General features: G+C 37.6%; 90 protein-coding genes (2 of these 90 only partly in view). 41 read left to right on the top strand and 49 right to left on the bottom strand.

Annotated elements, in window-relative coordinates; all coding sequences use genetic code 11:
* On the bottom strand, positions 1-266 hold the 5' portion of the coding sequence (locus ACP3T3_RS21845) for an SRPBCC family protein (RefSeq protein ID WP_426477804.1). The gene continues 202 nt to the left of window position 1, outside the view; the window shows 266 of its 468 coding nt (coding positions 1-266); it begins with the start codon at positions 264-266; its stop codon lies off the left edge, out of view.
* 178 nt (positions 267-444) lie between these two features.
* A complete protein-coding gene (locus tag ACP3T3_RS21840; protein ID WP_426477803.1) occupies positions 445-1,227 on the bottom strand; it encodes an AraC family transcriptional regulator in 783 nt (260 codons plus the stop codon).
* 76 nt (positions 1,228-1,303) lie between these two features.
* Here ACP3T3_RS21840 and ACP3T3_RS21835 point away from each other — a divergent pair, with 76 nt between their 5' ends.
* A complete protein-coding gene (locus tag ACP3T3_RS21835; protein ID WP_426477802.1) occupies positions 1,304-2,446 on the top strand; it encodes an MFS transporter in 1,143 nt (380 codons plus the stop codon).
* A 45-nt stretch (positions 2,447-2,491) separates the two neighbouring features.
* Here the strand turns inward: ACP3T3_RS21835 and ACP3T3_RS21830 are convergent, their stop codons facing one another.
* From ACP3T3_RS21830 to rpsA, 4 genes are all read right to left on the bottom strand, one after another.
* Entirely contained in the window at positions 2,492-3,484 is a 993-nt protein-coding gene (locus ACP3T3_RS21830) for an alpha/beta fold hydrolase (RefSeq protein WP_426477801.1), read from the bottom strand.
* 86 nt (positions 3,485-3,570) lie between these two features.
* The gene (locus ACP3T3_RS21825) at positions 3,571-4,548 is read right to left on the bottom strand and encodes an EamA family transporter (RefSeq protein WP_426477800.1); all 978 of its coding nucleotides are present in this window, start codon (positions 4,546-4,548) and stop codon (positions 3,571-3,573) included.
* Positions 4,549-4,674: 126 nt separating this feature from the next.
* Entirely contained in the window at positions 4,675-7,302 is a 2,628-nt protein-coding gene (locus ACP3T3_RS21820) for a T9SS-dependent M36 family metallopeptidase (protein ID WP_426477799.1), read from the bottom strand.
* Between the two features lie 381 nt (positions 7,303-7,683).
* Positions 7,684-9,474 (bottom strand): 30S ribosomal protein S1, encoded by a 1,791-nt coding sequence (rpsA, locus tag ACP3T3_RS21815; RefSeq protein WP_426477798.1) that lies wholly within the window; start codon positions 9,472-9,474, stop codon positions 7,684-7,686.
* Between the two features lie 494 nt (positions 9,475-9,968).
* Between rpsA and ACP3T3_RS21810 the strand changes: the two genes are divergently transcribed.
* Complete coding sequence (locus tag ACP3T3_RS21810; RefSeq protein WP_426477797.1) at positions 9,969-11,276, top strand: DEAD/DEAH box helicase; 1,308 nt, start codon at positions 9,969-9,971, stop codon at positions 11,274-11,276.
* Positions 11,277-11,381: 105 nt separating this feature from the next.
* Here the strand turns inward: ACP3T3_RS21810 and ACP3T3_RS21805 are convergent, their stop codons facing one another.
* Positions 11,382-12,275 (bottom strand): SMP-30/gluconolactonase/LRE family protein, encoded by an 894-nt coding sequence (locus ACP3T3_RS21805; protein ID WP_426477796.1) that lies wholly within the window; start codon positions 12,273-12,275, stop codon positions 11,382-11,384.
* A 256-nt stretch (positions 12,276-12,531) separates the two neighbouring features.
* Here ACP3T3_RS21805 and ccoG point away from each other — a divergent pair, with 256 nt between their 5' ends.
* Positions 12,532-13,974, top strand: a complete 1,443-nt coding sequence (gene ccoG / locus ACP3T3_RS21800) for a cytochrome c oxidase accessory protein CcoG (protein WP_426477795.1) — start codon at positions 12,532-12,534, stop codon at positions 13,972-13,974.
* A 216-nt stretch (positions 13,975-14,190) separates the two neighbouring features.
* Here the strand turns inward: ccoG and ACP3T3_RS21795 are convergent, their stop codons facing one another.
* On the bottom strand, positions 14,191-15,075 hold the full coding sequence (locus tag ACP3T3_RS21795) for an AraC family transcriptional regulator (RefSeq protein WP_426477794.1): 885 nt from the start codon (positions 15,073-15,075) through the stop codon (positions 14,191-14,193).
* A 217-nt stretch (positions 15,076-15,292) separates the two neighbouring features.
* On the opposite strand from ACP3T3_RS21795, the gene ACP3T3_RS21790 reads away from it, so the two are divergent.
* Positions 15,293-15,637, top strand: a complete 345-nt coding sequence (locus tag ACP3T3_RS21790) for a MerR family transcriptional regulator (RefSeq protein ID WP_426477793.1) — start codon at positions 15,293-15,295, stop codon at positions 15,635-15,637.
* A 94-nt stretch (positions 15,638-15,731) separates the two neighbouring features.
* Here ACP3T3_RS21790 and ACP3T3_RS21785 read toward each other — a convergent pair whose 3' ends face one another.
* Positions 15,732-15,956 (bottom strand): hypothetical protein, encoded by a 225-nt coding sequence (locus ACP3T3_RS21785; protein ID WP_426477792.1) that lies wholly within the window; start codon positions 15,954-15,956, stop codon positions 15,732-15,734.
* A 508-nt stretch (positions 15,957-16,464) separates the two neighbouring features.
* On the opposite strand from ACP3T3_RS21785, the gene ACP3T3_RS21780 reads away from it, so the two are divergent.
* Positions 16,465-17,727 (top strand): hypothetical protein, encoded by a 1,263-nt coding sequence (locus tag ACP3T3_RS21780; RefSeq protein ID WP_426477791.1) that lies wholly within the window; start codon positions 16,465-16,467, stop codon positions 17,725-17,727.
* Between the two features lie 62 nt (positions 17,728-17,789).
* Here the strand turns inward: ACP3T3_RS21780 and ACP3T3_RS21775 are convergent, their stop codons facing one another.
* From ACP3T3_RS21775 to ACP3T3_RS21750, 6 genes are all read right to left on the bottom strand, one after another.
* Complete coding sequence (locus tag ACP3T3_RS21775) at positions 17,790-19,013, bottom strand: hypothetical protein (protein WP_426477790.1); 1,224 nt, start codon at positions 19,011-19,013, stop codon at positions 17,790-17,792.
* A 163-nt stretch (positions 19,014-19,176) separates the two neighbouring features.
* Complete coding sequence (rluF, locus tag ACP3T3_RS21770; RefSeq protein ID WP_426477789.1) at positions 19,177-19,899, bottom strand: 23S rRNA pseudouridine(2604) synthase RluF; 723 nt, start codon at positions 19,897-19,899, stop codon at positions 19,177-19,179.
* Positions 19,900-19,953: 54 nt separating this feature from the next.
* Entirely contained in the window at positions 19,954-20,652 is a 699-nt protein-coding gene (truB, locus tag ACP3T3_RS21765; RefSeq protein WP_426477788.1) for a tRNA pseudouridine(55) synthase TruB, read from the bottom strand.
* Between the two features lie 24 nt (positions 20,653-20,676).
* Positions 20,677-21,495: an undecaprenyl-diphosphate phosphatase gene (locus tag ACP3T3_RS21760; protein ID WP_426477787.1), complete on the bottom strand. Its 819-nt coding sequence runs from the start codon at positions 21,493-21,495 to the stop codon at positions 20,677-20,679.
* Positions 21,496-21,608: 113 nt separating this feature from the next.
* The gene (locus ACP3T3_RS21755) at positions 21,609-21,905 is read right to left on the bottom strand and encodes a DUF3098 domain-containing protein (protein ID WP_426477786.1); all 297 of its coding nucleotides are present in this window, start codon (positions 21,903-21,905) and stop codon (positions 21,609-21,611) included.
* Positions 21,906-21,907: 2 nt separating this feature from the next.
* Complete coding sequence (locus ACP3T3_RS21750) at positions 21,908-22,807, bottom strand: cell division protein FtsX (protein WP_114821147.1); 900 nt, start codon at positions 22,805-22,807, stop codon at positions 21,908-21,910.
* 91 nt (positions 22,808-22,898) lie between these two features.
* On the opposite strand from ACP3T3_RS21750, the gene rsmA reads away from it, so the two are divergent.
* A complete protein-coding gene (rsmA, locus tag ACP3T3_RS21745; protein WP_426477785.1) occupies positions 22,899-23,669 on the top strand; it encodes a 16S rRNA (adenine(1518)-N(6)/adenine(1519)-N(6))-dimethyltransferase RsmA in 771 nt (256 codons plus the stop codon).
* 130 nt (positions 23,670-23,799) lie between these two features.
* On the opposite strand, the gene ACP3T3_RS21740 is transcribed toward rsmA, so the two are convergent.
* The 8 genes from ACP3T3_RS21740 to ACP3T3_RS21705 all read right to left on the bottom strand — a co-directional run bounded on the left by ACP3T3_RS21740 (position 23,800) and on the right by ACP3T3_RS21705 (position 36,545).
* On the bottom strand, positions 23,800-26,157 hold the full coding sequence (locus ACP3T3_RS21740; protein ID WP_426477784.1) for a choice-of-anchor L domain-containing protein: 2,358 nt from the start codon (positions 26,155-26,157) through the stop codon (positions 23,800-23,802).
* A 285-nt stretch (positions 26,158-26,442) separates the two neighbouring features.
* Entirely contained in the window at positions 26,443-30,030 is a 3,588-nt protein-coding gene (locus ACP3T3_RS21735) for a choice-of-anchor L domain-containing protein (RefSeq protein ID WP_426477783.1), read from the bottom strand.
* 169 nt (positions 30,031-30,199) lie between these two features.
* Positions 30,200-32,560 carry a choice-of-anchor L domain-containing protein gene (locus ACP3T3_RS21730; RefSeq protein WP_426477782.1) on the bottom strand — a complete coding sequence of 787 codons (2,361 nt, stop codon included), beginning with the start codon at positions 32,558-32,560 and terminating at the stop codon, positions 30,200-30,202.
* 196 nt (positions 32,561-32,756) lie between these two features.
* Entirely contained in the window at positions 32,757-33,323 is a 567-nt protein-coding gene (locus ACP3T3_RS21725) for a DUF1003 domain-containing protein (protein ID WP_426477781.1), read from the bottom strand.
* Positions 33,324-33,334: 11 nt separating this feature from the next.
* Complete coding sequence (locus tag ACP3T3_RS21720) at positions 33,335-34,105, bottom strand: TIGR02757 family protein (RefSeq protein ID WP_426477780.1); 771 nt, start codon at positions 34,103-34,105, stop codon at positions 33,335-33,337.
* A 7-nt stretch (positions 34,106-34,112) separates the two neighbouring features.
* Positions 34,113-35,027, bottom strand: coding sequence for a ribonuclease Z (locus tag ACP3T3_RS21715; protein ID WP_426477779.1), 915 nt, complete (start codon positions 35,025-35,027; stop codon positions 34,113-34,115).
* 68 nt (positions 35,028-35,095) lie between these two features.
* Positions 35,096-35,671, bottom strand: coding sequence for an RdgB/HAM1 family non-canonical purine NTP pyrophosphatase (gene rdgB, locus ACP3T3_RS21710; RefSeq protein ID WP_426477778.1), 576 nt, complete (start codon positions 35,669-35,671; stop codon positions 35,096-35,098).
* 43 nt (positions 35,672-35,714) lie between these two features.
* Complete coding sequence (locus tag ACP3T3_RS21705; protein WP_426477777.1) at positions 35,715-36,545, bottom strand: CPBP family intramembrane glutamic endopeptidase; 831 nt, start codon at positions 36,543-36,545, stop codon at positions 35,715-35,717.
* A 275-nt stretch (positions 36,546-36,820) separates the two neighbouring features.
* On the opposite strand from ACP3T3_RS21705, the gene ACP3T3_RS21700 reads away from it, so the two are divergent.
* The 4 genes from ACP3T3_RS21700 (at position 36,821) to ACP3T3_RS21685 (ending at position 41,154) form a co-directional block, all read left to right on the top strand.
* On the top strand, positions 36,821-38,416 hold the full coding sequence (locus tag ACP3T3_RS21700) for a peptide chain release factor 3 (RefSeq protein WP_426477776.1): 1,596 nt from the start codon (positions 36,821-36,823) through the stop codon (positions 38,414-38,416).
* A gap of 105 nt (positions 38,417-38,521) precedes the next feature.
* Positions 38,522-39,049 carry a helix-turn-helix domain-containing protein gene (locus tag ACP3T3_RS21695; protein WP_426477658.1) on the top strand — a complete coding sequence of 176 codons (528 nt, stop codon included), beginning with the start codon at positions 38,522-38,524 and terminating at the stop codon, positions 39,047-39,049.
* A complete protein-coding gene (locus ACP3T3_RS21690; RefSeq protein WP_426480002.1) occupies positions 39,037-39,879 on the top strand; it encodes an IS3 family transposase in 843 nt (280 codons plus the stop codon). The genes ACP3T3_RS21695 and ACP3T3_RS21690 overlap by 13 nt, the downstream gene beginning before the upstream one ends.
* 330 nt (positions 39,880-40,209) lie before the next feature.
* Complete coding sequence (locus ACP3T3_RS21685) at positions 40,210-41,154, top strand: DUF4349 domain-containing protein (RefSeq protein ID WP_426477775.1); 945 nt, start codon at positions 40,210-40,212, stop codon at positions 41,152-41,154.
* 181 nt (positions 41,155-41,335) lie between these two features.
* On the opposite strand, the gene ACP3T3_RS21680 is transcribed toward ACP3T3_RS21685, so the two are convergent.
* The gene (locus tag ACP3T3_RS21680) at positions 41,336-41,701 is read right to left on the bottom strand and encodes a hypothetical protein (RefSeq protein WP_426477774.1); all 366 of its coding nucleotides are present in this window, start codon (positions 41,699-41,701) and stop codon (positions 41,336-41,338) included.
* Positions 41,702-41,722: 21 nt separating this feature from the next.
* The gene (locus ACP3T3_RS21675; protein WP_426477773.1) at positions 41,723-42,862 is read right to left on the bottom strand and encodes an acyl-CoA dehydrogenase; all 1,140 of its coding nucleotides are present in this window, start codon (positions 42,860-42,862) and stop codon (positions 41,723-41,725) included.
* A gap of 335 nt (positions 42,863-43,197) precedes the next feature.
* Here ACP3T3_RS21675 and ACP3T3_RS21670 point away from each other — a divergent pair, with 335 nt between their 5' ends.
* A complete protein-coding gene (locus ACP3T3_RS21670; protein WP_426477772.1) occupies positions 43,198-44,976 on the top strand; it encodes an AMP-dependent synthetase/ligase in 1,779 nt (592 codons plus the stop codon).
* Positions 44,977-45,122: 146 nt separating this feature from the next.
* Here the strand turns inward: ACP3T3_RS21670 and ACP3T3_RS21665 are convergent, their stop codons facing one another.
* The 4 genes from ACP3T3_RS21665 to ACP3T3_RS21650 all read right to left on the bottom strand — a co-directional run bounded on the left by ACP3T3_RS21665 (position 45,123) and on the right by ACP3T3_RS21650 (position 49,339).
* Complete coding sequence (locus ACP3T3_RS21665) at positions 45,123-46,082, bottom strand: hypothetical protein (RefSeq protein WP_426477771.1); 960 nt, start codon at positions 46,080-46,082, stop codon at positions 45,123-45,125.
* Positions 46,083-46,484: 402 nt separating this feature from the next.
* Positions 46,485-47,261 carry a zinc ribbon domain-containing protein gene (locus ACP3T3_RS21660; protein ID WP_426477770.1) on the bottom strand — a complete coding sequence of 259 codons (777 nt, stop codon included), beginning with the start codon at positions 47,259-47,261 and terminating at the stop codon, positions 46,485-46,487.
* A 2-nt stretch (positions 47,262-47,263) separates the two neighbouring features.
* Positions 47,264-48,361, bottom strand: a complete 1,098-nt coding sequence (locus ACP3T3_RS21655; protein ID WP_426477769.1) for a Nif3-like dinuclear metal center hexameric protein — start codon at positions 48,359-48,361, stop codon at positions 47,264-47,266.
* A 129-nt stretch (positions 48,362-48,490) separates the two neighbouring features.
* Positions 48,491-49,339, bottom strand: a complete 849-nt coding sequence (locus ACP3T3_RS21650) for a hypothetical protein (RefSeq protein WP_426477768.1) — start codon at positions 49,337-49,339, stop codon at positions 48,491-48,493.
* A 250-nt stretch (positions 49,340-49,589) separates the two neighbouring features.
* Between ACP3T3_RS21650 and ACP3T3_RS21645 the strand changes: the two genes are divergently transcribed.
* Positions 49,590-50,417 carry an ion transporter gene (locus tag ACP3T3_RS21645; RefSeq protein ID WP_426477767.1) on the top strand — a complete coding sequence of 276 codons (828 nt, stop codon included), beginning with the start codon at positions 49,590-49,592 and terminating at the stop codon, positions 50,415-50,417.
* Between the two features lie 43 nt (positions 50,418-50,460).
* Complete coding sequence (locus ACP3T3_RS21640; RefSeq protein ID WP_426477766.1) at positions 50,461-50,619, top strand: hypothetical protein; 159 nt, start codon at positions 50,461-50,463, stop codon at positions 50,617-50,619.
* Positions 50,620-50,810: 191 nt separating this feature from the next.
* Here the strand turns inward: ACP3T3_RS21640 and ACP3T3_RS21635 are convergent, their stop codons facing one another.
* The 3 genes from ACP3T3_RS21635 to dnaE all read right to left on the bottom strand — a co-directional run bounded on the left by ACP3T3_RS21635 (position 50,811) and on the right by dnaE (position 61,860).
* Entirely contained in the window at positions 50,811-53,135 is a 2,325-nt protein-coding gene (locus ACP3T3_RS21635) for a choice-of-anchor J domain-containing protein (protein ID WP_426477765.1), read from the bottom strand.
* Between the two features lie 172 nt (positions 53,136-53,307).
* On the bottom strand, positions 53,308-56,841 hold the full coding sequence (locus tag ACP3T3_RS21630) for a T9SS type A sorting domain-containing protein (RefSeq protein WP_426477764.1): 3,534 nt from the start codon (positions 56,839-56,841) through the stop codon (positions 53,308-53,310).
* Between the two features lie 351 nt (positions 56,842-57,192).
* Positions 57,193-61,860: a DNA polymerase III subunit alpha gene (gene dnaE, locus ACP3T3_RS21625; protein WP_426477763.1), complete on the bottom strand. Its 4,668-nt coding sequence runs from the start codon at positions 61,858-61,860 to the stop codon at positions 57,193-57,195.
* Positions 61,861-62,284: 424 nt separating this feature from the next.
* Here dnaE and ACP3T3_RS21620 point away from each other — a divergent pair, with 424 nt between their 5' ends.
* A complete protein-coding gene (locus ACP3T3_RS21620) occupies positions 62,285-64,405 on the top strand; it encodes a S8 family peptidase (protein WP_426477762.1) in 2,121 nt (706 codons plus the stop codon).
* A gap of 75 nt (positions 64,406-64,480) precedes the next feature.
* The gene (locus tag ACP3T3_RS21615; protein ID WP_426477761.1) at positions 64,481-66,553 is read left to right on the top strand and encodes an alpha-ketoacid dehydrogenase subunit alpha/beta; all 2,073 of its coding nucleotides are present in this window, start codon (positions 64,481-64,483) and stop codon (positions 66,551-66,553) included.
* A gap of 53 nt (positions 66,554-66,606) precedes the next feature.
* Here ACP3T3_RS21615 and ACP3T3_RS21610 read toward each other — a convergent pair whose 3' ends face one another.
* Both ACP3T3_RS21610 and ACP3T3_RS21605 read right to left on the bottom strand, forming a co-directional pair.
* Entirely contained in the window at positions 66,607-67,449 is an 843-nt protein-coding gene (locus tag ACP3T3_RS21610) for an IS3 family transposase (protein ID WP_426476643.1), read from the bottom strand.
* Between the two features lie 23 nt (positions 67,450-67,472).
* Complete coding sequence (locus tag ACP3T3_RS21605) at positions 67,473-67,907, bottom strand: transposase (RefSeq protein WP_426476642.1); 435 nt, start codon at positions 67,905-67,907, stop codon at positions 67,473-67,475.
* 245 nt (positions 67,908-68,152) lie between these two features.
* Between ACP3T3_RS21605 and ACP3T3_RS21600 the strand changes: the two genes are divergently transcribed.
* Both ACP3T3_RS21600 and ACP3T3_RS21595 read left to right on the top strand, forming a co-directional pair.
* Positions 68,153-69,184, top strand: coding sequence for a bestrophin family protein (locus tag ACP3T3_RS21600; protein ID WP_426477760.1), 1,032 nt, complete (start codon positions 68,153-68,155; stop codon positions 69,182-69,184).
* A 196-nt stretch (positions 69,185-69,380) separates the two neighbouring features.
* The gene (locus ACP3T3_RS21595; RefSeq protein WP_426477759.1) at positions 69,381-70,466 is read left to right on the top strand and encodes a serine hydrolase domain-containing protein; all 1,086 of its coding nucleotides are present in this window, start codon (positions 69,381-69,383) and stop codon (positions 70,464-70,466) included.
* A gap of 18 nt (positions 70,467-70,484) precedes the next feature.
* On the opposite strand, the gene ACP3T3_RS21590 is transcribed toward ACP3T3_RS21595, so the two are convergent.
* Positions 70,485-70,943, bottom strand: a complete 459-nt coding sequence (locus ACP3T3_RS21590) for an Lrp/AsnC family transcriptional regulator (RefSeq protein WP_047432467.1) — start codon at positions 70,941-70,943, stop codon at positions 70,485-70,487.
* Between the two features lie 157 nt (positions 70,944-71,100).
* Here ACP3T3_RS21590 and ACP3T3_RS21585 point away from each other — a divergent pair, with 157 nt between their 5' ends.
* The gene (locus tag ACP3T3_RS21585; RefSeq protein ID WP_426477758.1) at positions 71,101-72,330 is read left to right on the top strand and encodes an aminotransferase class I/II-fold pyridoxal phosphate-dependent enzyme; all 1,230 of its coding nucleotides are present in this window, start codon (positions 71,101-71,103) and stop codon (positions 72,328-72,330) included.
* Between the two features lie 202 nt (positions 72,331-72,532).
* Here ACP3T3_RS21585 and ACP3T3_RS21580 read toward each other — a convergent pair whose 3' ends face one another.
* Positions 72,533-73,537: a glycosyltransferase gene (locus ACP3T3_RS21580; protein WP_426477757.1), complete on the bottom strand. Its 1,005-nt coding sequence runs from the start codon at positions 73,535-73,537 to the stop codon at positions 72,533-72,535.
* A 222-nt stretch (positions 73,538-73,759) separates the two neighbouring features.
* Here ACP3T3_RS21580 and ACP3T3_RS21575 point away from each other — a divergent pair, with 222 nt between their 5' ends.
* A complete protein-coding gene (locus ACP3T3_RS21575) occupies positions 73,760-73,843 on the top strand; it encodes an AraC family transcriptional regulator (RefSeq protein WP_426480001.1) in 84 nt (27 codons plus the stop codon).
* A 243-nt stretch (positions 73,844-74,086) separates the two neighbouring features.
* On the opposite strand, the gene ACP3T3_RS21570 is transcribed toward ACP3T3_RS21575, so the two are convergent.
* Positions 74,087-75,253: a THUMP domain-containing class I SAM-dependent RNA methyltransferase gene (locus tag ACP3T3_RS21570; protein WP_426477756.1), complete on the bottom strand. Its 1,167-nt coding sequence runs from the start codon at positions 75,251-75,253 to the stop codon at positions 74,087-74,089.
* A gap of 137 nt (positions 75,254-75,390) precedes the next feature.
* Here ACP3T3_RS21570 and ACP3T3_RS21565 point away from each other — a divergent pair, with 137 nt between their 5' ends.
* From ACP3T3_RS21565 to ACP3T3_RS21550, 4 genes are all read left to right on the top strand, one after another.
* Positions 75,391-76,116 (top strand): class I SAM-dependent DNA methyltransferase, encoded by a 726-nt coding sequence (locus ACP3T3_RS21565; RefSeq protein WP_426477755.1) that lies wholly within the window; start codon positions 75,391-75,393, stop codon positions 76,114-76,116.
* Between the two features lie 2 nt (positions 76,117-76,118).
* Positions 76,119-76,832, top strand: coding sequence for a ZIP family metal transporter (locus ACP3T3_RS21560; protein WP_426480000.1), 714 nt, complete (start codon positions 76,119-76,121; stop codon positions 76,830-76,832).
* 226 nt (positions 76,833-77,058) lie between these two features.
* Positions 77,059-79,800, top strand: coding sequence for a SusC/RagA family TonB-linked outer membrane protein (locus tag ACP3T3_RS21555; protein WP_426477754.1), 2,742 nt, complete (start codon positions 77,059-77,061; stop codon positions 79,798-79,800).
* Between the two features lie 10 nt (positions 79,801-79,810).
* The gene (locus ACP3T3_RS21550; protein WP_426477753.1) at positions 79,811-81,463 is read left to right on the top strand and encodes a RagB/SusD family nutrient uptake outer membrane protein; all 1,653 of its coding nucleotides are present in this window, start codon (positions 79,811-79,813) and stop codon (positions 81,461-81,463) included.
* A 71-nt stretch (positions 81,464-81,534) separates the two neighbouring features.
* On the opposite strand, the gene ACP3T3_RS21545 is transcribed toward ACP3T3_RS21550, so the two are convergent.
* A complete protein-coding gene (locus ACP3T3_RS21545) occupies positions 81,535-82,920 on the bottom strand; it encodes an OmpP1/FadL family transporter (protein ID WP_426477752.1) in 1,386 nt (461 codons plus the stop codon).
* Positions 82,921-82,974: 54 nt separating this feature from the next.
* The gene (locus tag ACP3T3_RS21540) at positions 82,975-84,066 is read right to left on the bottom strand and encodes a prolyl-tRNA synthetase (protein ID WP_426477751.1); all 1,092 of its coding nucleotides are present in this window, start codon (positions 84,064-84,066) and stop codon (positions 82,975-82,977) included.
* Between the two features lie 143 nt (positions 84,067-84,209).
* Between ACP3T3_RS21540 and proS the strand changes: the two genes are divergently transcribed.
* The 6 genes from proS to ACP3T3_RS21510 all read left to right on the top strand — a co-directional run bounded on the left by proS (position 84,210) and on the right by ACP3T3_RS21510 (position 91,295).
* Positions 84,210-85,685, top strand: coding sequence for a proline--tRNA ligase (gene proS / locus ACP3T3_RS21535; RefSeq protein WP_426477750.1), 1,476 nt, complete (start codon positions 84,210-84,212; stop codon positions 85,683-85,685).
* 119 nt (positions 85,686-85,804) lie between these two features.
* The gene (locus ACP3T3_RS21530) at positions 85,805-87,136 is read left to right on the top strand and encodes a DUF937 domain-containing protein (RefSeq protein ID WP_426477749.1); all 1,332 of its coding nucleotides are present in this window, start codon (positions 85,805-85,807) and stop codon (positions 87,134-87,136) included.
* Between the two features lie 113 nt (positions 87,137-87,249).
* Positions 87,250-88,584 (top strand): Nramp family divalent metal transporter, encoded by a 1,335-nt coding sequence (locus ACP3T3_RS21525; protein WP_426477748.1) that lies wholly within the window; start codon positions 87,250-87,252, stop codon positions 88,582-88,584.
* Positions 88,585-88,791: 207 nt separating this feature from the next.
* Positions 88,792-89,331: a nucleotide exchange factor GrpE gene (locus tag ACP3T3_RS21520; RefSeq protein WP_426479999.1), complete on the top strand. Its 540-nt coding sequence runs from the start codon at positions 88,792-88,794 to the stop codon at positions 89,329-89,331.
* 101 nt (positions 89,332-89,432) lie between these two features.
* A complete protein-coding gene (gene dnaJ, locus ACP3T3_RS21515) occupies positions 89,433-90,536 on the top strand; it encodes a molecular chaperone DnaJ (RefSeq protein WP_426477747.1) in 1,104 nt (367 codons plus the stop codon).
* A 78-nt stretch (positions 90,537-90,614) separates the two neighbouring features.
* Positions 90,615-91,295, top strand: coding sequence for a DUF4304 domain-containing protein (locus tag ACP3T3_RS21510; RefSeq protein WP_426477746.1), 681 nt, complete (start codon positions 90,615-90,617; stop codon positions 91,293-91,295).
* A 72-nt stretch (positions 91,296-91,367) separates the two neighbouring features.
* On the opposite strand, the gene ACP3T3_RS21505 is transcribed toward ACP3T3_RS21510, so the two are convergent.
* Positions 91,368-92,252, bottom strand: coding sequence for a DUF808 family protein (locus ACP3T3_RS21505; protein ID WP_426477745.1), 885 nt, complete (start codon positions 92,250-92,252; stop codon positions 91,368-91,370).
* Positions 92,253-92,407: 155 nt separating this feature from the next.
* On the opposite strand from ACP3T3_RS21505, the gene ACP3T3_RS21500 reads away from it, so the two are divergent.
* On the top strand, positions 92,408-92,896 hold the full coding sequence (locus tag ACP3T3_RS21500) for a tetratricopeptide repeat protein (RefSeq protein ID WP_426477744.1): 489 nt from the start codon (positions 92,408-92,410) through the stop codon (positions 92,894-92,896).
* Positions 92,897-92,919: 23 nt separating this feature from the next.
* Positions 92,920-93,789: an alpha/beta hydrolase gene (locus tag ACP3T3_RS21495; protein WP_426477743.1), complete on the top strand. Its 870-nt coding sequence runs from the start codon at positions 92,920-92,922 to the stop codon at positions 93,787-93,789.
* A gap of 291 nt (positions 93,790-94,080) precedes the next feature.
* Here ACP3T3_RS21495 and ACP3T3_RS21490 read toward each other — a convergent pair whose 3' ends face one another.
* The 5 genes from ACP3T3_RS21490 to ACP3T3_RS21470 form a co-directional block, all read right to left on the bottom strand.
* Complete coding sequence (locus ACP3T3_RS21490) at positions 94,081-94,779, bottom strand: DedA family protein (RefSeq protein WP_426477742.1); 699 nt, start codon at positions 94,777-94,779, stop codon at positions 94,081-94,083.
* Positions 94,780-94,865: 86 nt separating this feature from the next.
* Positions 94,866-95,978: a peptide chain release factor 2 gene (gene prfB, locus ACP3T3_RS21485; RefSeq protein ID WP_426477741.1), complete on the bottom strand. Its 1,113-nt coding sequence runs from the start codon at positions 95,976-95,978 to the stop codon at positions 94,866-94,868.
* A 145-nt stretch (positions 95,979-96,123) separates the two neighbouring features.
* Positions 96,124-96,615 carry a hypothetical protein gene (locus ACP3T3_RS21480; protein WP_426477740.1) on the bottom strand — a complete coding sequence of 164 codons (492 nt, stop codon included), beginning with the start codon at positions 96,613-96,615 and terminating at the stop codon, positions 96,124-96,126.
* A 17-nt stretch (positions 96,616-96,632) separates the two neighbouring features.
* Positions 96,633-97,739 (bottom strand): NAD(P)/FAD-dependent oxidoreductase, encoded by a 1,107-nt coding sequence (locus tag ACP3T3_RS21475; protein WP_426477739.1) that lies wholly within the window; start codon positions 97,737-97,739, stop codon positions 96,633-96,635.
* Between the two features lie 116 nt (positions 97,740-97,855).
* Positions 97,856-99,208 (bottom strand): ATP-binding protein, encoded by a 1,353-nt coding sequence (locus ACP3T3_RS21470; protein ID WP_426477738.1) that lies wholly within the window; start codon positions 99,206-99,208, stop codon positions 97,856-97,858.
* A gap of 116 nt (positions 99,209-99,324) precedes the next feature.
* Between ACP3T3_RS21470 and ACP3T3_RS21465 the strand changes: the two genes are divergently transcribed.
* The 4 genes from ACP3T3_RS21465 to ACP3T3_RS21450 all read left to right on the top strand — a co-directional run bounded on the left by ACP3T3_RS21465 (position 99,325) and on the right by ACP3T3_RS21450 (position 102,478).
* The gene (locus tag ACP3T3_RS21465) at positions 99,325-100,227 is read left to right on the top strand and encodes an ABC transporter ATP-binding protein (RefSeq protein WP_426477737.1); all 903 of its coding nucleotides are present in this window, start codon (positions 99,325-99,327) and stop codon (positions 100,225-100,227) included.
* Positions 100,228-100,229: 2 nt separating this feature from the next.
* The gene (locus tag ACP3T3_RS21460; RefSeq protein ID WP_426477736.1) at positions 100,230-101,075 is read left to right on the top strand and encodes an ABC transporter permease; all 846 of its coding nucleotides are present in this window, start codon (positions 100,230-100,232) and stop codon (positions 101,073-101,075) included.
* Between the two features lie 120 nt (positions 101,076-101,195).
* A complete protein-coding gene (locus tag ACP3T3_RS21455; protein ID WP_426477735.1) occupies positions 101,196-101,831 on the top strand; it encodes a hypothetical protein in 636 nt (211 codons plus the stop codon).
* On the top strand, positions 101,828-102,478 hold the full coding sequence (locus tag ACP3T3_RS21450; RefSeq protein ID WP_426477734.1) for a hypothetical protein: 651 nt from the start codon (positions 101,828-101,830) through the stop codon (positions 102,476-102,478). The genes ACP3T3_RS21455 and ACP3T3_RS21450 overlap by 4 nt, the downstream gene beginning before the upstream one ends.
* Before the next feature lie 42 nt (positions 102,479-102,520).
* On the opposite strand, the gene msrB is transcribed toward ACP3T3_RS21450, so the two are convergent.
* The 4 genes from msrB to ACP3T3_RS21430 form a co-directional block, all read right to left on the bottom strand.
* Entirely contained in the window at positions 102,521-103,618 is a 1,098-nt protein-coding gene (msrB, locus tag ACP3T3_RS21445; protein WP_426477733.1) for a peptide-methionine (R)-S-oxide reductase MsrB, read from the bottom strand.
* A 17-nt stretch (positions 103,619-103,635) separates the two neighbouring features.
* Positions 103,636-104,079: a DUF417 family protein gene (locus tag ACP3T3_RS21440; protein WP_426477732.1), complete on the bottom strand. Its 444-nt coding sequence runs from the start codon at positions 104,077-104,079 to the stop codon at positions 103,636-103,638.
* 80 nt (positions 104,080-104,159) lie between these two features.
* On the bottom strand, positions 104,160-104,429 hold the full coding sequence (locus ACP3T3_RS21435; protein ID WP_426477731.1) for a hypothetical protein: 270 nt from the start codon (positions 104,427-104,429) through the stop codon (positions 104,160-104,162).
* Between the two features lie 6 nt (positions 104,430-104,435).
* On the bottom strand, positions 104,436-104,990 hold the full coding sequence (locus ACP3T3_RS21430; protein WP_426477730.1) for a sigma-70 family RNA polymerase sigma factor: 555 nt from the start codon (positions 104,988-104,990) through the stop codon (positions 104,436-104,438).
* A gap of 256 nt (positions 104,991-105,246) precedes the next feature.
* Between ACP3T3_RS21430 and alaS the strand changes: the two genes are divergently transcribed.
* The 6 genes from alaS to ACP3T3_RS21400 all read left to right on the top strand — a co-directional run.
* Positions 105,247-107,850, top strand: a complete 2,604-nt coding sequence (alaS, locus tag ACP3T3_RS21425; RefSeq protein ID WP_426477729.1) for an alanine--tRNA ligase — start codon at positions 105,247-105,249, stop codon at positions 107,848-107,850.
* Positions 107,851-108,376: 526 nt separating this feature from the next.
* Complete coding sequence (locus ACP3T3_RS21420; protein WP_426477728.1) at positions 108,377-109,855, top strand: alkaline phosphatase PhoX; 1,479 nt, start codon at positions 108,377-108,379, stop codon at positions 109,853-109,855.
* Positions 109,856-109,924: 69 nt separating this feature from the next.
* Positions 109,925-111,739 carry a cytochrome-c peroxidase gene (locus ACP3T3_RS21415; RefSeq protein WP_426477727.1) on the top strand — a complete coding sequence of 605 codons (1,815 nt, stop codon included), beginning with the start codon at positions 109,925-109,927 and terminating at the stop codon, positions 111,737-111,739.
* Between the two features lie 222 nt (positions 111,740-111,961).
* Positions 111,962-114,361, top strand: coding sequence for a DUF5686 family protein (locus ACP3T3_RS21410; RefSeq protein ID WP_426477726.1), 2,400 nt, complete (start codon positions 111,962-111,964; stop codon positions 114,359-114,361).
* A 72-nt stretch (positions 114,362-114,433) separates the two neighbouring features.
* The gene (locus ACP3T3_RS21405; RefSeq protein WP_426477725.1) at positions 114,434-114,670 is read left to right on the top strand and encodes a hypothetical protein; all 237 of its coding nucleotides are present in this window, start codon (positions 114,434-114,436) and stop codon (positions 114,668-114,670) included.
* An 8-nt stretch (positions 114,671-114,678) separates the two neighbouring features.
* On the top strand, positions 114,679-115,343 hold the start of the coding sequence (locus tag ACP3T3_RS21400; protein WP_426477724.1) for a M20/M25/M40 family metallo-hydrolase. The gene runs 805 nt beyond the window's last position; the window shows 665 of its 1,470 coding nt (coding positions 1-665); it begins with the start codon at positions 114,679-114,681; the stop codon falls past the right edge of the window.

Here is a 115,343-nt window from a genome sequence, read left to right as displayed (position 1 = left end):
AATTCAGGAAGGGCAATCAACGAATCTTCAACAAACCATACAATTTCTGTATTGGCAGTTAATTTCTTAACCCGCATTGTTTTGTGAATATGATCTCCGAATCTTATCGTGAATAGGCTGTCCACCTCAGAAGATGTCCCCTCAAACATTTCAGTCCACCAAAGAGAAATTTCATGAGTCAAAGCATGGTATAGTTTATCAGCAGTGGCCTTGACTTCAATAGTATGGGTGTAATTCTCAACACTCCTGGTATTAATCGTTTCCATAAAATATTGTATTAGGTAGTACAATTTTATGAAATTTACGATAAACCGGGCTTTCCATAAGACAAGAAATAGGTGTGGAGATTTTTTGAGCAGAAGTCTTCATGAAATCTTGTTTTAAGGTCAAGGTTTAAAACCTTGACATGGCTCACAATCAGTACTTTTATCAGTACAAAAGATATTATTCATGCTTCATAAGAAACTGCAAAGGAGTAGCTCCTGTATGCTTTTTGAAAAATTCAATAAAAGCGCTGTCTGATGAGAAGTCCAGGATATGTGTTACCTCCCCTATTGAATTGCCATCCACCAAAAGCTCAATGGATCGCTGCAACCGCCACTGCTGTCTCCATTCCTGATAAGACAATCCGGTTTCTTTTTTAAAAATACGGCTGATTGTTTTCTCCACCGCTCCGGTTTTTCCTGCAAGATCTTTCAGCATAGGCGGCATAGACTGTCTCTGGGTCCATTCTTCAGCTAATTTTTTGAAACGCCTGTCCTGCGGCATTTTAAGTTCCATCTTTTCTTCCGGAGCTTTGCTGATTTCATCCCAGAATACTTCTAAAAGATTAATTTGGTCATTACTAAGATCCGACCATTCCCAAAAACACATTCTTTCTATGATTTCTTTTAACAGGGGGTTTACATGAAGAACCTTCAGGTCGGATTTCATATATCTTTTGGAATAACTGTCATCAAAATAAACAGATCTATATGCTACAATATTCCGGAAATTCACACGGTGTACTTCATTGGCGGGAATCCAGAGCATTCTGAACGGGGGAAGAACCAGCTGCCTGTCAGAAGTAGTGACTGTCATACAACCTGTTGGTGCATACAACAACTGAGATTTTGTTTTATGAAAATGAAAACCGGAATCGTGCATCACCATATCAGAGGCAATTCCGATTACTTTTTCGTGAATGGAATCTGCATTAAATTCTTCGGTTTGCTTCAGTATGGCCATGTCCTATTTTTGATGTTTTTTGTTTTTATATCATTATAAATATACAATGGATTTTTGGAAACTTTGCAGGAAAAAAATGAAAAAGAAAAATCCTATCTGGCTGCTGACTTTACTTGTGATGCTTCCACAGTTTGTAGAAACTATTTACAGTCCTGTTTTACCGATGGTGCAGGAACAGTTTGGAGTGAATGAAGAACGGGCTACCCTCACCATCAGTGTATATTTTATAGCATTTGCTCTGGGAGTGGCATTTTGGGGAATACAATGCGACAGAATCGGAAGAAAAAAATCATTGGAATATGGTCTAATTACCTACGGAATGGGAACTCTGGCAGCCGTTTTTGCTCCTGATTTTACGGTTCTTCTTGGCGCCAGGATTATTTCTGCATTCGGAATTTCTGTGGGTTCTATTGTAACACAAACTATTTTAAGGGACACTTATGATAAAGATAATATCAGTAAAGTATTCTCCTGGATCGGAATCGGTTTGTCCATCAGTCCGGTGGCAGGAATGATTACCGGTTCAATATTAGCTTCTTCAGCCGGATATCAGGGAGTATTTATTACTTTATGTTTTCTGGGCCTCCTTTTCTTTATTCTTTCTACACAAAAAGTTTCTGAAACGCATCATTCGGTAAAAGAAATCAACATGAATACTTTGATCAACTTATTCAAACGGATGATTCAGGATCCGGCGATTATAAAATGCTGTTTATTAATAATGAGTTTTAATGTTTTATTGTTTTCATACTATTCACTGGCTCCGTTTATTTTTAAAGAGTATCATTATTCTTCACATGCTTTTGGATACAGCAGCATCATACTGGCCATGAGTACATTTGCGGGAGCAAAACTCAACAGGTTACTGTTGCTGAAGCATATACAGCCTGAATATGTAGTTAAAGCAAGTACATTTTCAGCATTGGCAGCTTCCTTGCCCGTATGGATTCTGTCGGGTACAGGAATTTATTTTTTAATTCCTTATTTTTTCATTGTGATGGCATTCAGTACTGCGATTCCGAATATTTTAAGTACGGCTCTTATCCGTTATAAAAATGAAACAGGAAGTGCAGGTGCCTTATTAGGATTGATTTATTATATCCTGATAGGTATAGGACTAATAAGTGTTGGATTTATACAGAATCTGGGAGTTGCTTGTGTGCTGTTTTCAGGAATTGGAGTGGGGACCTTATTATTCTTTGAGAACAAACAAAACTGATTTTGAAATATTAAGTTCTGTGTAAACTTTTACATAATCTTAAATTTATTGTATAAAATTATACAGTGCTTCAAAGAATTTCGGATATACTTCTATATGGGGAAGATGTCCTACGTTATCAATCTCTACAAGTTTTGATTCCGCAATTTCACGTTGGGTTTTCTTTCCCAGCTCCTGATACTGGCCCATTTTCGGCTGAAGTTCTTTAGGAGCCCTATCCTTTCCTATTGCTGTTCTGTCTCTTGTTCCGATAATCAGTAATGTAGGAACTTTGATGTTTTTAAACTCATAACATACCGGCTGGTTGTAGATCATATCCGAAGTTAGCGCTGCATTCCAGGCCACCTGAGGGTAATCTTTATGAAGCGTCCATCCTGCAATCAGGTCAAGCCAGGGCTGATATTCTTCTTTCCATTGGTTGTCATAATAGAATTTAAGTTGGTAGTTTTTATAAGTTTCGGCTGTATTTTTCAGCTCGGACTGATAAGCCTGATCAATGGTCTGGTACGCAGCAAAAGTCTTATAATCTTCCAGTCCTATCGGGTTTTCAAGAATTAATTTCTGCACTTTTTCCGGATAAAGTAATGTAAATCTGGTTGCCACCATTCCTCCCATTGAATGTCCCAAAATTATGGCTTTGTCAATTTTCAATTCATCCAGCACTGCTTTTGTATTTTCTGCCAGCTGTGAAAAGGAAAATTGGTACGCATGAGGCTTTGAAGACTTTCCGAATCCAATCTGATCTGGAATCACTACCCGGAATCCTTTTGCAGAAAGGTCTTTTGCTGTTCTTTCCCAATAAGCTCCATTAAAGTTTTTGCCATGGAGAAGCATGATGGTTTTTCCGTTGGGCTTTTGTGGCTTTACATCCATATAAGCCATTTTCAAATCTTCGCCCTGAGACCTGAAATTGAGAAAATGAACTTCGTAAGGGTATTGATAATCAGACAGCATTGCATCCAGAGGTTTTACCTGTGAAAACATAAAACCGGAGACCGTTAAAGCAAAAGCGGCCATTATATTTCTGAACTGTTTCATAAACGTTTATTTAAGATTAAAATTAAAAAAAACCGTTCCAAAAGGAACGGTTTCAACTGTTATTTTTAGTTAATATTTTCAGACCATTATGCCATTGAAACTTCTTTTTCTTTTTTTGAAGGTAAATTCATCAGAACAATAGCAAAAAGAATCAGGGCAATTCCTGCCCATTGGATGAGAAGTACTTTCTCCCCAAGTAAAACAAAAGCCATAGTTACGGAAACCGGAAGTTCCAGGGATGAAACAATACTTCCCAGTCCCAGTCCAGCATTTGGAAATCCGATATTAAACAAAATCGGTGGAATAATTGTTCCAAACAGAGCCAGTACAAATCCGTAGGTCAGGAATATGGAATAGTTAAACGGGTGAATATGTTCTGTATTTTCTGTAAAGTTTAAGTATAATGATTTTAAGCCATCAAAATACATCGGTCCTATCTGGGCAAAGAATAAAAATGCAAAGACAACTACAGAACCTCCTGCCAGCATAATAAAACTCTTTCTGAAAACAGGAAGATGAGTCGCCAGAGTATTGGAAGTAAACATCGTAAGGGTATAAGAAGCTGCAGCCATCAATCCCCAGAAGACTCCATGCCAGTCCAGTTCTATTTCCATATTAATAAGATTGGTTGCCAGAACAGTTCCCAGCAATACAATAATTACAGAAATTACTTTTCTTGCATTGGGAAGTTTCCGGGTGAGAATACTTTCCACCACCACACTGAACCATACCGACTGCATCAGCAATACAATGGCAATGGAAACATTGATATATTGTACCGCAATATAATAGGACAAAGTTGTTCCTCCCAAAGAAGTTCCTGCAAGCAGCAGCATTTTCACTTCTTTAGAATTTGGCTTTGCTAATTTCTGTTTTGAGGCCAGGGTTTGAATAAAATTAAGAATCAAAAGTCCTGTTAAACCTAAAACGAACTGGGAAGTAGTTACTTCTGAAGTTGTAAAACCATCATGGTAAGCCATTTTCACAAAAGTGGCCAACATACCGTATATACTAGCTCCAATCCCTACAAATAAAACACCTTTTAGTATATTTTTCTTCTTCATAATTTTTTTTAACAGCCTGCGAAGATACGACATATAAATTAAATCATTCCGGATGTTAGAGTGATAGATAAATAGAATCGCCGCAAGCAAGCTTGCGGCGATTCTGAAATTGATTATAAAAGTAAATTATTTTTTAACCATTACTTTCGAAGCTGCTTCGAAACCTAGTCCTTTTATTTTAACCATATAAGTACCGTTGACAAGATTGCTTGTAGAGATTGCCTTCTTGGCGTCCGGTGAGATTTTATCTTCTGAAGAAACAAGCTTACCAGACATATCATACAGTTCTACACTTACTTTTCCAAGGGTATTGCTTGGGAATTTGATATAGAACTCATCTTTAGCAGGATTTGGATAGATAGAGATATTCTTGTTCTTATCACCATTCACTTCATTGGTTGCTAATAAACATTCTTCCGGCACATTAAAGTCCTGAACCTGGTCATTAATGTTATTTTTAACTCCTGCTGATGCGTTTACTCCAAGACCTCTTCTTGCAAAAACACCCCAGATCATACATTTATCCTGCCCCTGAGTAGTCGCTAACTCCGCTGCCAATATTGCATTTCTTCCTTCAATAAAGCTAGGATTACATCCCTGCAGCTTCAGAGCATCTGTTACCAATTGCAATACTTTTGTGCTTCCGTTAGGAGTTGTTGATAATACATCTGAAGCGTATCCATATTTCTCAACATATTTCCAGTGAAGATCCCATAACATGGTAGCCCAAACGAAACCAATAGAGTGTACATCCGGAACAACTGCTGATCCATTATTGTATTCCATTCCGTTGGTATCTCCGTATGTAAATCCGTTAATAGCAAGGCTTGTAGAATATTTGGCAGGTCTGATACCGCCGCCTGTTATTGGCTGCCCTATTGCATAAGTACCTGTACCTCTCGCTACAGTAGCATTATCTCCGGCTTTATTCGTAAGCATTAAGGCAAAGAAATCTGACCATCCTTCTCCCATCTGTTCTTTACTAACTCCTGCATTCAGACAGTTGTATCCCGTACCAGTCATTCTGTTGGATATTCCGTGACCATATTCATGGGTTACGATTCCGTTATCAAAACTTCCGTCAGGAGTCATATTTCCTTTTAAGGTAACATTTACAGTAGTACTTGCTGCCATCTGAGTTTTAATATATTCTCCTTCTGCATTGTTAATAAGTACTGAAGGAATAGTAATTGTCGGATCATTACCCGCCATATTACCTATTGTAGCCCCATTTGCTGCGTTGTTATAAACAATCGCGGCTTTAGCTCCGGCATCCTGAAGGTTTTTCACTTTAACAGCAAAAGAACATGTTCCTCTTTCAACCAGTCCTATTTTATTAGTTAATGAACTAGCAGGCAAAGCTGTACAACCATCCAAAACTGATGAAAGTGCTACATCTCCTGTAATACCGCTCATAGGTAATGGATTCCCAAACTGTGCAGTTCCTGCTCCCGGTGTACGGGAAACAGCAGCACTTGGTGCATTATAAAAAAATACTCTTCCAACCGGAGACCAAAGGTACATCTGCATTTTACCATTATAACCATCCTGTCCTGAAGAGAAATTTGCATTATTTAATCCGCTGCCATCCTGGGCCTCTGCATATACAGAATCATCATCTCCTCCTACAGGTCCATTACCAAAATTGTTCTGCTGGAAGTTTCTGGCAGATTCTGTAAATCCAAATTTGTAGAAAACATCATGAATTCTGTTATTCAGATAAAATAAATTCGTGATGGCAGCATTCCTGTTATTTGCCGGAGTTTCATTGATATTAAAAGGAAAATCAAAATTTCTTGTCGCTCCTCCGTCTGCCGGAGCTCCTGTAAGATAATCAGGTGCGGTTAAAGCCGTTCCTGCCACATCTTCATAGGCAAAAACATTATTTCCTCTTGTAACAGTATAATGATTAGTTCCGTCAGAATGCCATCCTTCAGGGGAAGCACTCAGGATCCAAGGGTTGGTAATAATTGATCTTGAACCAAAAGTAGGTGCTTCAATAGGTAATGGAAACACATTGTATGACGCATTATCCGGTAAAAGTAATGGAATGTTATTCTGTACTACATTATTTTGAGGCCCCATTAGGGTATTTTCAAAATGATCAGCATGGCTGTACTCAGCATCTGAGCTATAAGCATCATGATGGAAATTACAAGATAAAGTCAGGTTATTTTTTAACAGGATATTTCCATTGTTAGCATCTACTAAAATATTCCAGTAATTCGGAGTCTTTGGTTCCGTTAAGGTATATTCATAAGCAAGACGCAGATTCCCACTCTCATCATTGGTATATACAAGTCTTTGATTGGCTGATGTTGCTTTTTTCTGAGTCTTTTCAAGATATTCAAGAATGGTGAAGCTTGCAATATCAGGGTTTTTCAGATCTTCAGCAATTTTTTGAAGCGCTGTAGTTTTACTAATCGTCGCTGTACCTGATGTAGATGCTGTATAATCTTTTACAAAATTATCTGTGTAGTAAACAATTTTATTGTCCTTAATCAATGCCGTTCCTACAGAACTGTATATAGGTAAGCCGTTATAGGTCTGTAAAAATTTCACAACATTACCGTTCAATGATTTTGACGGATCTACATTATCAATGATGATATGGTTAAGATCAGATTTTTTATATTCTCTTATTTTATTTTGAGAAATATAATCATTAATCAGTTTTTCATTATCCTGTCCGAACAATATCGCCGGAAATGCAGAAAATACTGCAAATAAAAGAGGTAAAGCTTTATTTTTCATATCCATTATTAAAGGCGCTAATCTACAAATAATTCACATAACTTTAATAATTTTTATATTAAAAATTAAACACTAGTCGATTTAAACAAAAAAAATAACCATAAAATCAATTTACATATCTCTCAATTAAGAGAACCTTGCATTAAATTTATACGTACCACATTATGTTTACGACATTATTTATTTTTTTTCCATACAAACATTTTCTCTTTATAAGTCACTTTAATTAATGTAAATTTATGACGCCCAGAAATCAGTTTTTACTATTTTACCCGATAGTTTTAGTTTTTTGAATGTCTTTACATTTTTGTACTCTTACCGTATAGGCATAAAAAAAGCCGCTCAAATGAGCGGCTTCCTTATTTATCAATGGTTCAAAGATTATTTACCTTCTTCCATTTTTCTTTTCAACTCTGCTAATGCATCGATGTCTCCAAGAGTAGATCTTTCTTCGTTGTTAGAAGAAGAACTTACGTTTCTAGAAGAAGATTCTTTTACGTTTTTCTTCTCTTCATCTCTGAAGATACCTGTGTGAGATACTACTACTCTCTTGAATTCTTTGTTGAATTCGATTACTTTGAACTGAGCATCTTCACCTTTTTTGATTTTAGATCCATCTTCTTTCTCTAATAATCTTGAAGGGCAGAATGCTTCAACCTCAGCATCTTCGAATTGAACAGAAGCTCCTTTATCGTGAACTTCTACAGCCTTACCAGCGTGGATAGTTCCTTCAGCATACTTAGTTTCGAATTTATCCCATGGGTTTTCAGTCAATTGCTTGTGACCTAGAGATAATCTTCTAGCCTGGATATCTAATTCAAGAACTACAACATCTAATTTATCACCTACTGCGCAGAACTCAGATGGGTGCTTGATTTTCTTAGTCCAAGAAAGATCAGAGATGTAGATTAATCCGTCGATACCTTCTTCTAACTCTACGAATACACCAAAGTTAGTGAAGTTTCTTACAGTTCCTACATGCTGAGATCCTACCGGATACTTAGCTTCGATGTTTTCCCATGGATCTTTAGACAATTGCTTGATACCAAGAGAAATTTTTCTTTCTTCTCTATCTAAAGTTAATACTTCAGCTTCTACTTCATCACCTACTTTTACGAAATCTCCGGCAGATCTTAAGTGAGTAGACCAAGACATTTCAGAAACGTGGATTAATCCTTCAACACCTGGAGCGATTTCTACGAATGCACCATAGTCAGCAAGAACTACTACTTTTCCTTTTACTTTGTCACCTACTTTCAGGTCAGCAGAAAGAGCATCCCAAGGATGAGCTTCTAATTGCTTCATACCTAACTGGATTCTTGTTTTCTCGTCATCGAAATCAAGGATTACAACTTTTACAGTTTGTCCGTCCTCTAGGATTTCAGATGGGTGGTTCACTCTAGACCAAGAAAGGTCTGTAATGTGGATCAATCCATCTACCCCACCTAAGTCAATGAATACACCGTAAGAAGTGATATTCTTAACGGTACCTTCAAGAACCTGACCTTTTTCAAGCTGAGCGATGATTTCTTTTTTCTGACCTTCGATATCTGCTTCGATCAATGCTTTGTGAGATACAACTACGTTTTTGAACTCAGGGTTGATTTTCACAACTTTGAACTCCATAGTTTTTCCTACGAACTGATCGTAATCTTTAATTGGCTTAACGTCAATTTGAGAACCAGGTAAGAATGCTTCGATTCCGTGAACGTCAACGATCATACCACCTTTAGTTCTTGATTTAACAAAACCGTTAACGATTTCTCCAGTTTCGTGAAGTTCGTTTACTTTATCCCAAGCTTTAAGCGTTCTGGCTTTTCTGTGAGATAACTGTAATTGTCCGGTTTTGTCTTCTCTCTTGTCAACCATTACTTCTACCTCGTCACCTACTTTCAGGCCTTGGTTGTAACGGAATTCGTTTAGAGAGATAACACCTTCAGATTTGAAGTTGATGTCTACGATAGCTTCTTTATCAGTTAATCTTACAACTCTACCAACTAAAACGTCATTATCGTTTAGGCTGTTAAGAGATCCGTTATAGATTTCTTCTAAATCGCTTTTTTCTTTTCTCGCATCTGCATCAAGACCTGATTCGAATGAATCCCAATCAAATTGTTCTGGTGCTACGTTTTGGTTTAAAATAACCTCTGCTGAATTTGTCTCTTTTGACATTTTCTAATAAAATTTGTATTCCTTCTTTTTTAACGGTTTGAATAAATGCAGATTAAAAAATACGGAAGTAATTAATTGTAAGTAATTTACTCTTCAAACCTTTTCGCCACAAAAGTGGGTGCAAAGATAAGAATTTTATTTAAAACTAGCAATAGGTTTCAGCATGTTACTATTCAACTTATATATTTAAAAATCAATATCTTGATTAAAAAAATACTACGACTGTGCCCTGCATGACAGCGGATACGGCTTCATTTTAAATTTAAACAGTTAGTATTAGATATGTCATGCTGAGCGGAGTCGAAGCATCTATAACTAGTGGAAGACAAAATGAGATTCTTCATTTCGCTACACTTCATTCAGAATGACAGTAACGCAGAATCAAAGAAGAACAATACTGGCCTATCCCTCTCAAACTCTCAAACGCCCAAACCCTCAAACCCTCAAACTCACCCCTCCCACTCAACAATACCTAAATTCACTATCTTTGCGCCATGGAACTACAATCAATCTATCAAAAACTGCAGATTCAGGATATGAATCAGATGCAGAAATCTGCTTATAAAGCGTCTGAAAACAATACAGATATTGTTTTGCTCTCTCCTACAGGATCCGGAAAGACTCTTGCCTTTTTATTTCCTGTTCTTCGGAATCTGAAAAAAAATATTCAGGGAGTTCAGGCATTGATATTGGTTCCTGCCAGAGAACTGGCTTTACAGATTGAGCAGGTTTTTAAAGCAATGGGATCAGATTTCAAAGTATCTGTATGCTATGGCGGACATGATAAAAAAATTGAAGTTAATAATTTAATAGAAGCCCCGGCTGTATTGATCGGAACTCCCGGAAGAGTTGTTTATCATTTACGAAATAACAATTTTGATCCTAAAACAATCAAGACATTGGTTCTGGATGAATTCGATAAAGCGCTGGAACTAGGTTTTCATGATGATATGGAATTTATTTCCGGTTCTTTGAAAGGTCTTTCTCAAAGAATCCTAACGTCTGCAACAGCTATGGATGAAATTCCGGCTTTTACAGGCTTAAAAGATGAAAAAGTGATCAGTTTCCTTAAAGAGAACGAAATAAAACCGGATATTCAACTAAGAAAAGTAATGACTATTCCTGAAGAAAAACTGGATACGCTTTTCAATCTGGTTTGTAAAATCGGAAATAAAAGAACCTTAATTTTCTGCAATCACCGTGAGGCTGTAGACCGTATCTCTGAACTTCTTCACCAGATGGGAATCGACAGAGAAACCTTCCATGGCGGTATGGAACAGGATGAAAGAGAACGCGCCCTGCTAAAATTCAGAAACGATTCCGCAAGAATTCTTATTACAACAGACCTGGCTGCCCGCGGACTTGATATTCCTGAGGTAGAATCTATTGTTCATTACCAGCTTCCCCCTAAAGAAGATGCTTTCATCCACAGAAACGGACGTACAGCAAGAATGAACGCCAAAGGTTTTGTATATCTGATCATGACTGAAGAGGAAAATTTCCCGTTCATTAAAAACAATACTCCGGAAGAAAGTGTTGCCGGATTTACTAAAGTTCCGCAAAAAACACCTTTTCAGACGGTTTATATCAGTGCAGGGAAAAAGGATAAGGTGAATAAAGTGGATATTGTTGGCTATTTATTAAAGAAGGGAGAACTGCAAAAAGAAGACGTAGGAATTATTGAAGTAAAAGACACTACCTCTTATGTTGCTGTTTCCAGAAATAAAGTAAATGCTCTTTTAAGAAAACTTCAGAATGAAAAACTGAAAGGAAAGAAAGTGAAAATGGAGGTTGCTTATTAAATCTTCCACTCCATACTCTATTGTCATTGCGAACAAAGTGAAGCAATCTCATATGTAATGAAAAGAGATTGCTTCACCGCTATGCTTCTTGTAATGACACAAAAATTATCTAATCCCTCTTACTCTCAGAGGGAAAGTATACACTGACTTAGAGGCAGTGATGAAAAGAATATCATTATTTTTACCGCCAAAAGTGACATTGGATGTCCAGTCTTCAGGAATCGGAATGTGATAAATCTTCTTCCCGGAACTATTAAAAACATGCACTCCATTTCCAGTCAGGTAGAGGTTTCCATGTTTATCCATCGTCATACCATCTGAGCCCATTTCGCAGAACAATTTTTTCTCAGATAATTTTCCTTCGCCTAATATATCATACACATAGGTTTTTCCGGCATCAATATCGGATACATATAACTTTTTCAATTTTTCACTTCCTACAATTCCATTGGGTTGTATGAACGTATCCAGCTTTGTAACTTTTCCTGATTTATCTCTGTAATAAAGGCTTTTGTGTGGCAGCTCCTGCTTAAAATCTATCCAATACTCTCTTTCATATAAAGGGTCTGTAAAGTACATTCCTCCCAATTCATCATTCCAGATGTCATTGGGACCGTTCAGTCTTTTGCCTTCAAAGCCTTTAAGCAGCACTTCTACTTTTTTATCTTTGGAAATCTTCCAGATCTCACCCTGATCGTCTGAACAGGTAATCAGATAGCCGTCTTTGTCGAAATGAGTTCCGTTTGCCCTTCCTGTTTTGTCCAGGAATTCTATCACCCGATTGCTTTTCCAGTCCCAATAATAGATCTTATCATTAGGCTGATCTGTAAAGTAAACATTTCCTTCTTTATCCGCTGATGGCCCTTCTGTGAAACTAAACTTGTCGGAAACCATTTCCGGTTGTACTCCTTCATAAAACATTTTACTATAATTTACTGGTTGGCAGTTTACCAATGCGAAAACCAAACCAATCATACTTATTTTAAAGATATTTTTCATGCTTCATTTTTAAGGCTGCAATTTACAATATGACCCACAGGTTTCAAAATATTTTCTCATGTTGATAAAATAAAAGCCACAAATACAAAATGTCCCAATTATCCTATTTTTGAAGTAGATCATATTAGGGGTAAAAGGATATAATCCGGAGCTTTGCAGTAACAGGATCGATCACTTTTTCGCGGAAAGACCAATACGAAAAAATAAGATGGATCAGGATGAAAATTGTACCAAAATACTTTTATAGCATACAACAATGAGCGCAGAGTCCAACAATATCAAGTCTTTGGAAATTGAAAATGAAGATTTCAGAAATTCAGTGGGAACCATGGATGAAACCGGAAAAAGAAAGTGGATTTTTCCCAGAAAACCCAAAGGAAAATATACCAACTACAGGAATTACACCAGCTATCTTCTTCTTGCTTTATTTTTCGGGTTGCCGTTTATAAAGATCAACAATAATCCTTTTCTGCTGATCAATGTTATCGACAGGAAATTTTTTATTCTCGGACAGCCTTTCTACCTGCAGGACTTTTTTATCCTTGCTTTAGGAGCAGTAACTTCCGTCATTTTTGTGATGCTGTTTACCGTGGTTTTCGGAAGAATATTCTGTGGCTGGTTATGCCCGCAGACTCTTTTTATGGAGATGGTTTTCCGTAAAATTGAATATTGGATCGAAGGGGACCGAAATAAACAGATGAAGCTCGACAGACAGAAATGGGATGCTGAAAAGATAAGAAAAAGACTGACAAAGTGGTCTTTATTTATTCTGATTTCGCTGGTCATCTCTACCTTCATGTTCATGTATATCGTAGGCTATGAACAGGTCTTCCGGATTATGATTGAAGGGCCTTCAGAACATCCTTTAAAGTTTATCACAATGATCTTTTTCACGATGACTTTCTATTTTGTTTTTGCATGGCTCCGCGAACAGGTTTGTACCCTGGTTTGTCCTTACGGAAGACTGCAGGGTGTATTGATTGACAAACAAACCATCAATGTTTATTATGATTTTAAAAGAGGTGAAGGCCGTGCAAAATGGCGAAATAATGAAGACAGAAAAGCAGCTGGAAAAGGAGACTGCATAGACTGTAATCAATGTGTGGTGGTATGCCCTACAGGAATTGACATCAGAAACGGGCAGCAGCTGGAGTGTGTAAACTGTACGGCATGTATTGATGCGTGTGATGAAGTAATGGAAAAGGTAGGCTTACCTAAAGGGCTGGTACGTTATGCCACAGAAGCTGAGATAGAAAACCGTGACCAATTCAGATTTACTCCAAGAATGAAAGCGACAACAGTGATTCTGGCTTTACTGATTGGCTTTCTCGGGTTTTTAATGTACGACCGTGGTTCTATGGAAGCAAAATTCATTAAACCTGCAGGTTCTACGTTTTTTGTTAAAAATGGTAAAATCACCAATACTTTTATTTATACGCTTCTGAATAAATCTAATGAGAAAAAGATTCTTACGATCAAAGTTATCACGCCAACGAATGCAGAAATCACTTATTTCGGTTCTGAAAAAATCATCTTGAAAGGTGATCAGATCCTGAAAGGAAACATCAACATTTCCTTCCCTGAAGAAGAAATTAAGTTCTCAAAACAAAATATGGTCATTGGCGTTTTTGATGAAAAAGGAAAGCTGGTAGATTCGTTTGAAACAACTTTTGAAGGGCCATTTAAGCTGGCTTTGTAGGTGGCATATGATAGGGAATAGATAATAGGTTGCAGGGATTAGGGATAGGGATTAGGGATTAGGAAAGTAGTTGATATTTCCATCATTCCCATCCTCTGGAGGGGTGGCGAAAATTCAAAGAATTTTTGACGGGGTGGTTTTTCCAGTAATCTCTCTCCCTTTCTACCATACTTATTAAACCAGAGCATAAACGTTGAACACAATATTTTACACTCATTAAGCCTTATATTTCCTCATAAACTGCGTAGGAGTCATTCCGGAACTTTTCCGGAATACTCTTACAAAGTAGGAATATTCTTCGTACCCTAAACGGAAGGCAATTTCAACCAGGCTTTCATCAAGATACATCAGCATTCTTTTGGCTTCCAGCACTACTCTTTCGGTAATAACATCTGTGGCTGTTTTTTGAATAATGGTTTGGACAATCCTGTTCAGATGTTTAGATGAAATGCCTAACAAAGAGGCATAATAGGTAATCGATTTATGTTTTGCAAAGTGCTGTTCAATCAGATTTTCAAAATCCTGATAATGTTTAAAATAGGAAAGCCCTGCAGCGGAATCCATGGTATCAAAATCTTTTGAAAACAATCTGGCAGCATTGATAAAAATCTGGGACATTAAAGATAAAATAAGTCCTTCCTTCATGGTATTTCTAGACTGATGTTCTTTTCCCAGTTCCTGAAATAAATGAATGTTTTTCTGAAGTTCCCAGGCATCCAGCTGAAGTTTTCGTGGGAAAGATACGGATCCGAAAAAGGGAAAATTTCTGAGTTTCTGATTCACATAATGCATTTCATAAAATTCCTGAGAGCAAAAGAAAATATAGCCGTCTATATCTTCAGAAAGTTCCCAGCTGTGAATCTGCCCCGGTGACAGAAAGAAAAGACTTCCTTCAGAAACCTCATACCTTTGAAAATCAATCTCATGCACTCCAGTTCCTTTGGTAAAAAGAACAGCCGCATAGAAATCATGCCTGTGAGGCTTCTCTATATGACGATGTCCCACCACCAAATGATTCTTCATCGTATTAAAATAAAAATCTGAAGTATTTTTACCCGCCTGGAAAAGATCGATATGAAGAACGGAGATCGGATTCATCATTTATATTATATGTATAGGTATTGTAAGGATGCACAAATTTAGATAAAAAAGGACTGGTATACTGATTTCCCTTATCTTTTACATATCATTTGTATTATTGTAGGATCAAAACTGCCCGTGTAAATTCATTCTGAACTAAAGTCTGGCCGTACTTTTTACAATATATTTTGGATGAAACTTTAAAAAATTTTTATCTTTGAAGTTTAGGAGTTGTAAAATGAAAATAAATTTGCCTGATAAACTGTATTATTCTATAGGAGAAGTTGCGAAAGCATTCGATGTAAACACTTCATTAATACGTTACTGGGAACAGGAATTCCCCATTATCAAGCCTAAAAAAAACAGAAAAGGAAACCGGTATTTCACTCCTGAAGACATCAAAAACCTTCAGATGATCTACCATCTGGTAAAAGAAAAGGGATATACCCTTGACGGAGCCCGTATCGCTCTGACCACCAACAGTAAGATTTCCGAAACCATCACCCTTATCGACCGTCTGGAATTTGTAAAAGCTGAACTGATCAAGCTGAAAGAATCTTTGGGAGAAAGGGATGAAGAGTAATAGTATATAAAACGCTGCAATTAATTGCAGCGGATTTTTATTAAGGTACCCACACTTACAGAAAGGCAATGGTTAATTACTGATTTTGCTCAAATTATTCCTCTTTCTTAAAACTCACCACCAAAAACTCTCCGTTTGAACAGTATTTCTTACAGCTGTCATCTTTAAAGTTTTCAGGTTTCTTGGTGTACTCTTCAATATATCTGGTACTTTCAGCTGTATCAGCCGGAACTATAACAATATGGTAATTGTCCACCACCGTACTGCCGGCTTTTTTCAATGCTTCTTCCTTGTATTTCAATGCTTCAGTGTAATTCATATACGATCAATTAATAAGGTTAATAGGTATGGTAAAAAAATTACAAAAACTAAGCCGTTTGAAGGAAAAAAAGTAATTTCCATTTGGATATAAATAAAGTTTATTCTGGTCCGGAATGAATAACCAATGGAATATAACTGTGGAAATTACTGCTTCATAATGGCTTTTGATGGTATGGTTATGAGCAAATGCTTGCGGGTGAACTTCATTTTAGTATCTTTTCCCTTTGCTAACTCTAATAAATTATTCTTTATAATACTATCTCTTCTGAAAATATACTCTAGAATCTCCTTTATTTTTTTGAAATAGAAGATTCTATTTAATACAACGACAACCTGTAGCATTAAAAAATAATCTAATCACACTCCGGCCTCAATTACGAAATTATATCGTATAAAAGACAATATTCCCATTCCCTTTTAAGCAATAAAACACTTTCTGTATATCATCTTTAACCAATTCATTATCAGCTATTGTACTGCTTTACTTTTATTAATAGGTTTACTTTATGATGAGAAAAAACGATTACCGGAAATTGGCATTTATGGTCACATTGCTGACTGTTTTATTCGTGTATCAGAAATACACCAGCCGGGAAAAAGAATCTTTTCCTGAAGTTACCTTTATTGCAGATGCTACCGTACCTGCCAATCTATCAGATTTTGATCCTAATCTGCTGAACAAAGATCAATGGCAGAAACTCGGATTTTCAGAGAAACAGACCGCAACTATTCTTAAGTATAAAGATATCGTAGGCGGAAAATTTACTTCGAAAGAACAGCTGAAAAAATGTTACGCTATTTCTGAAGAGAAATTCAGTGAGCTGGCGTCTTTCATTTTACTTTCTGAAACAGCAGAAAAAAAAGATCCGAAAGCGTTCACTTCCTACGGCAAGAAAGAAATTCTGATATCTGGAAAATTCAATCCTGATCAGTTTTCTGTCCACGACTGGCTTAAGATGGGCTTCAGTGAAAAGCAGGCAGAAGCTATTATAAAGTATAAAAATTATCTCGGAGGAAGTTTTATCAGTAAGGAAAAATTTAAAGAATGTTTCATCATTTCTCCGGAAAATTACAGCAAACTTGAACCTTATATTGTACTGCCGGAAAAAACTCCGGAAAACTTCAAGAATTTCGCGAAGAATACTCCTGTAAAAGCCAGAATTCAATATCATCCTTTCGATCCTAATCAACTGGATGCAGAAGGCTGGAAGACACTTGGATTTTCAGAAAAGCAAGCTCTTACTATCATCAATTACAGAGACAGGAATTTACGGGGAAGCTTTAAAAGCCTGGATGATCTGCAGAAATGTTTTGTGATTTCCCCTGAAAAATTTCAGGAAATGAAACCTTACATCAGGCTTCAGGAAAGACAGCAGGAAAAAACGGATTTTTCAAAAACAGATCTCAATACCATTACTTTCAAACAGCTGATAGAATTCGGATTGGATGAAAGAAGTGCCGGCTCAATTATTGGTTTCAGAAAGAAACTAGGAGGTTTTATGAATAAGCAGCAAATTTTAAGCACATACAATATCGATCAGGATCTGGTTCAGAAACTGATTTCAATTGCGCCATTGAATACCACTGATGTACCCAGATATTCATTAGCAGACGCACCAGAGGAATGGCTTAAAAATCATCCTTATTTCAAATATTCGGCAGATAAAATCATATTCTACCGGATCAGTAATCCTGATGATAAAAAAATATGGAAATTTTTAAAACTGAAACCTGAATATGAAGAAAGAATGAAATTATATGTAAAATAATCTAAACTATTCCAAAAATAATATTTTGGAATAGTTTATTATCTGAAATAATATTCTGAATTTTAGTGATGCATATAATTGCTGGGGCCATTGGTTCCTTCAATTGATTCCGGTAGTATTCCATATTTATTGCGTAAATCAACAGTTCCTAATTTTTTTCCTGTATTGATATCAATTATATTAATGGTCCCGGAATTTAAATTAGGGAGATCCAATAAATTATTTTGTACTGCGACAACATCTTTTCCTGATTTCGTTTTAAAGAATGCCATGTGATGAGCCCCTTTGTCCGCATCAAAAGTCTTCAAAAGCTTTAGCTGGGGAAGATTATTTATATCAAAGACGAGCACTTTTCCAGGATCCGCAAAGCTTACATACAGTTTGTTTGAATTGTCAATATACATTTCGAGGGCCCAGCCTAATCCTTGTGTGCTTCCGTCAAAGATCTTAGTAAAAGCATCATATTTTCTGGTTGCAGCATTATAGGGAGCTATCCATATATCTCCGCCAAGCATTGTTGTAGCAAGCGCATACTGTGGAAATTTTCCGCGCAGCAATAAAACTTCAACCGGTGCGGACAAATCTGCCGGCGAATCTGCAACCTGGTAGGTTTCTTTTATTTCATAGGTATTCAGATCTAATAAAGTACAGGTATTGCCCATTCCTGTAGTAAGGTCCGGATGAATGGTAGAAGTCACCATCATTAATCCTTTTTCTTCATTAACTGAAATGCCATGCGGATACATTATAAATTTATTGGGATTAGTTTGAATGGGTGCCTTAATCGTTTTGATAAGCTTATTATTACTGGCATTAAAAACCCCTACACTACCGTCTTTTGGGCCCCCGGCTCCCCCCATAAAGGTCATAAAATACCTTCCGTCATTTGTAAAAAACAAATTTTCACCTACCGTATTCTCACCCGTATCAATAGGTGTTGCGCTCATTAATTTTGGCTGCCCGTTCTGGTCTTCTCCTGTTTGGACCTCATAAAGGTAGCTGCCGCCCAAAGCAGTGGTGTACATTTTTTCAGCATTCTGGTTGTAATAGATATGATGCGGCAAAACACCAACACCCAACTCAAGTCTGCTGCTGATATTTCCAAAATTCGGGGCTTCCGGATCGAGTTCAATAACGGCAATTCCATCTGACAGTCCTTTTAAGCTTCTGTAATCAATGTAAAACGAAGAGTCATGTGGATGATCCGGATTGTGATTATCATTCAGGCAGCTGGCTGATATTACCATAGTAACCAGTAAGAGAACTGAATTAAATTTTAATTTCATGATTTTCAGGTGTGATTATTAGTCTTATAAATATAAAATATTTTCAGTAAAAAAAATATATTACACTAATGTGTGAAAAAAATCAAATAGCAAATATTTAATTACATTTCCGGCTGCTGTACCAGAAAATATGAAAGTGAAACCGTTAAGTATATTGTATGTTTTAGTCGAATGTTTTGCTGGAATCTACCAGCAGAGAGTTTAAGGTATTAAGTTCCTCATCTGTCATATCTCTCCATTTTCCGACGGGTAAATCAAGTTTGATATTCATGATACGGATTCTCTTCAGTTTTTTTACTTCATAACCTAGATATTCGCACATTCTTCGGATCTGCCTGTTGAGTCCCTGGGTAAGAATAATTCTGAAATTCATTTCATCAATTTTTTCTACCTCACATTTTTTGGTCACGGTATCCAGGATGGGGACTCCGTTTCTCATTTTTTCAAGGAATCTTGGAGTAATCGGTTTATCTACGCGCACCAGATATTCTTTTTCGTGATTATTCCGGGCTCTCAGAATTTTGTTGACAATATCACCGTCACTTGTTAAGAAAATAAGTCCTTCACTTGGCTTATCCAATCTTCCGATAGGGAAAATTCTTTTCGGATGGTTGATATAGTCTACAATATTATTTTTCTCACGTTTTGTATCTGTAGTACAAACAATTCCTACCGGTTTATTAAAAACGATATATACCGGCTTTTCCTGCGGTTCTCTGATGGGTTTTCCATCTACTTCCACCACATCTTCATCAGAAACCTTCGTTCCCAACGCTGGAATTTTTCCATTAATTTTGATCCTGCCTTCTTCCAGAAGCTTATCTGCCGCTCTTCTTGAGCAGTACCCCACTTCTGATAAATATTTATTGATACGCGTTTTTTCCATTAGTCTTTCCGTAGCCGGTATAATTTTTATTGCTGAAATTGGGATAATTTTATTTTATAGACCTTCAAATCTGTACTCGCTATTCAAGAACTGATCTGTGGCGTCTTCAATAGTATAATCACCGATTTTTGTACGCCTTAATTGAGTCAGATAAGCTCCCACACCCAATTCCTGCCCGATATCATGTGCAAGGCTTCTGATATATGTACCTTTTGAACAGCCTACCATGAAACTTACGAGAGGAAAATCTATTTTAATATCTTTAATATAATGAATAGTTGTTTTTCTTGCCTTCATTTCCACTTCTTCACCTGCTCTTGCAAGGTTATAGGCTCTTTCACCATCAATTTTAATGGCTGAGTAAACCGGTGGTTTCTGCTCGATTTCTCCAACGAATTTTTCCAGCACTTCTTTTACCTGTTCTTCCGTAATATGAGAGATATCCTGATGAAGGATTTCAGGCTTTTCGGTATCATAGGATTCTGTCTGTACACCCATCTTGATCTCTGTCCAGTATTCTTTAGGAGCATCCTGGATCTCAGGAATTTTCTTTGTGAATTTCCCGCAGCAGACAATAAGAAGCCCTGTAGCTCTGGGATCTAAAGTACCGGCATGTCCTATTTTAAATTTTTTAGGAAGATCGAATTCCCTTTTTAGTTTATATTTCATTTTATTGACAGCCTGGAAGGAAGTCCAGTCCAACGGCTTATCCAATAAAAAAATGTATCCTGATTTCAGTTCTTCAGCAGTCATGAATGCGTATAAATGAATAATTTCTTATTTAAAGAAATAAAAATAAATCAACAGAGCAACTCCAACAAAAATACGGTACCAGCCCCAAGGTTTAAATCCGTATTTATTAAGCACTCCAATGAATGCTTTGATAGCGATAAGTGCCACGATAAACGCGACAACATTTCCTACCACAAAGATCATAATGTGATCCTGTGAAGACATAATCATTTCATATCCTTTCTGCGGGTTTGCCGTTTCTTTTCCCCAGGTTTTCACAAAAACGGAGTATACAGTTACCGCCAGCATCGTAGGTACAGCAAGGAAGAAAGAGAATTCTGCAGCTGCTTTTCTGGTAAGCCCCTGTGTCATCCCTCCAATAATAGAGGCTGCACTACGGCTTGTACCGGGCATCATCGCAAGACACTGCCAAAACCCAATAGTAACTGCTTTTCTTATGGTAATTCCTTTTTCATCGTCAATTGTAGGATTCTTAAACCATTTGTCGGCAAACAGTAATACAATACCTCCCAAAACCAATACTGAAGAGATGGCAATCTGATTCCCGAGAACGGCTTCAATTTTATCATCGAATAGGTATCCCAATACCAATGCAGGAACTACAGCAAAGGCAAGCTTGAAATAGAACTGGATATTGTTTAAGTCAAAAAACTTTTTCCAGTATGCCACTACTACAGATAAAATGGCTCCAAACTGAATAGACACCTGAAACATTTTTAAAAATTCTGTTTCTTCCAACCCCATAAGATTCGCTGTGAATCCCATATGCGCAGTAGAAGAAATCGGAAGATATTCTGTCAGTCCTTCTACAATGGCAATAATAATTGCTTTGATTAAATCCATATTCCTTTAAAAAATTAAAAAGATTAAAAAATTTAAGAATTTAAAAAGACCGGCTCGTTGACTCAAGTCTTTCAATTCTTAAATTTTTTAATCCTTAAATAAAATTATTTTATTTATTTTCTTTTTAAGATCGCGTATACTTCTATTACAAATCCGATAACAACAAACAGAGGTGCTATTCTGATTCTTCTGATAGAGAAGATATCGTCATTCCATGAGTTAGGATCAAGTTTTCCATCTACCGTATTGGCATCAGGCCCCATCATCAGTAGAAATCCTACTACAATAAATGCCAATCCTATCAGCATCCATTTGAAGTTCTGCTGCCCGAAGTAGAAAGCGTTTTCCTGTGGTACTTCTGCCTCACGTCCAAAGTCTGAAGCGGAAAATTTATTTGTTTTTTTGCTCATTATTAAGAGTAATATAAATCGTCAACGTTTGATTTTAAGAATCTCCATGTAGCGAAAATGGTACTTAAGACAGAAATAAAGATTCCTACTCCAAGTACCAGGATAACCAACCAGAAGTACTGGTTATTGTCCTGTACAAAAGCAGATCCTATCTGGCTTGTGAAATAATACCAGACTCCTCCTAATGCAAGAAGACCAATTACGGAACCGATAGCTCCCAAAATAATAGCTTCTACAATGAAAGGTTTAAGGATAAATCTTCTTTTCGCACCTACCAGCTGCATCGTTTTAATGATAAATCTCTTCGAGAATATTTTCAGACGGATAGAGTTGTTGATCAATACCACTGCCAATATCAGAAACAGGACTGAAAATCCTAAGATCCACTTTAGGATTCTGCTCAGGTTATTGTAAACATCTACCATCAGGGTACTGTCATTTTTAACATCGATAATTCCCGGAACCGATTTGATTTCTTTAATAGCTTCATCAATTTTTGCTGGATCAACGAATTCCGGTTTCAGAGCAACTTCAATGGAAGATGGAAAAATATTTTCTTCGAACAATGCATCACTGTCAATTCCCATCGTTTTCTTGGCTTCTTTTGCCGCCATATCCCTTGAAATATACGTTGCTTTTTTTACAGGAGCTAATAACTGTACTTTTTTAAAAGTTTCTTCCTCCAGTTTCGCAATTTTTACAGAATCTTTAGCGTCATAGTTTTCATCAAAGTAGGCGTTCACCACCAACTGTTCTTTGATATAGTCAGAATACTTCTGGGCATTAATCAGAATAAGCCCCATTAATCCTAACAAAAATAACACTAAGGCAATACTTATCACTACTGTAATATTGCTGGACCGAAGCCTTTTCTTATTAAATTCATCTACAGATTTAGCCATTAATATTAAAATTTTTGGCTAAAATAGAAAAAATCTTCCGAAATTTGGGACGAAATAAAGAAAATCACTGTTAATAAAATCATAAAAAACTTTGAGTGTAAAAGCAAAAAAACATCTTGGACAGCACTTCCTGACAGATGAAAATATCGCAAGAAAAATCGTAGAAGGTCTTAGTTTTGAGAACTATAATAACATCATGGAAGTAGGCCCGGGAATGGGAGTTCTTACCAAATATCTTCTCGAAAAGGATCAGAACATCTATCTTGCAGAAATCGATACAGAGTCTATCGAATACCTGAAAAAAAATTATGCGGAAGTAACTGAGGAAACTTTTGCAGGAGATTTCCTGAAGCAGGACTTCAGTTTCATCAAAGATGATCAGATTGCCATCATTGGTAATTTCCCGTATAATATTTCATCTCAGATCTTGTTTAAGATTGTAGATCATTATCAATTGATTCCTGAAATGGTGGGGATGTTCCAGAAAGAGGTGGCAGAAAGAACGGCAGCTGTTCCGAGAACTAAAGATTACGGTATTCTTTCGGTTCTGATACAGGCTTATTATGATGTATCTTATATGTTTACGGTGCATGAGAACGTGTTCAATCCGCCGCCAAAAGTAAAATCCGGAGTCATCAGGCTTACAAGAAATCCTAAGGAAGGGCTTGCAGGCAATGAAGTACTGTTTAAGCAGATTGTAAAAACAGGATTCAACCAAAGAAGAAAAAAGCTTTCCAATGCATTGAAATCCCTAAATATTCCTGAAGCATTGAAAGGCCATGAATTTTTAGAGAAAAGAGCGGAAGAGCTTAGTGTTGCAGATTTTATACATTTTGCGAATCTCTGGAAAGAAAATCAATAAATCATTTATCATAAAAGCTCCTTTTGTCAGGAGCTTTTATTGGATCAAGCAGAATAAATATCTTTTAATAAAAGTAGAAAGCCTTTCAAAATACATTCGAAAGGCTTTCTTTTATAGTACATTATCAATTTTAGTTTCTGTTCTTCAGCATAATCCATCCTGACCAGTTCATCTGAGCTTTTGATTTTGGATACTCAAAATTAAACTTATACCAGTATGTTGCTGTAGGAAGTCTCTTACCACCTACTGTTCCGTCCCAGATAGGATTATCTTTTGAGAACCTGAACATTTCTACTCCATATCTGTCATATACGGAACCTGTAAAGTTTTTAAAGTCTCCAAGAGCTTTAAGATCCAGTACATCATTGATTCCGTCTTCGTTCGGAGTAATAATATTGTTGATCTGCAAGGTAAAGAATTCAAGAGATCCAACGCAGTGTGTCCCTACTCTTCTTACTAAAACAGTATAATTTGTATTATCCAAAAGGTTGGTAAATACGTTGGAAGTCTGCCAGCTGATTCCGTTGTCAATAGAATACTCTAAAGTACTTGGTGTATTGTTCATCGGCGGGTTTTCTGCAGTAATCGTTACTGTCTTTTTGATGCTTTCATAATTTAAAGCGGTAACAAAAGGGGTAGCGGCTCCCATTACTTTGGCTTCAAAAACTTTTTTACAGATACCGTTATCAATTTCCACGGTGTAAATACCCCATTGGTCTACATTAATTTTCTGGGTGGTAGCTCCTGTACTCCAAAGATATTTGTAGCCTTGTCCTGCTCCTGCATCAAGAACCACTGTATCACCGATACACATTTCAACATCTTTTAATGGAGAAGTAATTTCGGGGGTAACTTCAATTCTTATGGTTGCCGGATTCAGAGATTTACAGCCTTTTGTTCCAATCGCATATACTGTAAATGTTGTAGTCTGATATAAGGTAACCGTCTGCATATTGCCTGCTCCCATAAAATTACTCCACAGATAAGTATCTCCTCCTTCAGCAGTAAGGGTTACAGATTCTCCCGGACAGATTTTTATTCTGGAAGCTTTTACTTTAGCCGTTGGCGTTACTTCTTTCAATAATTTCAGTTCAACCATTTTACTACAGAATGCTCCGTTGGAAACCACAACGTAAAGAATCTGGCCATCATTACCGTTATAATTCAATGGAGTCTGAATATAATTATTGTTCTGGGCAATAGCATCAGCCTGGTTTTCGTAGAACTTAAAGATCGCTCCCGGCGTCGGACTTATAGTGGATGTAATGGTACTTAAATCAAAAGTAGTAATATCCGGAGTGGTACATAGCAGCAATGTTGCATCCTGGGCCAAAGGAGTTGTTCCCCCGTGAATTTGTATCGATGCTTTGCCCGGACATGGGTTACCCGGAACACTTACCTCGATGGTATAAGTACCAGGCTGTACCGCCGTAATGGTATTGGTAGTGGCATTAGGTACCGGTGTCCCGTTATAATACCATTGGTAGACAAGGTTAGGGTCATTTACAGAAGCTGTAATTACCTGAGGTACGTTATCACATACATTGATATCTGAAGGTAATTTCGTTCCTGCCGGATCTAAAAGATCTACCCCGATATTGAATGATCCTCCTTCCAGGAATACCGCAGAGTCATAACTGTGGTCACTGAAATCGGCAATTACCATTTTGAAGTGGTATTGCTGTCCCGCTACTACTGTTGCAGTAGCAGTTAATGGAATTGTTCTTCCGTTAAAGTTGGTTTCAACGTTACCGGTGTTATATCCTCCAAAGTACTGTTCGTTTACTGCACCACAACTGGAACCGATTGCTGGGTGGATATTTGTAATACTTACGGGTCCTGCTCCACCAGGAAGTACAGCCATATTTACATACGGTCCTCCCGAAGTGGGTCTAAGTAAGATTGCAAATGCATCTGCAAAGGTACAAGGGAATGAACCTGTATATTCTTCTGATGCTATCAGATAATTAAATTTAATCTGCGAGGTTGTCGGAACGAAGTCAAATTCCAAAAGAACAGCATCATTCAGTCTATTTTCCACGACCCCGATTACCTGTGCAAGATCGGCATCTGATCCTCCACCGTTAACATCATTAAGTCCATCTTCAAAAGCATTACCCGCTCTTCTTGCAAACCCTGTAGAAAGAATAAGACCGTCTTTAAAAGGGAAATTGGTTGCAGCTTTATGAAAATATCCCCAAGCTCTGTTGGCATCACTTGCAGCATGATTAGGAGTAATTTTCACATTGGTGACGTTTGGAGTCAGACATGTATTGGTTCCTGATGAAATTAATACATCTTTTACCATTTTCTCAATAGTATAGCTGGACTCAGGGTATGACGGGGCATTCACGTCAATAAAAGCTCCTGCTCTTCTGGACAGGGAGGAACTGGTTTTCTTTACCGGTTTCCTTGGAGTAAGATTTTGTGAAAATAAAAAAGTCGAGACGACTAAAAAAAATAAACAAAGCGGTAGATATCTTCTCATAATATTTTTGTTTCAACAAATTTAATTTTTTTTTAAATATCTCATACACATATTTATATTTTTTACAATAAAAAAACAAAATAAGAACGTTTTATAGTAAATTTTCGCTAATCAATCCCTATGCGGACAAATGGTAAATAATGTGGTAACATCGTGTTATAAATTGTTTTAACAAATTTTAACCTAAGTCACATAATTCACAAAATATGATAACGTTTATTCCTATAAACAGCAAAATCTTTCATTGCTGAAAGACTTTGCTGTTTATTTTTTATTTAAGAATATTTAGTTTCTATTTTTCAGAAGAATCCATCCGGAGCGTTGTTCCAATTTTTTGCTGGCTGGATTTTCCCACTGCACCCTGTACCAATAAGTTCCTGTGGGAAGATTGATTCCTTTCATGGATCCTCTCCATATCACATCCCCTTTACCTGCCTTAAATACTTCGGCACCATATCTGTCAAAGATAGAAGCTGCAAAATCTTTATATCCGCTGATTCCTGAAAAATCTATGGTATCATTTATACCATCCATATTAGGGGTAATGGCATTACTGATCACTAGTGTAAAATAGTCCAGTGAAGTACCGCATTTAGCACCTTTCACTCTTACCATTACAGAATACATGGTATTATTTAAAACACCTGTAAATATATTTGATGGCTGCCAGGTCAATCCTCCGTCTATGGAAAATTCTAATACGCCTCCTGTAGGATTACTCGCTGTAAGCGTAAGAATATGATTGTCATAAACAATATTGGTAAACTGCGGCAGATCAGGATTAATCAGCTGAGCTGAGAAAGTTTTGGAACAAACTCCATTACTGATTGTCACAGAATACGTGCCGGGAATATTAGTCGTTATGGTTTGGGTAGTTGCTCCGGTACTCCACACATAAGTATAGTTTGGCCCCGAACCGGCATCCAGAGTTCCTTTATCGCCGGCGCAGACAAATACGTCTTTTAATGTAGAAACAATTGCCGGAACTACTTGAATGGTTACTTTAGCAGGATCCACAGAACTACATCCGTTTCCTCCCAATGCATATACTGAATATTCCGTTGTTACTGTAGGAGTAACCACTTGTGTATTTCCGTTTCCGATAAGGCCATTACCCCAGTTATAGGTTATCCCTCCGGAAGCGGTCAATGTTACAGATTCTCCTTCGCAAATTTTCAATTTAGATGCTGTAAGACCGGCTATCGGTGGCCCTACCTGAACTGTGACACTTGCCGGCGTTGCAGAAATACATCCGTTAGCTCCAACGGCAAATACCGTATACGTGGTAGTCACGGTAGGTGAAACCACCTGAGTATTTCCGTTTCCGGTAAGGCCATTACCCCAGTTATAGGTTACCCCCCCGGAAGCGGTCAATGTTACAGATTCTCCTATACAAATACGAGGTACTGATGAAACAACAGCAGCCACTGGTTTTACCTTATCCTCTTGCACAGTTACTGTTGAAGTATATGTACAGCTCAGGTTTCCCGGCTGGGATACGTTAGTAACCGTTAAAGTATATGTTCCGCCGGCGCTTACCACAGGCGTAAGTGTATTCCCTCCTGATACGATAGTTCCTCCTGTTGTTGTCCAGGCAATAGTAGATCCTGCAGGGACTACAGATGCCGAAGCATTGATTGTAATCTGAGGGGTTGTACAGGTAATTGTTTGCGGTGCCGCAATGGTAAGAGTAGTTTGAGCCGTACTTAATAATTGCAGAGACACCACATAGCTGCAGCCCCCGTTGCTTACCAATACATAAATGGTCTGGTTTCCTCCCGGCGGCGTATAGGTTGTAGGAGCGGCAATAAAGTTTCCGTTTGCAGCATTGGCATCAGCCTGATTGACATAATAAGTAAAAGTAACTCCAGCCGTTGTCGTAATCTGAGGCTGAGCTTCTGTAAGATTATAAGTTAATCCCGGCTGATAACACTTATGTAATGTTGCATTTTGTGCTGTAAAAGGTTCTGAAACTTCAATTGTTATAGTGGCAGGATTTTGAGATACGCAACCATTAGCACCCACTGCTGTTACAGTATAAGTAGTGGTAACAGTAGGTGAAACCACCTGCGTATTTCCGTTTCCGGTAAGACCATTCCCCCAGTTATAGGTAGCTCCTCCAGAAGCGGTAAGTGTTGTAGAATCTCCTTTACAGATTTTTATTTTGCTTGCCGTAAGCCCGGTAACCGGCGGAGCACTGTTTCCTGTCACGGTTACAGTTCCTACTGCTGTACAGCTGATATTTCCAGGCTGATACACTTTTGTAATAGTTAAAGTATAGGTTCCTGCAGCATTAATCACGGGATTTAAAGTAGTTGCTCCTGAAACAATATTTCCTCCTGTAGTCGTCCAATTGAAAGTAGCTCCTGCCGGGTAAACTGAAGCTGATGCATCCAGTGTAGTCTGAGAGCTATTACAGGTAAGCACTGCCGGAGGGGCAATGGTAGGTATCATCTGTGGAGCTTTTACCAGTTGGAGTTGTGCTACTTTTGCACAGAAACCATTTGCTACTCTTACATATACTGTTCCTCCCGCACTCGGATAAGCTGTTGAATTAGGAATTGTATTAGCATTTCCTGCATTGGCATCTGCCAAAGTGGTATAATATGAAAACACAGCTCCGGGAGTGGTACTTATTGAAGTCTGTGCTGATGTTAAATTAAAGGTGGCATTTCCGGCGGCATAACAGGCTGTTAATGTCGCATTCTGTACCGTAGGAGATGTTCCGCCTACCACAGTGATGGTAGCTTCTCCCGGACAAGAATTCCCCTGAATAAACACCTTAACGGTATATACCCCCGGCTGTATAGCAGTATAACTTGCATTGGTTGCCCCCGCAATCGGATTGGCACCCAGATACCACTGGTAGGTAATGTTAGGTCCCTGAACAGAAGCTGTAAAAGTCTGGGGAGCATTATCACACATATTTACAGATTCAGGAAGCTGCACTCCTGCCGGATCCAGAATTTTCACCCCGATATCAAATGATCCTGCTTCAAGAAATACAGCCGAATCAAAGTTAGGATCCTGATAATCTGCAAGTACAATTTTAAAATGATATGTTTGTCCAGGAATTACTGTTGCCTTTGCAGTCAGGGGAATGGTACGCCCATTAAAATTGGTTTCGATCTGGGCTGTATTGGTTCCTCCGTAATAGGCCTCATTCTTAGGCCCGCAGTTTGGATATTGCGGATGGATATTGGTAACACTTACAGCTCCCGCTCCTGCCGGAAGCACTGCAAGATTGGTATAAGTAGGATCAGATGCCTTTTTTAACAGCAAGGCAAAACCATCTGTGATGGTACAGGGAAAGTTTTGCTGATATTCTTTAGAAGCAAATAGATATCTGAAAGTAATTTCAGTAGAAGCTGCCACAAAATCAAACTCTATAGAACTAGCATTGGTCAGATTATTATTACCGATTGACAAAGCATTTGCAAGATCTACGTCCCCTCCGGGTCCCAGGTCATCACTTAAAGTTCCCTGGAAAGTATTCCCTGCTTTATTGGCATATCCGGTAGAAAGTATAATCCCTTTGCTGAAGGGAAAATTGGTATTTGATTTATTAAAATATCCCCAGCTTCGGTTCTGATTGGTGGCAGACAGGTTTGGAGACACGGTTACATTGCTTACACTCGAACTCGTACAGGTGGTACCTCCTGATATAAGAACATCGTTTATCAGCTGAGTTATAGGATAGCCGGATTCCGGGTAGCTTGGTGAATTTACGTCGATAAAAACACCTGCTCTCAAAGAAGCAGCATTAGGTTTTGCAGCAATTTCTACCCTTCCTCTATTTTGAGCCAAAATAAAGTTTCCCATGAAAGCTAAAAATAACGCTAAAAATAAATTTCCTCTCCTCCTATTTAACATTTTATATTATTTTAAACAAAAATACTATTTTTTTTGATTGAAATTCAAGTTAACACAATTTACATTATTACTAACGCAAATTTATTTATGTTAGAATATCAACTCTGTTTATTTTAAAATAATAAAAAAAAGACTGACAAAATTGTCAGTCTTTCAGTTATCGTTTAAATTACTCTATATTTTTAAGCAATATCCATCCTGTTTTCACAGTAAGCTCTTTACTCGCAGGATCTTCAAAGGTAATTTGGTACCAGTATGTTGAAGTAGGAAGCTTTTTGCCCTGGAAATATCCATCCCAATACGGCCTGATCTTCTCTGCTTTGAACACTTCTCTTCCATAACGGTCGAAAACCCTTCCGCTGAAATCTTTATAATTTATCACTCCGCTGAAATCAATGATATCATTAATATTATCTCCGTTTGGAGTAATTACATTTTTCATAACGAAGGTAAAGAATTCAAGGAAACCTACACAGCTTGTAAATTTAACCCTAACCCTGATCGAAATGATCTTATTTTTAGGGACATTACTAAATACATTTGAGGACTGCCAGGTAACGCCGTTATCTACTGAATACTCAAGAATACCGTTACTTGGATTACTTGCTGTAAGGATCATGGTTCCATTCTCATTATAATCCACTTTTATCACTTCAGGAATCACGGCTTTGATCACCTGAGTTTTGAACTCTTTGGAACAAACTCCGTTACTGATTATTACCGAATATTCTCCCGGAGTATCTACTGTAATACTCTGGCTTGTTTCACCAGAACTCCACTGATATGTGTAACCGGGCCCTGAGCCGGCATCTAAGATAATTTTATCACCCTGACAGATATGGCCGCCTTTTAAGTTGGATACAATAGCCGGTACCACTTCAATTGTAATACGTGCGGGCTGAAGAGACTTACATCCCTGGGCTCCGACAGCATATACTGTATATGTAGTGGTCTGAGTTGGGCTTACAGTTCTTATTCCTCCGGTAGCGGCTGCAGAATCGGCCCACTCGTATGTCACACCTCCAGAGGCTGTTAATACTACAGATTCACCGGCACAGATCTTTAATCTTGCTGCTGTAAGTAAAGCGGTTGGCGTTTCTTCTTTTCTTAAGGTTAAAGTGGCAATTTTACTACAGAAGGCTCCGTTGGAAACCAGCACATACAATATCTGTCCATCTGTTCCCGGATAGTTGGTAAGGTTGGTAATATAACTGTTGTTTTGAGCCTGTGCATCAGCCTGATTGGCATAAAAACGAAATACCGCTCCCTGTGTTGTACTGATCAGAGGTTTTGCCGTTTCTAAATTAAAACCAGTCACTGAAGGTGTTGTACAGAGTTTAAGTTCCGCATTCTGTACAGTTGGGCTCGTTCCTCCGATAATTGTAATGGTTGCTTCACCAGGACACTGATTCCCCGGCACCATTACTTTTACAGTATACACTCCCGGTTGGGTAGCTACATAAATAGCACTGGTTGCCCCTGGAATAGCCACTCCATCTTTATACCACTGATATGTCATTCCCGGAATTGCTGCTACCTGTGCCTTTAGCTGCTTTGGAGTATTGTCACACATATTGATAGTTCCCGGTAAAACCGCCCCTGCTTCGTCTACAATTTTAATTCCAACATCAAAAGATCCTCCTTCCAGGAATACCGCGGAGTCATGGGAAGGGTCTTTTGCATCTGCCAATACCATTTTGAAATGGTATGTCTGCCCTGGAATTACATCTGCAACAGCTGTTAAAGGAGTTGTTCTTCCAAAATAATTAATTACCAGATGTGGATTTGCCAAAGCCCCGAAATAACTCGCATTGATAGGTCCGCAGCTGAATCCATTTCCTGCAGGAACAATATTGGTGGCACTTACAGGTCCTGCCCCTCCGGGCAATACAGCCAGATTGGTATAGTTAGGATCTCCAACCTTCTTTAGCAATAACGCAAAGGCATCGGAATATCCTGTACAAGGATAATTGGAAGTATATTCATCGGAAACGAATATATAATTAAATTTCACCTGATTGGAATTCGGAACGAAATCAAATTCAAGAGCTACGGCATCCGTTAAGCTGACGTTGGCTCCGGTAGCTGCTACAAGATCTGCATCACTTCCTGTTCCTACCGGCTGTCCAACAGCCGACACATAGGTATTACCTGCTTCAGAAGCATATCCTGTAGTCAGAACAATTCCATCCGTAAAGGGGAAACTGGTTGTTCCTTTATGAAAATATCCCCAGAACCGGTTGCTGTTTGTCACATCATGATTAGGAGATACGGTAACATTGGTAACATTGGCTGTGGTACAATTGGTACCGCCATTGATCAAAATATTTTTTACCAGCTGCTCCGGAGTATAATTTGAAGGGGTATAAGGAGGTACATTCACATCTATGAATGCGCCAGCTCTAAGACTGGCTGTAGAAGGTTTTATCTTTTCTGATTTTCTGACTGGTCCCGTTTGAGAAAATGCAGAAGCAGAAATCAATAAAAAAGAAAAAAGGAAAAAATAGTTTTTTAGTCTATAAATTAACATTTTGTTTTCATTTGTTCAAATGTAGCAAAAATAATTAAATGAAATAGGCCTTTAACATTACTATTTTATAAATAGACAGGTAGATTCATAACATTTTTTTCTTATTGTTACATTTTCCGCAAATGGCATAAAAACAGAAAAATCAGACTATAAAAAAACAGACCAATAGTTTGGTCTGCCTTTATTGGTATTGCCCTTATTCCGGCTGTGTATCCTCTTTTTTCAACTGATCTATTTCATTCTGCAGCTGGGAGATAATATCTTTTAAAGCTTTTATTTCGTTCTTGTTTGAGCTTACATTGCTCTTCAGTATTGCATTTTTCGCTCTTTCATTGTGATCTTCTTCCTCTTCTTCTTCGTTGATTTCTTCAATATCTTCCTGGATATCTTCAATATCTTCATTGATCTCTTCAATGTCTTCACTAATTTCTTCGATATCCTCACTGATCTCTTCAATATCTTCCTGAATATCTTCAATATCTTCGCTGATCTCTTCAATATCTTCCTGGATATCTTCAATCTTCTCATGGCTTTTATTCACAGACATCTGAATGAAAATAGCCAGATAAATAGCTTCCAGAGAAAGTACCGTCGTAAGAATAAGGAGCATCTTGTCAAAATCAACGATATTCAGCATCGGAAGCAAAAACGAAGTAAGGAATAACAGGGTATGTACGATCAGAGACTGAATAGACCCTATCCAGGATGTAATACTGTCTGCTATTTTTTCAAGAACTTCTGTTTTTTCGTTATATTTCTTCATCCTTTATATTTTTACAACAGTTCCTTAGTGACTCCCAATCCAAACAATGCAAAATCATATTTTGCAGGATCTTTTTCATCAAATTTCCTGATGGCGATATCCAGTTCTTCCACCGTTTTCCAGTCATTCTGTGTTCTGGAAACCAACCCCAGTTTTCTGGAGATATTTCCGGTATGCACATCGAGGGGAATGGAAAGGTGTTTCTGATCTATATTCTTCCAGATTCCAAAGTCTACCCCTCGTTTATCTTTACGCACCATCCACCTCAAAAACATAATAATCCTTTTGGCAGAAGAATTTTTATAGGGTGAGCTGATGTGTTTATGACTTCTGTGCTTTTCCGCTTCCAGAAAGCTATTTCTGAATCTTTCTATCGCATGGAGAAAATTATTCTCTGTTTTTTTTACTTCAAATAAGCTTTCCAGACTTTCGTTTTCTTTATAAATCCTGTTGAACTGTCTGATAAAATAAGAAAAATCCTGCCCGTTGAAAGTTCTGTGAATACTTTTATCCTGAATATTTTTTAGCTCTTTTTCTGAATAATTCATTACAAAATCGTACGGAGAATTTCCCATAATATCAAGCATTTTATCCGCAGAATTAATGATAGACTTTCTGTTTCCCCAGGAAATTGTGGCTGCCAGAAACCCTGCAATCTCAATATCCTGTTTTAAAGAAAAACGATGCGGAATCTGTATCGGGTCATTTTCAATAAAATCAGGCGCATTGTACTGATCAGCTTTTTCGTTGAGAAAATCTCTCAGTTCTTCAAATTTCAGCATATTCATTTTAAATCTTTACACTTTCCAGTGCTTTTGGCAAAAATGTATTGGGAAAGATATTTCTTGCTTCATCGGTAAATACGGTCAGATCACCATATCTGTTGGAAAAGTGACCTAAAATCAGTTTTCCAACCTGGGCTTTCTGAGCAATCGTAGCCGCTTCTAAGGCTGTGGTATGGCCTGTATAATCTGCCATTTCCTTCAGATCATGTAAAAATGTGGATTCATGATAAAGTAGCGTTACATTTCTAATAATCGGAATTACACTTTCAAGATAGCGGGTATCACTGCAAAATGCATACGATACTGATGGAGCGGGCTCCAGCGTCAGGATTTCATTTTTAAGAACATAGCCGTCACTCAGTACAAAATCCTTCCCTGCTTTTATATTGTGATAATCACAGGTTTCAATCTCGCTGTACTTAGCGATCTCTTTCATATTAAGATGCCTGTCCTTTGGTTTTTCTTTAAAAAGATAACCATTACAGTAAATTCTGTGATCCAACGGAATTGTATATACTTCTATCCTGCTGTCCTCGTATATCTTTTCAGAATAATCTTTATCCAGCTCATGATACACCACTTCAAAACCACGGTGGGTTTCTGTAATCTGAAAAATGGTTTCCAGCATCTTTTTAATACCTTTCGGGCCGTAGACATGCAGCGGCGTTTCTCTTCCCAAAAGACGGAAAGAAGCAATAAGCCCCGGAAGCCCGAAACAATGATCCCCGTGAAGATGGGAAATAAAGATATGATTGATTTTTGAAAATCTTGCTTTTGCTTTTCTCAGCTGTACCTGTGTACCTTCTCCACAATCAATCAGGAAGAGTCTTTCTTCCATTTCCAGCAGCTGTGCTGTGGGTGACGTATTAATGGTCGGAATCGCTGAATTAAAGCCTAATATTGTTAAATAAGTACTCAAATCAATAATTTATTATAACAAATGTACAACAGAAAATCTAAACGGGCCTTTTGCCCTGATATTTAAACCTAATCGGTTATTTTTAAAAAATCCATAAATAAATCTAATGCCTGTTTACGGTGGCTGATTTTATTCTTATCTTCAGGATCCATTTCTGCAAAGGTTCTTTCATGCCCTTCAGGAACAAAAACGGGATCATAACCGAAGCCTTTAAAGCCTTTATTTTCTGTCAATAAATTTCCGTGCGCTCTGCCTTCAAAATATTGAGCTCCGTTTTCATCATAATAACACAGAACCGTTACAAAATAAGCCTTTCTGTTTTCAATTCCCTGCATTTCTTCCAATACTTTTTCAATATTTTTTGCAAAGTCATGATCTCCTGCATAACGGGCAGAAAAGATACCGGGTCTCCCATCCAAAGCCTCTACTACCAGGCCGCTGTCATCTCCCAAACTTGGTACACCAGTTTTCTCGAAGCAGTATTTAGCTTTGATCAGCGCATTGGCGTGAAAAGAATCTCCATCTTCCACAATTTCTTCGTGAATGTTGTAATCGGTAAGGCTTTTCACAACGCAGCCACTTCCCAGGATCTGTTGAATTTCTTCTTTTTTATGTGCATTGTGTGTAGCTACTAATAATTCCATTTCTATATTCATTTTCAATTTTACTTTTTTTCAATCCTGCTGATTACATTTCAGCATAATGTACTTTATATTTCTTCACAAAAAGATAATAGAACAAGCTAAAAAGTGCAATTCCTACAGCCAGTACAATCCATTCTGATATATGAAGAACCTTTGCAAAACTTTCATCTTTGCCGTAAAGTACCAATAGCGAAAGGGTTAAGTTATTAAATGCATGCAGCAATATCGGCATCAGTAATGACTTTGTTTTATAATAAACCAACCCCAGCACACAACCCAGCATTATGGCACTGATAAACTGCCATGGATTTCCGTGAACCACCCCAAAAATAATAGAGGCATACAGGATAGCTTTCCAGGGTGCTACCCCTTTATTGATTAACCCTTTCTGGATTATTCCCCTGAATATTATTTCCTCAAAAACCGGGGCCATAATCACTGTCATAATGATCATCACGACCGGATTATCTGTTAACTGGCTCATCAGGCGGGTAAAATATTCATAAAAATCACCAAAAAAAGGTCCTGTGGTAGGAATCTGGGCAGCAATAAATTCAGCAATAAACATCATTCCTGCCATCATTGGAAAAATAAGCAGATAAGTGGAAAAGTTTACCGATGATAAATTGAAGTTAAGCTTCTTTTGTGTGGTACGCCTTACAATAAAAAAATCAAAAAAGGCAATAGCAGTAAGAAATCCTGCGGAATTTGCTACCATCAGAAACCAGTCTTTCAGTTCAAGGTTTTCTTTGAAAACAACTTTCCAAAAAGTGCTGAATAAAGAAACAGCCATTGTTCCCACGAATAATCCAACCACCAAAACAACACCGCCAATCCATGTGAAGGTAAACTTCGGATATTTGCTATTTCCCATCCTTTCTCTGTAAAAAGTTTATTAGAAACAAAGATAATTTTTTTGCCTGCTACAGGCAACTAAAAAAGGAAATTCTTATTTTCAATCTATAGCGATGAATAGCATAAATTTATGAGAGATGGTTTAATCTAATGAACAGATTACAACTATTGATATTATTTACTCATTCCCTCAAACCCTCTTAACTACTCACACTCTAACCTAATGAGCATTGTTGTAATTTAAATTTGAAAACCTCGCAAAAAATCACGATTTTTGCAGCTTCAAAATACGATATGTCAGACTTAATCAAAGAAATACAAAAAAGAAAGACCTTCGGGATCATTTCCCACCCGGATGCCGGAAAAACAACTCTTACGGAAAAGTTACTTCTTTTCGGGGGGGCTATCCAGGAAGCAGGTGCGGTAAAATCCAACAAAATAAAAAAAGGAGCTACCTCCGACTTTATGGAAATCGAAAGACAGAGAGGAATCTCTGTGGCCACTTCCGTATTGGCTTTTGAATATAGAGACCACAAAATCAACATTCTTGATACTCCCGGTCACAAAGACTTTGCTGAGGATACCTACAGAACATTAACGGCTGTAGATTCTGTAATCGTTGTAATTGACGTTGCAAAAGGGGTTGAGGAGCAAACTGAAAAGCTGGTTCAGGTCTGCAGAATGAGAAACATTCCGATGTTGGTTTTCATCAATAAACTTGACCGTGAAGGTAAAGATGCTTTCGATCTTTTGGACGAAGTAGAACAAAAACTGGGATTAACAGTTTGTCCGCTTTCTCTTCCTATTGGTATGGGAAGCGATTTCCAGGGTATTTATAACATCTGGGAAAACAATATTCAGCTATTCCTGGAAGAGAAAAAACAGAAAGTTGGAGATTCTATTAAGTTTGATGATATTAATGATACTTCCATTGATGAAGTTATTGGTGAAAAAGCGGCAACAACTTTAAGGGAAGAGCTTGACCTGATTCAGTCTGTTTATCCAGAATTTAACCGTGAAGATTATATGAAAGGTGATCTACAGCCGGTATTTTTCGGTTCCGCTTTAAATAACTTCGGAGTTCGTGAATTATTGGACGCTTTCATCGATATTGCTCCGATGCCACAGCCGAAAGAAAGTGATACCCGCCTGGTAAAACCTGAGGAAAGCACTTTCACAGGATTCGTTTTCAAAATCCATGCGAATATGGATCCTAAGCACCGAGACAGGCTTGCTTTCGTAAAGATTGTTTCAGGAACATTCAGGCGAAACGAAAATTATTTACTGGTAAGAGAAGGTAAAAAAATGAAATTTTCCTCTCCCAATGCATTCTTTGCAGATAAAAAAGAGGTGGTGGAAGAAAGTTTCCCTGGAGATATTGTAGGTTTACATGATACCGGAAGTTTCAGAATCGGTGATACACTGACTGGTGGAGAAAAATTAAGCTTCAAAGGTATTCCAAGCTTCTCTCCTGAACATTTCCGTTATATCAACAATAATGATCCTTTAAAAGCCAAACAATTGGCAAAAGGTATCGATCAGCTGATGGATGAAGGGGTTGCACAGTTATTTACGCTTGAAATGAACAACAGGAAGATCATCGGAACCGTGGGAGCTCTTCAGTACGAAGTGATCCAATACCGTCTTGAACATGAATATGGTGCAAAATGTACTTATGAACCTCTATCCATGCACAAAGCATGTTGGGTAGAAGCAGATGAAAAATCTGAAGAGTTTAAAGAATTCGCAAGATTGAAGCAGAGATTCCTGGCCAGAGATAAATACAATCAATTGGTATTTCTTGCAGACTCTTCTTTTACGATTCATATGACGCAGGAGAAATTCCCGAATGTAAAGCTGCACTTCATCAGTGAGTTCAGAGAAAACTAAGAACTAAAACAGACAAAATCGCAAAAAATCGCAATTGTTTTAAATATAAGATCCGCAGAAAATGGACTGCCCCCAAAAAGTTAGACGCTTTTTAGGGGCATTTTTATGTATAAGAAAGAAAAATTTAGTATTGATTTCAAATTGGAATGTATTGAACTTCATTTAGGTTCCCATCGTTCCATAAAATCAATTGCATTAGAAAAGAGTTTTAATGAATCTAATCTTCGCAAATGGCTTGGATTTTATAACAAGTACGGAATCTCAGGACTACAACCTAGAAAAAACAGAAGCTACTCCCTGGATTTCAAGATTAAAGTTTTAAAAGCCATCGAAACAGAAGGTATCTCACAAAGGGAAGCATGTATCCGATTCGATATCGCAGCTCAGTCTACAGTATTGAGCTGGCAGAGGGATTACGAAAAAAGTGGTATTTTAGGGTTAAAGAATACCCCCAAAGGAAGACCCAGGATTATGAGTGATTACAAACGTAAGAAAAGAAAGTCGGATAAGCCATTGACCAGGGAAGAAGAACTTTTACTGGAAAATGAAAGACTGCGAGCTGAAATTGATTTTCTAAAAAAGTTAGACGCCTTAACTCTCAAAAAGAACAAGCAGAGGCCATCGAAGGATTAAGGCGAAAATATGACCTGTCGCTCCTGCTGGATTGTACAGGTATGGCCAGAAGCAGTTTCTATTACCATCAGAAAGCTCTTGATAAAAAGGGTAAATATGGAGAAGTAAAAACTTTGATAAAACAAATTTATCATAGGCATAAGGGTCGGTTTGGATATCGTCGTATTACCTTGATTATGAATCAACAAGGAATTATAATTAATCATAAAACGGTCTTAAGACTGATGAAGACCCTGGGATTGAAAAGTATCGTTAGGGTTAAAAAATACAAATCTTACCAGGGAGAGCAAGGCAGGATAGCGCCAAATATTCTGAAGAGGAACTTTAAGGCAGATCAGCCAAACAGAAAATGGGCCACTGATGTGACAGAATTTAATGTCTCGGGCAGTAAATTGTACCTTTCGCCGATAATTGACCTTTACAATGGCGAGATTATCAGTTACGATCTCTCGGAAAGGCCTGTCTTTACGCAGGTTGTGAATATGCTCAAAAAAGGGCTCAGAAAAATTAAGAATACTGAAAACCTCATCATCCACTCTGATCAAGGCTGGCAATATCAGATGAAAGCCTATCAGCAGCTGTTAAAAGAAAAAGGCATTATCCAAAGTATGTCCCGCAAAGGAAACTGCCTGGATAATGCGGTAATAGAAAACTTCTTTGGAACTTTAAAATCTGAAATGTTCTATACTAAGAAATTTAAAACCATTGATGAGCTCAAAAAAGAAATAAAGAAGTATATCAATTACTACAATAACGACAGGATAAGACTTAATCTAAAAGGAAAGAGCCCGGTACAGTACCGAACTCTTTCATATAATAATATTGTTTAATTTTGTCTAAACTTTTGGGTGCAGTCTAAATTCTGCGGATTTTTTTATGGAATGCTGTCTGAAACCACCCCGTCAAAAATTCTTTGAATTTTCGCTATCCTTGCAGAGGATGGGAATTTTTAGATTTCCGAACAAATATTTGATGAAAACACCGGGTTTTCTATTCATTTCAAAGCTTGGAACACATAAAAACGCTTTGTAAAACATTTGTAAAACAGATACAAAATACTGATAATACAATAGTTAAAATTTTACCAGCACAATACAGTCCATTTACAATCTTTACAAGAGCTTCCCTTCTAATTTTACTTCATCAAAAAAATTAATCTTATGAAAAAGTTCATATTACTTGTTGCTGTATCAGGCACTTTCATTATGTGTAAAAAAGGAGAAGCTGCACCGGATAAAATCAATGAAGCCATCCATACAGCAGACAGCGCTGCGACAGTTGCTGCAGAAGCTATTGATCATGCAAATAAAACAGCAGATAAGGTGCTGGATTCTGCCAGCATTAAAATAAAAGATTTTGAAGATACCAAGGACGATATTCATCAAAAAATAGAAAACACCTCTAAAATGGTTGACTCTTTATCTGATAAAATAGCCAATACAAAACTGGAATCCAAAATAGAAAAAAAAGATTCAGCAGAAAAGAAATCTGAAAAAATGGCTGTAAAAGCTCCGGCTCCAAAAGTTATCAAAGAAACCAAAATCATTTATAAAGAAAAGCCTAAAAATGACAGCTATGAACTGAATATGCCAAAAGATAAAATGGTAAAATCGGGATACCTGGTTATAAGAGCCGAGAACTCTGAGACAGTTAAAGAAATCATCAGGGAAGAGGCTAACAGAAATAATGGTTACATCAAAAGCGAAAATCTTTCTTATGTGGAATCTGCCAGCCCACGCGGAGAGGATCAAAAAATTTACAGCCTGGATATCAAAGTTCCTATGCAGGACTTTGACGGGTTAATGGACGCGATCAACAGCAATATCGGGGATATTGACACTAAAGACATTCAGGTTTCAGGACATACCTATGCAGACAATACGATCTGTACGATCAATGTAAATATCAGTGATAAATCAAAAGCAGAAAATGAACCTAAAACTTTCGGTGGAAAATCACTGGCAGCCATTGAGTCAGGCTGGGATGTTATTACTTCTGTTTTCCTGTTTATTCTTCCGTTGTGGCCGCTGTTTCTTATCGCTGCTATTGGATATTACTTTTATAAAAAGAAAAATAAAGACATTCCTGATAACAATTCCCATTAAATTTTCATGCCGGATTTTTTTAATATTTTTTTAAGGGCTAATAGCGTTTCGAATCAATTTTATGCTTAAATTTATGAATAGAAATGAAGTTCAAAGTCAACATTGAAAATTTTATTTCATATATTAATATTTTGTGATTTGGTGTAAAAATAAGACCCTCAATTTGAGAGCCTTATTTGTTTTATTTCATGTTCACTATTTTGTCTACGACAAATTTTGTATTTCCTCTCCACGGAAGAGCACCATTATACTCCTTGTAATGCAGGTCAAAAGTTTTACCGCTGTTGATTTCCAGTTGTTTGAAAACTTCGGGGTCATCCACAGAAAACTCAAACTCATAGCTTGTAATCGTTCCTCTTTTTCCGCTTCCAAAACCTTCCTGAATCAGCTTACCTTCATACGTTTTGAAGATATAGCCTTTTTTCATGGCATAGTTCAGGTACCCGGATTTTACTCCTTCCCCGAAAACAAAGTAGTACTTATACCAGACAAATACTCCCAGTAACAACAGTACGACACCGAGGGTGATCCACAAAGATTTTTTCATAGTAGTGTGTTGTATAAAATGTTATTTTGCGATGCTTCTTGAGATCACGATTTTCTGGATTTCAGAAGTTCCTTCATAGATTTGAGTGATTTTTGCATCTCTCATTAATCTTTCTACGTGATATTCTTTTACGTATCCGTATCCGCCGTGAATCTGTACGGCTTCAATGGTAGTATCCATGGCCACCTGAGAAGAGTATAATTTTGCCATAGCTCCGCTTTCAGAGATATCTTTTCCTGCATCTTTTTCACATGCCGCTTTGTAGCAAAGCATTCTTGCTGCTGTGATCTGAGTTGCCATATCCGCCAGTTTGAATGCGATAGCCTGGTGATTGATAATTTCAGTTTTGAAAGCTTTTCTTGTTTTAGCATATTTCAATGCCATTTCGTAAGCTCCTGCAGCAATACCTAAAGCCTGGGAAGCAATACCAATTCTTCCTCCGTTCAGTACAGCCATTGCAAAATTGAACCCGAATCCGTCTTCACCGATTCTGTTCTCTTTTGGAACTTTTACATTATTGAAGATCAAAGAGTGTGTATCACTTCCTCTGATTCCTAATTTGTCTTCTTTTGGTCCGATTTCAAAACCTTCCCATCCTCTTTCTACGATAAAAGCATTGATCCCTTTGTGTTTTTTCTCAGGATCCGTCTGTGCAATTACAATATAATAAGAAGCTGTTCCACCATTGGTGATCCAGTTTTTGATACCATTTAAAAGGTAATAATCTCCCTTGTCTTCAGCAGTTGTTTTCTGAGAAGTAGCATCAGAACCCGCTTCCGGCTCAGATAATGCGAATGCACCAATGACCTGACCGCTTGCCAGTGGCGTAAGATATTTTACTTTTTGTTCTTCAGAAGCAAATTTTTCAAGACCGGCACAAACCAATGAATTGTTTACAGACATTACAACAGCTGCAGAGGCATCCACTTTTGCAATTTCCTCCATGGCAAGCACGTAAGAAACGCTGTCCATACCTGCACCTCCGTATTTTGGATCTACCATCATTCCTAAAAGTCCCATTTCGCCCATTTTTTTCACCTGCTCAGTAGGGAATTTCTGGTCACGGTCTCTTTCAATCACTCCAGGTAAAAGTTCGTTCTGTGCAAAGTCTCTTGCTGCCTGCTGAATCATCAGCTGTTCTTCCGATAAATTAAAGTCCATAAAAAAATAATTAGATAGCCGTAAATTTACACTTTTTAAGCAAATCTGAAAAAATTAAATTGAAAGCCGGAAAAAAGGCAGTTTTAGGGAGGTTTAATGATAACGGATACCCATTTCGGGATTCAGGATAATGAGTTAACCGGACAATATAAATATGTGGAGAAAAATAAACCTTATAATTGAAAATACAAAATCGTTCTTTCAACGCTCCCTGCCTTCTTTTCGATACATATGCTATGGCAAGCATTTAACTAATTCCTAATTATTACGCTCAGATGTTTTCAATTAAAAAAAATGCTTATATTTAAATTTCTTTATAAATTACGTAAAAAATCATGACGATCAAGAGATTATTCGATATTCCGCACTATGCTTTAGAAAAATATCCTAAAACGGATATGTTCGTAACGAAATATCATGGTGAGTGGAAAAAAACTTCTACCCAGGAGTTTATTAATGAGGGAAATAAGATATCCAGAGGACTGTTGAAGCTGGGCATAAAACCGGGAGATAAGATCGCTTTGATTACTACCAATTCCCGTACGGAATGGGCTATTATGGACTTTGGACTTTCACAGATCGGAGTCGTTTCAGTACCGGTATATCCAAGTATTTCTCCGGAAGATTATGAATTCATCTTCAACAATGCAGAAATTCAGTACTGTTTTGTTTCTGATAAGGAGCTATTGAATAAAGTAATGAAGGTAAAACACAACATTCCGAGTTTGCAGGGGATTTTTACTTTTGACAATATCAGTGGTGCTGCCAACTGGAGAGAGATCCTGGATCTGGGTAAGGATGAATCTACACAAATTGAAGTGGATGATCTTTCCAATGCCATTAATACGGAAGATCTTGCCACTATTATCTATACATCCGGAACCACCGGAAGACCTAAGGGGGTAATGCTTACCCATAATAATATTGTTTCAAACGTATTGGGATCTATTCCAAGGATTCCAAAGAAAAGAAGTCTGGATTATAAGGAGACCAGAGCATTAAGTTTCCTCCCTATCTGTCATATTTTTGAAAGAATGCTGTTCTATTTGTATCAGTACAATGGTTTTTCTCTTTATTTTGCTGAAAGCATTGAGAAAATGGGCGAAAACGTAAAAGAGGTGAAGCCACATTATATGACCGTGGTACCGAGGCTGGTAGAAAAAGTATACGACAAAATTTACAATACAGGATCTTCTGCCGGAGGATTAAAATCAAAAATCTTCTTCTGGGCACTGAACTTAATCAGTAAAAAGAAAACAATTTCAAAACCATCCGGACTTCAGGAAATCATTGCAGATAAACTTGTATTTTCTAAATGGAGAGAAGGTTTAGGTGGTGAAATCGTGACTTTGGTATCGGGATCTGCTGCCTTATCTACAAGGCTCAACTTAATGTTCCAGAATGCAGGAATTCCTATTCTGGAAGGTTATGGCTTAACAGAAACCTCACCGGTAATTTCTGTAAACAGCTTTGAAAAAATGAAAGTGGGAACGGTAGGAGTTCCATTGGATAATTTAAAGGTAAAAATTCAGGAAGATGGTGAGATTACGGTAAAAGGACCGTCTGTATTCAAAGGATATTTCCAGAATGATGAGATGACCAAAGAAGCTTTCACAGAAGACGGATTCTTCAGAACCGGAGATATCGGGCATATCGACAGTGACGGATTTTTACAGATCACCGACCGTAAGAAAGAAATGTTCAAAACATCCGGTGGAAAATATATTGCTCCTCAAACGATTGAAAACCTGGCAAAAGCATCTAAATTTATCGAACAGATCATGGTGGTAGGCGATGGTGAAAAAATGCCTTGTGCCCTGGTACAGCCTGATTTCGAATTTGCAAAAAGCTGGGCTATGAGAAACAACCTGAACATCGGGTCTACACCGGAAGAGATTGCGGAAAGCCCTGAACTTAAGCAAAGAATTGAAAAAGAAATCGAGGGTATCAATGAACATCTTGGAAACTGGGAAAAAATCAAAAAAATTGAACTTACTCCTGAAGTATGGAGCATCGAAAGCGGGCTCCTTACTCCAACATTAAAACTGAAAAGAAAAGCGGTAAAAGAGAAGTTTATAGCTTTGTATAATAAGATGTATGATCATCAGGAATAAAAAAAAGAGTTAGTCTCACAACTAAATGATGTGGGTTGAGAATCTCCTGTATGAAAACCATTCTCCGGCAGGAGGTCGAGAAAAATCATAAAAAAAGTCCGTTTTCACTAATTGTGAGACGGACTCTTTTTTATGCTATTTGATTCTTATAATTTTTTCAGACTGAAATGACGGGATTCAGACACACCCGCGGGTGCCTGTGACTGTACGGTTCCTGTAGCAGAGTCAAAAGCTCCTCTATACATTGTTAAATGAATAACATCACCTGCAGTTAAATTTACCAGGCAATGGAATGAAATTGGTGTATTTCCTGCACCAGCGACAACCTGTCCTATGTTTGCACGGGTACCGGCAATAACGTTAGCTAAAGCCGTTCCATTCTTTGCAATACCCAGATTAACTCCAATGTTACTGCTGGTCCCCGTAGTACCTCCAGCTCCGAAATAAGACAGCGCATCCAATTCATAGATACCTGTTTCATTAATGATAAAACGGTTGTTTACAGCATCCCAGGTGGCCGTTGACCCCTGATTGATTTGTACTTCACCCGCAGTAAAAGGCAATACCTGTGGAATACCGGAATTAAAATTGGCTGTAGAAGGTAAATTATAAGTAGAGTTTGTCGACATACCGATTATAGTATTAATAGAACTAGTAGGATTGGTAACTATTGCTTCCCAGGTGGTCACACCTCCTGCAGCACCATTACTTATGAGCATCACAAACCAGCCCTGTCCTAAACCGATGGAAGATACGGGAAGACCCGTCTGATTATCAATCAGTTCACTTCCATTAGCCGTTACAGCTACCGTAGATGTACCCGTGTTTTTAATATAATACACGCGTCCCTTGATATTTCCCTGAGCGGGATAAGCAGCAACCGCTGCCGGCAGTGTTATGGTACCCGCTGCGCTTCCGTTATAGGCAACATAGTAATCTGTAATACTCATATTATAATTCGCTGATGTCAAACGGTACTGCGCTGAAAGGCTTCCGTTAATTTCCAGTGTACTGCCCGGTATCATTGTATTGATACCAACATTCCCTACCTGTGCTTGCAAGCAATAGCTTAGAAGAAATAAAAATCCTATTAATAGTTTTTTCATGATATATAATTTTTGGTTGTGCAAATTGAATATCAGAATATCCAAATGATACTATTTATAAAAATCATTCTGAACGTGTCAATAAAGCTATAATGATGGATATGTCTGCTTTTTTCCTGTAACTAATAAAGCCTGACTGCGTATTTATCTCCTGCTGAAGCTTGTTTAATTATTTATATATATACAATATTTTAACAAAATTTATCATAGTAAATATACAAATAAAATGATTAAATTAATAATATTTTAATATTTTTACATTATAAATAAAAAAAATTAATCCCACCAATTCAGTAATGAGCATTATTTACTTTTATCCGAAACTTCAAACTGGTCTGTTATAACCATAAAAAAAAGCTGTCTCATTTCTGAAACAGCCTTTGTATATTGTAAAATAAGTAATTAGAATTTAATTACAGATTTCATTTTTTCGTTTTCTTCCATTACCAACTCGTCATCAACAAGAATTTTTCCTGAGTGTTCATCAATGATAATTTTCTTTCTCTGGGCAATTTCCATTTGCTTTTGAGGAGGGATAGTGAAGAAAGATCCTTTCGGAGCTCCTCTTTCTAATCCTACTACAGCAAGTCCGTTGATAGAGTTTGTTCTGATTCTGTTGTAAGAAGCCAATAATCTCTCATCAATTTTACCTGCGAATTCTTTAGACTGCTCTAAAAGATATTCTTCTTCTTTCTGCGTTTCAGAGATAAGACCCTCTAATTCTTCTTTCTTGAATTTCAAGTGGCTTTTCAAATCGTCGATCTTAGCGTTCAGTTCGCTTAAAGTTTCGTTTTTGTGAGCGATTTTAGCTCCGAATTCTTTAATTCTTTTTTCAGCAAGCTGAATTTCCAGATCCTGGAATTCCATTTCTTTCCCTAATGCTTCAAACTCTTTATTGTTTCTTACATTATCCTGCTGAGATTTGTACTTCTCAATTAAAGTTTTAGCATGGTTAATAACTTCATACTTTGTTTTGATCTGATCTTCCTGTTCTTTGATGTCAGCATGAAATTTTTCAGCTCTTTTTTCAAGACCTTCAATCTCAATTTCAAGATCTTCAACTTCAATTGGCAATTCTCCTCTAGTATTTCGGATTTCATCCAATCTTGAATCAATGATCTGTAAATCGTATAAAGCTCTTAATTTTTCTTCAACTGAAATATCGTTGGTTTTTGCCATATTTAAATGAAATAATTTACTGGGTTTGTTTTTTCAATAGATTTTGAAATTGCAAATGTACTAAATTTTTGTGATAAAATTTCAAATAATTGTTGAGTAACAAATTGTTCAGATTCGTAATGTCCTATATCACAGATCAGCATTTTAGACTCTGCCAAAAAATAGTCATGATATTTAAGGTCTCCGGTAAGATATGCATCACATTTTTTGGCTGCGGCAGCTCGTATTCCACTTGCTCCTGATCCTCCCAGAACCCCTACTCTTTTGATTTTTTTATTATTAAAAGAAGAATGTTTTATGACTTCAAGACCAAACTTTTCTTTCACAAAGAGGAGGAAATCTTTTTCATCCATTTCTTCTTCAAGATCTCCATACATTCCCAATCCGGCATGGTGGTTTTTATTATCCAGGCTGTATATCTGGTGGGCCACTTCCTCATAAGGATGTGCGGCTTTCATAGCGGCTGTAATCCGACCCTGCTTAAAGCTTTCAAAAATCACGGAGATCATATCTTCGTCTGCATTTTCCCGGATTCCCTGCTGTCCGGAAAACGGATTTGCCCCTTCTACAGGCCTGAATGTTCCGCTGCCATTCACCGTAAAACTGCATTCGTCATAAAATCCGATATTTCCTGCCCCGGCTGAGAACATAGCCTCTTTTACCTGTTCTGAATATTCTCGGGGAACAAAAACCGTCAACTGTTTTAAATTATTTTCTTTCGGCTGAAGAATTTTCATATTCTTTAGTCCCAGCTGGCTGCATATTCCGTGATTTACTCCGAAGAAGTCATTATCAAATGCTGTATGAATGGCATAGATAGCCACTTTATTTTCAATAGCTTTTAAAACGGCTCTTTCTACATAATTTTTTCCTGTTAAGGATTTTAATCCTGAAAATATAATAGGATGGAAGCATACAATCAGATTACAGTTTCCCGCAACCGCCTCATCTACGACGTTTTCCAGTGCATCATGACAAACCAGAATCCCCGATACATCACGGTCATCAACTCCACACAACAATCCTACATTATCAAAATCTTCTGCCTGTCTGATACTTATTTCCTCTTCAATCCTTGCAATTACAGTTTTTAGCTTCATTAATTTATATTTTACAGTTATAGCGAAGATATTAATTTTAATAAAGATCCCAAGAAAATTCTGCTGCAATAAAAAACCGGCCTCACAACCGGTTTAAATTTGATATTAAAAAAGAATTAAATAAGGCTGCTAATCTTTGAAAAGTGATACTCTGGTAAAGGAGTCTATTACCACACCGCAGCTTATATCGGATTCCATAAAGAGCTGATACCCTTTTCCGGGATCAAGACTCGCAGGGTCTGCAATGGTATAGAAATAAAAGGTAAGAATATTACCTGTTCCGCCGGATCCGCTTGGAACCAACTGAATAGAGTTAATTTCAAATCCGGAGTCAGGGTTTTTAAAAGTAGCCTTTACTGATCCTGAAGTATTGGAACCCGGAGTGATCGTAGCAATGACTCTCCAGACATGAACCTGCCCGTTAATTTCATTTTCTCTCCATTTACCGGTAGCTGCAATATAGATATTGCTTGTAACTCCCGGAAATGGAACTGTAGTTTCCGGCCAGCTTGTTGTAGGGCTTGCTGCAAAGACCAGCGGTGTAGCATACAGCACCTGTTGTCTGGCGCCATAACCGCTTCCTGCGGCACTTAAACTGAGTGAGGGTTTTACATTTGCGTTTCCAGAATTTATTTTAACGACACCGTCGTTACCAGCCTGAGAAGATGTGGGAACAAAAAGCTGTCTCCAGAGGGTACCATCCCAATACTGGAAATTATTCGTTGTCGTATTAAAAATAAGGGTTCCTGCAGTGAGGTTAGCATTTACAACACCTGCAGGCGGTATTGTGGAAGCATTATTGTCAGCCAGGTAAGTATCCCGGTCCGTATCTGTAAGGCGGGGAATGAGAATCCCTTTCTGGTTGGAGACAATATCCAATACAGAAGCGCCATTGGGCACTGTTGTATCAATCCCAACCTGAGCATATTCAAAACTGTTTATAAAAAACAGAATAAAAAAGGTTAAAATTTTTCTCATGATATAAGGTTTTTTGTAGAATAAAATTACAAACTTGAATAAACAAAATGTTAAAAAATAAATTTTTATATGTCATATTTTATCCGTATTTTGTTAAATATAATATATTGAAAATCATTAAATTAACTACATATAATTCACTTTTACAGGATAGAAAAAACATTAACATTTGCAAAATTCTTTTAACAGTCATATATTTACCCATACTTTATAGAAATTACTAACTTGGCTGTGAAATAAACCTAGAGAAATGGAAAGAGAACATAATCTTATTCCTGAAGACACCCTTTGGAAAAGATTCCTTTACCGGATAATTTATCGCTCCGATACGAAGCTTGGAAAACTGTTTGATATCATATTATTATCATTAATTCTTGCAAGCACTGCCATTATTATGATGGAAAGTGTCCCTAAGCTTGATAAAAGATTCCACTATACCTTTCTGATTCTTGAATGGGTAATTTCTATTTTCTTTACTATGGAGTATTCTATGCGAATTGCCGTGGTAAAAAATAAGCGGAATTATATATTCAGCTTTTTCGGGATTATAGATTTCCTGGCTCTTGTCCCCTTTTACCTCAGCTTTTTCTTTCCTATCACTAAATATTTTCTGATCTTCAGAATGTTGAGAATGCTGAGAATCTTCAGGATTTTCAATTTGCTGGATTTTATGAATGATGGTTACTTAATTGTGAGGGCATTAAAAAACAGTTCAAGAAAAATTTACATATTTCTTCTGTTCCTGATTATTTTCTCCGTTATTGTAGGCTCGCTTATGTTCATGGTAGAAGGCGGAAGACAAGGTTTTGAAACAATACCGCAGTCTATCTACTGGGCAGTGGTTACAGTAACTACAGTAGGCTATGGTGATGTATCTCCTATTACGCCCTTAGGGAAGTTTTTTGCTGTTGTCCTGATGCTGGCCGGTTATTCTATTATTGCAGTTCCTACCGGTATTGTAACAGCGGAAATGAGAAACAAAAGACAAAACCTGGAACTGGTATGCGAGCGTTGCGGCAACGAAGATATTGATGACGATGCAAGGTATTGTAAGAAATGTGGCAAGAAATTAGCTTGATCTCAGATATAAATAAAATTTATTCACCAAATACCATAAAATCATGGAACCGAAAAAGAAAAACAGACCGAATAGCCTAGTGATTATTCTTTTTGCACTGGTAGTGCTGATGATCATCATCTACTTTATCTTAGTAATGTTCTTCCCTACTGTTTTTGACCTTATGAATAAGGGAGAAATACAGCCGGTACCTAATAAATGACAGGTAAAAGAAATTGGCAAAATGTAATGATGTACAATACGTAAAGGTCACGCAGTACAATAAAAAAGACGAGTGAAATGAGTTCATTCGTCTTTTTTCATACAATTATCCCAATCAGATATCCATATTAATAAAAAAGGACGGATCATTGCACTAATGATCCGTCTCTTTTTTTTATTTAAATGATTTAATTACTTTTTAATAGCCTTAATAGTCTGCTTGGATCCGTCTTTCATTTCCAGTGTTACCAGATAAACACCCTGCATTAAATCTCTTAAATGAATCACAGATTCAGGATTTGCAATAGTTTTCACCAATCTTCCTGCAGCGTCTGTTACGGATACATTTTTCACGTTCTTAACATCCGAGATATTCAATACATCTGTAAATGGATTAGGGTACACCCGGATATTATTTTTCGCCACAGCTACTTCAGATGTTGCCAGGTTGGCATTGTTAATGCTAATATCGTCAATATACAGGTTATCCTGGTCCGGATCTGAGTAAGCATTGAATCCAAAGAAATACACCCCTGTTGCAGGAACTGTAAATGTTATAGATTCTGTATGGGCAGTTTGGTCATTGACTGATGGATAATCTGCTATAGAACCAGTCATAGCTGATGCAGCCGGAGAAGTCCCGTAAGCTACTTTCAGTTTTTCAACATAGGTTGACGAGTTATTACCATATTTGTAACTAATTGTATACTGTACTCCTGCCGTTAAGTTCAATCCTTGTGTAAAGAACCATGCATCGGCAGAATTGGAGGAGTTATAATGATATCTTAACACATTAGTTGTGAAGCCCTGGCTATCAGAAGGAGGATCCATTGTCTCCCAATTATTCCCTGTTCCCATATTTACATTCATGGTGCAGCCCGGAAGATCAGGAACTGAAACATTTTCAAAATCTACAAGATAAGGAAGGCTCACGCTTGAACATAATGTCGTAAATGAAACAGGATCACTCCATACACTTTTACTTGCAGCACTGCATGCTGATCTCACCCATACATAATAAGTAGTAGCAGGGGCCAAACCTGGAATAGCATAGGTAGTTGGGGTAACTCCTGTAAAATTAGGTGTAGCCGTTGCTGTAGGTGCTGTATTGGTTGTACTGTAATAAATATCATATCCGTTCGCAGGTACAGGAGTTGCAGCTGCCCAGGAAACCGTAGCTCCCACTGAGGTAATATTGGAAACGGCTAATGCATTAGGTTCACTACAAGCCGGTGCTACATCTATGTTGATATCATCAACATATAATTTGTTCATATTGGCATCAGAATAGGCCTGGAATCCAAAATAATAAGCCCCTGTAGCAGCCGGTATGAAATTCACAAAATTACTTGTTGCCGTACTGCTAACAATATTCGGGTGATCTGCTAATGTATTGGTCATTCCGGCACTTGTAGCTGAAGTTCCGTAGGCTACTTTTAATTTTTCAGCATATACAAATCCTTCTGCGTTGGCATATTTATATTTAATTCTATAGGTAACTCCTGCGGTCAGGTTAATTCCATTGGTAAAAAACCAGGTATCTGCACTATTGGCATAGTCATAAGAATACTGAAGCACATTTCCTGTAAATCCTTGTGCAGCCAGATCACCCGTTTCCCACATATTTCCTGAACCATCATTAACTACCGAGGTACAATTCGGAAGATCAGGAGGGGTTATGTTTTCGAAATCCAATGCATACGGCACCCCTACAGCAACACAGGATGTCATAAATGTTGCCATTTGAGACCATGCGCTCTTATCTGCAGTACTGCATACAGAACGTACCCATACATGATAAGTAGTGGCTGGTGCCAGTGAAGACAGATTAGCTGTTAATCCTGTACTGGGCCCGGAAACTACGACAGCAGCAGTGGGATAGGTAGCAGAAGTTGAATAATAATATTCATAACCGCCGCCCGGAGCAGAAGACGGAGCAGTCCATCCGATCTGAGCGGAATTTGCCGTAACTGCAGAAACAGTTAAAGCAGACGGAGCAAAACAAGTCGGAACCGCACCAATTACTACCGTATAATCATGGGCTTCTCCATATCCATCTACATTACAGGGAACAGGATCACTGGAAAACCGGTCTCCTACCCTCATTCTATAAGTACCGGGAGTAACGGTAGAAGGAATTGTTATAAGTCCGGAAGTAATATTGTTCGCCCCTACAAGCGTACTGCTTGCAACAGCTACAAGCTCCGGTGCTGCATCATCAAAAGTTCCATCGTTATTAAAATCTATCCAGATGCGAACATTCTGATCACTGTAATCATGTTTAACACTAAAATCATAATTCAAACCTGCACTGAGATTGATTGTCATAGAAGTGTAATCTCCGTATGCATCTGTAGAGCAACCTGTATTCGGATGATCAAATCCGGCACCCGGAATTGTAAAGGTATCTATCATATCCCCTCCATTGCACCCACTGGCAAAAGCAGGCGTACAGTAAGTCTGCGCGGAGGATAAAAAGCCGGTTATCATGAAACCAACAAGTAAAAAATTTTTCATATAATAACAGTATTAGTTAATCAAATCTAGTGAAAATCAGTAATAAAAAAAATAATTTTATTAATTATATGATAACGAATAAAACTTTTCCTTCAATAAAACGCAATTCCACTCATAAAAAAAGACTGCTCAAACTGAGCAGTCCCTTTTCTCTATTTTTTAAGAAAGCTATTTATCTTTTAATGGCTTTAACCGTTTGTTTAGATCCGTCTTTCATATTCAAAACAACCAGATATAATCCTTCTTTCAGATCTCTCAACTGAAGTTCAGAAGAAGGTTTTTCAATGGTTTTAACCAGTCTTCCGGAAACATCAACGATTGAAACAGACTGTACCCTGGATACATCAGAAATTGTTAATGTATCCTTAAACGGATTAGGATATACATTAATCTTATCAGCTTTCACTGCAGTTTCAGAAGTTGCCAAGTTAGGATTTTGCTTTATTTCAAGATTATCTAAAAGAATATCATCAAAGTAATATCCGTTACCACTCACATTTTTATCTACCGTAAATCTCACCTGAATAGTTGCCCCGATATAAGAAGCAGCTAAAGGAACAGCCACTGTTCTCCATTGGTTTAAGTTAGTATTATCACTGAATATAACTACCCAGCCATTTCCATCATTTACCTCTACTGTAAGTTTATTATTATCATAAGTAGAAGGCGAAACTGTAGTAGTAGCTGATGTAGAATGGTTTTTAAACCAATCAAAAGAAACAAGCGGCGCAGTTAATCCTGTTAAATTCACAGAAGGAGTAATCAGCTGCACAGTATTGGCACCTGCTCCCGTATATGGTGAACTAGCGTCTACCCATGCATATGTTCCTGCCGGTTTTTGGTTATTGGCAGGACTTGCCCCATAGTCTGCAGCTCCTGAGAATTTCCAGAAAAGGTTTGCATCAGTAGTTGTTGCTGTAGGGTTTACATTGTTCCAGCAATTAGGAGAAATTCCGGCATCAAAGTTCTGTGAGAACGGAGCAGTCACTGTAGCACAAACTGTATTGAAAACAGCCGGTCCTACCCAAGGGCTTTTATCCCCTGCGATGCAAACGGATCTTACCCAAACATAATACGTACTGCTTGAAGCCAATCCCGATAAAAGAGCTGAAGTTGTGTTACTTGTTCCACTTGCTTGTGTAGAAACAGTAGGCAGTGTACTGCTTGTACTGTAATAATATTCGTATCCGTTAGCCGGCGTCGTAGATGGTGCTGTCCAGGATAAGTCTGCTGTGGAAACGGTAGGGTTGGCAACTACTGGAGAAGCTGGTTCCTGACATGTTGGTATAGCTTCAACCACAAAGTCATCAACGTGGAAATCAATATCCGGGGTATTGGAACTTGTAGTCGCAACAAAAGCAATTTTAATATTTCCTGAATATCCTGCAAGATTGATTATTTCTGTCTGACTGGTATTAGAATATGTTCCTGCTCCTGTATACGTCTTTATAACGTTCGTATTACTCCATGTAGTACCGCCATCTGTAGAAACAATAATTCTCACCTGATGAGTGCCCAACGTTGTTTGCGAAGTAGTTCCCAGATAATTTGTAACAGCCATTTTATACTTCACTCTATACATTCCCGGAGTAGACCCAAGGTTAATTGGCTGAGAAATCAACCAGTCTCCGGTATTGGTTCCATACAGGTTGATCCTTACGGCTGCATTAGATCCTGCATTTGCAAATCCTAATTCAGTGGCCCATTTGCTTGATCCATAAGTCAGAGTAGACGATGCGGTTACATCTCCTTTAGCCACTGACCAGCACATTGGAGTGAATGCGGTAAAATTTTGCAACGCCGTCGGAGCATTTTCTGAGGTACAAACCGTTGTAAAATTACGCTCTGTACAAGAGGCTGAATTACTTGTTGGTGTATAAGCGTTCACCGTATAGTAATATTTTGTTGAATAGTTTAACGGGTTAGCTGGTGTATAGGTTGTTACATTTCCTAAATCAACATTATTCATTATATCAGTTCCGCCAGTTGTTGTGCCTATGGACAGTTTGTATCCGGTTGCATCTGTTACAGCTCCCCAAGTGATTGTAGGGGTTACAGAAAGTCCTGTTGCAGATGATGCAGGGGCACTTACAGAAGGACAGCCAATATTTTTAGTGGTGAATGACAGCGGGTTGCAGGCGCTGGCAGTTCCGTTGCTGCTAGAAGGCTGTACAGTCGCATAATAGGTCGTATTGTATAATAATTGATTTGCAGCAGGAAGCGTATAGGTAACTACATTTCCTACGTCTACCGCGTTCATCACATTAGTTCCCCCAGGAGTTGTTCCCAGACTTAGTTTATAAGAAGTTGCTCCTGCTGTAGGATTCCATTTGATAGTTGGGGTTACAGAGACTCCTGTTGCTGCATTGGCCGGGGTTGTAATGACGGTACACTCCGGAACTGTAATGGCTGATATTTTAACGTTATCTACATAGATATCATCACTTCCGTTATCTCCTTTGGCTAGAAATCTTACGATTGCAGTCGGACTTGATGACCCTAAGTCTATAAAGTAAGGTGCCCATGATGCAGCGACACCTACAGTAGAACCCACATCTGTAAATGTATTCCCACCATCAGTAGAAAGCTGAATTTTCAAGACATCAGTTCCTGAAGGGTTGATATAATCAAAACTTAAATATCTGTTACCGGAACCTGAAGATAGATTTACATATAGGTCCATATATCCGGACGCATACTGACAGTTGTAAGAGTGGAATCTGGCAGCGGGAGCTATTGCAGGAGTAGAAACTGTAGAAGAACCGCTGGAACCAGTCCACCCTGAAGCAGAAGTGAAACCGGTTGTTGCAATATCACTCTGTCTCCACGAATTATCTCCTCTTGCCGGCCATGTTCTCCAATAATTGGCATTTGGCAGGTCTAAAGTTGAATTACCATCCGCCCAGGTACTAAAATTTTCAGTGAAAGGTAATGCTGCATATGCTGCCGGTGGATTCTGCCATGTTCCCGGGGTATAAATAAAGGTCAGTCCGGAAGCTGGAACTGTTGTTCCGTTTGCAGTTCCTAAAGTCGCTGTAGAACTGTTTGCACTTCCTGCAGCAAGAGAAGTCCAGTTTGTTCCACTTAAATTATTAACATCAGAACTCTCTGATCCTCTGATCCCTACCTGTCCAGTAAGGGTTGCAGCTCCTGAAACACAGTTTCCGTAAACAATGGCAATTGTTTTGGCATTCAGATCTAATTGAATCTGGAAATTAAGAAGCTGTGCCGAAGACGCCGAATTGCCTTGTACATCTGTATACTGTACAATAAATTTTGAGCCGACTGTTTCATAGGCAATTTCAGACGTAGTTGTATTGGCATGGCGAAGATTGGTTGCAAAGCCTGCAAAAGCCCCCTCATACGTAGTCGGTGAAATATCAGAAGATAATCCGGTGTAAGTAGAACTGGATGCGGGAGTTCCGAATGTAATAAAGCCATTATTACTGATATAAACAGAATTATATTTCTGATTATTATAAGTAAAAGAACCTGGCAAAGGAATAGCTCCTGATACTAAGTCTGTTCCTATTGTAGCACCGGACTGCCATATTGTTCTGTTTGAAGATAATGGTGTATACGTTCCGGAAGACTGGGCAAAGCCGTATCCGTTACTTGTATTAGGGATGGTAAGCTGAGGCGGACCAACCTGTGCAGACACGCAGTAATAAAATGCTGTCAGACACGAAAGTAGTAATTTCTTCATAAAATAGTAATAATAAAAGTTTGGGCAGTAAATTTATAAATATTAATTTAAATTTTAAATGAAAAATTAAAAAATATCATAAAATTTTAAACTAAAACAGATAAAAACAACAATAAAACACAAAAAAATCAAACGTTTATTTAATTTTAATATTTATTTCGCAATCTGTTGAAAAATATTAAATACATAGAAATCAGATATTTAAATTATTATACCATTAAAATAGACTTCAGAAAATTTTTCTATTTAACATAAAAATATACTTAAAATTTTTCATTAATATTCTCATTACGCAAACAAAAAAAAGAGCGGCCAAAGCCACTCTTCTAAATCAGTATATGAGTTCTAGTTTTAATTCAAATAGAACTCATATTTATTCAACAATTGAATTTCTTTAATCAGATCCCCGTTCAGATCTACCGAATGTTTCATAGACTGCACTTCAATGTGTGAATCATCTTCAAGATTTTTAATAAAGAATTTTAGCTTTTGATTTCCTTTGTTCCTGTCAAGAACCGTTCTGAAAAAGTCAAGATCTTCCGGTCGGACATCCATAACATCCATCACCAGCGATATACTTTTTGCAAACCGTTCAAATGCTTCCTGAAGCTCTATGACATCATTTACATTCACAAAGACTCTTCCATCTTTTACCTGAGCAAATTTTATCTTAAAAATGACAAATCTCTGAACCTCAAGCTTCTCCTTCAGCCTCATATAATCCCTGTCGCCCAATCTGAATGAATATGATCCGGAATAATCTTCCAGGGTAACAAAAGCTACCTTTTCTCCACTTCGGAATCCATCCTGAACCCTATACTCCGTAATAAGACCGGCTACAGTATATTCTTTTCCGCCACCACCATTTTCTCTTTCCTTCTGAAGGGTTTTCCAGTCTTTCTTTTTCTCTTCAAACAATTCCTCCTGCTTATTGGCAAAAGCCTGTTCTTTATAAGCGTCTACCTCATCAAGATTCAGGAATGAAAAGGCACCTTTTGGTTCTGCCTTCTTAGTTACTTCTTCAATTATCTCCTCCTCTCCTGCAGCTATATCATCAGAAACGATCTCAATTAGATCAACGGCATCATCCAGGGAATCCTGCTCAAGAACAGGAGTTTCATCCGTTACGATTTTCTCTTCCACATCTTTTTCCAGCACCGCTTTCTTGGAAAGCTGTCCCTGTATAAACTGGAACTGATATTTGAACTCATCCAATGGATGGGCAGAAAGATAGAAACCAATAATCTCTTTTTCTTTATTAAGCTTATGCATATTCGGCCACTCCGGGCATGGTGCCAGTTTTGGCTGTTCAATCTGAACCTCTTCCGCAAAATCTGCAAATAAAGAGTGCTCCATCTCATTTTTACTTTCCTGGAAACTCTGCCCGTATCTGATCAGTCTTTCCAGGTTTGTTTTTCCAGCCATATCAATATCAAAATACTGACCTCTGTGGAAAGAATCCAATTCATCAAAAGCACCAGCGAGCACCAAACTCTCCGCCACCCTTTTATTCATCTGTGAAGGCATTATTCTTTCAAAGAAATCGTAAATATTTTTAAATCTTCCGTTTTGTCTTTCTCTTGTAATAGCCTCACTCGGACCTTCACCAATTCCTTTAATGGCTCCCAATCCGAAACGGATCTGCCCTCTTTCGTTTACAGAGAATTTATATTGTGATTCATTTACATCCGGTCCTAGGACATCCACTCCCATACTTTTACAATCTTCCATGAACATGGTTATAGAATCTGTATTGTTAATGTTATTACTCATCACACTCGCCATGTATTCTGCCGGATAATTGGCTTTCAAAAAGGCGGTCTGGTAAGCAATAAATGCATAACATGTGGAGTGGGATTTGTTAAAGGCATATTCTGCAAAAGCTTTCCAGTCGTTCCAGATTTTTTCCAGCCTCTCTTCATTCAGGTTGTTTTTTCTACCTCCTTCAATGAATTTCGGGTACATTTTATTAAGAACATCGATCTGCTTTTTACCCATTGCCTTTCTCAAGGTATCGGCTTCACCTTTGGTAAAATTGGCCAGTTTCTGGGACAAGAGCATTACCTGCTCCTGATAAACGGTAATCCCGTATGTTTCTTTTAAATATTCTTCAGTCTCAGGTAAGTCATACACGATTTCTTCAATCCCATGCTTTCTGTTGATGAAGTTTGGAATATATTTTATCGGACCAGGACGATAAAGGGCGTTCATGGCAATAAGGTCGGCAAAAACCGTTGGCTTAAGCTCCCTCATGTATTTTTGCATCCCGGGACTTTCATACTGGAAAATCCCTACTGTTCTTCCTTCTTTAAATAACTGATACGTTTTGGTATCATCAAGCGGGATAAGATCCGGGTCAATATCAACTCCATGTCTGGCCTTGACCAGTTTCAAGGCATCTTTAATGATCGTAAGAGTTCTCAGCCCCAGGAAGTCCATCTTCAGAAGTCCGGCACTTTCCGCAACGGAATTGTCAAACTGTGACACCAGAATATCCGCATCTTTCGCTGCAATGGTTACCGGAACCAGGTTACTTACATCCTCAGGAGTAATAATCACCCCACAGGCGTGAATTCCCGTATTCCTGATACAGCCTTCCATCTTTTTAGCACTGGCCAAAACCCCGTGACGCGCATCATCCGGACTGCTCAGAACATATCTCATTTCATCCACAAGCATCTGTTCTTCCGGTTTCAGTTTATCATATTTCGCCAGAGCTTTTGCTATATTCATCCCTGGTGTGGAAGGAATCAGCTTGGCAATATTATTCGTATCAGGAATTGGAACATCCAACACCCTTCCGGCATCTTTAATAGCAGATTTTCCTCCAAGAACCGAATACGTAATAATCTGTGCTACCTGACTCTGTCCGTATTTTTCAATTACCCATTTAATAACCCTGTCTCTTCCTTCATCATCAAAGTCAATATCAATATCGGGCATCGAAACCCTTTCAGGATTCAGGAATCTCTCAAAAAGGAGATCATATTTAATAGGGTCTACATTCGTAATTCCAATACAGTATGCCACTGCAGATCCGGCCGCAGATCCCCTTCCGGGACCTACCCAAACCCCCATATTCCGGGCTTCGTTACAAAAGTCCTGAACAATAAGGAAGTATCCCGGATAACCGGTATTCGCAATTACTTCAAGTTCAAAGTCAAGACGCTCTTTGATTCCATCAGTAATTCCGGTATCTGCATATCTTCTTTTTGCTCCTTCATAAGTAAGATGGGTAAGATAAGCCATCTCCCCTCTTTTTCCTCCGTCTACCTCATCTTCCGGATGGATAAATTCTTCAGGAATATCAAACTTAGGAAGAAGTACGTCTCTTTTTAAAGTATAGGGTTTAAATTTTGCCGTAAATTCTTCATAGGCATCAAATGCATCCGGATAAGCCAGAAAAGCTTCTTTTATTTCATCAGAGCTTTTGATGTAATACTCACCGGTCGCGAGACCTCTTCTTTTACCAAACCCCTTTCCTATAGGCGTTGTCAGCTTTTCACCATCTTTGATACAGCTTACAATATCCTGAATATTGGCATCATCTTTATTGGTATAAAAAGTTTCATTCTGCGCTAATATTTTAACATTATATTTATCTGCCAGATAGAGCAGTACTTCATTTAAATGCTCTTCTTCAGGAAGATTGTGATTCTGAATCTGAACATAGAAATCATCTTGAAAAGTCTCTTTCCACCATTTGAAAAGCTCTTCCCCTTTTTGTTCACCGGTATTTAAAATGGCATCAGGAATATCTCCCATAATTCCGGAAGTCAAAGCAATAATACCTTCTTTATACTGTGCAATCAGCTCACGGCTTATCCTTGGTACTCCAAAATAGAATCCCTTAAGGAAACCGATACTGGAAAGCTTTGCCAGGTTTTTATACCCGTTAAAATCTTTTGCCAAAAGCACCACCTGCGTTCTCCTGTCGGGATCATCTTTGGTAAACTGCTTCTGCTCGTACCGTTCTGAAATATAAAATTCACATCCTACAACTGGAATCAGCGGCTCGGAAACAGGTTCTTCTTCATTGAATTCTGTTCCGCTTTCTTCTGCTTCCTGTTTTTTCGCCAGGTATTCCTTATGTTTTTTAGCTCTGTCACCATTAGCTCCTTCCACTGCTGAAACGAACTTAAATGCGCCCATCATGTTCCCAAGGTCTACCATTCCGACAGCAGGGAAATTTTCATCTGAAGCTTTTTTAATAAGATCATTGATACTTGATGTAGCCGTCAGGGTAGAGAAAACACTGTGGTTATCAAAATTGAAATATTTACCTAAATCAATTTCATCAATACTTCCAAAGTCCTGTTGCTTTTTCTTATTATGAAAATCGGCAACCTGCCTTCTGATAACAATGTTAAAAGGCTTAATAGGATCCGGGTAAAGACTCCTGAAATAGGCCAGCTGGTCCTCTGAAATTTTTAATGTTTCAGCAGGAACCACACCAATTCTTACCATTTCAAAGAAAGCTCTGGCTGTAGCATTTACGTCGGCAGCAGCATTATGGGCTTCATCAAACTTATTTCCATACAGCTTTTCATACAATTCTTCAAGTTTCGGAGGTTTGAATCGGCCTCCCCGGCCTCCGCCAAGCTGGCAGAAGTCGGTTCCCAAAATCATGGTATCTGCTTTGGGTTTTTCCTGAAGGTTATCCTGCATGTTTTTTCTGTAAAATTCTGCTCCTACAATATTATAGTCGAATTCCACATTATGTCCGGAAACAACCCTTACTCTTTCAAGAACTTTAGAAAATTCTTCAAGGATTTCCTGAAGATCACGTCCTTCTTCATTGGCAATTTTGGTTGTAATTCCGTGAATACGTGCAGCGTTGAAGGGAATATCATACCCTTCAGGTTTTATAATATAATCCTGGTTTTCAAGCAAGTTTCCGTCATCATCGTGCAGTTGCCATGCAATCTGGACCATTCTTGGCCAGTTATCCGAATCTGAAAGCGGAGCGTTGAAATTTTTTGGTAAACCTGTTGTTTCTGTGTCAAAAATTAAATACATATAATGTTCTAACTTTTTTATAAAAGAGAATGTAAAGTTACTTCATTTTTTTCTAATCATGACCTTTGTCTTAGATATAAGCATCCAGCTTCCTTAAAAAAATTTAAAGCCTTAATTTTTTTATAACGTTAAAATTTCGCATTCTCATTTCTTAAAAATCCCCATCAAGTGATAATTAAATATAAAATAGACCAGAGAACGTTAATTCCAGGCTTTTTACAGCTGCTTTTTTACAAAATAACCCGTTGATTTCAGATATTTTATAAAATAAAAACTATTAATACCAATGAAAATGTTAATTCATTCACAAAACACCAATAATCAATTTAAATAATTAACAAAAAGCATATTTACTTGATTATTATTCGAAACAATAATTATTTTTATATAGATTTAATAATACCTAATCATAATAAATACAATCATGAAAAAAATCTTTATTTCGATCAGTATTCTGGCAGCTATTGTCATGAATGCTCAAAACAACAATGAAATCTTAAAAAGAGAACTGGAACGGCAAAGAATGGAAAACAACAAAAAATTTGACCTGTATCTCTCAAAACATTTTGAGTATAATAAGAACCCTGAAACTCTTAAAGAGATTGAAGAACAGCGAAAAAACCTGGCAGGATTTGATCCTGGCGGAAAACCTTATTTCTATCAGGCTGATGATTTGGATCAAATAAAAAATTCTAATGCAGACTTTTTACAGAACGGTACAATCAACGGGCTAACAGGTTCGTTTAACGGCGAAAATATTAAATACACCATCTTTGACGGTGGAAGAGCATTTGAAGGACATGAACTTTTTAATAATGCAACAGGCAGAGTAAATAATAAAGAAGACAGCACAATGAACTATAGTGCTCATTCCACTGCGGTTACTGGATTTATCGGTGCCAAGGATTTTCCTTACACCTTTACTTTCACCAATGGAACCACCCGTTTAACGAACTTAAGAGGAATAGCTCAAAACTCAACTTTTGACAATTATGCCTTCTCAACCACAATACTATCAGGAAGTTCCACCGCCAGTACATTATATGAAAAAATAGTTTTAGCACAGCCTAAAATATCCAACCATTCATATGGCACCAACCCTGGATGGAGTAATTTGCTGGGTATTTTTTGGATATGGGGAGGTTCATTTGAAAGTCCGGGAACCAGCGCTGATCTACAGGGAACCTATTATACCGATGACCAGAATTATGATAATATAGTATACACCAATCCCACTTATGTTATCGTAAAATCTGCAGGAAATTCATATGGAATGGGGCCTGCCGGAAGTAACGCTAATAAATACTATAGAAACACTACAGGAAATCTGGTAGCATTTGCCGCTACAGATACGATACCGCAAAATAATTGTGCCTTAGGATATGACTGCATCGGCTCCGGTTCTTTGGCAAAAAATATTATTGTAGTTGGCGCCTCAGATATTCTGACTGCGAGTGACAAAAGATACTCCTCCTCTTCTGATGTTATAAAATCAAACTACAGCAGCGCCGGTCCTAGAGATGACGGCGCTATAAAGCCAGATATTATCACTACCGGGACCAATGTAATACATGCCTCTACAGCTCAAAACACAACAGGCAGCAGCACATACAGCTCAGGCAGCGGAACTTCATATTCAGGGCCTATTGTCACAGGAATCATAGGTGTCTGGATGCAGATTTACAAACAGCTTTATCCTGCTCTTGAACTTAATGCTGCAGCAGCAAAAACATTGATGATTCATTCTGCATCGGAGGCAGGAACAGTTGGCCCGGATCCATGGAATGGCTGGGGATATATTAATGCTAAAAAAGGAGCAGAATTATTGGTTGGAAAATCAAATAATACCATTATTTTCAATGATGAGACACTCAATAATGGAACAGTAAACAAAAAAACAGTCACTGCTTCAGGAAATGAACCTCTTAAAGTAACCATTTCCTGGATTGACCCTGAATACATAGTCTCTGAAAACCTAACATGGACAGAAGCTTATAATAACAGGACTTCCAGATTGGTAAACGATTTAGATTTAAGAATTATTGATACTGTAACAGGTACAATTTATCAACCGTGGAAATTAAATGCATTATCCCCAATGGTACCTGCTACAAAAGGAGACAATACAGTAGATAACGTAGAACAGGTAGTGATCGATAATCCAACGCCCGGAGCTGCTTACAGAATTGAAATTTCCCACAAAGGTACATTGAAAAACAATGCTTCCCCAAGCGCCATTTCTCCTCAGAACTACTCCATCATTGCAACAGGGTTTACTGAAGTACTGGGAACCAAAGAAGCAGGATCAGGGACATTGGAAGGTATAGCAATCGCACCAACAATTGTAAAAGATATCACTAATATCCTGAAGGCACCTAAGAAGTCTACTTTCAATATATATGATCTTTCAGGTAAAAAATTACACAGCGGTACCATTAATAACGATAAAGAAACAATAGATTTATCTGCGTATACGAAAGGAATCTACATCATTGAAGTAAAAACAGACAAAGATACTATTTCTAAAAAGGTGATCAAGGAATAACCTATATAAACAAATATTTTTCACAAAATACTAACAGTTGTTAGTATTTTGTTTTTTTATGTATATTTGCTTCCTATGGAAAATGCACTTCACGAAAAAGTTTCTCAGGATATATTACTGAAAGCATATAATCATATGATGCTGGCTAAGGCAATGGCCGATATTTACGAAGAAAACAGAAATGTCTGTAAATACGTTCACAGCACTTCCAGAGGTCACGAAGCCATACAGCTTGCAACAGCTTATCAACTTAAGAAAGAAGACTGGGTTTCTCCTTACTACAGAGACGAAAGTATTCTTTTGGGAATTGGTTTTGAACCTTATCAATTGATGCTTCAGTTGCTGGCTAAAGCTGATGATCCTTTTTCGGGAGGGAGATCTTACTATTCTCACCCTTCAAGCAGGGATGAAAACAAACCAAAAATCATTCATCAGAGTTCTGCAACCGGAATGCAGACTATTCCTACGACAGGAGTAGCACAGGGAATCAAATATATCCAGGATTTCAATCTTCAGAATTTTGAGAATAATCCTGTTGTGGTATGCAGCCTCGGAGATAATTCCGTTACAGAAGGTGAAGTGAGTGAAGCTTTGCAGTTTGCGGCATTACACCAGCTTCCTATTATTTTCCTGGTTCAGGATAACGAATGGGGAATTTCCGTAACAAAGGATGAGGCAAGAACCTGTGATGCCTATGATTTTGTAGCAGGATTCACCGGATTAAGCAGAATGAGAGTAGACGGAACCGATTTCGTGGAAAGTTTCGAAGCCATGAAAAAAGCCGTGGATTTTGTAAGAACAGAAAGAAAACCATTGGTTGTCTGTGCAAAAACCGTATTGATCGGGCATCACACTTCCGGAGTAAGAAGAGAATTCTATAGAGATGAGGAAGATTTAACAAAACATAGAGCTAAAGATCCGGGGGAAATCCTTAGAAAACATTTATTGGAAACAGGTGCTGATGAGGACCTTTTAAAGCAAATCACTAAAAAAGCCCGTCTTGAAGCAGAAGAAGCTTTTGAAAGAGCCAAGAACGCTGAAGATCCAAAGCCTGAAACAGTAATGCAGCATGTTTTTGCTCCTACCCCAATTACAGAGGAAACAGGAACACGTGAACCTGCCAACGGAGAAAAAATTGTAATGGTAGATGCTGCCATTCACGCCATACAGGAATTAATGTGGAAACACCCTGAAGCCCTTCTTTACGGACAGGACGTAGGAGAAAGAATCGGTGGGGTTTTCCGTGAAACGGTGACTTTAGGGAAAAAATTCGGAAGCAAGAGAGTATTCAATACCGCGATTCAGGAGGCTTATATCATTGGATCTACCGCCGGAATGAGTGCTGTAGGACTGAAACCAATCGTAGAGGTTCAGTTTGCAGATTATATTTACCCGGGAATCAACCAGCTCATTACAGAAATTTCAAAATCCAGCTATTTAAGCGGTGGGAAATTTCCTGTAAGCAATATTATCCGCGTTCCTATCGGAGCCTATGGCGGAGGCGGTCCTTACCACAGTGGAAGTGTTGAAAGTATCTTAGCCAACATTAAAGGGATCAAAATAGCATATCCAAGTAATGCTGCCGATTTCAAAGGTTTATTAAAAGCAGCCTATTATGATCCGAATCCTGTAATAATGCTGGAACACAAAGGATTATACTGGAGTAAAGTTCCGGGAACCGAAGATGCTAAAACAATTGAGCCAGCTGAAGACTATGTTCTTCCGTTTGGAAAAGGAAAAGTGATCATTGAAGCTGATCAGTATGAAACAGCAAAAGGCAGAACCTTACTAGTAATTACTTACGGAATGGGAGTTTACTGGGCTAAAGAAGCAGTCAAAAACTTCAATGGAAGAGTTGAGGTGATTGACTTAAGAACATTAATTCCTCTTGATGAAGAACTTGTTTTTGAAAGAGTAAAAGCGCATGGAAAGTGTATTGTTCTAACGGAAGAACAGCTGAACAACTCTTTTGCAGAAGCTTTTGCTCACCGTATTTCTAAAAACTGCTTTAAATATCTTGATGCACCTGTAGAAACAATGGGATCACTGGATGTTCCTGCTGTTCCTATCAATCTGGTACTGGAAAAAGAAATGCTTCCAAATGCTGAGAAGCTCAGCCATAAAATTGAAGAAATGCTGAAATATTAATTTTTTGACTAGTCCTGAAATAATGATACAAATTAAAGGATAAAAATAAATAATTAAACCAGAGTAAATTTACTTTTGCTTTGGTTTTTTGTTTTATAAGTTTTCATTTTTAATTTGGACTGTTCATGCATTTGATTTGGTGTTAAATAATGATTTGAAAAATGTGGTCTGAACTCATTATAGATGCTAATGGATTGCTCCACAATTTTTCTTCTCATTGAAGTCTCAATATCATATTTATCAATATCGAATTCCTGTTTTAAAATACCATTTACTCTCTCTGCAATAGCATTTTCATAAGGATCAGAGTTCTGTGTCATACTGCATTTTATCTTATGCTTTATCAATATTTTCTGATACTCATTTGAGCAATATTGCAATCCCCTGTCAGAGTGATGAATCAATGATTCTTTATCAGTTTTATTGTTCTTTAATGCCTTTTTCAATGCCATCAGGCTACTTTCCGTATTGAGATTATCTGCAACATAGTGACCTACAATTTTCTTAGAATAAGCATCAGTTATCAGACTTAAGTAACTCGGTTTTTTCCTGTTTCCAATATAGGTAATATCTGCTACCCACACCTGGTTGGGTTTGTTGATACAGTACTCCAAAATCAGATTTTTATGTTTTCTGAATCTATGATGAGAATTGGTTGTGATATGATAGCTTCTCTTTGATGTGATCAATAAATGATTAGCTCTCAAAATATCAAAGAACTTATCCCTTCCTATTTTCAGAGATCTTAAAGGTTCCCTCAAAATAAAATATAGCTTTCGACCTCCTAATTTTGGCATTTTTATGCGGATATCTTCTACGAGGGTTATTACTTTTAATGCTTTGCTTTGTGAGCGTTTATATCCTCGGATACTTCTGTAATAGACTTGTCTATCCAACCCGAACAATTCGCAGGTAAAAACTATGGTTTCTTTTTCTTCACTGCGGAAGTTGGTGATTGTTCGGGTGATGAGTTTTTTCTGATATCAATATCATATTCTTTCTCAGCAAGATTTATCATCATATCAAAAAATATAGCTTTTTTATCAGCAATGTAAGCCTGTTTCTCTAAAAATGCTTTCTGTTTTTCAAGCACTTTAACTTCTGCCTCTAATTCCATGATACGCTGTTCAGGAGTCTTTTTCATGGTAAATGGTGTTTGGTATTCCCAATCAAAGGTACCATATTTTCTCAACCAACTAACAATTGTTGAGCGTGCTTGTATACCATATTTTTTCCGACTGTCTGTAATTCCTGATTTTCCCGTTTCTATTTCTCTTACAATTTGAAGTTTCAAATTCAAACTGTAATCTTTCTGGGTACGCTTGACATAGCGCGTTTCTAAGTTTTCTTCCATAACGATTGTTTTTTTGTGTATCGCTATTTCAGGACGGGACATTTACATCAACTTAAAACCTCTAAAATTTTTAGAGGTTTTTTTATGCCAGTTTTTCACTATTTTTATGTAAGATTATCAATCTCAATTCTAGCCCATTATAAACCAAGAAAATTTGATTATCTATTATCGGCCAGGTATTACAAAACAAATCAGTCACAGTTTGGTATTTATTTTGTCTATACACGCAAAAAACATTCATCTTTATGATCACAACCAAATACGTCAATTATAAGCAGGTGCTCAATTTATCAGGTTTTCATCTCATTCTGATTTCGATCTGGTGTACCCTTATTGCTGTTCTGTTCTATTTCTTCAACTGGCAGTGGATGACGATTCCCTGGGTTCCTGTTGCACTGATTGGTACCGCAGAAGCCTTCCTTGTGGGCTTTAAAAACAACCAGGCTTACGACAGACTTTGGGAAGCCAGAAAAATCTGGGGTGGAATTGTGAACTCAAGCCGTTCTTTTGCTTCAATGGTATATGCCTTTGATACCAAAAATGAAGAAATTGGTGTTTTTGATCTTGAAGACCGCAAAAGAAGAATCGTTTACCGTCATATTGCGTGGCTATACACTTTCCGTGAACAGCTTCTGGTTCCTACGGAATGGGAGCATATCAGTACGGAAAATAATAAATTCGGGAATATCAACCTGAGAAGAAACAGGCTGATTAAAGCAGGTTTTCCGGATTACGGAAGAGCCCCTATTTTCCTGCATAAATATCTTTCAGAAGAAGAATATGAACTTAAAGATGATTATAAGAACTTTGCCACTTATCTGATTGCTCAGCAGGCAAAAGATATCAATGAACTGAAAAACATGAATGCGATCACAGATTTCAACCAGACTCAGCTGCAGAACAGTTTGAATGAATTCTATAATTTCCAGGGGCAGGCGGAAAGAATCAAGAAATTTCCTTCTCCAAGACAGTTTGCCAGTACAGCCTTTGTTTTTAACATCCTCTTTATTATGCTTCTTCCACTGGGATTAGTTAATGAGTTTGCAAAACTGGGTGACTGGGGAATATGGACCTCTATTCCGTTCTGTATCATCATCGGATGGATCTACATCATCATGGAACTGGTGGGAGATTATTCTGAAAATCCTTTTGCAGGATTAATGTTTGATGTTCCTATGCTTTCGATCTGCAGAGCCATTGAAATAGACCTTCTTCAGATGAGCGGAGAAACTGATCTTCCTGATCCTATTTCTTCCAAAAACGGAGTTTTAGTGTAATTTATTAATTCTTAAAGAACTGAATATTATAATCAGAATCACAGTAAAATCTTAAAATATTTTTTTAAAACCTATTAAAAGTTCATTGTTTTTCATAATTTAGAGGCATTGAAAGCATCAGCCATGTTGATTCTTACCAGGTCGATTTAGTTTTTACTTTTTCACCAGCTAATTATTTATCCCTCCATTTTAAACAATGAGATTCAAGCAAGTACTTCAGGTTTTGACAATGCTATGTCTTACCCTACTCTGCCCTGATGTGAAATCACAGACAGCCTTCAATAAAGAATTACCAAAGGAATTTACAGACCGGTTTACCAAAGAAATTAATGACAGCATCCCTTCTTTGGGATCTTTCGTTGTCTCTGAGAATAACAAGGTAATTTATGAACAGTATTTTCATGGAGCCAGCAAAGAAACCGTCTTCAGTATAAAGTCTGTGACCAAAAGTATCGTCTCTGTTCTGGCAGGTATTGCAAAAGATAAAAACTTACTTCCCAATCTTAATACCCCGGTTTTAAAAATTCTTCCGGAATACAATGTTTCAAGAAGCAGCTTTAAAAACATTTCGAACATAGAAGGAAAGGTAGTTCACGATTCAATCAGAAATACATTAACGTTAAAGAATCTGCTGACCATGCAGGGTGGTTTCGATTGGATTGAGAATTCAAAAATTTCAACAGCCATGTTATTTTCCGGTGATCCTGTAAAATTTGTACTGGATTTGCCTTTTGAAGAATATCCCGGCACTGTATTCAACTATAACAGCGGTGAAACCCATCTTTTCGGAGCTGCATTGGCAAAAATTGTAAAGACCAACCTGAAACAATTTGCTGCAGAAAATCTTTTTAAACCATTAAAGATCAATGTTCCCCGATGGGACACCGATTCCATGAACAGAAATGTTGCCGGTTCGGAAATGTTTATGAAGCCTGAAGATATGATGAAATTTGGTTTGATGATTCTGAATAACGGAAAACTTGGCAGCAGACAGATCGTCTCTTCAAAATGGATTCAGGAATCCACAGCTGAACAGGTAAAACTGGATTCCTGGGATGTCATGCCGGATGCCAACGGATACGGCTATTACTGGTGGCGGAGAAAAACCAACGGACACCAGGCTTTCGTAGCAACCGGATATGGCGGACAGCTTATCTGTGTCATTCCTGATTTAAAAATAGTTATTGTAACTACCTGTTTTCTGAATGATAAAAACAGGGGCAGAACCGAGATTAAAAAACTTCATTATTTCATTGATAAAATGACAAAAGGAGATCTATAATCACGGACAACCTACAATCTATAATACGATCGCCGTTGTATTTTTCACTTCGGAAATCATGAATGAGCTGTGCGTGCTTGCGATGTGCTGAAGCGTCGTAAGCTTTGTCAGCATAAAGCTGCGATAGTCTTCAATATCTTTTACTCCTATTTTAAGGATATAATCGTAATCTCCGCTTACATGAAAACATTCTGTAACTTCCTGAAGATCCATTACCTCCTTTTCAAACTGCAGAACAAATTCTTTTTTATGCTGGCTTAGTTTTACATGGCACAGCACAATAAAATTTTTCTTAACTTTACTTTTGTCCAGCAAGGCTACATATTTTGAAATGACCCCTGCATTTTCAAGCTTTTTTACACGCTCATAAATTGCTGTAACAGATAATCCAAGCTTCCCGGACAGTTCTTTTGTGGTTTGTTTACAATCTTCCTGTAAAAAAAACAAGAGTTTCTTATCAGTTTCGTCAAGTTCCATAGATATATTTTTGGTAAAAATTTAACAATCCCGAAGATACTAATTTTTTTTTCTAAATAAACAACATTTTACAGTTTTATAATCTATAAATTCAATTTTATATTGTAATTATTAGGAAATTAATGCAAATTGGAACAATAAAATAAAAACAATATTTATGGAAAACTTTAACGCAGCCAATGAGATCCAGGATCTCCAGTATTTTGGTGAATTCGGAGGAGTGAATCCTTCTATTTCTGACAGCTCTACCTACACCTTCCTTTCTGCAAAGACCATGTTTGATACTTTCGAAGGAAATGCTGAAGGATGCTACCTGTATTCCAGACATTCATCCCCGATGAACCTTTATCTGGCCCAGGCTCTTGCCAAGATGGAAAACACAGAATCTGCCAACGTTACAGCATCCGGAATGGGAGCAATTACTTCTGTCTTAATGCAGGTGTGCAAAAGTGGAGACCATATTATTTCAAGCAGAACCATCTACGGAGGAACGTATGCTTTCCTTAAAAATTTCTTCCCTCAGTTTAATGTATCCACAACGTTTGTTGATATCAATAATTTTGAAGCTATAGAAAAAGCAATCACTCCCCATACTAAAGTTATCTATTGTGAAAGTGTGAGCAACCCGCTTCTTGAGGTAGCAGACCTTAGAAAACTTTCTGAAATCTGTAAAAAACACAACCTGAAACTGATTGTTGACAATACTTTCTCGCCGCTTTCTATCTCTCCCACACTATTCGGGGCAGATGTTGTGATTCACAGTCTGACGAAGTTTATCAACGGAAGCAGTGATACGGTAGGCGGTGTATATTGTGCAACACAGGCATTTATTGACGATACTAAAAATGTAAATTCCGGGGCGTGTATGCTTCTTGGACCAACGATGGACAGTTTAAGATCTTCAAGTATCTTAAAAAACCTGAGAACATTGCATATCAGAATAAAACAGCACAGCCACAATGCGATGTATCTTGCTGAGAGATTTGAAAAAGATGGATTAAAGGTTTCTTATCCCGGATTACCCTCTCATAAAAACCATGAATTAATGAAAAGCATGATTCATGAAGAATACGGATACGGAGGACTACTGACTCTGGATGCCGGAACAACAGAAAAAGCCAATGAACTGATGGAAATGATGCAGACAGAAAATCTGGGTTATCTTGCCGTGAGCTTAGGATTCTATAAAACCTTATTCTCATGCTCAGGGAGATCTACTTCCTCTGAAATTCCGGAAGAAGAAAGAGCTTCCATAGGGATTTCCGACGGACTGATCAGATTCTCCATCGGTCTTGACCACGATATTAAAAGAACCTACCAAAAAATGAAGGAATGTATGCTGAAGGTTGGAGTTCTTAACCACCATGAAAACATTTCTATATCCTAAATTTATTATTGTAAAAGGCTGCTTCGGTTGAAACAGCCTTTTTTATCAAAACCCGCCTGTTTAGATTCATCCGAATGACAAACGTCCTGTATAATTTTTTATAGGTTTTAGCTAAAGCCGCTGAAAGATTTTATTTATTTGATAAATAGGCTAAGCCCCATTCCTATTGAATTATCTTTTGCAGACATTGCCTCTTGTTACTTCACTTCTTATAATAATGATGCGGAAAAGCATCCTCGGGTTTTATTCTGAAAACATTCAGCAGTATCCATGATTTTAGGAACCCATAGCCGTAAGAAAACATTTGAATATACGTGGAAATAACTGCCATACCGGCAATACTGATATTTTTAGTGAGCAATAAAGCATGAAAAAGCACCAGAAAAGTATACAATCCATAAAAAGCAAGAATGATTCCTCTTCCCATTATAAAATATTCCAGAAAGCCCATCATATATCCCAGCATAAATAAGGTCGGAAACGCAAAGGAAATCTTCACATAATTAGGATGCCTCTGATTAAGAATGGGTCTTGCACATCCAAATTGATAGACCTGCTTGGAGAATTTTCCAAAATCAACTCTACGTTTGTGATATACAGCAATATCGTCAAAAAAAGCAGTGGTAAAACCATTTTCCCAGAGTGTCATAGATAAATCCGGGTCCTCACCTATTCGCATTTCTGAGAATCCGCCTACTTTTTCAAAAACTGCCTTTTTCACACCCATATTAAAACTTCTGGGCTGAAACTTCGAAACCGCTTTCTTATTTCCTCTGATTCCTCCTGTGGTAAAAACAGAGGTCATGGAATACGAGATCGCCTTCTGCATCAGATTGAATCCTTTATGAGCTTTATCTGCTCCTCCAAACGCATCACAGGGAATGGCCGGGATATCGTTTTTAATATGTTCGATATAATCTTTTTCAACGATAACATCACTGTCTACAAATACCAGCCATTCATTTGTGGCTCTTGCTGCTCCATAATTCCTGGTCAGTCCAGGCCCGGAATTATCCTTTCTGAAATATTTAATATCCAGAATCCCTTCAAAATTTTTGATGGTGGGTTTCAGATCGATCAGGGAACCGTCATCTACGATTATAAGCTCAAACTCCTTATCCGTCTGCTGGGTAAGAGAAGTCAGCAGCTCAAAAAGTTCGTCTTTTCGGTTATAAATGGCAACAACAATGGAAATAGTAGGCTTCAAATTGAAAATTTTTCAAAATTACTTATTCGCAGAACAACCTACAAACAGTTTAACAGCTTATTCTGAGAAATTAACGAAGTTGAGTTGTATTCGCCTTAATGAATAAAGATGATTAATGAAATTCTGAGCCAAGTTATTTGGCATTTTAAACAAAACAGACACCGGAAATCCATCCTAATTTTGCTATAGAAATTTAAAATGAAAAAGTGAAACCGATATTTTCTGGAAGTAGGCTTTGAAGACCTGTCCCATTTTTCACATGCCTTTAAAAAACAGTATGGATTTGCTCCGTCACTGGCACGATAAACAAAATAGGTTGTACACATTCGTACAACCTATTTTTATTTTAATTACTACTGCAATTATTTTTTCTGTGAAATACCCGGGTTTTTCAACGCTTTCTTTTGAGAAATTACATTATGATTCAGAGCCTTTCCTTTAGGCTTTGACCTCGCTGGTTTTGATCCAGAACCAAACAATTCCAATACATCAAAAATCACATCGAAAACATCTAGAAAATTCCAGGACATTATTTAAATCTCAGGGTTATTAATTATTACCTTCAAGCTTATGTACCTTTTTCGTTCCTTCATACATTTCGTACTGTAAAAATCTCGTTTCCAGTTTTCCGTTGAAAAGTTTGATTTTTCTTGAAGGACGTAAACCTATTTTCTTCACCGCTTCAAGATCAGAAGAGATCAGCCATGCCAATGTATTGGGATAATTTGTTTTAAAGGTATCTCCGATTTTTTTGTAGAAATCGTCATCGTTAATGGAAATTCTCTCGTCATAAGGCGGGTTAAAAACCATTAATAAAGGGAAAAGTTCTTTTTTGGAATCAAAGAAATCCTGTTTTTTAATTTCAATAACATCTTCCATTTCCGCAGCTTCCACATTCATTCTTGCAGCATTAAGCATTTTTCCATCAACGTCATACCCTACAATTTTCCCATCAAACTGTCTGATTCTGTTGACTCTGAATTCTTTAATTTTTGCAAATAAGTCTGCATCATAATTGTTCCAGTTCTGGAACCCGAATCTCTTTCTGAAGATCTGAGCCGGAAGATCCATAGCAATCATCGCCGCTTCAATCAGTAATGTACCGGAACCGCACATCGGATCAAGGAAATTTCCTTTTCCGTCCCAGCCTGCAAGCTGAAGCATTCCGCTTGCCAACACTTCGTTGATAGGCGCTTCTCCCTGCTCTTTTCTGTACCCTCTTTTAAACAAAGGATCTCCGGAAGAGTCCATAGAAATCATCACCAATTCTCTGTCAATATGAAGATGGAATTTGATATCCGGATTCCTGGTCTCTACATTCGGACGTCTTTTGAATTTCTCCTGAAAATAATCCACGATAGCATCCTTCATTTTTAAAGTCACAAACTGGGAATGCTTGAACGTTTCAGAGTTTACAGTAGCATCAATAGAGAAAGACTGGTCAACATCCATAAAGTTTTCCCACTCAAATTTGAACAATCTGTCATAGAACTGATGCTGATTGAAAGCCTTGAACTCATGAATCGGCACCAGGATTTTCAATGCTGTCCTCGCAGAGTAATTGATTTTATAAAGAAAACCAAGATCTCCTTCACAATTTACCGCTCTGTTTTTGATTTCAACATTTCTTCCCCCTAATTTTTTGATTTCTTCCGCCAGAATCTGCTCCAATCCGAAGAATGTCTTTATCTGTATTTTAATATTTTCTGTATCCATAAGTATGTATTAAAAGATTTAAAGCTTTAAAAATTAAAAGATTAGCTATCCAATTTCTTGTCCAATTGAATTTTTCAATCTCTTAATGTTGTAAAATACTTTGCTTTTAACCGCACAAATTTAACTATTTTTGCGTTATGGAATGGTTTGAATCTTGGTTTGATACCCCTTATTATCATTTGCTTTATAGCAACAGAGACTATACTGAAGCCGAAAACTTCATTACAAAGCTCACTGCGGACCTTCAGTTGCCGCCTCAGTCTAAAATCATAGATCTTGCCTGTGGAAAGGGAAGACACTCTGTTTTCCTCAATAAATTGGGATATGATGTTTTGGGTCTTGACCTGTCAAGACAAAGTATTGAATCTGACAAACAATATGAAAATCAAACTCTGCTTTTTGAAGTTCATGATATGAGAAACCCAATTGATGCAGATCCTATGGATGCAGTATTCAACTTATTTACAAGTTTTGGGTATTTTGATAATGAAAGCGACGACAAAAAGGTGTTTCAATCGGTTTACAATGTTTTAAAACCTGGAGGATATTTTGTACTGGATTATCTGAATGAGGAGTTTGTAAGAAATACTTTGGTTCCTGAAACCACGATCAGCCGCGGTGATATTGAATTCAGAATCCTAAAGAAGATTGAAGGCAGACATATCATCAAAGATATTCGTTTTGAAGCTGATGGTAAGCCTTTTCATTTCTTTGAAAAAGTAAAACTTCACACCCTGGAAGCCATTCATGCCTATGCATCTGAATGTGGATTTGAAAGAATAAAAATCTGGGGCGATTACCAGCTGAACGAATTTAAAAAAGAAAATTCCCCACGTTGCATCAATTTATTTAAGAAAAAATAATGATAACAGTATTTTTACTGATTTTAAGTGTAATTACCGGAGTATTCCTGGGAAAACACTTTGGTAAAAAAGAAAAACTGGCCAAAAATCTTTTGATATTGAGTGCCGGTTTTTTGATTACGATCTGTCTCAACGAAGTTTTCCCTCAGGTTTATACCTCCGCCGGAAGCAGTAACCTCGGGATATTCGTAATTGCAGGAGTTCTTCTCCAGATGATACTGGAAGTCCTCACCAAAGGTTTTGAACACGGGCACTTCCATCATCATAACGAACATCATATTCTTCCCGTTGCTTTAATGGTAGGATTATTCATCCATGCTTTTATTGAAGGGATTCCTCTGGCCAATGAAGAACACGAAATGTCTCCTTATCTCTGGGGAATTGTATTTCACAATCTTCCGATTTCATTTATCCTGGGGGCATTTTTATTTAACAGAAAGGAAGAATCAAAAAGCTCTTCATCTTATCCTTCCATTCTCATTGTAGCCTTATTTGCTCTGGCTTCTCCAATGGGGATGTTATTGGGAAATTACTTCAATCCGGATCTTCAGCCTTATTTCCTGGCTATCGTAGGAGGAATTTTCCTTCACATCTCATCTGTAATCATATTTGAAAGCAATAAAAACCACAATATCGACTGGTTAAAAATAGGACTGGTCGTTCTGGGAGTTTCCCTGGCTTTAAGTATGCATCTTTTCCATAATCATTCCCACTGATCTTTAACAGATCATTTTAAGTGACAGCTTACAGACAAGTCAATTCAGCCTTTTTGATTTATACACCTAAAATTTATTTTTTTGAAAATATTTTACATAAAAAATAAATAATAATTAATAATTAAATTAAAAACAGAAATAAAACACAATGTTTAACATTTATTAACATATACATAACAATAAGACTTTGTTTTTTGTACATTAGCCATATCAACAACACATATGCATGAAAAAACAAAGGAACTTAACAACTTCAGTCTGTTTTTTTCTGATGACCGGCTTTATAGCAGCTCAGACAACAAAAAAAACAGATTCTTTAGAAGAAAAAAAGATTGATGACATTGTAATCATCGGATATAAGACCCAAAAAAAATCCAGCCTTACAGCCGCTGTTTCTATTATTTCCGATAAAAAACTTCAGGATTCCAATACTTCCAGTGTATCCGGCATGCTGCAGGGAAAAGCTGCCGGAATTCAGATTCTACCCGGCGGAGGATCTGCAGGATCTGTGGCCACAGTAAAAATCAGAGGTACTTCTACAATCAATGGTCCCAGCGCAGCTCTTTGGGTGGTGGATGGTGTAGTGATGCCTTATACTCCTAACCTGGATCCTAACCAGATTGAAAGCATCAACATCTTAAAAGATGCCGCTTCTACAGCTTTGTATGGTTCCAGAGCTGCAAATGGTATTGTACAGGTATTTACCAAATCAGGAAATTCAGGAAAAGGAACATTAAATGTTTCCCTTAATAATTCTTTTAATGTATTTAACAACGGGCGCTTTAAACTGATGAACGGAACGCAGCTGTATGATTATTTCACCTCATTAAAAGGAGCTCCGGAAATCCCCTCCACACTTAGAAACGATGGTTACAACTGGCTGAAAGATGGCACACAAACAGGAGTCGTACAAAATTACACCGTTGATTTCAGAGGCGGATCCTCCAACTCCAAAACCTATATTTCAGGAAACTACTATAATGAAACAGGAACCATTAAAGGGGATGAATATAACAGACTTTCATTCAGAATTAACCATGAGCAGACCATAAGACCGTGGCTCATCCTGAAGCCCAAAATCAGTTTAGCATATACCTCAGGAAAAGATACCCAGACTTCACTTTATGAAATGTATCTCAATATGCCCTGGGATAACCCCAGAGATGCCAATGGAAATCTGATCCGGGTGGATGAAGATTATACAGGTGATTGGTATGGAAGAGATCATAACAGTTATCTGTATGATCTTCAGTGGAACTACGGAAAAAGCAATCAGCTGGATCTTATAGGAAATCTGGATGCTGAAATCCGGTTTACCGATTACTTGAAATTCATCACTACTAATAATGTTACCTACAGGAACTTTGACAAAACAGAATATGTGGATCCCAGATCTATAGCCGGGACTAGCAATAAGGGTGAACTCACAGAATCTTATCAGAAAACCATCAACAAATTTTTCAACCAGATGCTGAGGTTTGATAAAGATTTTGGAAATCATAATATCAATGCATTGGCTGCATATGAATATACGGACAAATATTATAAAGAATCAAAGGCAGGTGTTTATGGTGTCGTATCCGATACAGAAATATTTAATACCGGTGCTACCACAGGAAAAACGCCAACAGGGAGAAAGCTTGACCGCGCCTATAATGCTTTCCTGTTTAACGCTGAATATGTATATGATAAAAAATATTTTATCCAGGGATCCTTAAGAAGCGAATCATCTTCTGCATTTGGAAGCACAAAAAGAAATAGCTTATTCTATGCATATAGTGTGGGATGGAATATTCATAAAGAAAACTTTTTCAAGGTAAAACCTGTTAACGAATGGAAACTTAGAGCCAGCAGAGGTCTAGTAGGAAATACTCCGTATCCGGATTACGGATGGCAGGATCTATATGGATTAACACAGAAGTACAACGGGCAGATAGGAGCAACATGGTATCAGCTTGGAAACTCGAAGCTAACCTGGGAGTCTATCTATCAGAATAATATCGGTACGGATATCAGGGCATTTAATAACAGGCTGACTTTAAATATTGATTATTTTAATAATAAAACGAAAGACTTACTGATGCTTGTCCCTCTGCCATCACTGACAGGTGTTGACAGACAGTACCTGAACATTGGCGATGTAAAAAACAAAGGCTGGGAGTTCAATGTCAATTATTCCATTATCAGGACAAAAGATATCAGCTGGGATCTGGGATTCAATATCAGTACCTATAAAAACAGTGTACTTTCAACCCGAAATAACAGTACTCAGGTATTAAACAATTACCATGTGGCCATACCAGGATATGATGTTAACTCTTTTTACATGAGAAAATGGCTGGGGGTAAACTCGGACAATGGTGAAGGACAGTGGGAGGTAATTAATCCGGACGGAAGCAGAAGTGCAACCTCAAAATACAACCTGGCTACCGTACAGGTGGTAGGATCTTCCACACCAGATTATTACGGTTCTGTAAGCACTAATCTGAATATCAAAAATTTCTATCTTGCTGCGAATCTTTATTTCTCACAGGGTGGACAAGTGTATAACTCGTATAGAGAATTATTTGATTCAGATGGAGCCTATCCTTATTACAACCAGATGGTTTTAAACAATGGGTGGACCAGATGGGAAAAACCGGGAGATATCGCAACCCATCCGGCTGCTGTATTCAACAATAACACATTAACAAATAAGCCGTCATCACGCTATCTGGAAGATGCCAGTTTTATCAAACTAAGATCCTTAAGAATAGGATATAACCTACCTGCTTCCTTAGCTGAAAAGATGAAAATAAGATCAGCGAATATTTATATTATGGGTGAAAATTTATTTACCATCACCAAATTCTCCGGAGTGGATCCTGAAATTGGCAATGCAGATACCCAAAACACCTATTCAGGTAATGCTGGAGCTATCTACCCTATTCCGAGAAGATTTTCATTAGGCTTAAACTTTTCTTTTTAAAAAAATAATTATGAAAAAAATACTTATTCCCATTCTCATAGTATCATTAACGGCATGTAATATAGACCGCTCCCCTTATGATTCAAAAGAGTCTGAGGTGGTTCTGGCAGATGCAACAGGACTGCAAACCATAACCTTAGGAAATTATGCATTGCTTAAAGGTGATGCTGACGGTGGCGGCTTTTATAACAACCTCTACAGGATTAGTGAATACGGTGGTGATAATGTTGATATCAGCGGAACGACCAGCGATTCATTCTTTTATTATTATAATTATAAAAGCATCAAAAACAACTACCGCACCAACACGATCTGGAACTCCGGATATAAGGCTATCATTGGGTGTAATAGGGTTATTTCAAAGGTTGCCGAAGGAAAGGATGCTGAAACAGACCAGCTTATAGGCGAAAATTATTTTCTGAGAGCTTATGTATACTTTTCTATGGTCAACGTCTTTGGAAGACCGTATAATCAGGGAATAGGTAATCTCGGAGTACCTTTAAAACTATCTGACGATGTCAATGATTTGCCTGCCAGAGCCACTGTGGGAGCAATATATGACCAAGTGGTAAACGACCTTCTAAAGGCAGAAAAACTAATGACTCTTGATAAAGATAATATTTATGGCTCTAAAGAATCAGCGGAGGCTTTACTTTCCAGAGTCTATTTATACATGGAAAACAATGATAAAGCCATTGAATATGCTGACAAAGTCATCAATTCCGGGAAATATACGCTCCTTTCTAAAACTGAACTGCCTTCGTATGCCGTCAAAACTCCTGAAACCAATAAAGAAACTATCTTTGCATTTAAATATAATAAAGACGGTGATTATAGTGATGGCTGGTCTACCATAGGCTCTATGTATGCTACCATACAGAATGTGGGCTGGGGTGAAATGTATGCATCTTCCTCTTACCTGGATCTTATCAATCAGAATCCTCAGTATGCAAGACTGAAGTTTATCTCTCCAAAATACAGCAATCCGGCAGTTCCCGTTGCTTATTGGGTACAAAAAGGAACCAATTCATCAGGTGCCGTAACCTACAGCTATAAATTTCAGAACACATTCCAGCAGAACGGGAATACCTATTTTACCATGGATAATGTAAATTACCAGATACAATCTGAAGCTGCGCCTAATAAAACAAACTATTATTTTGTAAACTCAACCGGCGGAAAAACCTATGTTTACCTGGACAATGATATGGATAAAAGAAATGGATATCCTAAATTTTATGTTTTAAAATGCTCATTACAGGAAGGAGTCCCACAATTATGGTCTCCTGTTGTCATAAGACTGGCAGAAATATATCTGAACAGAGCGGAAGCCTATGCGAAAAAAGGAAATACCCCTTCTGCACTTTCTGATGTAAACATGATCAGAGCAAGAGCCGGAATTCCAATATATTCTTCAGTTCCGGGAGGACAGACACTTCTGGATATCGTTCTTCAGGAAAGAAGACTGGAAATGGCTTTTGAAGGACACAGAAGATATGATGTCTTCAGAAACAAATTAGATCTTGACAGGCAGTATCCTGGTACGCATTTAAGCGGAAACAGCCCTTTTTATACAATACCTTACACCCACAACAGGGTAGTAGAATATATCCCCGAACAGCAGATACAGATCCAGCCGAATCTGGTGCAGAATCCGGATTAAAGCTGATAGTGAATACAAAAGAGCTCCTGGTATGGGAGCTCTTTTTGTATAATTGGGTATATTTTTTTAAATCAGAATTTCCATCCTAACGTAAGGAAGAAATTGTTTCTGTTATTTTTCACATCGCTTACTGCATAAGCATCACTTTCGAAGATTTTATTTGCTGAATAATAAGATGAATCAAAATTATCACCCATATATCCTCTCATGAAAGGGTTTGTGTACTTAGATGAGATATTCTGATAAGAGGCATCGATATAAAATGATTTGAAATCATATCCGATACCGAATGAAAGTGTATTTCTATCGCTCAATATCAAGTTGCTGTAAGACTGGTCACCTACACTACCTGCATCATTAAATCTGCTGATCGTAAGCGCGTCAAAAGGACTAGACTGGTAAGAGTAACCTCCTCTCAATCTAAACTGCTGTACTCTGTACTCAGCTCCTACCCTTACTTCTGAAAGGTTCTTATAGTTGTCTTTGAAGAAATCATTCAACTCTCTTTCTGCCCCTCCATATACTTTATAGTCAGGCTTTGTAAGTCCAAGCGTATAATCTACATTTAAAGAAAAGTTTTTATTTGCTACAAATGCTGCACTCACCGTTGCTTTAAGCGGTGAAGTAAACTTTCTGTTTTCAGCTCCCATATCATCCCCGTAAGTAGGATCGTTATAGAAATAGTAGTTTCTGTCTATCGTCCAGAATGTAGGCGTTTCAAGAGACGCTCCCACCCTGAAATTAGGACTTAGCTTTCCGATTACCCCTAATGAAGCAGAAAAACCTGAAGATCTTTCTGAATAAGGAGTATCCTGCTTACTGAATCCTTCGGTAGAGTTGTTCGTTAGATTTCTATAAAATAAGGTATCATACTGATCCAGTGAAGCATTGAAAAAATTGAAGCCTGCCCCTAAATATAAATTATGATTGTAATTCGCTCCAACCCCAAAACTCATCTTTGACAAATTACCATATCTTTCATACATATGCCCTGCCAATGCAGCATCTTTGGTGATGTCATCCTTATCAAACGCATAGACGATATTATTATTCCCCGATGACTGGATTACGTTGTCCAGCGTCTGGTTGGAGAAATTAATACCAATATTGATAAATTTCCATCCGGTTTCTGTCATCAAAGGAAAAGCAATTACTCCTCCCGCATTTCCAAGGTCTCCTTTGGTTTTGCTATAGTCTATTGTAGCTCCTGCCAAAGAACTGCTGTTTTTATTTCCTAAAATAGATAAAGTTCCTGAAACCTCTCCTGAAATAGCCACCCCTAAACCTGCCGGGTTGGTAAGCAAAGAATTTGCATCACCACCCAGTGCACCATTAGCTCCAGCCATTGCATTAAATTTAGCTGATCCCACCATAGGAGTACTTGAGTAAACATCTACAGTATTTCTTATCACAGAAACATCCTGAGCCTGCGCATAAAATGCAGCAGAAATACTCATTAATACTAAAGATTTTTTTAACATTATTTTTTTATAGTTTATTAATTTGAAAAATTATCTGAAGCCGCCTCTGCCTCCGCCGCCGGATCTCATGCCGCCGCCACCTGAAGAACCACCTCTGAAGCCGCCTCCACCGGAGTTAAAGCCGCCACTGGATCTGAAACCTCCTGAATCATTAGATCTGAAGCCTCCGTTATTGTTATTATATCGTGGCTGTGGCTGCTGATAATTATAGTTGGGTCTTGTTTGTGGTGCAGAATTACGGAAACCGCCATTGGATTGTGTATTTCTGAAACCTCCTGAATTACCGTTTCTGAAACCACCATTACTGTTTCTGAAACCACCATTGGAGTTAGCATCTCTGAAACCACCATTATTTGAGTTTCTGAATCCGCCGTTATTATTTCTGAATCCTGAATTAGCTGTATTTGTTCTGTATACCGCATTCGCTACACCGGTATTCTGGAATCCTCCTCCACTGATACCACTTCTTCTGTAGACAGGTCTGTTGTAGTAGCCACCACCCCAGTAGCCTCCTCCATATCCCCAGTAAGGGTTACCATAGTATCCGCCCCAGAAAGGGTCATAATATCCTCCATAGCCGTATCCCCAGTATGGACTTCCCCATCCGTAAGAGCCTCCCCAGCCCCATCCGAATGATCCGCCCCAACCCCAGGACATGCTGGCACCCCAGCCCCAGCCACGGTTCATACCCCAGCCCCAATACGGGCTATAACCACCATACCATCCCCAGGGAGATCCCCATCCCCATGAATTATCATAATAGTTGGTCTGAGAACCTGCATAAAGTCCCCAATCGGAATCGGTAGCATTGGAGTTCCAGTTCGGATTGGTACTGCTCCAGTCATTATATCTGTTCTGCTGCTCTCTGGAATTCGTTTGTGCATTTTGAATTACATTGGAATCCTGATAGTAGTCATAATACTCTCCTACTCTGTTTCCGCTATCATTGATGATAACTCCTTCAGGTAGCGTATCCTTATTGGGGTCGTAATACACCCCATCTGTCTCGCTATACCCTCCCATCTGAGCACCACAAGACATAAGTAATAATCCGCCTGATATGGCTAATATCCCTTTGGATCTTAGCAGACCAAGCAAATTTTTATGTATATTTCTTTTCATGATAACGTAAAAATTTTTAATTTAAATTATATTTGCAATCTGTACCAAAAATGTACCAAAATACTGGTAAAAAAATCTATCAAAAATAGATTTTTATTTTTAGATAACAATAATGTACAAAAGTTAAAAAATTAAAAAAAATAATGGCAAAATTAACCTCAAGAAGCGAAGATTACAGCAAATGGTATAATGAGCTGGTTGTAAAAGCTGATTTAGCTGAAAACTCAGGCGTGCGTGGATGTATGGTGATCAAACCGTATGGCTATGCGATCTGGGAAAAAATGCGTGATGAAATGGATAAGAAATTCAAAGAAACAGGTCACGTTAACGCATACTTCCCGCTTTTTGTGCCCAAGAGCTTGTTTGAGGCTGAGGAAAAAAATGCAGAAGGTTTTGCAAAAGAATGTGCTGTTGTTACCCACTACAGGTTAAAAACCGATCCGGACAATCCATCCAAACTGATTGTAGATCCGGATGCAAAACTGGAAGAAGAACTTATCGTTCGCCCTACTTCAGAAGCTATTATCTGGAATACATACAAAAACTGGATTCAGTCTTACAGAGACTTACCGATACTGATCAACCAATGGGCAAATGTTGTACGCTGGGAAATGAGAACACGTCTTTTCTTAAGAACTGCAGAATTTTTATGGCAGGAGGGGCACACTGCTCACGCTACCAAAGATGAAGCTGTGGAAGAAGCAGAAAAGATGAATAAAGTATATGCAGATTTTGCTGAAAACTTTATGGCAATGCCGGTAATTCAGGGATTAAAAACCCCTTCTGAAAGATTTGCGGGAGCAGACGAGACCTATTGTATCGAAGCATTAATGCAGGACGGAAAGGCCTTACAGGCAGGAACATCTCACTTCTTAGGTCAGAATTTTGCAAAAGCATTTGATGTAAAATTCACCAATAAGGAAGGAAAAATTGAGCATGCATGGGCTACCTCATGGGGTACTTCAACCCGTCTGATGGGTGCTTTGATTATGACGCACTCTGATGATTTCGGATTGGTACTGCCTCCAACCCTGGCGCCGATTCAGGTGGTGATTGTTCCAATCTTTAAAGGAGAAGAACAGTTGGAACAAATCAGTGAAGTGGCTTTGGATATTCAGGCTAAACTACGAGCCAAAGGTATTTCTGTGAAGTTCGACAATGATACTCAGAACAAACCGGGCTGGAAATTTGCAGAATATGAATTGAAAGGAGTTCCTGTAAGAATTGCCATGGGACCAAGAGATCTTGAAAATAAATCTGTGGAAATTGCAAGAAGAGATAACCTTACGAAGGAAGTTCGCTCTATTGAAGGATTAGATTCTTATATCGAAGATCTGTTGAAAACCATTCAGCAGGATATCTATAACAAAGCATTTGAATTCAGAAAAAATAATATCACTAAAGTAGATACGTACGAAGAATTCAAAAAAGTTCTGGAAGAAAAAGGCGGATTTATCTATGCCCATTGGGATGGTACCGCTGAAGAAGAGGAGCAGATTAAAGATGAAACAAAGGCAACGATCAGATGTATTCCTTTAGATGATGACGTGGAGGAAGGTATTTCACTGATCTCTGGAAAACCATCTAAGAGACGGGTATTATTCGCAAAAGCTTATTAAAAATTTTAATGATTTTTAAAAAAATCGTTAACTTTTAAAGAAATATTCAAAAAAAAGTGACGTTTGGACGGATTTTTGTTTAAATTTATGTCAACATTAATCAAAAAAATTTATTTATTATGTCTTTAAATGTCATTGATTTAATTAAAGGACAATTAGGTCCCGCTTTGGTTTCACAGGCTGCATCACAGTTTGGAGAAAGTGAATCCGGTATTTCTAAAGCAATTGGCGGATTGTTGCCTGCTGTAGTAGGCGGTTTAGCCAATAATGCAGATAAGCCTGGCGTTGTGGATGCTATTACACAAGCCTCTTCAAGTGGAATTTTAGGAAATTTATTAGGCAGTTCGTCTGGTAATCCTATTATTTCTAACTTGTTATCTTCAATTTTCGGAGATAAAGTAAGTGCATTAATCAATTCTATTGCCAGTTTTTCAGGAGTCAGCAATACCACTGCAGGTTCTTTGCTAAACCTGGTGACTGGAGCTACAGTAGGCACTGTCGGAAAATATGCAGCAGACAATAATTTGGGTGCTTCAGGTATTTCCAGCTTACTGAATGATCAGAGAGGCATTATTTCTTCTTTACTTCCGGCAGGTCTTTCTTTGGCTTCCCTTGGATTAGGAGCTGAAAATTGGTTTGGTCATGCTAAGGAAACAGTATCTTCAGTTACTTCTACTGCTAAAGATAACATCTCAGAAGGTGTGGCTACAGCAAGAGAAAATGTTTCAGAAGGAGCCAGAGAAGTGAGAGAACGATTTGAAAATAATAACAATAATAATCAAGGCGGAGGTTCAATCTGGAAATGGTTGCTTCCGCTTTTATTATTAATTGCAGCGGCTTATTTCTTATGGAAACAGTGTGAGAAAAAACAGACAACTACTACAACTACCACTACGTCTGACTCTGCTGCTACCAGCTCTACTACAGATACAGCTGCTACGGCTACCACTGCAACACCTGCTCCTGCTACTGCTAAAACCGATGAAAACATTGATCTTAACGGAGTCATGTTAAAAGGTTACAAAGGCGGAATGGAGGATCAGATGATTACATTCCTGAAATCCGGAGAATATAAGAATGCAGCTGATGACTCAGCGTTGAAGGATAAATGGTACGACTTTGATCACGTAAATTTCAAAATGGGAAGTTCTTCTGAGCTTGAAGCAGGTTCTCAAGGACAGCTGGATAACCTGGTGGCCATCCTTAAAGCTTTCCCTGAAGCAAAAATTAAAATCGGAGGGTATACTGACAAAACAGGAAATGAAGCTTCTAACGTTAAACTTTCTCAGGCAAGAGCTGATTATATCAAAGCTGCTTTAGCCAAAGCAGGAGTTGGAGCTCAGGTTCTTGGAGCTGAAGGTTACGGAAGTAAGTTTGCAAAAGTAGACGCAAAAGCTTCTGATGCTGAAAGAGCTGCTGACAGAAAAATGTCTGTAAGATTTGCAAAATAATCTTTAGACTTAATAAAAATTAGATCCCGGAAAGTTATTTCCGGGATTTTTTTATGCGATGACTTTTCTGTTTACATTTATTTAATTAAATTTGTTAGTCAATTCTAACATTTATGAATTTCAATATAAAAAGCGCCTGGCGAAAAGATAAAACATCCCATTCCTTATCAGAGGTTTATTCATCTGTCAAAGTACCTAAAAATGCAAAATTTTGGAGGAAATACCTTGCATTTGCCGGTCCGGGGCTCATGATTGCAGTAGGTTATATGGACCCTGGAAACTGGGCAACTGATATTGCAGGAGGGGCACAGTTTGGCTATACTCTGCTTTCGGTTATTCTTATTTCCAATATTTTTGCGATGGTTTTACAGCATTTATCTGTAAAGCTTGGAGTGGTTGCGGAAAGAGATCTTGCACAAGCCTGCAGAGACCACTTCAGTCCGACAACCAATTTCATGCTCTGGATATTCTGTGAAATAGCGATTGCTGCCTGTGATCTCGCCGAGGTCATCGGTTCAGCTATTGCCTTAAACCTGTTATTCCATATTCCGCTGACCTGGGGTATTGTCATCACAACCGTGGATGTTTTGATAATCCTTCTACTTCAGTCCAAAGGTTTCCGGTGGATTGAGAGTATTGTAGGCGGGCTTATATTCATTATTCTGGACTGTTTCGTATATGAAATCATTATTTCGCAACCTGCTTTCAATGAGATTCTGGGAGGTTTGGTACCCCAAAAGGAAATCATCCAGAATCCTGCAATGCTTTATATCGCAATCGGAATTTTAGGAGCTACCGTTATGCCGCACAATCTTTATCTGCACAGCAGTATTGTACAGACCAGAGATTATACCCGTGATACGGAAGGGAAAAAGGAAGCCATAAAGTTTGCCACTTTAGACAGTACAGTCTCATTGATGCTGGCTTTCTTCATCAATGCTGCGATTCTTATCCTGGCTGCGGCAACATTCCATACAACAGGAAACGAACATGTTGCAGATATTCATGATGCCTATAAAATGCTGACTCCTATTTTAGGAGCTTCCATGGCAAGTATTGCATTTGCTATTGCTTTATTAGCTTCCGGCCAAAACTCTACACTAACGGGGACACTTGCAGGGCAGATTGTAATGGAAGGTTTTCTAAATATCAGATTAAAACCATGGCTGAGAAGATTGATCACCAGACTTATTGCTGTAATTCCGGCACTTATTGTCGCGATTCTTTACGGAGAACAGGGAACAACCGAATTATTGGTTTTAAGCCAGGTTATTCTGTCCATGCAGCTGAGCTTTGCTGTTGTTCCATTGGTTATGTTCACCAATGATAAAGCTAAAATGGGTGAGTTTGTTAACAAGCCTTTTCTAAAAATCTGCGTATGGATTATTTCCATTATTATCATTGTTCTGAATCTGTATCTGCTTTACCAGACATTTACAGGAGAATAAAAATACAACTATAGTTTATAATTGATAATTGATAATTAAAGTGAATGGTCAACAGTCAATTTTTGCTTCGCAAAGTCAATTTTTATACTCCGTCAATTCTCAAGGCAACGGATTGGTATTATCAATACTATTTTCATTTTTCTGCCTTAATGTCCTTATTTTGGATTTGGCAGGCTCTTTGTCAAACAATCTGTAAATAAATATTGAATTATGGAAAACCAGGATATTAACGAAGAAAGCATCAATAATCAGGAAGAAAACAATATTCAGAATGACGCAACATCTCAGGACAATGTGACAGCTGCTCCTTCGCCAGAAGAACTTTTGGCAGAAGAAAAAGACCGTTACATCAGATTGTATGCTGAATTTGAAAATTATAAAAAAAGAACAAGCAAAGAGAAGATGGAATTCTTCCAGTATGCCAACCAGGAGATGATGGTTTCAATGTTAGGCGTTTTGGATGATTTTGAAAGAGCATTAAAAGAAATCGCTAAAAACGGAAACCCGGCTGATCTGCAGGGTGTAGAACTGATCTATCAGAAATTCAAGAATAAACTTACCGAAAAAGGCTTAAAAACAATGGAAGTAAAAGCTGGTGACAGTTTTGATGTTGATTTCCATGAAGCGATTACCCAGATTCCTGCTCCATCGGAAGATTTGAAAGGAAAAATCGTAGACGTTATTGAAACAGGATACACTTTAGGTGATAAAGTAATCCGTTTTGCAAAAGTAGTAACAGGAAATTAAAATTCATAAATGATAAATGATGAGTGATAATAGATGAATATTTCACTTATTAGCTTTACAGTATCTTTTATCATTTATCAATAATCAATTATAAAATTGTCATGTCAAAAAGAGATTATTACGAGGTTCTTGAGATCAGCAAATCTGCATCATCCGACGAAATAAAAAAAGCATACCGTAAAATGGCCATCAAATATCACCCGGATAAAAACCCGGGAGATAAAGAGGCTGAAGAAAGGTTTAAAGAGGCTGCTGAAGCATATGAAGTTCTAAGCGACGATCAGAAACGCGCCAGATACGACCAGTTCGGTCACGCCGGAATGGGTGGAAATGGTGGTTTCGGAGGCGGAATGAACATGGAAGATATTTTCAGTCAGTTTGGAGATATTTTCGGGAGCGGTTTCGGAGGATTCGGCGGTGGCGGTGGCGGCCGTCAGCAGGTGAAAGGTTCTAATTTAAGAATCAGAATCAAGCTGAACCTTGAGGAAATGGTAAACGGAACTCAGAAAACCATTAAAGTTAAAAAAATGAAGATGGCAGAAGGTGCCACTTCAAAAACATGTCCTACCTGTAACGGTTCCGGTGTTCAGCTAAAAGTAATGAATACCATGTTCGGTCAAATGCAGACTCAAACCACCTGCAGTACTTGCCAGGGAATTGGAAAAGTTGCTGACAAAATTCCTGCAGGAGCCAATGCACAGGGTCTTATCAAAGATGAAGAGGAAATCACGATCAACATTCCGGCAGGAGCAAGAGACGGTATTCAGCTTAATGTAAGAGGCAAAGGAAATGATGCTCCTTTTGGCGGTATTCCGGGAGACTTACTGGTAATCATTGAAGAGGAAGTAGATCAGACGATCAAGAGAGAAGGTGATAATCTTCATCAGGAATTATATATTTCATTTGCTGAAGCAGCTTTAGGAACTAAAAAAGAAATTCCTACCGTAGGCGGAAAAGTAAAAATTACCGTTGATCCGGGAACTCAATCCGGAAAGATCTTGAGATTGGCAGGAAAAGGACTTCCAAGCATTGACAGCTATGGTAAAGGAGACATGTTTATTCATATCAATGTATGGACACCACAGAAGCTTACCAAAGAGCAGAAAGATTTCTTTGAAAAGCAGATGTCCAGCGGAGAAATGGTTGCAGAACCATCCGGAAAGGAGAAAACTTTTTTTGATAAAGTAAAAGATTTATTCAACTAAATATTAAAAGAGACTTTTTGAGTCTCTTTTTTTATGCTCTTTATTTTTTTATTTTTGCTCAATTACTTCTGGAAACAAATGGATACAAGAACAATATTTTTAAATGCCTGCAATGAAATTGCCACTCAACTCAATGGTTTCAAAACACTTGAAAAGGGACAAAGGCTTAAGAAAGTTTCCCTTGATAAGGATACTTATTTTGAAATTTATTTTCAGTCGAGTTTTAAGAATGATTCTTCATCCGTTCAGCTCCTTCCCCATATTGCTGTCTATTCTAAAATTTTAAAGAAATGGCAGATCGAGCAAACTAAAAATGAAAATTCTCAGGGATTAATTTTTGGAAATCAGATAGGGTATTTAACGCCGTATAATAATTGGAAAGAATGGAATTTAGCAGGCTTATCTTATGGAAAATCAATTATTGAAATCACAGAAAATATAGAAAAATACATACTTCCAATCTTCGAAATTTTTAATGCTAAGGAAACCGCTATCGGGTTTTTAAAAAGCAATGGAACAAAGTTTAATCAATGGTCAGAAAATTCTATTTCTCCTTTAGACTTCCTTCTATGTTTTTCTGAAAAAGATACCTCTGAAGTTTTTCTCAATAATTTTGTAAACAGTTGTCCGTATAAGAGAAATATTCTTAAACTTTACGAGAAGCTAAAAACGGAAAATGAAATTGACCTCAATTATTCTGAATTTCATGGAGCCGGTACAATTAAATTGGCCTATATAAATGGACTGAAAATAAAATAAGCTTACAAACAATAAAAAACCTGTACTCTTTCGAATACAGGTTTTCTTTGGTTATTTAATTCTAATTCTGTTTTATTTTTTTGTCGCTAAAGAATATATTCCTTTTCCTAAAGTAAATACGGCAACCGCTATCAATCCGCCAGCAACACCAAGAGTAAGTTCTTTCAAAACATCTGGCCAGGTTGGAAATATCCCATGGAAAAATTCAATCCTGTGCAGAAAGATTCCACCAGCAACCATTATTAAAGCAATTGTTCCTACGACTCCTAATATTTTAATAACAATAGGTAAAGCCTTCACTAATAGATGTCCAAGCCTCCCGAAAAAACCTTTATCGTTACTTTTCTTTATTAATTTAAACCCTGCATCATCCATTCTTACGATCAAAGCTACAATTCCATAAACTCCAACAGTAGCGATAAATGCAACCAAGCTCGTTACTAAAATCTGCGTAATGAAAGGATGGCTTTCTTCCAATACGGTTCCTAAAGCAATAATAACGATCTCGATTGATAAAATAAAATCAGTTGTAATTGCCGATTTCACTTTCTCTTTTTCAATTTCTTCAGAACTTTTTTCGTCTTCTTCAATTTCCTCTATAACTTCATGGCCCTTTTTGTCACGGTGAAAAAGAAATTCTATTACTTTTTCAACGCCTTCAAAAGCCAGATAGAATCCTCCAAGGATCAATACATAATTAATAGCCGGAGCATATAACCAATTAAGTAAAAAAACGATAGGAAGAATAATCAGTTTATTGATAAATGATCCTTTGGTAATGGCCCACAGAACCGGAATTTCCCTTGAAGAAAGAAAGCCAGTGGCTTTTTCTGCATTTACAGCAAGGTCGTCTCCTAAAATTCCCGCTGTTTTTTGGGTAGCAATCTTACTGGTAACTGCTACATCATCCATCAATGCTGCAATATCATCCAAAATTGCAAAAAAGCCTGATGCCATATTTTAATTTTTTTTTAATCTTTGTTAAGTCCAGCAAAAATAAATATTTAATTCCGTTTTTAGATTCATAACAGGACAATAATTTTGAAAATTATAAGAATAATTAAGCAATGCTTCACTTTCAATATTTTATATCTTTGTTTAAAATCTAATCAATGAATGAAAACTGGGAAAACCAATTGCAAAGTATATGGCTGAAATTTGGAACAATGAGCAATGAAAAGTTTATTCAGCAAATTAAAAATCATGTAGATTTGCTTTCAAATTCCCAGGCTATTGCTGATTTTGAAAGAGCCTGCGCTTTTGACTCCACCGGACATGAAGAGGAAGCGGAACCTTTGTACAGATCTGCATTGGATAAGGGGTTAACCGGTTTGCGGAGAAGAAGAGCAAGAATCCAGCTGGCAAGTACCTTAAGAAATAATGGAAAAATAAAGGAAAGCATCCATATTTTAAGGGAAGAAAAAGCCAATTATTCGGATGAACTGAATGATGCGGTAGATTCTTTTTTAGCACTGTCTCTTTCTTCAGCGGGGAAATATGAGGAAGCATTATCATTAACTTTAAAAGCACTTTCCCGCCATCTGCCCAGATACAACCGATCTGTTTACAACTATGCCAATGGTCTGTATAAGGAATTGTAATACTATTTCTTTATTTTTACTCTATGAAAAAGCTCATTCTCCGATATCATTTTTTCGTCATGGGATGTATTGGTTTCCTCCTGCAGTCCTGTAATACGAAATTCAGGGTTTGGGTAGGCCCCGGAGGCCAGCAAAAGATTTACAATTTAAAATACGGTGAGCATAAAAGGCAGAAAATGGATGTCTTTCTTCCCAAAGATTATGCGGAAGCTACTTCTGTAGTTCTTATTGTTCATGGCGGAGCCTGGACTTTAGGTAAAAAAGAGCATATGATACAGGTTCAGAAAATGCTTTTTGAAAACAAGATTCCAAGCATCAGTATGAACTATAGATTGGTTTCTGCAAAGAAAAAAATCACTTACAAACAACAGCTTGAAGATATTGGCCTGGCCATTGAGAAATTCAATTCTTTAGCAGAAAAAGCAGAGCTTCAGCCCAACAATTATATTCTTCTTGGGGAAAGTGCCGGCGGCCATCTTGCCTTGCTGTATGGATATCAGCACCCTGAACAGATCAAAAAAATCATTTCTTTAAGCGGGCCGACAGATTTTTTCAGTTCTGAGTATCTTACATCTTTTTATTCCAAATATACCTCTCCTACTTTTCAAAAAGTGGTTGGGACAAAGTTTGACAGGAAAAATATATCCGGAGCCTTTAAGGAAGCCAGCCCCATTGCTAATATTACAAATGTTCCTACCCTTCTGTTTCAGGGAAATAATGATTTTCTGGTTAACCAGCGCCAGGGAATAGCTATGGACTCAGCGCTTAGCCGGATGAATATTCCCCATAAATTCATTTTCATGAAAGGTGCAGGCCATGCTCCAAGGTTCTTCAGTAAAAGAAAAAGAGACAGCATTATTTATCCGAATATTCTGGAATGGGTCAACAAATAGTTATCTATTTAATGCAAAAAATAAATAATTAAACTACTATTTTTTTGTCTGGTGGATGTTTTTAAAAACGCTATGTCCGCAAAGAAATTTTAAAGCTTATATTCTCTCAATCGCAAAGATACTTCGTTCAGCACGGCAGATTACTTAGTTAAGTGAAGCGCCTCTGCGAACGAAAAGTAACAGATCATAATAATAACCTTGCGAGCTTCGCGTGGTAAAAAAATACTTATATACACAAAAAAGCCACCTCATGTATGGAGATGGCTCTTATATTTTGATTGAACTTATTATTTATTCAAAGTCCCGGTCTTCATATTTTTTAGAAAGATCTTCTTTTTTTCCGAAAACAAACTTAAAGATTATCGGCAGGGTTGTCACCAAAACAATTACAATGATGATGTACTCCAGCTTTTCTTTTAAGTTGATTCCAAACTGCTCCATAAAAAGTCTGTCCAGATAATGTCCTGCAAAGATCAAAATAAACGACCATAATACAGCACCAATAATATTATCTCTTAAAAACTCTTTTTTATCCATTCTTACAATACCTGCTACTATGGGAGTAAATGTTCTTACCACAGGTAAAAATCTCGCCATAATCACAGCTAATGCTCCGTGCTTTTCAAAGAAATCATGGGCCTGATACAGGTATTTTTTCTTGAAAAGCATTGAATCCGGTCTTTTATATAAAGCCGGTCCGGCTTTTCTTCCAAAATAGTATCCTACTTCATTTCCTACAACAGCAGCAAGAGCTACACCTGAAGCTAATATTGTGGTATCTAAGAAATCACTTCCTGTAGAGCCAAAAGTCTCTTTGATAATTTCAACGGCATAAATTCCCGAAACGAAAAGTAGTGAATCCCCAGGTAGAAAAAATCCCACAAAAAGACCTGTTTCAGCAAAAACAATAAACAAAATCAGCCAAAACCCTCCCATTTTAATATAAAACTCTGGGTTTAATAAATCCTTCCAGCTATTGAAATCTTCCATAAATATCGATGAACAACAAAAGTAAGCCTAAAATGTCTGAAACAAAAATTAATTATAAGATTTTAACTAAAATTCAAATATGATTTTTATAAGTCGAGATCATCATCGGAAACTGCCGTCCCATCGGCCATTAAGAATGCTTTCAGGAAAGGGGTGATATTTCCATTCATCACTGCATCTACATCTGATGTTTCATGACCTGAGCGTACATCTTTTACCAATTTGTACGGGTGCATCACATAGTTTCTGATCTGGCTTCCCCACTCGATCTTCATTTTGTTGGCTTCTATCTCATTTCTTGCCTTCATACGCTCTTCCAATTCCATTTCGTATAATCTTGAACGAAGGAGCTGCATGGCTTTTTCCTTATTCTGAAGCTGGGAACGGGATTCGGAGTTTTCAATAATAATTCCGGTAGGTGCGTGACGAAGACGCACAGCGGTTTCTACCTTATTTACATTCTGCCCTCCTGCTCCTGAAGACCTCATCGTTTCAAAAGATATATCAGCAGGGTTGATATTGATCTCAATAGTATCATCTACCAAAGGATAGACATATACGGAAACGAAGCTGGTATGACGTTTTGCATTGCTGTCAAAAGGCGAAATTCTTACTAAACGGTGCACTCCATTTTCACCTCTTAAATATCCAAAAGCAAATTCCCCTTCAATTTCCAGGGTAACAGTTTTCACACCGGCTACATCGCCTTCCTGAAAGTTCAGCTCACGAATCTTATAGCCTTGCTTTTCTGCCCACATCGTATACATTCTCATCAGCATGGATGCCCAGTCGCAACTTTCTGTTCCTCCTGCTCCAGCTGTAATCTGCAGTACTGCAGAAAGCTCATCTCCTTCGTTGGAAAGCATATTTTTGAACTCCAGATCCTCAATTTTCTCCACCAGTTGCGGAAATGTCTCATCCAGTTCTTTTTCAGAATCCGGGTCTTCTTTGGCAAAGTCAGCCAACACCTGAAGATCTTCAAACTGGGTCTGAATTTCATCATAGCTTTCTACCCATTTTTTCTTGGAACGAAGCTGCTTTAAAAATGTTTCGGCAGTTTTGGGGTTATCCCAAAATTCGGGCGCTGCTGTCTTTTCATCATCATTGGCAATTTCAATCTTCTTTTTTTCAATCTGAAGATATCGGTGTAAGTCTTCAATTCTGGATTGAACGTTTTTTATCTGGTCGTTGTTAATCACGAATGTTTCTTTTTTGCAAAAATAAGGAATTCTTTTAGAGTGGAGAGGTACGGATTCTTAGTTTTCGGGGTTCGGGATTCGAGTTTTTGGGATATTGGATTTTTTTGGAAATTTAATGGAGGTTCAGAATCTGATTCAGGAGAAACTACTCCTTTATTATTTCAGCTTCAAAGCTTCTTCTAAGATATTCTTTTGATTTTTTACTTTCCATCTTGAAACCCACCATTGTTAAAGCATACACAAATAATAACATCAATAAAGGCATGAAAAACTCTATTGATATTTCTTTATTTCCTATATCTCTCGCAGTAATACCTATGAAGAAAAATAGGGCAAATGAACACCAGACAATTAAAAAAAATAATACAAATGCATGTAATTTCATGGTAACTTCTATTTGTATTCCAGAATTATCTTTTTGGATGGTCCCGTTTATCTGAGGCAGAAAAGAATTTCTGTTTCTGATCACCCTGCTGATTTCAAAACTGTTATCATATAAAGATCCTTCATAATCCTTTATGGGATTTCTTCCTAAACCGAATTTTTTAGGTTCAACAAAACCGGAAAGCTTTGTTAAAATCTCCTGTTCAGACAAGTTTGTTCTGTACGTAATACGTTCAAAAGGTAAATATTTCATAGGTATCAAACGTGGTATTATATCATTTCTGCTATCATCTCTCCAATTTTCGGAGCCAAAGCAACACCCATTCCTGAAAGTCTTACGGCGCAAAACTGTCGCTCCGTAATCTGTTTTATGATAGGTGATTTTTCATCACCCATAGCCATTATTCCTGACCAGCGGAGGGCAACTTTAAAATTTTGATCAGGAAGTATCACTTCTTTTAAAAAGTTTTCCAAATGATTCTGAAGGAATTCTGTTGTTTCAAAAATATCCGTTTCTTCCGTTTTAAAATCCTGATTTCTTCCGCCACCCAGCAATACTCTGTTTCCTAAATTCCTGAAATAATAGTAGCCTTCGTCATAATGGAATGTCCCTTTAAGTTTTAATCCATCTATAGGTTCTGTCAGAAGAACCTGCCAGCGGGCAGGAATGATATTTTCATTTTCCAGAAACTTTGAAGTGAATGCGTTAGTACAATAGATGATTTTATCCGCTCTCACCGAACGTTCATTGGAAAGAAGAACCTCCACCTCATTTACAGTTTCTTCAATATTGCTGACTTCCGTTCCGAACAAAAACTCCACTTTCAGTTCATTGCACTTTTCCAGAAGCTTCTGTAACAGCTTTCCTGAGTGCAGGCTCCCTTCACACGGATTTTCAATCAGAAATGCAGATTTTCCAAGTCCGAATTCCTGTATTTTATTCTGCTTTAAAGCATATGTTTTATCCAGCCCTGTTATTGCTTTCAGCTTTTCGTTTGCTGTATCAATATGGGCTAAAGGCTCATCAGTATGTAATATTTCATATCCTCCGTTCAATTCAAAATCAATTTCGCCATTTTTAAAATAATGCTGGATTTTCTGAAGCCCGTCAAATCTCATTGTAACAAGCTCCAATGTTTTTTCCCAGCCTATTTTCTGCGAATCGGCAATAACTTCAGTAAGGCTTCCAAAACAGGCAAACCCGGCATTTCTTGTTGAAGCACCCAATGGAATGGCATTCCGTTCAATGATGAGAACAGATTTTTCAGGATATTTTTCCTTAATGGATATTGCAGCCCAAAGCCCGGAAAATCCTGCACCAATAATGATGATGTCTCTTTTTCTGTAGAAAGTGTCAAGTTCCCAGATGCTGTTCATGAGTGATTTTTATACAATGTATTCATGTAAAAAGTATTCATGTATTCATGATTAATAAAGGATGCTGATCTGATAAAAGACAGATCGAAAACCTTAAGCTTTGAATTTTTTATTCTCTACCCTTTGTTCCCTTCATCATTATGCTGAAACCCGATTGCTCTTTGCGGTTCTTCAACAACTCTGTAGGTTTCCAGTTCACTCTTCAATGCCTGAATTCTAAATTGGAAGTCATCAAAATTATTGATAATAGCATCCGCAAGAAATCTCGCTACCTGATCAAGATATTCTTCGGTAAGCTTGGATCCGGCATCCCGTAAAGCACTGTCCAAAAGTTTCTGATCTATTTTCAGCTTTTCGTTTCTGGTCCTTTGGTAAAGGTTTTTAATACGTTTCTTTAAGCTCTGGGTAAAATCTATCAGCATGGTATTGCTGAATGCCTTCATCTTTGAAGATATTTCATGCCAGAAAGGAATTTTATCAGCTTTGTTGTTTTTAAGTATTTTATACAGTAAAGAATCTTCATCAAGTCCTCTGGTCATGGAATAAAGAATAATTTCAGAACGCTCGGAAGCATTAGGAGGAAATATTGGAATCATCACATCAAATCTTCCGGGAGCAAGAACTTCTTCATCAATTTCAGCAACAGAATTGGCAGAACCAACCATTAAAACTCCTTCTTTTTCAAATTTCCCTATGTAATGGAGAATAAGTTCCTGAGCCTCAAGATTGCAGGAAGCAACATCAGTTTCGGCTCTTCTCTGCATCATAATCTCATCAAAATCATCCATGAAAAGCAGCAATTTATTTTCTTTCATCATGTTCAGCAGAAAATCACTGAAATTGATTTCATTTCCGTCAATCAACGAAGTTCCCAAATAATGTTTTTTGACTTCCTTAAACTGATAGCCGATGATTTCAGCAATTTTATTGGCCCAGAATATTTTACCGCTTCCCGGAGGACCGTACAGAATAATTCCTGCAGGTTTGTTGATTCCCCAATCTTTAATCTGCTGTGGATTCAGAAAGGGTTCCAGAACAGTAGACGTATAAAAAAACAGATCTCTGTATCCTATAAAATCTCTTTGCTGAAGACTGGTTTTACTCCCGAAATAATCATAGACAAACTTATAGTTTCCTCCTAATTTGTTATCAATTCCATAACTTGATATGGAGGATTTGAAAAAGCCGTTATCAAAAATATTGAGATCATTATCTTTAATCACCTTTTCTACCTTGTCTTTAGGCTGGTTGATGACTTTGGCAATCTGCTCCAATGTTTTATTTTTATCCAGATCTTTTTCATATAACCTTAAAAAATCTACATTTTCGCGGGCAAATTTTTCAAAATCTTCTTTTACTTCAAAATTAGTGCTTATACAATCTACCAGCTCGAGATCAAAATCCTGGATAAACTGTTTTATGGCTTCTGCAGACACATGTAATTCTTCTGCCAGTTCAATTAGCTTCATAACTGTTGATTAATGCTATCAAATTTAATGTATTTACCAATAAATTGATATTGATTTATAATAATTCTGTAACATTATCTAATTTATATAGACTACTACTATGTAAAACAAATTACATGGAAAAGATTTTATCAGTAAAAAATTTGACGAAGAAATTCAAAAGGGTTGTGGTCAACAATATTTCTTTTGATGTCGAAAGAGGAAATGTTTATGGGCTTTTGGGTCCCAATGGAAGTGGAAAGTCCACGACTTTCGGGATGCTGCTTTCAACAATCAACCCTACCAGCGGCGACTGGTTCTGGTTTGGCAAAAAAGGAACGGATCCGGAAACTTTAAAAAAGATTGGAGCAATTATCGAGCAGCCCAACTTTTATCCTTATTTAAGTGCGGAAACCAATCTGAAAATTGTCGCAGAAATAAAAAAAACTCCTTATTCCAGAATTGACGAAGTTCTGAAAACCGTTAATCTGTATGAAAGGAGAAAAGATACTTTCAAAACCTTTTCTTTAGGAATGAAGCAGCGTCTTGCCATAGCTTCAGCGATGTTGAATAATCCTGAAGTCATGATATTAGATGAACCAACCAATGGACTGGATCCTGAAGGAATTATTCAGATCCGGGAAATCATCAGCGATATTGCCAAGCAGGGAATCACGATTATCATTGCCAGCCACCTTCTGGACGAAATTGAAAAAATATGCAGCCATGTCATTGTACTGAAAGAAGGAAATTCTATTTATTGCGGAAGAGTGGATGAAATGACTTCCAACAATGGATATTTTGAACTGAAAGCTGATAATAACATATTACTTTTAAATGCTCTGAATGAGCTTCAATGGTTCACTTCTATCAATCAGGAAGGAGATCTTATTAAAGCTCAGATCCGTGATGATGCTTCTATTTCGGCTTCGGCAATGAATCAGAAACTGGCAGAGAGGGGAATTTACCTTTCCCATCTGACCAAGAAAAAACTGTCTCTTGAATCTCAATTCCTTGAACTTGTAAAAAACACCAATTAGTCATGATAAAATTATTAAAACTGGAATACTACAAAAACCTTAACTACCAACCGTTTAAGGTTTTCACGATACTTTATTTTGCCATTCTTATTGCTTTGCTTTTCATCGGATTGGTTGATTTTGATGTTTTTGGAGGAACGATTAACTTAAAAGAACAGGGGATTTATAATTTTCCGGAAATCTGGAATTTTACCACATGGATTGTGGCTTTGTTGAAAATTTTCCTGGGTCTGATTATTGTTTTCTCCATTTCGCAGGAATTCAGCAACCGGATGTTCAAGCAGAATACGATTGATGGATTGAGCAGAAAAGAATTCATCACTTCAAAACTATTGACGATAAGTATTTTCACCATTGTTTCTACCATAATTGTATTTGGTCTTACTTTATTCCTTGGATATAAATTCTCAAATACAACAGAATCTACAAAGGTTTTTGCAGAGATTTTCTTCATAGGAAATTATCTGGTAAAATTATTTACGTTCTTCTGTTTCTTAATGTTCCTTTCCATTTTATTGAGAAAATCGGTATTTGTATTTCTTGCTCTTTTTGTTTTCTGGATTGGCGAAGCAATTTTAACAACTATTGAAGTTTTCTCAAGAGTTAAAGGAATGCAGGGCCCACAAAGAAATGAGGTTCTTCAGAATGACTTCTTCATCACCCATCTTTTACCACTGGAAAGTATGTCCAGCCTTATTCCTAATCCGATGATGAGATTGAATATGGCTAAAATGATGGGCGCAAAATATGAATTCCATTACCCTACGGAAAGCCTTATCGCATGTTTGGTATGGTGTGGTGTTTTCATATTCGGATCGTATTGGATTCTGAGAAAAAGGGATTGGTAGATGTCAATGTTCAGAATTTAAAGATTTAAAAATTAAAATATTTAAAGATTCTTTAAGTGGTTCGTTTCGGATCACTTTTTTTTGGCTTAAAATTTTCATTCTGCTTTGCTAAAACTATCCATGAAAAAAATATATTACATACCCGGATTGATCAGTGCTGTTCTGATACCTGTCTTGTTCTGGTATTATGGAAACCAGCGGGTTCATCCGCCATATAGGGTAATGGATCTGGGAATTCCGGCAAAAGTAAGACCCGATACTCCATTAGAAAATACTTTTGAACCCTACAGAAAATGGAATTATAAAAAAATAACGGTCAAGCCTAATACGGGTCTTCAAAATCAGAAATTCTATGTTTCTGAACTTAAAAAGCTGCGGGCAAGAAATGAAAAAAAATCTGGTATTGAGTTTGTGATCAACGATAAAAATAATTATCAGGATTTCATTGCTCTTATTGACGCTATGATCCTTTCTAAACAGGATATGTATGGCGTTGATATAGAAAAAACAGGACATTTTTTTGCACTTCATGAATATAAAGATCCGGATGAAGAAACCCATCCTATTTGTGGAGGAACGGTGGGAAATATCGATTACACAGAAAAACAAACTCTAAGCTTAATCAAGCCGGAAAGTTTTATCAATCATGTTCCTCAACAGGCTTTTTATATCATTTTTGGTTTTTTGTTTTTCGTAAATATTTCCATGTTCAGCATTAAAGAAAATCTCCAAATCCAAAGAAAAAGATTAGCATGAAAAAAATATATTACATCCCCGGATTAATCAGTGCCGTTCTGATCCCCGTCTTATTCTGGTATTATGGAAATCAAAAGTTTGAAGACAGTAACGTTTCTGTGATAGACATTGGTCTTCCTGCCAAAGAAAGAGAGGAAATTAAAAATACATTTGCAAGTTTTGAACCTGCAAGAAACTGGAATTACAAAAAAGTAAAAATATCCCCCGGTACTGCCAAAGAAAATTCAAAATTATATGTTTCTGAACTGAAAAAACTTCAGAAAAGAAATGAAAAAGAGTCTGGAATTGAATTTATTTTAGATCAAAATAATACCTATGGTGATTTTGTCTCAGTTTTGAATGATCTGGCAATAGCCAAACAGGAACAGTATGCCGTTGATCTGGAGAAAACAGGACATATTTTTGCTGTTTACAGCTATATTGATCCTAAGGTGCAATATCCTGAATATGAATGCTTGCTTTGTAATGATACTATAGATCGGGGGCCAGCAGAAACTTTTAATATTTTTGAATCTACCCGCTATGGGAAAATCTTTAATTTATTTACTACTGCTTCTAAAGAAACCTCCTACATTATTTTTGGGTTTCTTATATTTCTGAATATCTCTATGCTCAGCATCAAAGAACGATTCCAATTACATCATTAAATCACAATAAAAAGGCTGCCAGATGGCAGCCTTCCTTTCACATTACTTTTTATCTAACAACGGAAGATATTTTCCGTATCCTTTGCTTTCCATTTCTGCTTTTGGAATAAATTTCAGCGAAGCACTGTTGATACAGTAACGGAGTCCTCCTTTATCTTCCGGTCCGTCTGTGAAGACGTGTCCTAAATGGGCATCACCGGTTTTGCTTCTTACTTCTACTCTATCCATTCCGTGGGTACGATCCAGTTTTTCGTCAATCAAACTCTTTGTAATTGGTTTTGAAAAGCTTGGCCATCCACAGCCGGATTCAAATTTATCTGTTGAGATAAACAAAGGTTCTCCTGTGGTAATATCTACATAAATTCCTTCACGGGTTTCGTTCCAGTATTCATTCTGGAAAGGTCTTTCCGTACCGTTTTCCTGAGTTACATTATATTGTTCTGCAGTCAGTTTTTCTTTTAAAACCTTTTTATCCTGTTTTTGATAAGCCGGTTTTGGAAGTGGATTGGCTTTTTTGGCCATTTCAAAAAGTCCCGGTTCAATGTGGCAGTAACCGCCCGGATTTTTATCCAGATAATCCTGATGATAATCTTCTGCTTTGTAGAAATTTTTCAATGGAATGGTTTCTACTAATAATGGTTTACTATAATTTTTTGCCAGTTTCTGGACTTCATCTTTTACCACAGCCTCATCTGTTTTATTAGTGAAATAGATTCCAGTTCTGTACTGGTTTCCTCTGTCATTTCCCTGCTGATCTTTGCTTGTAGGATCAATGGTTTTAAAATACAGATCAATTAACAGTTTCAGATCTACCTGTTCAGGATCATATTTTACTTTTACGGTTTCTGCAAAACCTGTTGTATGGCTTACCACCTCTTCATAAGTAGGATTTTGGGTATTTCCGTTGGCATAGCCCACTTCTGTTCCTACAACACCACGAATTTGTTGAAAAAAATGTTCTGTTCCCCAGAAACATCCACCTGCAAAATAAATCTCTCTAACGTTTTTGTTATCCATAATTTTCTCATTTTCTTTTTTTATTTCCACTACATTGGGCTTTGTTTTCTTAAATAGCCCTGATCCTGCAGCAAATACTGCTATACCCAGAATGATTCCGAGTACAATGAATATATTTTTCATTTTTTCCTTTTTATTCATTACTTATTATTTTGAACGATCATTAATCCAAATCCTAAAAACATAAGGTCTTTTAGAATAAAGAAATCCGTCACAGGCACTCCGTCCACTATTTTCCATATTCCCGGTGTTGTAAACAAATAGCTTAATGTCACCAGAAAAGTTACGATCATTCCTATCCCTGCATACTTTTTCAATACAGCAAATTTCGCACTAAATATCAGGAGTAAGGCAATGATAATTTCTATCGTTCCGATAAGATTTGACACTGCCTGGACGCTCATAATCTTATATACGAAAAAAGTTAGGAAATGGTTTTCTACCAAAGGTTTTATTGCTGCAGCTTCTGTGGGGGTAAATTTGAAAATACCGATCCACAGTAAAATAAGCGCTGCTCCGAAAAGCGAAATGTAATACCCGATTCGGGATAATTGATTTTTAGATTCCTGTACTGTTCCGACCATATTTTTAAGATTTTAAATGAATACTTTATTGTTTTCAAAAGTATAGTCGGAGACATTTTAAAATCCTGACAGAAATTTTCTTAGAAATTCAACTTGTCGATCATTTTATTTTTAAAGTACTGGATTTCAGAGTCATTTATTTCAGTTTCTTGTTCAGAAAATTCCTTTTCAAAAACTTTATCCAGAAGTACCAGCTTTTCATTGTACATTCTGCACCATTTGCAGATCATCAGGTGCATGCTCAACATTCGGTTTTCTTTGGCAGAAATAGATTGGGCATTCCTTTTTTCCATCAGTAAAGTAGCTTCACTGCATGGTAAAAATAATTTATGTAGTATTCTTCTTATCATTGTCTCTTATGATTTTGAAAACCAGTTAAACTCCAGACATTCTCTGAGCTGCATGCGGCTTCTTTGTAAAATCTTCCAAAGATTAGTCGTAGAAACATTCAATTCCTGACTTACTTCCGGAGCTTTTTTTTCTTCTATATAATATATTTTCAGCAGGATCTTCCATCTGGAGGGCAATTCCTCGATACATTCCTCCAATGTTTTATTAAACTCTGCACTGTCTAAAAGTTCATCTCCTTCACCGGATACATTCCAGTCATTCAAAACATCGTTATTTTTCCAGGATCCTGTTTCATCAAAAAAATGATCGAGTCTGATATTGGGTTCTGATTTATATTTTTTCCGGTAAAAATCTGCCACTTTTCTGTTAAGAATAGCCATCAGCCACGTCAGCGCCTGGCTTTTCCTTTCAAAAGAATCATAAGCTGAGTAGGCGGCAAGAAAAACGTCCTGAACAATATCCTGTGCATCTTCTTTATTCGAAAGTACGTACAGCGCACGCTTCAAAAGCGGTCCGGAATACTGCTCTATCCAGCTTTTCAGTTCTTCATCTTTTGTCATGGAAGGATTTTTTGTCTTATTTCAGATCACAACGAAGGTAGTAAGTTAAGCGGGAAAATGCAAACCAGATAGATTATTACTATTTATAACCATCTCAAACCTTACAGGTTTTGAAAACCTGTAAGGTTTAGGACACATCCATTACCCAAAGCCGGGCACCATTCAAAACATAGCATAAAATTATTACAAATCGCTTAAAAATCTTAAATTTGCATCTTATCAAAAATTTGATATTTAAAAAAGCAAAAGCAATACTATGACATCACAAGAGATACGTCAAAAATTTTTAGATTATTTTAAAAGTAAAGGGCACCTGATCGTTCCTTCGGCTCCTATTGTGCTGAAAGACGACCCCACCCTTATGTTTTCCAACTCCGGAATGACGCAGTTCAAGGATTTCTTCCTTGGCTACAAAACACCTACCGCCCCTAGAATTGCCGATACACAAAAGTGTCTTAGAGTTTCAGGGAAGCACAATGACCTGGATGATGTAGGTAGAGATACTTACCACCACACCATGTTTGAGATGTTAGGAAACTGGTCTTTCGGGGATTACTTCAAAAAAGAGGCTATTGCTTTTGCCTGGGAATTACTAACTGAAGTATACGGAATTCCAAAAGAAAATTTATATGTAACGATTTTTGAAGGGGATGCTTCAGAAAATCTGGACAGAGACCAGGATGCTTATGACTTCTGGAAATCTCATATTTCAGAAGACAGAATCATCAACGGAAATAAAAAAGATAACTTCTGGGAAATGGGTGAAAGCGGACCATGCGGACCGTGTTCAGAAATCCATGTTGACTTAAGAACACCGGAAGAAAAAGCGAAAGTTTCAGGACTTGAACTGGTGAATAATGACCACCCTCAGGTTGTAGAAGTATGGAACCTGGTTTTCATGGAGTTCAACAGAAAGGCTGATAAATCTTTAGAGAAGCTTCCTGCTCAGCATGTAGATACGGGAATGGGCTTTGAACGTCTTTGTATGGCGCTTCAAGGAAAGTCTTCCAACTATGATACCGATGTTTTCACTCCGCTTATTGCTAAAGTTGAAGAACTTTCAGGGAAAAAATACACCGGAATTTTAGAAGACGAAAAAGATATTGCGATCCGTGTTGTGGTAGATCACATCAGAGCGGTTTCTTTTGCTATTGCAGACGGACAGTTGCCATCCAACGGAGGAGCCGGTTATGTTATCAGAAGGATTTTAAGAAGAGGAATTTCTTATTCTTACCGATTCCTGGATATGAAAGAGCCTTTCCTTTACAAATTGGTTGCTGTTCTTCAGGAACAGATGGGAGCTTTCTTTCCGGAACTTGAAAAGCAGGGAAAGCTGGTTGCTGAAGTGATCAAAAGTGAAGAAGATTCATTCTTAAAAACAATTGAAAACGGTCTGATCAGAGTAGAAAAGCTGATTCAGCAGACTATTGCAGATCATAAGAAAGTATTACCAAGCGAAGAAGTTTTTGAATTGTATGATACCTATGGTTTTCCTGATGATTTAACAAGAATTATTGCTGAAGAAAAAGGATTAACGATTGATGAAGCAGGTTTCAAAGCTGAAATGGAGAAACAGAAGCTTCGTTCAAAAGCTGATTCAGCACAAAAAGTGTATGACTGGGTTACATTAGAGGAAAGAGATGAAAACTTTGTAGGTTATGACCAGATTGAATCTGAAACATATATTACAAGATACAGAAAGGTAGAAAACAAAGACGGAGAATTTTACCAGGTGGTACTAAGCAGTTCTCCTTTCTACCCTGAAGGAGGTGGACAGGTTGGAGACAAAGGTGTTCTTGAGAATGCTGTTGAAAGCTTTGAAGTACTGGAAACTAAGAAAGAAAATGGATTGATTATTTCGTTGATCAATGGTCTTCCAAAAGATGCAGGTGCTGTTTTCTATGCTAAAGTAAACGCTTCCGAGAGAAAAAACTCTCAGGCCAATCACTCTGTGACTCACCTTCTGCATGAGGCTTTAAGAGAGGTTTTAGGAACTCACGTAGAACAGAAAGGTTCTTATGTAGGTCCGGATTATCTGCGTTTCGACTTCTCTCATTTCAACAAAATGACTGAGGAAGAACTGGCATTAGTTGAGGAAAAAGTAAACAAAAAAATCAAAGAAAGTATTGCTTTACAGGAATTCAGAAATATTCCGATTCAGGAAGCTCTGGAAAAAGGAGCAATGGCTTTATTTGGTGAAAAATATGGTGACAGTGTGAGAATGATCCAGTTCGGAAGTTCAAAAGAACTTTGCGGGGGAACTCACGTAAAAAATACCAGCGAAATCGGTCATTTCAAGATCACTTCTGAAGGTTCTGCTGCGGCAGGAATCAGAAGAATTGAAGCTATTTCAGGAGACAAATCTGAGGAATATTTCAACAATCTTGAAAAACAGATCATTGAACTTTCTCAATTGTTAAAGTCTAAAGATGTGGTAAGATCTATCGAAAAGCTGATCGAAGAAAATACCTCATTGAAAGCTGAAGTTGAAGCCCTTAAAAAGGAAAAAGCAAAAGGAGAAATCGGAGAATGGAAGAATGCTTATGAGCAGAAAGGCAACAAACAGCTTCTTGTAAAGAAAACGTCTCTGGATGCAGGTTCTGTAAAAGACATCGTATTCCAGTTGAAGAGAGAAATTCCTGCTTCGGTAACGATTATTCTTTCTGATGCAGACGGAAAACCAATGATTACTGTTGGGGTTTCTGATGATCTTGCTGCAGATTACCAGGCTGGAGCTATCGTAAAGGATCTTGCCAAAGAAATCCAAGGCGGTGGTGGTGGAAACCCTGGCTTTGCAACGGCTGGTGGTAAAAACCTTGAGGGGTTAGAAAATGCTTACCAAAAAGCATTGAATATTTAAAATAGAAATATCTATTATAAATTTTAGCCGCGGCTGTCTCAAAATTGAGACAGCCGCGGTTTGTTTTTACTGTATATCATATTTTTCAACGCAAAGTAATTTTCTATAATAATTTATATTTCAGGAGGCAAAGAAGGGAATCAGCTTCATTGATTCTGACCAAGCGTGTGTGATAATCATTCTTCCATCAGATAAAGCATACTTTCCCATAAACATCTGTGTCATCCGTGAAATCCGCGGGAGATTAAACAATTTAGCAAAGGTTATACAAATTATTTCATAGCTGAGTGTAACGCCTTTGCAAACGAAAAAAGCAGTAAATAAAACTTTTGCGTACTCTGCGTTATAATATATTATTCTTATTACGAACATTTTCATCAAAGCCTCTCTATTTATATCCGTTCTAATTATTGACCTTACCTTAACAAAGCATTACCTAATATTAAACTATTTGTTTTGTCCCCGTAAAACATAGTTAACAATAGACCTTTAGTTTTGTCATAATCGAAATTCAAAAAATATAATTATGAAAATTAACCAAACTATTGGAGCTCTGATCCTTGCAGCGATTGTTTTTCAAGGCTGTAATGATGATAATAACGGGAACTCCGATACTCCTGTCAATGACAAAATAAAAATTGAAAACTTTTCTAAAGAACCTGCTTTCGTTTATGGAATGCAAGGTTTTGAAAATTTAAATATTACCACCCTTATTTCCAGTTCTGATGTTCTTCCAGGTTCTCCTGACTTTGTTTTCGGAGGACAGCCGGACGGAATGGGAGTTATGAAAGATCCTAACTCTGACGGCTACCTGATGATCACCAACCATGAGATCAAACAATCAGTATCCAGAGTATATTTAGACAAAACATTTAAGCCTGTAAAAGGGGAATACATCTTAAACGGAACCGGAGGAATGACAAGATTATGTTCCGCGACATTGGCAACTCCTGAAATTCACGGCTTCAGTGCATTCCTTACTGCCGGGGAATCAGGTGAAGAAAGTATGGTACATGCTTTAAATCCTTTAGCACCGACATCTCAGGCATCAGATAAAACAAGGGTAAAACCGGCATTAGGAAAGGCTTCTATGGAAAATGCAGTTCCGCTTCCTAAGGATGTTTCCAACGGAAAAACTTATATTATCATTGGTGAAGACCAGTCTTATTCTTCTTCACACCAGTCTGCAGGGCAGCTGATCATGTACGTAGCCGATACACAGGGCGATCTGGATAATGGTAAGTTATATTCTTTAAAAAGAACCAACAGCAACTATACGGAAACCGATATGACAAAAGGAAGCACCTACGATGTAGAATTCGTAGAAGTTCCGAATGCCAAAAATCTTACCGGAGCTCAGATCAATCAGAAAAATATTGACAATAACGCGATCCGTTTTTCAAGAGTGGAAGATGTAGATTACAGAAAAGGAGCAGGAAAAGGAAGAGAAATCTACTTTACCGCTACCGGAGAATCTTCTGACGGTGTAAATCCAAAAGCAGGATTAACAATGTGGGGAAGAGTATACAAGCTTGTTCTTAATTCCAGCAATATGCTGACAGGAAAACTGGAAGTTGTGGCTGAAGGAGATTCCAACCCGGGAAACAATCTGATCAATCCTGATAACTTATGTGTAACAGAAAACTTTGTATACATCCAGGAAGACGGAGACTCTTATTATAAAAATGCCAACCATGATTCTTACATCTGGCAGCTGAATATCGCTACAAAACAATACAAGCCTTGGCTGAATATGAAGCATAACAGAAGTGATTCTGCATGGCAGACCGCTTACAACCAATCCGGAGATCTTCAGAAATTCGGCTCATGGGAATTCGGAGCGATGGTTGATATTTCAGACATCATCGGAATCCCGAATACATTCTCTGTGAATATCCACTCTCACACATGGCAGCTGGATAAATTTAAAAATCCTGACGGTTCCGGAATCAACACCAATAAGGAAGGTGGACAGATTGTAATCATCAGAAACGTAGAAAAATAGTTTTAATTTCTTCATATCAAATTCAATTAAAGTATCAATAGAAACTTCTGTTGATACTTTTTCATACCTATGAATAAGCTTTCAAAATATCCGATACTCCTTTTCTTATACTGCGCAGCAGCATTTTTCACGCTGTACCATTGCAAAAATGATAAGCAGCAGGCTGTATACGAAGACCTTGGTTCTGTAAAAAACAGGATTATTAAAAACAATGCAGATTTTGAAAAACAAATCAGCGAACTGAAAACCTTTGTTACTCAAAATTCTGATGAAAAGCTTCTTCAGGAAAAATTTGAGAACATCAGGAAAACCTACAAAAAAATGGAATGGGCCGTGGAATACTTCCTTCCCCACTCTGCCAGGTTTATCAACGGCCCCGCCCTTCCGGAAATAGAAATGGACGAACATACAGCAATAGAACCAGAAGGCATGCAGGTTCTGGAAGAAATGTTGTACCCCTACGATAAAGGGAATAAAGAGGAAGTGATCCGGATGCTCAATAAGCTCATCAATAAAAGCAATACTATAGACACCAATTTCCAGGTCATTACCGTAAGTAAAGACCAGGTTTTTGATGCATTAAGACAGGAAGCATTCAGAATTTCCAGCTTGGGAATTTCAGGTTTTGACACTCCTGTTTCCGGAACATTCTTACAGGAAATGCCCTCTTCCCTGGAAGGAATTAAAGAAACATTAGCACAAATTTCCACAGAGCGGTCAAAAGATAAAGCCTTAAAAAATATCGTTGCAGAAATCAATTCTACCATTGAAGTTTTGAAGGGAAACACCGACAAAAATACATTTGATTATGTCAATTTCATCCCGGATCATCTCAATAAAATCACAGCTCTGATGCTTGATTTTAAAAATCAGGAGAACATTCCGGATGTTGAAGTAACGACTGCTTTAAACAAAAATGCAGCTACTTTTTTCACTAAAAATGCTTTCAACCCTGACGCTTTTGCTCCGGGAAAAGAATATGCCTACTCCGAAGAAAAGGCCGCTCTTGGACATCAGCTATTTAATGATAAGGTTCTGTCCAATAACAACAACCGGAGCTGTGCAACCTGTCATATTCCGGAGAGAGCATTTACAGACGGACTTACCAAAGCGATGTCTCTTGAAAACTCCGAACTGGCGAGAAATACTCCTTCTCTTAACTATGCAGCCTATCAGCATGGGCAGTTCTGGGGTATGAGAAAGGATGATCTCGAGGGACAGAGCTCGGATGTGATTTCCAATAAAGAAGAAATGCACGGTGATCTGAATGTTATTCTTGCCAAAATCAATGAGGACAAAACCTATCAGGCAGCATTTAAAAAGATTTATCAATCTCAAAAAACGGAAGTATGGCAGCTGCAGAATGTACTGGCAAGCTACATCCGTTCTCTTGCAAAATTCAATTCCGGTTTTGATGAATACATGAGGGGAAATAAGTCGGCGATGACGGAAAGTCAAAAGCGAGGTTTTAATCTTTTTGTTGGAAAGGCCCAATGTGCCATATGCCATTTTATTCCTTTATTCAACGGGACAGTTCCTCCGAATTTCAGGAAAACTGAGCAGGAAGTTTTGGGAACAGCAATCAATGCAGAAAATAAAACATTCGATCCAGATCCGGGAAGAGGGAAATTTCATGCAACCGTTGCTTCGTTACAGCATTCTTTCAAAACACCAACGCTTAGAAACATCCATAAAACAGCCCCTTACATGCATAACGGAGGGTACAGAACCCTGCAGGAAGTGATGAATTTTTATAATAAGGGCGGTGGAAAAGCTTTTGGATTTAAAGTAGAAAACCAGACACTTTCTGATGTACCTTTACAGCTTACCGATAAGGAAACAGAAGATATCATTGAATTTATGAAAGCTCTGAATGATAAATAAACCGTTCAAAAATATAACAGTATTAAAACTCCTGAAATCATCTGCCCGGGAGTTTTTTTATTGCAAATTGTAAGAAAAGACAGAAAGATTGTCTGAGCAATGTTGTCATTCAATTTTATCAGGGGGAAAGTCCATAAAAACATTAGATTAAATCAATGTTATACTCTGTTAAAAACTTTTTTACAACAATAAATATCACTAATTTTGACGTAGTTTTTTTACATGAAAAGGGGTTTACTGTTATTATTTTTTTTGATCTGCTTTTTGGGGTATTCACAATCAAAAATTAAGGTTGTAGATGACGCCAGCCAAAAACCTGTCTTTAATGCAAAGATATCCTGTGACAATACCGTTATCGGATATACCAATGAACAAGGTATTCTGGAATTTAAAGCAGGATGCAAAAACATTGATATTGATGCCGATTCTTACCAGAAAGAAACCATTACAGTGGAAAGCAGCATGGAAGTTTCCCTGCTCAAAAGAATCTCAAACACTACCGACATTGAAGCTGTAGTGATTGAAGACAAAAGTGATTCCAGAGCCCTGGAAATTCTTAAAAAAGTAAATAAGCTCTTTAAAGAAAACTCTCCAAAAAGTTTAGGATCCTATTCCTACAAATCTTATGAAAAAATATCTCTGGATATTGACGAAGACAGTATTTCCCAGTTTAATCAGTATTTCAATGATCTCAATATTTTCAAGAAAAAAAGAGAAAAAGATTCCCTGAATAACATCAACGCAAGAAAAATATTTTCAAAAAGCAAATTATTCCTTTGGGAAAGGGCTCAGGAGTTTTTATATTCAAAAAAATACGGGGAAAAGATTAATATTCTGGATAACAGAATCTCCGGTCTGAAGCAGCCTATTTATGAAATGATTGCCCTTCAGCAGAGTAACAGGGATGTTGTTCCGGAGCAATTAAAGCCGGAAAACAGAGGTCTGTACAGATTTTTTCTTTCAGACACCGTTACCCTGGACGGAAGGAAAAACTTCGTGATCCGCTTCCGTGAAGTGAATTTCAAAAAGCCGGACAGAAAGCGAAAATATAACGGTGCCATTTATGTAGATACCGAAACCTACGGCGTTAAAAAAATTGAAAATTTCAGTAAAAATAAAAACGAAGGTATCATTACCAGTACCTGGGTATTTTACAACAACAAATGGTTCCTTGCCCACGAAAAAGCGAAGCTTAAAATGGGTAAAATGGCCATGGATGATAAAGTACACGCTGACGATAAAAAAGATAAAAAAAGCTTTGGTACCTACGCTTTTCTCACCTCAAAATATTTTGATTTCAAATCTCCCGTTGAAGAAGATCCCAAAGATTTCAAAGGCTACACCTTTTCTGTAAAAAATATTGACGGACATTCTCTGGACCGTTACAGAACAGATCCCCTTACCGAAAGGGAACAGAACACCTACAAAACCATCGACAGTTTGGGTAAAAAATATAAAATCGATCGCAAAGCCCAGATTTTATCCGGATTGCTGAACGGTCAGATCAGGGTAGGTTCTGTAGATTTTGCAGTAGATGAAATTGTCAATTACAACTCTTATGAAGGTTTCAGATTGGGATTAAAAGCCAAGCTGAATGAAAACTTCGATCCCTATTTTTCACCGGATTACTACTTTGCCTACGGCATAAAAGACAGGAAATGGAAATACGGAATGGGACTGGATATGAAAACCACATTGGAAAAAAACTCATTTTTCAGATTTGAGGTGTATGATGATGTAACAGCATCGGGAGAATTCAACCGAAAACTCTGGAACTTCAAAATGAGAACGATGAATTTCGGGAATAACCTGAATAATGATAAATATTTTCACTTCAAAGGAGCTTCTTTATCCTATATGAATGATGTGACCAACGGTCTTACCCTTGCGCTTGCCGTAAGACGGAATACAGAGGAGGCAGAATTTGATTACCAGTTCAGGGACAGAGGTACTTCATACAGGAATTTCAATACCCTTTTTACCTTAAAATATTCTCCGAATTCCACGAATATTATGACTCCACAGGGTAAATCTCTGATTGATCAGAAGTATCCCGAGCTTTATCTCAATTATGAGCAGAGTTACAAAATGCTGCAGGGAGATTTTAATTATTCACGTTTTGATGCCCTGTTTGTTCATAATTTCAAAACACCGATCGGAACTACCGGCTTCAGGCTGTATGGAGGGGTTGTTCTGGGCGGGGCGCCTATCTGGAAGAATTTTACCATGAACGGATTGGCTTCTCCGGGTAAGGATTTCAACTTTAACCTTACTTCTTACCTTGGGTTTGCAACACTGGAAGGTGGAAAATACTATAATGATAAATTCGTAGCCTATTACTTCACACACAAGCTGCCATGGTATTTAAAAAGTTTCGGGCACAATGTATCAAGTTTTGATTTTGTCTTAAGAGGCACAATCGGAGATATGAAACATCCGGAATACCACCAGTTTAAGTTCAGAAAGCTGGATCATCTGTATCAGGAAGTTGGAGTGGAATGGAGCAATTTCCTTTCGAGTTATTTTAACCTGGGCTTATTCTACAGGGTAGGCTATTATGCCACTCCTAATTTCAAAGAAAATTTTGCAATCCAGTTTAAGCTGAAATTTCTTGAGTTTTAATACCCAAAAAAATACAAAACCTTATTTTTGAATCAGAATTCAGAAATATTCAACGATAATATAAAACAGAACATGCAGAAAATCGAAATCAAAGCAGAACAGTTTTTTGAATTATTAAAATTAAAAGACACTCCGATGTGGGAGATTTTCTCACAGATGATTGATGGAAATGAAAAGGAAATTATCTTTTTAGACCATGAAGACAAGATTCTTTTTACTTATATTTTACCTTTAACGCAGGAAAAACTGGAAGAAGACAGAAAAGAGTTTTCAAAACAGTTTTCAGAGAAATTAGCTAACTTTAATTAAAAGTTTCTATGAATAAAAATTATGTTTTTTCTCTGTTAAGCCTTTTCATTTTTACTTTTGGAAATGCCCAGAATTATAAAAAACCCCTGATTTCTGCCATCAAAGAATCTGATCTTCGCACTGATATGTATCAGCTTGCCGCAGACCAGTTCTGGGGTCGTGAGGCGGGAACGCTGGATGAATTGAAAGTTTCCATGTGGCTTGCGGATAAAGCTAAAGAAGCAGGAATGAAGCCAGCCGGAGATAACGGAACATTTTTCCAGTTTTTTGATATGTACAGACATCAGGTTATTCCTCAAAGCAGCCTGAAAATCGGCGATACGAGCCTGAAATTATGGAAAGATTTTCTTGTCGCTGAACCGGTAAATGCTGATTTGGATGCAGAAATAGTGTATGCCGGAAACGCAGAACCCGAAGATCTTGCTAAATTAAACATCAAAGGAAAAGTACTTGCCCTAAATGTTTCCGACAAAAATATTTCTAAGGATATGACCCTTTTTATAAGAAGATATCCTGGATTTGTAAGGAATAAATATTATGACAAAGCTTTTCAGCTGGGAGCGAAAGCCATTATTTTCATTACCGATGATATTTCTGAGCAAAGCTGGGTGGAAGTACTGCCTCAAATGACAAGGGGAAGCTACGGTGTTGAAGGGTTAAGAGAAAAGATCAC

It is taken from the genome of Chryseobacterium sp. CBSDS_008 (assembly GCF_049959325.1).
Taxonomy (GTDB): Bacteria; Bacteroidota; Bacteroidia; order Flavobacteriales; family Weeksellaceae; genus Chryseobacterium.
This window is presented reverse-complemented; position numbering and strand designations above follow the sequence as displayed.

Coding starts and splice junctions, on each gene's coding strand:
- ACP3T3_RS21840 (WP_426477803.1), bottom strand. CDS start 1,227: ATGGCCATACTGAAGCAAACCGAAGAATTTAATGCAGATTCCATTCAC.
- ACP3T3_RS21835 (WP_426477802.1), top strand. CDS start 1,304: ATGAAAAAGAAAAATCCTATCTGGCTGCTGACTTTACTTGTGATGCTT.
- ACP3T3_RS21830 (WP_426477801.1), bottom strand. CDS start 3,484: ATGAAACAGTTCAGAAATATAATGGCCGCTTTTGCTTTAACGGTCTCC.
- ACP3T3_RS21825 (WP_426477800.1), bottom strand. CDS start 4,548: ATGAAGAAGAAAAATATACTAAAAGGTGTTTTATTTGTAGGGATTGGA.
- ACP3T3_RS21820 (WP_426477799.1), bottom strand. CDS start 7,302: ATGAAAAATAAAGCTTTACCTCTTTTATTTGCAGTATTTTCTGCATTT.
- rpsA (WP_426477798.1), bottom strand. CDS start 9,474: ATGTCAAAAGAGACAAATTCAGCAGAGGTTATTTTAAACCAAAACGTA.
- ACP3T3_RS21810 (WP_426477797.1), top strand. CDS start 9,969: ATGGAACTACAATCAATCTATCAAAAACTGCAGATTCAGGATATGAAT.
- ACP3T3_RS21805 (WP_426477796.1), bottom strand. CDS start 12,275: ATGAAAAATATCTTTAAAATAAGTATGATTGGTTTGGTTTTCGCATTG.
- ccoG (WP_426477795.1), top strand. CDS start 12,532: ATGAGCGCAGAGTCCAACAATATCAAGTCTTTGGAAATTGAAAATGAA.
- ACP3T3_RS21795 (WP_426477794.1), bottom strand. CDS start 15,075: ATGATGAATCCGATCTCCGTTCTTCATATCGATCTTTTCCAGGCGGGT.
- ACP3T3_RS21790 (WP_426477793.1), top strand. CDS start 15,293: ATGAAAATAAATTTGCCTGATAAACTGTATTATTCTATAGGAGAAGTT.
- ACP3T3_RS21785 (WP_426477792.1), bottom strand. CDS start 15,956: ATGAATTACACTGAAGCATTGAAATACAAGGAAGAAGCATTGAAAAAA.
- ACP3T3_RS21780 (WP_426477791.1), top strand. CDS start 16,465: ATGATGAGAAAAAACGATTACCGGAAATTGGCATTTATGGTCACATTG.
- ACP3T3_RS21775 (WP_426477790.1), bottom strand. CDS start 19,013: ATGAAATTAAAATTTAATTCAGTTCTCTTACTGGTTACTATGGTAATA.
- rluF (WP_426477789.1), bottom strand. CDS start 19,899: ATGGAAAAAACGCGTATCAATAAATATTTATCAGAAGTGGGGTACTGC.
- truB (WP_426477788.1), bottom strand. CDS start 20,652: ATGACTGCTGAAGAACTGAAATCAGGATACATTTTTTTATTGGATAAG.
- ACP3T3_RS21760 (WP_426477787.1), bottom strand. CDS start 21,495: ATGGATTTAATCAAAGCAATTATTATTGCCATTGTAGAAGGACTGACA.
- ACP3T3_RS21755 (WP_426477786.1), bottom strand. CDS start 21,905: ATGAGCAAAAAAACAAATAAATTTTCCGCTTCAGACTTTGGACGTGAG.
- ACP3T3_RS21750 (WP_114821147.1), bottom strand. CDS start 22,807: ATGGCTAAATCTGTAGATGAATTTAATAAGAAAAGGCTTCGGTCCAGC.
- ACP3T3_RS21740 (WP_426477784.1), bottom strand. CDS start 26,157: ATGAGAAGATATCTACCGCTTTGTTTATTTTTTTTAGTCGTCTCGACT.
- ACP3T3_RS21735 (WP_426477783.1), bottom strand. CDS start 30,030: ATGTTAAATAGGAGGAGAGGAAATTTATTTTTAGCGTTATTTTTAGCT.
- ACP3T3_RS21730 (WP_426477782.1), bottom strand. CDS start 32,560: ATGTTAATTTATAGACTAAAAAACTATTTTTTCCTTTTTTCTTTTTTA.
- ACP3T3_RS21725 (WP_426477781.1), bottom strand. CDS start 33,323: ATGAAGAAATATAACGAAAAAACAGAAGTTCTTGAAAAAATAGCAGAC.
- ACP3T3_RS21720 (WP_426477780.1), bottom strand. CDS start 34,105: ATGCTGAAATTTGAAGAACTGAGAGATTTTCTCAACGAAAAAGCTGAT.
- rdgB (WP_426477778.1), bottom strand. CDS start 35,671: ATGGAATTATTAGTAGCTACACACAATGCACATAAAAAAGAAGAAATT.
- ACP3T3_RS21705 (WP_426477777.1), bottom strand. CDS start 36,545: ATGGGAAATAGCAAATATCCGAAGTTTACCTTCACATGGATTGGCGGT.
- ACP3T3_RS21700 (WP_426477776.1), top strand. CDS start 36,821: ATGTCAGACTTAATCAAAGAAATACAAAAAAGAAAGACCTTCGGGATC.
- ACP3T3_RS21695 (WP_426477658.1), top strand. CDS start 38,522: ATGTATAAGAAAGAAAAATTTAGTATTGATTTCAAATTGGAATGTATT.
- ACP3T3_RS21685 (WP_426477775.1), top strand. CDS start 40,210: ATGAAAAAGTTCATATTACTTGTTGCTGTATCAGGCACTTTCATTATG.
- ACP3T3_RS21680 (WP_426477774.1), bottom strand. CDS start 41,701: ATGAAAAAATCTTTGTGGATCACCCTCGGTGTCGTACTGTTGTTACTG.
- ACP3T3_RS21675 (WP_426477773.1), bottom strand. CDS start 42,862: ATGGACTTTAATTTATCGGAAGAACAGCTGATGATTCAGCAGGCAGCA.
- ACP3T3_RS21670 (WP_426477772.1), top strand. CDS start 43,198: ATGACGATCAAGAGATTATTCGATATTCCGCACTATGCTTTAGAAAAA.
- ACP3T3_RS21665 (WP_426477771.1), bottom strand. CDS start 46,082: ATGAAAAAACTATTAATAGGATTTTTATTTCTTCTAAGCTATTGCTTG.
- ACP3T3_RS21660 (WP_426477770.1), bottom strand. CDS start 47,261: ATGGCAAAAACCAACGATATTTCAGTTGAAGAAAAATTAAGAGCTTTA.
- ACP3T3_RS21655 (WP_426477769.1), bottom strand. CDS start 48,361: ATGAAGCTAAAAACTGTAATTGCAAGGATTGAAGAGGAAATAAGTATC.
- ACP3T3_RS21650 (WP_426477768.1), bottom strand. CDS start 49,339: ATGAGAAAAATTTTAACCTTTTTTATTCTGTTTTTTATAAACAGTTTT.
- ACP3T3_RS21645 (WP_426477767.1), top strand. CDS start 49,590: ATGGAAAGAGAACATAATCTTATTCCTGAAGACACCCTTTGGAAAAGA.
- ACP3T3_RS21640 (WP_426477766.1), top strand. CDS start 50,461: ATGGAACCGAAAAAGAAAAACAGACCGAATAGCCTAGTGATTATTCTT.
- ACP3T3_RS21635 (WP_426477765.1), bottom strand. CDS start 53,135: ATGAAAAATTTTTTACTTGTTGGTTTCATGATAACCGGCTTTTTATCC.
- ACP3T3_RS21630 (WP_426477764.1), bottom strand. CDS start 56,841: ATGAAGAAATTACTACTTTCGTGTCTGACAGCATTTTATTACTGCGTG.
- dnaE (WP_426477763.1), bottom strand. CDS start 61,860: ATGTATTTAATTTTTGACACAGAAACAACAGGTTTACCAAAAAATTTC.
- ACP3T3_RS21620 (WP_426477762.1), top strand. CDS start 62,285: ATGAAAAAAATCTTTATTTCGATCAGTATTCTGGCAGCTATTGTCATG.
- ACP3T3_RS21615 (WP_426477761.1), top strand. CDS start 64,481: ATGGAAAATGCACTTCACGAAAAAGTTTCTCAGGATATATTACTGAAA.
- ACP3T3_RS21605 (WP_426476642.1), bottom strand. CDS start 67,907: ATGGAAGAAAACTTAGAAACGCGCTATGTCAAGCGTACCCAGAAAGAT.
- ACP3T3_RS21600 (WP_426477760.1), top strand. CDS start 68,153: ATGATCACAACCAAATACGTCAATTATAAGCAGGTGCTCAATTTATCA.
- ACP3T3_RS21595 (WP_426477759.1), top strand. CDS start 69,381: ATGAGATTCAAGCAAGTACTTCAGGTTTTGACAATGCTATGTCTTACC.
- ACP3T3_RS21590 (WP_047432467.1), bottom strand. CDS start 70,943: ATGGAACTTGACGAAACTGATAAGAAACTCTTGTTTTTTTTACAGGAA.
- ACP3T3_RS21585 (WP_426477758.1), top strand. CDS start 71,101: ATGGAAAACTTTAACGCAGCCAATGAGATCCAGGATCTCCAGTATTTT.
- ACP3T3_RS21570 (WP_426477756.1), bottom strand. CDS start 75,253: ATGGATACAGAAAATATTAAAATACAGATAAAGACATTCTTCGGATTG.
- ACP3T3_RS21565 (WP_426477755.1), top strand. CDS start 75,391: ATGGAATGGTTTGAATCTTGGTTTGATACCCCTTATTATCATTTGCTT.
- ACP3T3_RS21555 (WP_426477754.1), top strand. CDS start 77,059: ATGAAAAAACAAAGGAACTTAACAACTTCAGTCTGTTTTTTTCTGATG.
- ACP3T3_RS21550 (WP_426477753.1), top strand. CDS start 79,811: ATGAAAAAAATACTTATTCCCATTCTCATAGTATCATTAACGGCATGT.
- ACP3T3_RS21545 (WP_426477752.1), bottom strand. CDS start 82,920: ATGAGTATTTCTGCTGCATTTTATGCGCAGGCTCAGGATGTTTCTGTG.
- ACP3T3_RS21540 (WP_426477751.1), bottom strand. CDS start 84,066: ATGAAAAGAAATATACATAAAAATTTGCTTGGTCTGCTAAGATCCAAA.
- proS (WP_426477750.1), top strand. CDS start 84,210: ATGGCAAAATTAACCTCAAGAAGCGAAGATTACAGCAAATGGTATAAT.
- ACP3T3_RS21530 (WP_426477749.1), top strand. CDS start 85,805: ATGTCTTTAAATGTCATTGATTTAATTAAAGGACAATTAGGTCCCGCT.
- ACP3T3_RS21525 (WP_426477748.1), top strand. CDS start 87,250: ATGAATTTCAATATAAAAAGCGCCTGGCGAAAAGATAAAACATCCCAT.
- dnaJ (WP_426477747.1), top strand. CDS start 89,433: ATGTCAAAAAGAGATTATTACGAGGTTCTTGAGATCAGCAAATCTGCA.
- ACP3T3_RS21510 (WP_426477746.1), top strand. CDS start 90,615: ATGGATACAAGAACAATATTTTTAAATGCCTGCAATGAAATTGCCACT.
- ACP3T3_RS21505 (WP_426477745.1), bottom strand. CDS start 92,252: ATGGCATCAGGCTTTTTTGCAATTTTGGATGATATTGCAGCATTGATG.
- ACP3T3_RS21500 (WP_426477744.1), top strand. CDS start 92,408: ATGAATGAAAACTGGGAAAACCAATTGCAAAGTATATGGCTGAAATTT.
- ACP3T3_RS21495 (WP_426477743.1), top strand. CDS start 92,920: ATGAAAAAGCTCATTCTCCGATATCATTTTTTCGTCATGGGATGTATT.
- ACP3T3_RS21490 (WP_426477742.1), bottom strand. CDS start 94,779: ATGGAAGATTTCAATAGCTGGAAGGATTTATTAAACCCAGAGTTTTAT.
- ACP3T3_RS21480 (WP_426477740.1), bottom strand. CDS start 96,615: ATGAAATATTTACCTTTTGAACGTATTACGTACAGAACAAACTTGTCT.
- ACP3T3_RS21475 (WP_426477739.1), bottom strand. CDS start 97,739: ATGAACAGCATCTGGGAACTTGACACTTTCTACAGAAAAAGAGACATC.
- ACP3T3_RS21470 (WP_426477738.1), bottom strand. CDS start 99,208: ATGAAGCTAATTGAACTGGCAGAAGAATTACATGTGTCTGCAGAAGCC.
- ACP3T3_RS21465 (WP_426477737.1), top strand. CDS start 99,325: ATGGAAAAGATTTTATCAGTAAAAAATTTGACGAAGAAATTCAAAAGG.
- ACP3T3_RS21460 (WP_426477736.1), top strand. CDS start 100,230: ATGATAAAATTATTAAAACTGGAATACTACAAAAACCTTAACTACCAA.
- ACP3T3_RS21455 (WP_426477735.1), top strand. CDS start 101,196: ATGAAAAAAATATATTACATACCCGGATTGATCAGTGCTGTTCTGATA.
- ACP3T3_RS21450 (WP_426477734.1), top strand. CDS start 101,828: ATGAAAAAAATATATTACATCCCCGGATTAATCAGTGCCGTTCTGATC.
- msrB (WP_426477733.1), bottom strand. CDS start 103,618: ATGAAAAATATATTCATTGTACTCGGAATCATTCTGGGTATAGCAGTA.
- ACP3T3_RS21440 (WP_426477732.1), bottom strand. CDS start 104,079: ATGGTCGGAACAGTACAGGAATCTAAAAATCAATTATCCCGAATCGGG.
- ACP3T3_RS21435 (WP_426477731.1), bottom strand. CDS start 104,429: ATGATAAGAAGAATACTACATAAATTATTTTTACCATGCAGTGAAGCT.
- ACP3T3_RS21430 (WP_426477730.1), bottom strand. CDS start 104,990: ATGACAAAAGATGAAGAACTGAAAAGCTGGATAGAGCAGTATTCCGGA.
- alaS (WP_426477729.1), top strand. CDS start 105,247: ATGACATCACAAGAGATACGTCAAAAATTTTTAGATTATTTTAAAAGT.
- ACP3T3_RS21420 (WP_426477728.1), top strand. CDS start 108,377: ATGAAAATTAACCAAACTATTGGAGCTCTGATCCTTGCAGCGATTGTT.
- ACP3T3_RS21415 (WP_426477727.1), top strand. CDS start 109,925: ATGAATAAGCTTTCAAAATATCCGATACTCCTTTTCTTATACTGCGCA.
- ACP3T3_RS21410 (WP_426477726.1), top strand. CDS start 111,962: ATGAAAAGGGGTTTACTGTTATTATTTTTTTTGATCTGCTTTTTGGGG.
- ACP3T3_RS21405 (WP_426477725.1), top strand. CDS start 114,434: ATGCAGAAAATCGAAATCAAAGCAGAACAGTTTTTTGAATTATTAAAA.